The following is a 115,343-nucleotide window of genomic DNA, read 5'->3' as shown; positions in this document are numbered from 1 at the left end:
TAACTTCTCGCTCGGCCAATTGTGCGGCGCTTTGCATTTCGCTGTTTACTTTCTGCGATGCCAGACGTCGCTGCTTCTCTCGGGCAATTTCCAGTTCTTCTGGTGTTTCCGCCAGCCACAATGTGCCACAGCCGCGCCAGGCACAGCTTTCCGGTAACTGAGGCGTCAACGTGTGCCACAGTTCCAGCGACCAGGTAGAGAGCGTCAGTTCTGCGGGATCATCATCCATACAGACCAGATGCCCCATTCCTGCAGCTGTAGCTCCGGCTCGGCCGTCGTCAATTAACGTGACTCTCACCCCACGTTTTGCCAGTTGCCATGCGCAGGCGGCCCCGATGATGCCTGCGCCGATGACAATGACCTCCGTGCTGTTCACAGGCTAATCCCCCAGCAGAAGGGATCGTCCGGATTAAGGAGCAGGCGATTGTCGCCGCATACCCAGGCTTCTCCACGAATGGTGGGGATAATCTTCTCGCCATGGCGGGTATAGTGAGCCGTAAACTGGCTACCAATAATACTGGCCTGGCGCCAGATATCGCCGGGGGCGAGTTTTCCGTCCTCTGCCAGACAGGCCAACTTGGCGCTGGTACCTGTGCCACAGGGAGAACGATCCCACGCTTTGCCTGGGCAAAGGACGAAGCTACGGCTATCCGCCTGATCGTCATCGGCAAAAAGTTCGATATGATCGATAATGCCACCATTTTCACCGACGATCCCCGCATTATCGAGTCCTTCCCGTACCGCCCAGGCGTATTCAGTTAACTGCGGGATTTGTTCCGGCACAATATCAAATGGATGATCATTAATAAGAAAAAACCAGTTGCCACCCCAGGCGATATCACCTGTAACTGTACCCACCGCCGTTTCCACACTTACCTGCTTTTGCCAGCGCCAGGCCGGAACGTTTTCAACTGACACACTGCCATCGTCATGCAATGTGGCGTTTACATCTCCAACAGGGGTTTCAATGCGATGAATGCCTGGTTTAATACGACCTAACCAGGCCAGTGAAGCAACAAGCCCGATAGTGCCGTGCCCACACATATTCAGGTATCCGGCATTATTGAAAAAGATGACACCCGCCGTGGCATGAGGGGAAACCGGCTCACACAGTAGCGCGCCGACCAGCACGTCGTTGCCGCGTGGCTCAAGAATTATGGCTTTGCGCCAACTGTCAAATTCCCGGGCAAAACGTTCGCGCCGTTCGGCCATGCTGCCACTACCGAGATCGGGAAAGCCATCAATAATCAACCGGGTCGGCTCGCCTCCGGTATGGGAGTCGATAGCCCTGAGTTCAGTGATTTGGTGAGGAACATGCATGCTCTGGCTCCATGTGGTTAAAGAAATGTTTCTAAATGCTGGCGTAATTGCAACTTTATCGCTTGAAGGGTTTCTGCAAGGGAAATGACGAAATCAGCACAGTGAATTATTTCGCGACACCAGGAGTGGTCATACTTTTTTAATATTAATCATCTTGTTAGTGATGTGTTAGACCAAGAACAAGCGTTCGTCAGTAGTGAGAGCAACGGAAAGTGGAAATACACGGAAGGATCGCAAAATGCGCTTTCAGTACTTGTCATGTTAACTAAAGGTTAATAAACATTCATCCTCAATCGCTATGAGGAACAGCTATGTCCAGCATATGTCATCAGACTATTGAGTTTTCCCCTTGTGAAGAAACTGCGCTGGCCGTTGATGAACTTAGTCAAATTTGCGAGGGGCTGGCGCGGCAGCGTCCACAAAATATCCAGGCATTGTTAAATGCACTGGCGCTGATTGCGCCACTTCTTAACGCCATTCCTAATGTGGTGTTTTTTATTAAGGATGTGCAGGCCCGTTATCTGTTAGTCAATATGACGTTGGCGCGACGCTGCGGGTTTAAAAACGTGACATCGCTACTGGGGAAGACATCGGCAGATGTTTTCCCTTCTGCGCTGGGACGAGGATATACCGAACAGGATCTGCGTGTGCTACGCGAAGGGGTTGCGTTACGTGATCAACTGGAGATGCATCTCTATAACGGGCGCGAACGCGGCTGGTGCCTGACGCAGAAACTGGCACTGCGCGATATGCAGGGGCGTGTGATTGGAATGGCGGGGATCTCACATGATCTCCAGGAAGCACATGCGCGTCATCCTGCCTGGCAACGTCTGGCGATCATCGATGAGCACATTCGCAATCACTACCACCGCGCGATCTCTATGGAAGAGTTGACTGAAATGAGCGGAATGTCTGTGGCGCAAATTGAACGCTACTGTAAGCGGATTTTTCACCTGACTCCTCGCCAGATGATCCACAAAGTTCGACTGGAAAAGGCCACTGAGTTGCTTGCCGGAACTACGCCGATTACCGATATCGCTTTGCAGTGCGGTTATACCGACCACAGTGCGTTCAGCCGTCAATTTAAGGCGATGACAGGCTCAACACCGCGTGATTTTCGGATGACGTTGGTCGGGTAGCACGACAAATCGCAACCGGGCATTGTGCTAATTTCGTCATCCTGGGGAAAGAAAATCGACAAGCCGCCAGCGCAAGGAGAGGTCAATCTGTTAATGAGAATTCACTTTTAATTCACATTAACGCAACAGGTTGACAATAAGGAAACCAAAGATGAGCAATAAAGCGATTAACTGGAGTGGCGTTTTTCCGGCGGTTAGCACTCAGTTCCGTAGTGATTACTCACTTGATTTGGATGCCACCCATGCGGTGATGAAAAACCTGGTTAAAGACGGGGTTTCTGGCCTGGTAGTGTGCGGTAGCGTAGGAGAAAACACGTCACTTACCACTCAGGAAAAACTGCAAATCATCGAAGTCGCGAAAGATGCTGCTGGCGGAAAAATTCCGGTGATTGCCGGGGTTGCTGAGTTCACCACCGCCTTTGCCCGGACGATGGCAAAAGAGGCCGAGAAGGTCGGTGTTGATGGCGTTATGGTGATGCCTGCTTTGGTTTACTCGTCTAAGCCTCATGAAACTGCAGCGCACTTCCGCAGTGTGGCAATGGCGACCGACCTGCCGATCATGGTCTATAACAACCCACCGATTTATAAAAACGATGTCACCCCTGATATCCTGGAAACACTCGCTGATTGCGAAAATATTGTCTGCTTTAAAGATTCCTCTGGTGATACTCGTCGCTTTATCGATCTTCGCAATGCGGTAGGAGATCGCTTTGTGCTGTTTGCAGGGCTGGATGATGTCGTGGTTGAGAGCATTGCGGTGGGCGCTGAAGGCTGGATTTCCGGGATGTCAAACGCCTTCCCACGCGAAGGTGAGACGTTGTTCCGTTTGGCAAAACAACAGCGTTTTGACGAGGCTATGGCGCTCTATCGCTGGTTTATGCCGCTGCTGCATCTCGATGCGCGTCCTGACCTGGTGCAGTGTATCAAGCTGTGCGAAGCCCTGTTGGGGCGTGGCAGTGAGGTTACTCGCCCGCCGCGTCTGGCGCTGGAAGGTGAAACGCGTGCCCAGGTTGTGGCGATAGTTGAGAAAGCGCTGGCGACTCGCCCTGCGCTGCCGGACGTGGGCCTTTGAGGTGGGGAGAGACTATGACTGAAACTTTCCCTTTCACCGGGCAACAGTTTATCGCCGGGCAACGTGTTGCCAGCGGTGAACCGTCGCTGGTCAGCCTGCGAGCGCAGGATGGCGAACCTACCGGGCAACGTTTTTACCCGGCCTCCGAGGAGGAGGCCGCGCAGGCGGCTATTGCGGCGCAGCAGGCTTTTGTGCGCTATTCACAGACCAGTGCCGGGCAACGTGCCGATTTTTTAGAAACCATCGCCGATGAACTTGATGCGGCAGGCGACGAACTGTTCGCTACGGCACATCAGGAGACAGCGTTACCCCTGGCGCGTTTACAGGGAGAGCGGGCAAGAACCAGCGGGCAGATGCGCATGTTTGCCGGGTTATTACGTCGGGGCGATCTGTTTGAGGTAAGAATTGATACTGCGTTGCCGGAGCGTCAGCCTTTACCTCGACCGGATTTGCGCCAGTATAAAACGGCTCTCGGGCCGGTGGCGGTATTTGGTGCCAGCAACTTTCCACTCGCTTTTTCTACCGCCGGTGGTGATACAGCAGCGGCACTGGCTGCAGGATGCCCGGTAGTCGTAAAAGCGCATCCTGGGCATATGGCAACGGCAGAAATTATCGCATCAGCGATCGCTCGTGCCGTGGCTAAGTGCGCCATGCCCGCAGGCGTATTCAATATGATTTTTGGTACTGATATCGGTGCTGAACTGGTGAAACATCCCGCAATTCAGGCGGTGGGTTTTACCGGCTCATTACGTGGTGGCATGGCACTCTTTCGTTTGGCCCAACAGCGTCCACAGCCGATACCGGTTTTTGCCGAAATGTCGGCTCTCAATCCCTTTTTCATTCTGCCGCAGGCGCTATCAGTACGTGCCGATACGCTGGCCCGCGATTTAGTCGCGTCGTTCACGCTGGGATGTGGACAGTTCTGCACTAAACCAGGCCTGATTGTGTTGCTGAAGGGGGAGAACAACGCGGACTTTTTGCAGCAACTGGTTGAGAAAGTGAATGCCGCTTCACCGCAACTCATGCTAAATGCCTCCACGCTTGAGCACTATCGCCACAGCGTAGAGAAACTGGCAGGACATCCGACAATTCAGTGTTTGGCGGGGGATGATAATCATCAGACCGGACGTGCAGAAGCTCGTCTCTATCAGGCTCAGGTGGCAAGCGTACTTGAAAAAGATCCTCTGTTGGAGGAGGAAGTGTTCGGGCCGCTCGCGATTGTGGTTGAAGCCGCTGATGAAGGGGAGTTGTTGCAGGTGATTAACGCTCTGCAAGGGCAACTTACTGCCACACTTCAGGCGGATGAGGATGACCGGCAACTGGCTGGTCGTTTATTGCCGTTGTTGGCTGATAAAGCCGGACGCGTATTGTTCAATGGCTATCCCACCGGCGTCGAGGTTTGCGATGCCATGGTACACGGTGGTCCGTTCCCGGCAACCACCGACGCGCGCGGCACGTCCGTAGGTACGCTGTCCATTACTCGTTTTCTGCGCCCGGTATGCCTGCAAAATGCACCCGCTGCGCTATTACCGCCTGCGTTGCAGGACAGTAATCCATTAAACCTGCTGCGCCTGGTTAACGGCCAGTGGACCCGGGAAGCCATTTCCTCCTTGTTGACTCATTGAAGGGCATCACTATGACAATTCCTTCTACCCAAAGCACGCAAACCGTCGTTGTTGAGTCGGGGAAGTTTAAAAAGCAGTTAACGCTCACCGACTTGACCTTTATTGGTCTGGGGGCGATTTTTGGTTCTGGCTGGCTGTTTGCTGCCAGCCATGTCGCATCGATCGCTGGCCCAGCCGGGATTGCTTCCTGGGTTATTGGCGGTTTTGCGGTGTTGCTACTGGGGATTATTTACTGCGAACTGGGGGCGGCGCTTCCCCGCGCGGGCGGTATTATTCGTTACCCGGTATTTTCGCACGGCGAATTGATGGGCTATCTGCTGGGCTTTATTACCCTAATTGCCTTCTCCAGCCTGATCTCCATTGAGATTGTAGCCGCACGGCAATATGCTGCCGCCTGGTTTCCGGCGCTGACGCAGACGGGGAGCAGTGACCCGACGCTGTTAGGCTGGGTGGTGCAGTTCTTACTGTTGTGCTTCTTTTTTGCCCTGAACTACTACAGTGTCAAAACGTTCGCCCGCTCGAACAATTTTATTAGTGTGCTGAAGTTTCTGGTGCCGTTGCTGGTGGTAATAACGTTATTTGCCTTCTTCAAACCGGAGAATCTGCATATACAGGGTATGGCTCCATTTGGTATGTCAGGAGTGGAAGCGGCAATTAGCGCGGGTGGGATTATCTTCGCTTACCTTGGGCTGACACCGATTATCTCCGTTGCCAGCGAGGCGCAAAATCCGCAACGTACCATCCCATTTGCGCTGATCCTCTCGGTAATTCTCTCGACCATCATCTACGTTCTGCTGCAGATAGCCTTTTTGGGCAGCATTCCAACTGAATCGCTAAGTGGTGGTTGGGCGGAGATCAGTAAGCACTATTCGCTGCCGTATCGTGATATCGCCATTACCCTTGGGATGGGCTGGCTGGCATTTATGGTGGTATGTGATGCTATTGTGTCTCCCAGCGGCACTGGCAATATTTACATGAATGCGACACCGCGCGTGATCTATGGCTGGGCGAAGGCGGGAACATTCTTTAAAACCTTTACTCATATCGATAAGGAGTCAGGTATTCCACGTCCGGCACTGTGGCTGACGTTTGGTTTATCTATCTTCTGGACGCTGCCGTTCCCGTCGTGGGAGCAATTGATTAGCGTGGTTTCTGCGGCTCTGGTACTGAGCTACGCCATCGCGCCAGTTACAGCTGCCGGGCTGCGTCGTAATGCACCAGATATGCCGCGCCCGTTCCGCGTTCGTGGTTTTGCGGTCCTCGGCCCACTCTCTTTTATGATTTCCGCGCTGATTGTTTTTTGGTCTGGTTGGGGAACGCTTTCCTGGCTGCTGGGGCTACAAATCGTAATGTTTGTGGTTTACGTGGTTTGTAAGTCGAAAGTGCCTGTTCAGCATGTCAGCCTGGCGCAGCAGATTAAATCTTCATTGTGGCTTATTGCCTTCTATGCCCTGATTATGCTGTTTTCCTGGTTGGGTAGTTTTGGCGGTAGCGGCATTATAGGTCACCCGTGGGATACTATCGTTGTCGCGCTGATGTCGTTGGGAATTTATTACTGGGGCGCATACACCTGTCTTCCTCGGGCGAACTTTAACGGGGATGAAGAAGAATAAAGGAGTAGAAAATGGATAGAGTAATCCTCTCATTATCAGAGGCTTACGCACTAGCCTATCATGCGCTCATCAGTAACGGATTTAGTGAGCAACATGCGGTAGTGATTGCGAAAAACGTTACCGCCGGGGAGCGCGACGGTTGTGCCTCGCACGGTTTATGGCGACTGCTGGGGATTGTTGACACGCTGCGAAAAGGGAAAGTCTCTGCCGATGCTCTGCCGACAGTGGAATCTCAGGCGCCGGCAATCGTTAAGGCCGATGCCAAAGGTGGCTATTCGCTGTTGGCTTATCAGCAGGCACTACCGTTACTGATCGAGAAAACGCGTCAGTGCGGGATTGCAGCACTGGCGATTAATCATTGTGTTCACTACTCCGCCTTATTTGCGGATGTTGAACCGCTGACTGAAGTCGGACTGGTGGCGCTGGCGACCACGCCAAGCCATGCCTGGGTTGCGCCGAAAGGGGGGCGCAAACCTCTTTTTGGTACTAACCCAATCGCGTTTGGTTGGCCGCGCGACAAACAGCCGCCATTTATTTTTGATATGGCGACCAGTGCGGCGGCACGCGGTGAGATTCAGTTACATCAGCGAGCCGGGAAATCACTTCCTGAAGGTTGGGGGATCGACAGTAATGGCAATGCCACCACCGATCCACAAGCTGTGCTGGACGGAGCAATGTTAACCTTCGGCGGTCATAAAGGTTCGGCACTGGCAGCGATGGTGGAGCTGATTGCGGGGCCACTGATTGGCGATATGACCAGTGCTGAGTCTCTTGCGTGGGATAACGGTGCAGGTGGTTTGCCGTATGGTGGAGAGTTGATCCTGGCACTCGATCCGCAGCGTTTTCTTGGTGAGGATGCCGGGAGGCATCTGGCAAGGGCGGAAACACTGTTTAGTCAGATGCAGGCACAGGGCGCGCGCCTGCCGGGAGAACGTCGCTACCAGGCACGATTGCGCAGTGAGCAACAGGGTGTAGAGATCAGCCAATCACTCTATGACGATATTCGATCCTTAAGTAGCTGATAGATACTAAAGGATATACATACACTTAATGGCGGGAAGGATCCCGCCATCTGCGCTATCAAAACAACGTATCCAGCTCTGCCAGTACGTTGTAGTCGTCATCAGTCAATAACAACGTTTTCCATTTGTCGAAGGTCAGGCACGGATGCGATGTACCAAACACCAGAATATCCCCCACCTGCACGTCGCTATTAGCTGACAGTTGCAACATACAGTGCTGATCCATAATGCCGACACTGCGAATAGCCTCAGGATTAAATGCCAGTGATTTGCCGTTGCGATAGTGGGCGACTGGTTGCGGCAGTCCGGCGTCGAAGGCGCAATCACGCTTACCAAAATTAACCACCGCACGATCGGCCTCTGGCACCGATTGCACCATGGCGACCAGTTCCAGTGCAGATGTGAGATCGCCAGCCAGATCGCAAGCCACAGGATCGCGGGCGATCAATTGCTGTTGCGCGATGTCGTAGATCCCGGTGTCGTGAGTGATGTAGCAGCCTGGGCGAATGACGATTCGGCAGTTAGTCGGTTTTTCTGCCGCCAGCCAGATATTGCACACCACGTCATACCAGACCGTGCCTGCTCCGGTGAGAATAAACTCGCCATCAACCAGACTCGCCATATCACAAGCCAGTTGTGCGGCATCCCGTAGCAGAGCTTCTACCTGCGGTTGTGGATCGTCACCGTGTAAAACACCTTCATATAACTCAAGCCCCCGCAGACGTAGCCCTGGTAATTGGGCTGCCTGCTTAGCCAGAGCCAGTGCGGCATCCGTTGAGCGGCAACCACAGCGCCCGCCGGGAACACCCAGCTCAATCATCACGTTCAGCGTCTGTTGCTGGCTGGCAAAAAAGGCAGACAAAGCGCGGGCGTTCTCAATGCTGTCGATACAGCAGATAAAATTGAACGTCGGGTAATGCCGTTGCAACTGGGCAATCAATTGCATATTCGCCTTGCCGACCAACTGGTTAACCATCAGCACTCGCTGAATACCGCTCGCCATTGCCGCACCAGCCTGCCACGCGCTACCGACACCTATTGCCCAGGCGCCAGCCGCCTGCTGCGCCTGAAAAATCCACGGCGTCATGGTGGTTTTACCGTGCGGTGCCAGTGAAACGCCGCGCGCGTCAGCGTAACGCTGCATCCACATAATGTTGTTCTCCAGGGCCTGCTTTTTAATGATCGCGGTAGGTAAACAAACACCTTCGGCAAGGATATTGGCGGGCATTTGCATCAGGGCAGATTTATGGGGAACCAGCGGCTCCGAGTGGTATTTCATAACATTCACCTTTTAAGTTTTTCACCGTATCGGATGTGAGTATCATTTTTAACTAAATGAAATATAAACGTTTAGTTTATTTATCTTATGATTTATGAATAAAAGTATCAGAAAATCATCTGGGTTTTGCGTAGTTTTCCACTGTTTTTCATCCTTGTAAATGGTTAACTTGTCACCATTGCAGAAATGGAGTGACGAACATGCAGGTTGACTGGTTATTCAAAAATGTGACGGTTATCGACGGCAGCGGCGGCCCTGAATTTCGCGGTGACGTGGCAATAACAGGTGATCGGATTGTTGATATTGCCCCTGCGCTTAACGTTACGGCGCAGCAGGTCATTGACGGTGAAGGACGGGTGCTGGCACCAGGGTTTATCGACGTTCATACCCATGACGATATCAACGTTATTCGTATCCCGGAATATCTGCCAAAAATCAGCCAGGGGATCACCACCGTGATTGTCGGCAACTGCGGGATCAGTGCAGCGTCGGCGAAAATGAAAGGCGAAGTCCCTGACCCGATGAATCTGTTGGGGGAAGCGGAGCACTTTATTTATCCCACCGTTGAAAGCTATGCCCAGGCAGTGGAAGCAGCCAGACCGTCACTGAACGTTGGCACACTGATTGGTCATACGGCGCTGCGTAATAATCATATGGACGACCTGTTTCGTCCGGCGACGGCAGATGAAATTGCCGCTATGCGTGCCGACTTACGTCTGGCGTTGAGTCAGGGGGCGCTGGGGTTAAGTTCCGGACTGGCCTATGCCACGGCATTTCAGGCGACTACCGAAGAAGTCATGGCGCTGGCGGAAGAATTAGCTGGTGAGAAGGGCGTTTATACCACTCATCTGCGTTCTGAATTCGAACCGATTCTGGATGCGCTGGATGAGGCGTTTCGTATTGGGCGTCATGGCAAAGTGCCTGTTGTGGTTTCCCACCATAAATGCGCTGGGGCGAAAAACTGGGGGCGGACAAAAGAAACGTTGGCTTTTTTTGACCAAATGCGTCAACACCAGGAAATTGGCTGCGATGTCTACCCTTACTCGGCCAGCTCTTCAACGCTGGATCTCAAACAAGTCACCGACGAATTCGATATTGTGATCACCTGGTCACAAACACATCCGCAGCAGGCCGGGAAAACACTGGCACAAATCGCCATCGACTGGCAGATGAGTATGCTGGAGGCTGCGAAGCTGCTAATGCCTGCCGGGGCTATCTATTACAACATGGACGAGCGCGACGTCCGCCGAGTATTGAGTTATCCGGTCAGTATGATTGGCTCTGACGGCCTGCCTAATGATCCCATGCCGCATCCGCGTTTATGGGGCGCTTTCCCTCGCGTGCTGGGTCACTATTGTCGTGATGAAGGCTTATTCCCGCTGACCACGGCTATCCACAAAATGACCGGGCTTTCTGCCAGCCGTTTTTGTCTACCCCAGCGTGGACTGGTGAAAGTCGGCTATTTTGCGGACCTGGTGTTGTTCGATCCGCAAACCATTCGTGATGTTGCCAGTTTTTCTGATCCCAAACGCCCGGCAGATGGCATTGAGGCGGTGATGGTAAATGGCGTTATGAGCTATGGTCGCGATAAACATATTACAGGCCGTGCGGGCCGTTTCCTGCGCCGCCAGACCTCACATTAAGGAGTGAATATGAGCATTAAACGTTACGGTACGGAAGGTGGAACAGGCACTGGCGGGCAGCATTTGCCGTTTGCCAGGGCGGTTGAGGCGGGCGGCTGGCTGTACGTCTCCGGGCAAACACCCATGAAAAATGGTGAAGTGGTAGAAGGCGGCATCGTTGAACAGTCACGACTGGCGATCCAAAACTGTGTCGACATCATGACTGAAGCCGGTTATAGCCTGGCGGATGTGGTTCACGTGAAAGTGATCCTGACCGACGCCCGCTATTTCCAGTCATTTAATAAAGTATTCAGAGAATTTTTTGGCGAGAATCCGCCTGCACGTATTTGTTGTGTGGCTGATCTGGTTGTCGATTGTAAAGTCGAAGTCGATGTGACCTGTTATAACGCGACCCGCTAATAAATTTAAGAATTAAAAAAACAGACCGCAATTGAGTGCTGAATACATTCAGCACTCCGGGAACTCTTACATTATTTTCTCTCTACTGGCAGGATGTGAATTATGAACAGTCATATCTTTTTAGTCGGCTTTATTATTTATGCCATCGCCATGATTTGGCTTGGTTGGTTTGTTTCTCGTAATCAGAAAAGCGGAGAAGATTTTCTGCTGGGCGGGCGTTCGCTGCCGCTGTTTCTGACGCTGGGTTCAACCGTTGCCACGATGGTTGGCACGGGTTCCAGTATGGGCGCAGTGGGCTTTGGCTACAGTAATGGCTGGGCCGGAATGCTTTATGGCGTCGGTGGGGCCGTAGGTATATTGCTGGTGGCGTGGCTGTTTGCTCCGGTACGTAAATTACGTTTTATGACCATGAGTGAAGAACTCTCTTATTATACTGGCGGGAGTCATTTAATTAAAAATATTGTCGGTCTGATGATATTTATTGCCTCTATTGGCTGGCTGGGCGCGCATATTTTAGGTGGCAGTATGTATCTTGCCTGGGCAACAGGTATTGATCTTACTGTAGCAAAATTAATTATCGCCTTAGCTTTTGCGATTTACGTTATTATCGGTGGTTATTCGGCGGTAGTGTGGACAGACACCATTCAGGCCTTAATTTTGTTCTTTGGCTTTATATTGATGGCTATTCTTGCCGTTGTTCACGTTGGCGGCTGGAGTGCGATTGAACAGGCGATGGACCCAAAAGCGATGAGCCTGTTTGCGATTGATAAAATGGGCGTACTGCCTGCGCTTTCGCTGGCGCTGGTTATTGGCGTTGGTGTACTGGCCACACCGTCTTATCGCCAGCGTATTTACTCGGGTAAAGATGTTCCCTCTGTACGCCGTTCGTTTGTTATTACTGGCGTGTTGTATCTGTTCTTCTCGATTCTGCCTGCCATTATCGGCATGGCGGCGTTCACCATGAACCCGAATCTGGAAAACAGTAACTATGCCTTCTTGTTCGCTACTAGTTTTCTGCCGCCATTGCTTGGCCTGGTGGTACTGATTGCCGGGCTTTCTGCCACCATGTCTTCTGCCAGCTCCGATGCCATCGCAGCGGTGGCGATTATGATGCGCGATGTCTACACCATGATTACCGGCAGAATGCCGCCGGAGAACAAGGCAATCACTTACTCACGCTGGATGCTGACCTTTGTTATTGGCCTCGCATTGGTCTTTGCTCTGACCTCTAACGATATCATCAGCTACATTACCAAAATGATTTCGATGCTGATGTCCGGGCTGTTTATCTGCTCGATTCTCGGTCGCTTCTGGCTACGCTTTAACTGGCAGGGTGCGCTGGCAGCGTTAGTGAGCGGTATGGTGATGTCAATTGTGGTGCTGATGAATGCCGACTGGCTGGCTTACTGGGGTAACCCGTGTATTCCGTCAGTGCTGGGAAGCCTGGTCGCTGGCGTACTGGTGACGCTGGTAACGCCAGCAAGCGAGATCAGCCGGGAAGAAGCTCTGGCTATTATCACCAATGAGCGTGAAAACCAGAGTGTCGTGATCACCAAACCTGAAGAGGCATAACCAATAGTGCTAATCGCCAAGTGGCTGGCGGTTAGCGCCACCCCGGTGGCTGTCTAATGCCAGTTTTATCCGCCGCAGGCGATCTTTCGCCTGCGCTTTATTTGCCATAGCCAGCTCTGTTGCCAGCACATCGATCATCGCGAGCATGGCGTAACGGGAAGGCGTGGGCTTAAAAATGTAATCACTTTCCTGAACCAGCAACGGCAATACCAGATCCACCTGTTCTGCCAGTGGTGTTTGTGCAGGCGTAATGGCGATAACTCGCGCGCCGTACTGACGGGCGATAGCGGCACTTTCGATGATTTCTGGCGTATAGCCGCCGAGTGAAAGAACTATCACCACATCCTGCGGCATCACGGCCGAGCACATCATTCTCATCATGAGTGAATCGTTCTGACTGACCACTGGCAATCCCAGACGGAACAGACGGTACTGGATCTCCTGCGAGCAGATGGTAGAACCGCCGCCCGTTCCCAAGGCAAGAATTTGCCGCGCCTGACTTAACCAACTGACCGCCTGACTGATGGCGTTCATATCCAGTGAGCGACGATGCGTTTCCAGCACGCTGATAATTGATTCGTAGATCCCCTGAACGCCGTCAAGATCCGGTACATCGAGAATAAACCGCTGCCCGATAGCCAGTGACTGCGCCAGTTTGACTTTCAGTTCACGGACATCTTTGCAACCCAATGCACGGGCAAAACGCGTCACCGACGCCTGGCTGGTTTGTGTTAACCGCGCCAGCTCGGCAATTGGCAGTTCCACGGCTGCGGAGACGTCATCAAGAATAAATTGTGCGATACGCTTTTCAGTGGCGGTTAACGCCATAAACCGTTCGGTAATGCAGGAGATGATATCGATGCTATAAGCCATGGGAGTATCACTGATTCAGTAAAAACTGGTACTTTGTACCATAAAAATTGCTCCAGAGTGTGACCCTCATAAAAAATGTAAGTACGCAGCGACAAAAAAACGCTCAACACCGCTCCAGATCATAAAGTTTTCTACCACCAGGCCGACAACCTGAGTATCAGGTCTGGAGGGAAGAGAAACCATGTTTAAACGTATTAAGATCGTGACCAGCTTATTGCTGGTTTTGGCCGTTTTTGGCCTTTTACAACTGACATCAGGCGGTTTGTTCTTTAATGCCTTAAAAAATGACAAAGAAAATTTCTCCGTTTTACAAACCATTCGTCAGCAGCAGTCCACGCTGAATGGCAGCTGGGTCGCGTTGTTGCAGACACGTAACACTCTCAACCGCGCGGGTATCCGCTACATGATGGATCAGAACAATATTGGCAGCGGTTCAACCGTCGCCGAGCTGATGCAGAGTGCCAGTATTTCGCTGAAGCAAGCGGAAAAAAACTGGGCGGACTACGAAGCGTTGCCGCGTGACCCGCGTCAGAGCACAGCCGCAGCAGCGGACATCAAACGTAATTACGATATTTACCACAATGCGCTGGCGGAGCTGATCCAGCTGTTAGGTGCAGGCAAAATCAATGAGTTTTTTGAGCAGCCGACTCAGGGATATCAGGACGGTTTCGAGAAGCTGTATATGGCTTATATGGAGCAAAACGATCGTCTCTACGATATTGCCGTCAGCGATAATAATGCTTCCTACAACCAGGCGATGTGGGTGCTGGTGGGCGTGTTGATCGTCGTGTTAGCCGTCATTGTGGCCGTCTGGTTTGGTATTAAAGCCTCGCTGGTAGCACCAATGAATCGCCTGATCGAAAGCATCTGTCATATTGCTGGAGGGGATTTGGTAAAACCCATTGAGGTGGATGGTTCTAACGAAGTAGGACAACTGGCTCAGAGTTTACGCCATATGCAAAGTGAACTGATGCGTACTGTCGGAGATGTACGTAACGGTGCTAATGCCATTTATAGCGGTGTCAGCGAAATTGCCACGGGTAATAACGATCTCTCATCACGTACTGAGCAGCAAGCGGCTTCACTGGAAGAGACGGCGGCCAGCATGGAGCAACTGACTGCAACGGTGAAACAGAACGCCGAGAACGCGCGTCAGGCCAGTCATCTGGCGTTAAGTGCATCTGAAACTGCGCAACGTGGCGGCAAGGTAGTGGATAACGTGGTGCAGACGATGCGCGATATCTCCACCAGTTCGCAGAAGATTGCCGATATTATCAGCGTTATCGATGGTATTGCCTTCCAGACCAACATTCTGGCTTTGAACGCAGCGGTAGAAGCGGCGCGCGCGGGTGAGCAAGGGCGTGGTTTTGCGGTAGTTGCGGGGGAAGTGCGTAACCTGGCGCAGCGTAGCGCCCAGGCGGCCCGTGAAATTAAAAGCCTGATTGAAGACTCCGTAAGTAAAGTGGATGTCGGATCTACGCAGGTCGAAAGTGCCGGGGAAACCATGACAGAGATTGTCAGCGCCGTAACACGCGTTACTGACATTATGGGAGAAATCGCTTCAGCCTCTGATGAGCAAAGCCGTGGCATTGATCAGGTTGGTTTAGCGGTTGTCGAAATGGATAGGGTAACGCAACAGAACGCCGCGTTAGTGGAAGAGTCTGCTGCCGCTGCCGCCGCGCTGGAAGAGCAGGCCAGCCGTCTGACCGAAGCCGTGGCGGTGTTCCGTATACAGCAAACGCAACAGCGTCAGCATGAAGCTTTACCAGTGGTAAACGCAGCGTTGCCGGTTGTTGTGCCGCGCAAAATTGCCGTCGCTGATAGCGGGGATAACTGGGAAACGTTTTAATCGCCATGAAAAATGCCCGATAAGCAAAATGCTATCGGGCATAGGGAGATTAATCTTTACGTGGGTCGTTGATCGGCTGACGAACCAGGAAGATGTACGCCAGCGCACCAGCCGCGGTGACGCAACCGCAGATGATGAGTGCCAGATGGAATGAGTGTGTGGTATCAACAATAAAACCGGTAATAATCGGCGCGAAAGAGGCGCAGATGAAGCTGGCAAAGTTCTGGATACTGCCCACCGACGCAGTCATGCGAGAAGCGACTGCGACGTGGATCAATCCCCAGCAGGATGTTCCGGCAAAGTGAATACAGAACAGTGCCATACCAATCAGCAGAACCGCCGTCATGGATGTTGTCGCTTGCGGTACTACCAGCGTAAAGGCGGCAGAACAGAACATCCCGGCAATAATGCAGATCTTCCGGCTCTTAATCGGAGCCATTCCCCCTTTGACCAGCCAGTCGGTAACGTAACCGTTGACCAGCATCCCGGCAGCCCCAAACAGGAAAGGGATAGCCGCCATCAACCCTGTGCTTTTTAAATCCAGGTTATAGGCTGTTTGCAGGTAACCAGGAAGCCAGGCCAGATACAGCCACGCAGTGTAGTTGATGCCACTGAATCCGAGCATCATTCCCCACATTGTGCGGTTACGGAACAGGCTGCGCCATTCGGCAGAACTGAGCGGATCTCGGCAGGCATTGACGCTACCAGCATTGAGATAAGCTTGTTCAACGGCAGTCAGTTCTACGTGCTCGCGGTTGCGATAGAGCATATACCAGCCGATGGCGAGAAAAATACCCAACACACCAATGGTAATAAACATCCCGCGCCAACCCATCACCAGCATCATCGCCGCCAGAATCGGTGGGCTTACGGCTACGCCAATGGTAGAAGCTGCGTTGAAGAAGCCCATCGGGCGTCCGCGCTCTTTGATGTTGAACCAGTCGTTAATGACTTTTACACCGCATGGGTTCATCGGCGCTTCACCAATCCCCATACCGATACGAACCAACACGAACTGCGTAAAGCTGTGCACCATGCCAGACATTGCCTGGAACAGTGACCAGAAGAACATCCCAAGGCCCAGCATTAGTCGCGGGCTTTTGCGATCCAATAGCGGGCCGCAAGGGAGTTGCGCAATCCCGTAAGCGAGTGAAAACACGGAGAGCAAAGCGCCGATCTCGGTGGCACTTAACCCCAGTTCTTCACGAATCGTTAAATTTGCTACCGACAGCGAACTGCGGTCGAGATAATTGATTACCGCCGCAAAAAATAATAATAACATGGCGGTGGTTTGAATGCGTTTAATTCTGGCGCTGCGTTGAACTAATCCATCTGGTGGCACGGGAATATCTGCCAACGAAGATGCAGTAAACGAAGAATGCGGATCGAGGTTGATATTTTCTTTTTCCACGCCGGACTCCTGTATTTATAATTTTAATTGGTTTGCGTAATTATGCATTACGCAAGGTTGATATTAATGGCAGGTTAAAGTTTTAGGACTTTACTGCCGCTCACAAAACATTTTTAGTCGACTGATTGTGAGCATAGGTAAGTGGAAATTTTCCGGTATTTATCTTTTAATAAAACCGTGCACTCGCTAATAGTTTGCTGTTTTTAATCCGTACTTAATGAGCATGATGTTTGTTCTCATTAATGGAGCGAATCATTGATTGTTTAGCTGAATTCAAATGGTTACGGAGCGCAAGGGTGGCATCCAGGTCACTGCGGCAAATCAAGGCGCTGAGAATGGTCATGTGCTCATCGACGGCAATGATATTACGCTGTTTAAGATCGCTTTCGTCCCATTGATAGTGAAAATGAAAGATGATTGAGATTATCTCAATCGATTGATCAAAAAAGATATTATCGGCAGCTGAAAGCAGTAAGGAGTGAAAATCTCTGTCCAGTTGGGAGAACATACGAAAGCTATTGCCGATGTTGTCTCGTAGTAGGCGATGACGTTCGAGCATGCTTTTCGCCTGCAGCCAGTGGGGATCATGATCAGGCAGGTCAAGAAAGTGCTCAAGTGAATGTGTTTCGAGCATTTCACGCAGTTCAAACAGCTGCTCGGCGTAGGGTTGATCGAATTGCTTCATGCACCACTGACCGCGTTTTTCGCTTTGAATAAGATTATACCGACCGAATTTTAAAAGGTATTCCCTCACTACCACCGGGCTGACACCCGCGGCTCGCGCCAGTTGCAGTTCAGAAAAAGTTTCCCCAGGGCGTAACTGGCGCTGGTTTATCATAGTGAAAAAAGCCTGTTCAAACATTTTGTTTTGCTCACTCATTGAAGCGATAGTGCAGGCGAAACCGTCATCGTAGTCAGGTTTGCGCGTAATAACATGGTCATTTCCGACCTGTGTCAGGACGCCGCATTCGCGTAAGTGGCTGAGAATATGCCGCACTGTGGTGCGACTGATGTTGTACATTTCCGCCAGCGCGCTTTGCGATGGAAGTGGTGAAGGGACATGACCACGCGCCATATCATCAATGACCTGGTTAATCACATTGTGGCGTAAATTTTGCGAACGACTCATATTTTCTCCTTGTGAGTCCATTAAAACCATATTTAAAACATTTTTATGTGTGTGTTTTCACAAAATAGATTTTCTGTTTTGCTGTCATTTTTAATTTTCATTGATATCTATTGCAACAAAGAATGGAGAACAGAATCATGTCTACGATGAAATTTTTAATTTGTCAGCAGCCGAAAGAATTAATCTGGAAACAACGCGAGATACCTATTCCGGGTGACAACGAAGCATTAATTAAAATTAAAGCCGTCGGAATTTGTGGTACCGATATTCATGCCTGGAGGGGGAATCAACCATTTTTTAGTTATCCACGCGTTTTAGGCCATGAAATATGTGGGGAGATTGTTGGATTGGGAAAAAATATTGCTGATCTTATAAATGGACAGCAAGTTGCGGTAATTCCGTATATTTCTTGTCAGGAATGCCCGGCGTGTAAAAGCGGTCGCACCAATTGCTGTGAAAAAATTTCGGTCATTGGCGTGCATCAGGATGGCGGTTTTAGTGAGTATTTGAGCGTGCCGGTGGCGAACATTTTGCCTGCGGATGGTATTGATCCGCAGGCGGCAGCGTTGATTGAACCTTTCGCTATTAGCGCTCATGCGGTTCGTCGCGCAGCAATTGCGCCAGGTGAGCAGGTGCTGGTGGTCGGGGCGGGACCAATTGGTCTGGGCGCGGCAGCAATCGCTAAAGCCGATGGCGCACAGGTGGTGGTGGCGGATACCAGTCCGGCGCGGCGTGAGCATGTGGCAACGCGTCTGGAGTTACCCGTGCTGGACCCGTCAGCCGAGGATTTTGACGCGCAGCTGCGAGCGCAGTTTGGTGGTTCGCTGGCGCAGAAAGTGATCGACGCGACAGGTAATCAACATGCGATGAATAACGCCGTTAATCTGATTCGTCATGGCGGCACGGTGGTATTTGTCGGTCTGTTTAAAGGCGAGTTGCAGTTCTCCGATCCGGAATTCCATAAAAAAGAAACGACGATGATGGGTAGCCGAAATGCCACGCCGGAAGATTTCGCGAAAGTCGGGCGGCTGATGGCGGAAGGGAAAATTACTGCCGACATGATGTTAACCCATCGCTATCCATTCGCCACGCTGGCAGAAATCTATGAGCGCGATGTGATTAACAATCGTGAGTTGATTAAGGGCGTGATTACTTTCTGATAATGCGAGTTGCCATGCAGCGCCCGGGGAAATGTTGGGCGCTGTTTTTTCTGTTTCTTAATAATGTGTTGTAGGTCGGAGAAGGCGTGTAGGTCGCACCTTATGCGACCTACAAATCAGTCAGGAATTATCCTTCACGCGCCACCACTTTAATTTCCACCATGCCAATGCCGAGCTTACGCGGCGAGTGTCCGAGGATATTCCCTTCGTTGGTTGAGACAGGTTCTGGCGGAACAATTACCAGCGTGTCGGCATCGGTTGGGTTCTCGAAATGCAGCGTGGTGGTGGTCACTTCATTGTCCAGCATGATGGTTTGTTCTTCGTTGCCTACGCGGACCGGAATGGGACGGCTGGCGTTATTACCATATGCTTTGGCGGTAATCACCAGGTCAAATTTCTTCGGCAGCGGATGCTTGTACTCGATTTTTACTTCATCGCCCAGCTGCGCGTTGGACCAGCGGCCCCACGACTCCGGACGGGAAATCCCGCTAAACTGTTTCACTTCTTCCGGTGCACCCGCGACGTTAAAAATGAAACTGTCGGCTTTGTAGCGAATATCGTTATCGACAATCTTCAGCGTATCGACATTGCCTTTGTAGCGTTCCATATCGATGACGGTATCTTTAAATGTGGTTTTGCCCTTCCACGTCGTTTTATCAACATGTTGAACAATTTGCTGACCACCAAGCTGCCCCTGGGAAACACACCAGTCAGTGGAGAGAGCCAACTCTGGCGCCCATAGCTGCGCCATCTTGTAGCAGCGATCAACCCAGACGAAATTGTCGCGCGGAGCGAAATCGGCCAACTGGAAACGAAGTGGTGCAGAATATTCGCTTTCTGGCAGTGGTTCCACACGTTTATCCGACACGCGTAACAGCAGCGGCAGACGGAAATGGGTACCCGAGAAGGCGATCATGTTTTTATTCTGATCGATGGTGAACTCTTTCATCTCGGTGGGGAATTTCCACAGACGAATGATATCGGGCTTCCACGCCAGCACTTTCTCTTTAATGTTGAGGAACACTTCCGACATGGATTGACCAGAGAGGCTACTACGCCCAAGGCCGATAAAGTTATCGCCACCAAGAATATCCAGCACTGTAGCGCCGTTATCCATGGTGTTGCGCTTCACCGCCAGCGTCTCTTGCTGTGGCTTATCGCCACGGATGACGAAAAACAGGTTGTTACGATCCTGTTTATTAAGGTATTTCCACGCCGTGTTGTTCATCGCTAAATGGTCAGATGAGACGACGATGACGGTATCTTTAAACCACGGTGACGCTTTGATTTTATTGATAAACGTCGCGATGTTCTCCTGGCTGCAACTTACCGCGCTGAATGATTGATTCGGCTTACCGTCAAAATCATATTTTTTGCGGTTGCAGGTGCGAGAGATAAAACCATCCGGGTGATGGGTATCGACCGTCAGAGTAAACAGTGAGAATCGCTGACCAGAGCGGGAAAGCTCTTCAAACTTTTTCCACGCTTCATCCAGCACGGTATCGTCGTAGAATCCCCAGTCGTTGCGATAATGCGGATCCGCCACCACACTTTTCAGCTCTTCTGCACCATACAAATGGTCGAAACCGTGTGATTTCAGGAACACATCTTTACCCGCAAAACGCAGGTTAGCCCCTTGCACAAAATAGTTCTGATAACCGGAGTTTTTCAGGATATCGCCAAGACAGATGTTCTGCGGGAAGAAGCTGGAAACCGAGGCAGAGGCGTTACCTTCAAACGGGGCAAACAGTGGAATCCCGCACTGAGACGCCACCATGCCCGCGATAGTGTAATCCGTTCCTGGCAGTTGTTGAGTATGACTGAAATCCAGCCCTTCATTTTTCAGTGCGCCCAGTTCGGGAGTGAGGTCTGGAAAAGCGTCGTTATCAAAATAGGTCCGCTCCAGACTCTCACCATAGATATAAACCAGGTTAAGTTTGGGGGCAGGGATGGTTTTCGACGGTTCTTTATAATAAGCCGCAAAGTCAGGATCGCCGTCGCGTGACTGGGATTTTACCAGCTCCGTTATCTGGCGAAACGCCGGGCTGGCGTCCACAGAACCCAGCGCCAGTAAGAGCGCCAGCAGGCTGTAGCCAAAATGGTGAGGATGATGACGGCGTCGGCGTAGGATCCAGCCCAGCGCGCCGAAAACTACCGCCAGTGCCAGCACGATACCAACTCCCGGCAGGATATATTTGCTGACGCCAGCACCGGTCAGGCTGTTAGTTAAGGTATAGAGCACCGCGTCGTTAATGCCGTCGCCAGTAAAATAGTCACTGGCAAACAGGGTAATGTTTAAAACGACAAATAACCCCAGTACCGTTAACGTGGCGGCAAACCACCAGGTGTTACGTCCCGCTTTCCATGCGTAGATCAGCACAGAGGCGAGAAATAGGGCGAAAGAGAATAGTTCTGACAACGGGCGATCCTCACTAAAACAGGCCGGTTAGCCGATGTTTAAGATTTTTTGAGAAACACAATGTAATGGTGCTGCCATATAGCTGCAATTCTAGTGTCAAAAAAATGCGATGTTGTTAGGAATTAGTTTATAAACAGACTTTTTTGCGCAAGAAAGCTTCCCGTGTAACAGAGGGAAAGACGTCCAGAAACAGGGAAAAGAGCGGGGAAGGGCCGCGTTAGCTTGTTAATAGCTAAAACGCGGCGTTATGCGGATCAGGAAATAAAGTTCAGACCTTGCTTTAACACCAGATCGCAGGCTTTGGTTTTTACCTTTTCAGCCAAAGGCGTCGTACCGATGTTGTCCAGATTAAGCTGCTGACCATCTTTGGTTTTTAGCAAACCCTGAATGCCATCCAGATAGTTGGTATCTTCTTTCTGCTCTTCGCTGTTCAGGCCCAGCTTCTCCAGGACCTGATTTTTGATATTTTCCGCATCGGTAACTGAAGCCAGCTTTTGCTTCGCGCAGTATTGCAAAATGCCTGCGGCATTGTTCATGTTGTCTGCGCTTAACGCCTGGTTGCCACTACTAAGCAGATTAGTTAATGAGGCGAGCGACCAACCGCCTTCCTGTGTGGTGCTGTTTTGGTTGCTTAACTCGCTGGCGGCGCTGGAAAGCGCATCTTTCCAGGACGCGGCATGCACCCCGGTGGAAATTAATGCGCTGGTGGCAATTGCACAGCACAGAAGGTGTTTAATAGTTTTCATCATCATTACTCAAGGTGGAATTGTGTCGCAGTATAGCGCCGGAAAGGAGGATTAATACTCTTTACCCGTTACCCGGCTACGATAGCTTTCCCAGTTAAAAATAACCCACAGACTGTTACCCAGGCGCATACGATCCATAACGCGTTCGCCCAGTAACTTGGTCATCTCTTCCATATTGCTGTTGGTCAGCATCCCGGTCGGGCGTTTGGAAGAAGAGCGGCGATCGACGATCTGGTTGATGATCACTTTTTCGTATTTCGATTCGGTCTGCACGCCGATCTCATCGATCACCAGCAGATCAACGTTGCTCAGATCGTTAAGCAGTTGTTCTTCGCTGGTACCGCTATTTCTGAAGGTATCTTTCATCGCCGACATAATATCGGCCACGGTGATGATCAATACGGATTTACCGCGTAGCAGCAGTTCGTTGCAGATTGCCGCCGCCAGATGGTTTTTGCCAGTTCCCGGCTTGCCAGAAAAGATAAAGCTGGCGATGTTGCCGTCGAACTCTTCGACATACTGGCGCGCTTTGCTCAACGCATTCATCTGCCCTTCGCACTCAACACGATAGTTCTCAAAGGAGCAGTTTTGATGCAGTGGACGAATGCCAGAGCGGTTAAAGGTTCGCTGCATTTTCATCGCCCGATTCTCGCGCTCAAGAGCGGCGGCGCGGAGCGCCCCTTGTTCTTTCTGCCATGCCAGAAGTTCTTCACCCGTTTTGAAGGCGGGTTTGATATGGGCTGGCATCATTTTTTGCAGACGTTGCATCAGGTCGCCAACGTTTTTCATCGTTACCCTCTGAATCCCGGTGGAATTTGGCTGTCAGGTTCACTGACTGTGTTCACATCTCGTTTCGTTAATCCGCCATTGCTGGCACGACCTATTTGCAGGCTGCGCGCCAGTTTTTGTTGCCACTGCACATGATGGAAGACTTTGCCTTCCGCCTGCCAGTAAGCAATAAATGACGCCAGTTCTTCGGCAGTCACCGGCTCTTTTAGCGCCATGCCCCATAATGCCGCCTGACGGATAAAGTCGGTATCGGGTTGCCAGTCTGGGTACATGGCGAATTTGCCCATGGGTACGGCAACGGGGGCGGCTTGCGGTTCCTGATAGAGTTGATCGTCCAGGGCCACGTCACTTCCCGGACGCGTCAGTTTTTCTTCCAACGCCAGCAGTTCAGCAAGACGCGCGGGCGTAACGGCATAAAACGCCGGGGCATTGTTGGCAAATACGGCAACCATGCCGCCTTCTGCTTTTGCCAGAACGGTTTGGTGATCGTGTACCAGGGCGTCAATACCAACGACGTCCGGGGTCAAAACTCTGGAAGACATACTGTTTCTCAATATGGAACGATGAACGAGAAGGGAGATTACTTTTATAGTAACACACGGATGAGGCCAGGCAGCCTCTCATCCATGTGCTTTAAGCGAGGCAATTTTATACGCGGGGGCGCTTGCGGTACAACCACAATCCAGGAACGGAAAGACCGATGGATAACGCGCCAACAATTGATGAAGCGGTAAGAAAGTTAGTTAACAGGGTAATCATTAACGGTTCGCTGTAACCTAACTGACTGATTTTTACCGCTGAAATCATTGCAGTATACGCCGGGATGCCCGGGAACATCGGAATGACAGCCGCCACGGTAAAGACTTTCGGGTGCGCCAGATACCAGCGCGACCACTGAATACCAATGGTGCCGACCAGTAGCGAAGCCATAAACGTCGACCACTCAATATTGAGTCCGGTAGTCATTAAAATCATTCGCGAACCATGACCCATCGCGCCAAGCAGCGCACACCAGCGTAATGCCCGGATTGGCACGTTGAACACCATCGCAAAGCCGACCGCTGGGATTGCCGCGAGAATCATATCCTGCGCTAATGCTAATAGAAATTCGATTACACCCATCCGCGTAGCCCCCAAATTGTGAGTGCCATCACCACGCCAACGCAGGTTGCCAGTGTCAGCAGGCTGGCAATCGCCCAGCGTGCCAGTCCGGTATTTATATGACCTTTAAACATATCGGCTACAGCATTTATCAACGGAAAACCCGGCACCAGTAAAAGAACACTGGCCGCCATTGCCACAGTAGGCGTATGACTGAATGTCGGAAGTTGTAGAAGGAGGCCAGAAATTGTGGTGGCGGCGAAGGCAGTGATGCAAAAGTTTATTTGTGGATGGAGGTGGCGTTGTGCCAGTAGCTGGCGGATATACATGGCGATCATACTGGCGAAGAATGTAATCAACGCCCCATCCCAACCACCGTTATTCAGTTTACAGAAACAGGCGCAAGAGAGTCCCACCATCAAAGCGACCAGCCAACGCGGATAGCGCAGGGGATGTATTTGGCTAAAACGTTTCTCAACACCTTTGTAATCCAGCAGCTTATGTTCCGCCAGAATCACAATGTGTTGTACCTCAGTAACCATATGCATATTAATGCCGCGATCGTGGTTTTTGCGCGTAGATGTCAGACATTGACCATCTTTAATGGTGGTCAGTACGATAGCATTGGAAGAGATGGAGCTTTCAACGCAGTCCATCCCTAACGCCCGACCCAGTCGTGAAGAAAGCTCGTCAACCAGCGCGCTCTCCGCCCCGTGCTGTAAAAGAAATAATCCGCACTGGATACATAGCCGTGTAACGGCTCGCTGTTGCTCTGTTTGCATAACTCGCCCTTTGTCATAGACGCGTTGCGTATTTTTCAAAAAATGAGAACCCTTTTGTATCACGAAGCATGGCTGTTTTGACGTTGGTTAAGATCAAAATTGCGCTGATTAATCCTGGTTGCGGTGATGAGTTCGCGGAAGGGAAACGGTGCAAGTTTTGAGTGGAATAAATAATTCCATGAATATTATCATTAAAATGAATTTATTGTTTTGTTTTTACGCGTTTGAGTAATGGCCGGTGAAATCATTTTTTTCGGTTTCTGGTAAGAAATACACTTCAGTTTTTATTGGTTTTTTTCTTGATATTCTGGCTAAAGGCGTTTCATTTAACTTTTATTCGTTATTTTAAATGATATCTTAAACTGATTGATTTTGAGGATGTTGATTAAGTATTTCTAACAACATAATTTAGATATTTTAAATGTGTCAGAGGTATTTTTCCAGGTTATTATTTGATGCTAGTCTCCTGAAACATACAAAGGATTTTTTGTGTGGCTGGGGTAAACTGATATGAAGTGAATGCTAAGGATAAATTATTCGCTGAATCTATTAATTTATTGGAATTATTTAAAGGATGAATATTCTGAATAAACCATCATAATTTATAGACAGTGGATGTGGAGGATATATGTTGCCAGGATGCTGCAAAAATGGAATTGTTATCAGTAAAATACCCGTTATGCAGGCAGGGTTAAAAGAGGTCATGAGGACCCATCTCCCTGAATACGATATAACGAGTAGCACCTCTGCGGAGGAGCTGACCATATTACAATTACGTCGGGCTGGGTTAGTTATTGCCGATTTAGCCGGACAAACAGAAGACCCGCGTTCTGTTTGTGAACATTACTATTCATTGATCTCACAATACCGGGAAATTCATTGGGTTTTCATGGTTTCGCGAGCCTGGTACTCTCAGGCGGTGGAGCTGCTTATGTGTCCAACTGCGACGTTACTGTCCGATATCGAGCCCATTGAGAATCTGGTCAAGACCGTTCGTTCCGGCAATGTCCATGCAGATCGCATCAGCGCCATGCTGACTTCGCCTGCAATGCCGGAAATTCAGGAATTTGGTTATCGCACCGTGATTCTTACCCTTTCTGAACGCAAGGTACTGCGGCTGTTAGGTAAAGGATGGGGCATCAACCAAATAGCTTCATTGCTTAAGAAAAGCAATAAAACCATCAGCGCACAAAAAAACAGTGCGATGCGTCGGCTGGCAATTCACAGTAACGCTGAGATGTATGCATGGATTAATAGCGCACAGGGGGCAAGGGAACTTAACTTGCCTTCTGTTTATGGAGATGCCGCGGAATGGAACACAACCGAATTAAGAAGAGAAATGTCGCACTCATAGAAAAGTGCGTCATGAGCAGTATCGGTATTGAGAGTTTATTCAGAAAGTTTGCGGGTAATCCTTATAAACTCTATACGTACACCAGCCAGGAGGCTTTTCAGGATGCTATGTCGCGGGTTTCATTTGCGGCGGTCATTTTTTCTTTTTCTGCCATGAGAACTGAGCGCAGGGAGGGATTATCTTGTCTGACTGAGCTGGCAATCAAATTTCCACGTACCCGGCGTTTGGTTATTGCGGATGATGATATTGAAGCGCGGTTGATTGGCTCATTATCGCCTTCTCCTTTGGATGGTGTGTTAAGTAAAGCATCAACACTGGATGTTTTTCACCAGGAGCTGTTTCTGTCATTAAATGGCGTACGTCAGGCGACCGATCGACTGAACAACCAGTGGTATATTAATCAAAGCCGGACGCTGAGCCCGACGGAGAGGGAAATATTACGGTTTATGTCGCGTGGCTACTCAATGACGCAAATTGCTGAACAGCTTAAACGCAATATAAAAACGATCCGCGCGCATAAATTTAATGTGATGTCGAAACTGGGTGTCAGTTCTGATGCCGGATTGCTTGAGGCGGCAGATATTCTGTTATGTATGCGGATTTCAGAAACAAGTAATGTGTTGCATCCATATTAATCTACTTAATGCCGGGTTTATCCTCCCGGCAGTGTGCTTATTTCAGCGTGCAATCCCCACACTGTTGCACATCCGGTAAGCGATAACGCTGGCAACAGGTGCGGCGCACCAGCAGGCCGTCGCGCAGCACGACTGTGCGCCATAATGGATTATCTTCGCCGCTGGAGAGCGTTTTCTCAAAGAACAGGGCATGGCGGAGCGATTCAACTAACGCCTCGCCAAGCAACTGCTTCATCTCGGTCAGATACCAGTTAATCAAATAACCGGTATTACTCCAGATAAGTTTGCCGTTAATTTCACCTGTCGCTTCTAATGCCTGCACAACCGGAACCAGCGCCTGGCTGATTAACGTTTCCATTCGCTGCTGTGGCGAATGTGATGTTGCGTTTTTATCTTCACACACATCGACCCAGAAACAGGCAGCACGACCGGTTTCGTGAAACTCAACGTGGAAATGTTCCGCCGACACATCTAACGCTTTATCCTGCGTCAGCAGCGCCAGCATTAATGGCGGCACCATCAGGCCGATATACCATTGCGCCCACAGTGAGATCAGCGGTTTGTTCTCGCGGATCATCATTGGTTGATTGCGGTAGATATGATCGGAATAGACCGCCAGTAGAGAACTTAGCGCATTGGGAGAGGACCATTGCGCCAGCGTCATGGCACTAAGCGGGGCGGGTTCATCCAGACGGATAAACTCCAGCAAATGTTGACGATGTTCGGCGATCGTCGCGCGAACCGCTTGTGCAAGCGTGGGATCTTGCGGCTTGAGATGCGTTCGCCAGATAACATCTTCATAGAGCGGTGCGGAACGATAGGCCATAATCGTGATAGTAATCTAAATGATAATGATTGCTAATCCTAGCGATAGGTTTACCCGATAGCAAGGGATTTCTCTGGCTTGCAAATGATAAAAATTATCATATGATATTGGTTATCATTATCAATGAAAGAGATCAAACCATGTTGCAACGTATGCTGGGCAGTGGCTGGGGAGTGTTGCTGCCAGGATTGCTGATTGCAGGGCTGATGTATGCGGATTTATCGCCGGATCAGTGGCGGATTGTCATTCTGATGGGATTAGTATTGACGCCGGTGATGCTGTATCACAAACAGTTACGGCATTACGTTTTGCTACCATCGTGCCTGGCGCTTAGTGCTGGCATCATGCTGATGATAATGAACGGGAATCAGGGATGATAAAACAGGGAAGGAAGTAAAGATAATTGGTGCGAGGGGGGGGACTTGAACCCCCACGTCCGTAAGGACACTAACACCTGAAGCTAGCGCGTCTACCAATTCCGCCACCTTCGCACAGTCATCTTACTTTTTTTGATATCGCCTCGTTTGGTGCGAGGGGGGGGACTTGAACCCCCACGTCCGAAAGGACACTAACACCTGAAGCTAGCGCGTCTACCAATTCCGCCACCTTCGCCCAATGCGAGCAATATCAACGTGGTTTTTGGTGCGAGGGGGGGGACTTGAACCCCCACGTCCGAAAGGACACTAACACCTGAAGCTAGCGCGTCTACCAATTCCGCCACCTTCGCATACCATCAATTCTTAAAAAAGAATTGCTACCACGGAGGCGCATTCTAGTGGTTTTCAGCTTTTCGTCAATAGTTAATTATCGCCTGATGTGTAATTGCTGGAAAAATGGCCATCAGCGGATTGTGGATAATTCGTTTGTCGGTCAGATAAGGCGTTCACGCCGCATCCGACACGGCTTGCGGGTGCAGATGCCAGATGCGACGCTGGCGCGTCTTATCTGGCCTACGAAGGGCTAACGTGCAGGTTTTGTAGGTTGTATAAGGCGTTCACGCCGCATCCAGCACGGTATGCGGCGACAGGTGCCAGATATTTAACCTTTCTTCGCCTGGCGGGTCATAATGGCGCGATACACCTTGAAGCGCCCGGTTTGCGCGATAACTTCATGGAAGCCAAATGTCTCATCCAGCACATCCGGGTAAGGCAGGAAGGCGTTCGCTACAATCCGCAATTCACCGCCGCTGTTAAGATGACGCACCGCGCCGCGAATTAGCGTTTGCGCCGCATCCAGGCTGGTTTGCATCCCATCGTGGAACGGCGGGTTGGAGATGATCATATCAAAACGACCTTTCACCTCGGAAAAGACGTTGCTGGCAAAGACTTCACCTTCAACACCGTTGGCCGCAAGCGTCGCACGGCTGGCTTCTACCGCCGGGGCAGAGACATCGCACAAGGTGAGACGAATTTTCGGCGAATGGCGCGCAAAGGCAACTGAAAGCACACCCGCGCCACAGCCGACATCCAGCACTTTACCTTTCGTGTGCGGGGTTAACGTCGAGAGCAGCAACTGGCTACCGACATCCAGACCGTCGCGGCTAAACACGCCAGGCAGCGTTTTGACCGTCAGGCCATCGACGCTGTATTCGCCCCAGAATTTATCGGCATCAAATACCGGCTGTTTTTCCAGACGACCAAAATAGAGGCCACAGCGACGGGCGCTGTCGACTTTATTCAACGGCGCATAATCGGCCAGCATCTGCTCGGCGCTGCGCACGCCGCTGCGGTTTTCACCAACAACAAAAATATCCGTCCCCACCGGCAGCAGAGAAAGTAAATTCATCAACTGGAACTGGGCTTCTGGTTTATTCTTCGGCCAGTAGTAAATCAGCGTATCGCAATCTGCGACATCATCCGCTGTGGCGACCAGACTAAAACGGGCGTTATCCCCCATCTGGCGGCTTAACACCTGCCAGTGGTGGAATTGCTGGGTATGAGCACGGCTGGCCGCGGTATCTAAACGCGCGGGCAGCTCATCCTGTAAGTCTCCGGCAAACAGAATACGGCTTTGTTCGAAATCATCACTGTGACGCAGCAAGACTTCACTTGCCGGGGTAAATGCAGACATGGAATGCTCCTCAATTGATACTGGCGGCGATTATAGCCATATGTTGGCGCGGTATCGACGAATTTGCTATATTTGCGCCCCTGACAACAGGAGCGATTCGCTATGACATCCCGACGAGACTGGCAGTTACAGCAACTGGGCATTACCCAGTGGTCGCTGCGTCGCCCTGGCGCGTTGCAGGGGGAGATTGCCATTGCGATCCCGGCACACGTCCGTCTGGTGATGGTGGCAAACGATCTTCCCGCCCTGACCGATCCACTGGTGAGCGACGTTCTGCGTGCATTAACCGTCAGCCCCGATCAAGTGCTGCAACTGACGCCAGATAGGATCGCGATGCTGCCGCAAGGCAGTCGCTGCAACAGCTGGCGGTTGGGTACTGACGAACCGCTATCACTGGAAGGCGCTCAGGTGGCATCACCGGCGCTCACCGAATTACGGGCAAACCCAACGGCACGCGCCGCATTATGGCAACAAATTTGCACATATGAACACGATTTCTTCCCTCGAAACGACTGATTTACCAGCGGCTTTCCACATTGAACAACGCGCCCACGCCTTTCCGTGGAGTGAAAAAACGTTTGCCAGCAATCAGGGCGAGCGTTATCTCAACTTTCAGTTAACGCAAAACGGCAAAATGGCGGCGTTTGCGATTACGCAAGTGGTGCTGGATGAAGCTACATTGTTCAATATTGCGGTCGATCCCGACTATCAGCGTCAGGGGCTGGGTAGGGCGCTGCTGGAGCATCTGATCGACGAACTGGAAAAACGCGGCGTGGCGACGCTCTGGCTGGAAGTCCGTGCCTCAAACGCTGCCGCCATTGCCCTGTACGAAAGTTTAGGCTTTAACGAGGCGACGATTCGCCGCAATTACTACCCCACCACGGACGGTCGCGAAGACGCCATCATCATGGCGTTGCCAATCAGTATGTAAGACAAGGTGGAATAATGAAGTGGGACTGGATTTTCTTTGATGCCGATGAAACGCTGTTTACCTTTGACTCATTCACCGGCCTGCAGCGGATGTTTCTTGATTACAGCGTCACCTTTACCGCTGAAGATTTTCAGGACTATCAGGCCGTTAACAAGCCACTGTGGGTGGATTATCAAAACGGCGCGATCACTTCATTACAGCTTCAGCACGGGCGTTTTGAGAGCTGGGCCGAACGGCTGAACGTCGAGCCGGGTAAACTCAACGATGCCTTTATTAATGCGATGGCGGAAATCTGTACGCCGCTGCCGGGCGCAGTTTCCCTGCTTAACGCCATTCGTGGCAACGCCAAAATCGGCATCATCACCAACGGCTTTAGCGCTTTGCAACAGGTGCGTCTGGAACGCACGGGTCTGCGTGATTACTTCGATTTGCTGGTGATTTCCGAAGAAGTTGGCGTTGCCAAACCGAATAAGAAAATTTTCGATTATGCGCTGGAACAGGCAGGCAATCCTGACCGTTCACGCGTGCTGATGGTTGGCGACACTGCCGAGTCCGATATTCTCGGTGGCATCAAAGCCGGGCTTGCGACCTGCTGGCTGAATGCGCACAATCGCGAGCAACCAGAAGGCATCGCGCCCACCTGGACCGTCTCTTCGTTGCACGAACTGGAGCAGCTCCTGTGTAAACACTGATTGCCTCCCCCCCGTTGATGGGTAAAATAGCCGCAATTTTTCGTTTTCAACAAGCGCGGCGCGATGCCGCTTACTCAAGAAGAAAGAATTATGACGTTGTCTCCTTATTTGCAAGAGGTGGCGAAGCGCCGCACTTTTGCCATTATTTCTCACCCGGACGCCGGTAAAACTACCATCACCGAGAAGGTGCTGCTGTTCGGACAGGCCATTCAGACCGCCGGTACAGTAAAAGGCCGTGGTTCCAACCAGCACGCTAAGTCGGACTGGATGGAGATGGAAAAGCAGCGTGGGATCTCCATTACTACGTCTGTAATGCAGTTCCCTTATAAGGATTGCCTGGTTAACCTGCTCGACACCCCGGGGCACGAAGACTTCTCGGAAGATACCTATCGTACCCTGACGGCGGTGGACTGCTGCCTGATGGTTATCGACGCCGCAAAAGGTGTAGAAGATCGTACCCGTAAGCTGATGGAAGTTACCCGTCTGCGCGATACACCGATCCTCACCTTCATGAACAAACTTGACCGTGATATCCGCGACCCGATGGAACTGCTCGATGAAGTTGAAAACGAGCTGAAAATCGGTTGTGCGCCGATCACCTGGCCGATTGGCTGCGGCAAGCTGTTTAAAGGCGTGTACCACCTTTATAAAGATGAAACCTATCTCTATCAGAGCGGTAAAGGCCACACCATTCAGGAAGTCCGCATTGTTAAAGGGCTGAATAACCCGGATCTCGACGCAGCTGTCGGTGAAGATCTGGCACAACAACTACGTGACGAACTGGAACTGGTGAAAGGCGCGTCTAACGAGTTCGACAAAGAATTGTTCCTTGCGGGCGAAATCACTCCGGTATTCTTCGGTACTGCGCTGGGGAACTTCGGCGTTGATCATATGCTGGATGGCCTGGTGGAGTGGGCGCCTGCGCCGATGCCGCGTCAGACCGATACCCGTACCGTAGAAGCGAGCGAAGACAAATTTACCGGCTTCGTATTTAAAATTCAGGCCAACATGGACCCGAAACACCGTGACCGCGTGGCGTTTATGCGTGTGGTGTCCGGTAAATATGAAAAAGGCATGAAACTGCGCCAGGTGCGCACCGCGAAAGATGTGGTGATCTCCGACGCGCTGACCTTTATGGCGGGCGACCGTTCGCACGTTGAAGAAGCGTATCCGGGCGATATCCTCGGTCTGCACAACCACGGCACTATTCAGATCGGCGACACCTTTACCCAGGGTGAGATGATGAAGTTCACCGGTATTCCGAACTTCGCGCCAGAGCTGTTCCGTCGCATCCGCCTGAAAGATCCGCTGAAGCAAAAACAGCTGCTCAAAGGGCTGGTACAGCTTTCCGAAGAGGGCGCGGTGCAGGTGTTCCGTCCGATCTCCAACAACGATCTGATCGTTGGTGCGGTTGGTGTGCTGCAGTTTGATGTGGTGGTATCGCGCCTGAAGAGCGAATACAACGTCGAAGCGGTGTATGAGTCAGTCAACGTCGCCACCGCCCGCTGGGTAGAATGCGCGGACGCGAAGAAATTCGAAGAGTTCAAGCGTAAGAACGAAAGCCAACTGGCGCTGGATGGCGGCGATAACCTCGCTTACATCGCTACCAGCATGGTCAACCTGCGCCTGGCGCAGGAACGTTACCCGGACGTTCAGTTCCACCAGACCCGCGAGCATTAATTCTTGCCTCCAGGGCGCGGAAACCGCCGCGCCCTGTCAATTTCCCTTCCTTATTAGCCGCTTGCGGAATGTTCTTAAAACATTCGCTTTTGCTTATGTTTGCGCGTTTTTTAGTCGATATGGCGAGCGGTTTCAAAATTGTGATCTATATTTAACAAAGTGATGACATTTGTGACGACGTTAAATACCGTTCAATGCGTAGATATCAGTATCTAAAGCCGTCGATTGTCATTCTACCGATATTAATAACTGATTCAGAGGCTGTAATGGTCGTTATTCATCACCCATCGCTTTTGTGATGGCGACCATTGACTTCTGTAGAGGGTGAAGTCTCTCCCTATTCAGCAATGCAACCTCGTGTTGCCAGGCTCAAATTACGAGCAAACATACAGGAATAAATCGATGACTATGACAAGACTGAAGATTTCGAAAACTCTGCTGGCTGTAATGTTGACCTCTGCCGTCGCGACCGGCTCTGCCTACGCGGAAAACAACGCACAGACTACCAATGAAAGCGCAGGGCAAAAAGTCGATAGCTCTATGAATAAAGTCGGTAATTTCATGGATGACAGCGCCATCACCGCGAAAGTGAAGGCGGCGCTGGTGGATCATGACAACATCAAGAGCACCGATATCTCTGTCAAAACCGATCAAAAAGTCGTGACCCTGAGCGGTTTCGTTGAAAGCCAGGCCCAGGCCGAAGAGGCTGTGAAAGTGGCGAAAGGCGTTGAAGGCGTGACCTCTGTCAGCGACAAACTGCACGTTCGCGACGCTAAAGAAGGCTCTGTGAAGGGCTATGCGGGTGACACCGCCACCACCAGTGAAATCAAAGCCAAACTGCTGGCGGATGACATCGTCCCTTCCCGTCATGTGAAAGTTGAAACCACCGACGGCGTGGTTCAGCTCTCCGGTACCGTCGATTCCCAGGCACAAAGCGACCGTGCTGAAAGTATCGCCAAAGCGGTAGATGGTGTGAAAAGCGTTAAAAATGATCTGAAAACTAAGTAATTCGTCGTAATTCGTTCTCCCGAACTTTGTCGGGAGGCGCGATGTGCACCACACTAAAAATATCGCATTGAGTGATTTTCACGCTCATATCAAGCGGTGACATTAACTATGGTAAAGGAGACGCTTATGTTTCGTTGGGGCATCATATTTCTGGTTATCGCGTTAATCGCCGCCGCACTTGGGTTTGGTGGTCTGGCCGGTACCGCTGCAGGCGCAGCTAAAATTGTCTTTGTCGTCGGGATTATTCTGTTCCTGGTGAGTTTGTTTATGGGCCGAAAACGACCCTAGATTTCAAACCATTAAGAAAATTTTATACAAAGCCAGTCCAGCGGACTGGCTTTTGCGGTTTTAGCGAATAATAAATTGCGTTACTTTGTCAGTCTTTCACAACAAAAACAGGAAGGCAGAGGTGGGGCAGCGAATACCTGTAACGCTTGGTAATATTGCGCCGTTGTCGCTAAGGCCGTTCCAGCCTGGACGAATTGCTCTGGTGTGCGAAGGCGGCGGGCAGCGTGGAATTTTCACGGCTGGCGTGCTGGATGAGTTTATGCGCGCGCAGTTTAATCCTTTCGATCTTTATCTCGGCACATCAGCCGGGGCGCAGAACCTTTCGGCATATATCTGCAATCAGCCCGGTTACGCGCGCAAAGTCATCATGCGCTATACCACAAAACGCGAATTTTTCGATCCAGTGCGCTTCGTCCGTGGAGGAAATCTTATCGATCTCGACTGGCTGGTGGAGGCCACCGCAAGCCAGATGCCGTTGCAAATGGACACCGCCGCGCGGCTGTTTGAGAGCGGTAAATCGTTTTATATGTGTGCCTGTCGTCAGGACGACTATGCGCCGAATTACTTTTTACCGACCAAACAAAACTGGCTGGATGTGATTCGCGCCTCCAGTGCGATACCTGGCTTTTATCGTAGCGGAGTGTCGCTGGAAGGCATTAACTACCTGGATGGCGGGATCAGTGATGCGATTCCGGTTAAAGAGGCGGCAAGGCAGGGAGCAAAAACGTTGGTCGTCATCCGCACCGTGCCGTCACAAATGTACTACACGCCGCAGTGGTTCAAGCGCATGGAACGCTGGCTGGGTGACAGTAGCCTGCAGCCGCTGGTCAATCTGGTGCAGCATCATGAAACCAGCTATCGTGACATTCAGCAATTTATTGAGAAACCACCGGGCAAGCTGCGGATATTCGAAATTTATCCGCCGAAGCCATTGCATAGTATTGCGCTTGGCAGTCGGATTCCGGCGCTGCGTGAAGACTATAAACTTGGGCGTTTATGCGGTCGTTATTTCCTCGCCACGGTTGGCAAGCTATTAACTGAAAAAGCGCCACTTACCCGCCATCTGGTGCCAGTGGTGACGCCGGAATCGATAGTCATTCCGCCTGCGCCAGTCGCCAACGATACGCTGGTTGCCGAAGTGAGCGACGCTCCGCAGGCGAACGACCCGACATTTAACAATGAGGATCTGGCTTGATTTGCCGTTTTATCGACACCCACTGCCATTTTGATTTCCCGCCGTTTAGTGGCGATGAAGAGGCCAGCCTGCAACGCGCGGCACAAGCGGGCGTAGGCAAGATCATTGTTCCGGCGACAGAGGCGGAAAATTTTGCCCGCGTGTTGGCGCTGGCGGAAAATTATCAACCGCTGTATGCCGCATTAGGCTTGCATCCTGGTATGTTGGGAAAACATAGCGATGTGTCTCTTGATCAGCTACAGCAGGCGCTGGAAAGGCGTCCGGCGAAGGTGGTGGCGGTGGGGGAGATCGGCCTGGATCTCTTTGGCGACGATCCGCAATTTGAGAGGCAGCAGTGGTTGCTCGACGAACAACTGAAACTGGCGAAACGCTACGATCTGCCGGTGATCCTTCATTCACGGCGCACGCACGACAAACTGGCGATGCATCTTAAGCGTCACGATTTGCCGTGCACTGGCGTGGTTCACGGTTTTTCCGGCAGCCTGCAACAGGCCGAGAGGTTTGTACAGCTGGGCTACAAAATTGGCGTAGGCGGTACTATCACCTATCCACGCGCCAGTAAAACCCGCGATGTCATCGCAAAATTACCGTTGGCATCGTTGTTGCTGGAAACCGACGCGCCGGATATGCCGCTCAACGGTTTTCAGGGGCAGCCTAACCGCCCGGAGCAGGCTGCCCGTGTGTTTGCCGTGCTTTGCGAGTTACGCCCGGAACCCGCGGATGAGATTGCCGAAGTGTTGCTTAATAACACGTATACGTTGTTTAACGTGCCGTAGGTCGGATAAGGCGTTCACGCCGCATCCGGCAGTTGGCGCACAATGCCTGATGCGACGCTTGTCGCGTCTTATCATGCCTACAGGCCTGTGCCGACCGTAGGCCGGATAAGGCGTTCACGACGCATCCGGCAGTCGGCGCACAATGCCAGATGCGACGCTGACGCGTCTTATCATGCCTACAGGCCTGTGCCGATCCGTAGGTCGGATAAGGCGTTCACGACGCATCCGGCAGTCGGTGCACAATGCCTGATGCGACGCTTGACGCGTCTTATCATGCCTACAGGCCTGTGCCGAACCGTAGGCCGGATAAGGCGTTCACGCCGCACCCGGCAGTCGGTGCACAATGCCTGATGCGACGCTTAACGCGTCTTATCATGCCTGGAGGCCAGTGCCGAACCGTAGGCCGGAGAAGGCATGTCACAAATACAGCGCCGGAAATATTAACCGACTCACCCCGCGCACCTTTAACGCATCAGCCAACGACTCAACGTCTTCCGGCGTGGCGCTCGGCCAGCTTTGCGCCTCGCCATACACGCCGTGGGCATGAAATGCGTTCAGGCGAACCGGAATATCGCCAAGTCCCTTGATAAACGCCGCCAGCTCATCGATGTGTTGCAAATAATCAACCTGGCCTGGGATTACCAGCAAACGCAGTTCCGCCAGCCTGCTGCGATCGGCAAGCAGACTAATGCTGCGCTTAATCTGCTGATTATCGCGTCCGGTTAATTGTTGATGACATTTGCTCCCCCACGCTTTGAGATCGAGCATCGCGCCGTCGCACACCGGGAGCAATTTTTCCCAGCCGGTTTCGCTCAACATACCGTTACTGTCCACCAGGCAGGTGAGGTGGCGCAGTTGCGGATCGTTTTTGATAGCAGTAAACAGCGCCACTACAAACGGCAGTTGGGTCGTGGCTTCGCCGCCGCTTACCGTTATCCCTTCAATAAACAGCACCGCTTTGCGGATACGGCTAAGCACCTCATCCACGCTCATGGATTGCGCCATTGGTGTGGCATGTTGCGGACACCTCTTCAGGCAGGTATCACATTGCTCGCAGACCACAGCGTTCCACACCACTTTGCCGTCAACAATCTGCAACGCCTGATGCGGACACTGTGGCACACACTCCCCACAGTCATTGCAACGTCCCATCGTCCACGGATTGTGACAGTTTTTGCAGCGCAGATTGCAGCCCTGCAAAAACAGAGCCAGACGACTGCCTGGCCCGTCAACGCAGGAGAAGGGGATAATCTTACTGACTAAAGCGCATCTGCTGTTCATGGCTTATCACGCGCGGCTGGCGTTCCAGAATACGAGTGTTGCGTGCGGCTTCTTCGCCCAGCCAGGTGGTGTTGGTGCGTGAACCTTCGGCGCGATATTTTTCTAAATCCGACAAACGCACCATATAACCGGTAACGCGAACCAGATCGTTACCGCTGACATTGGCGGTAAATTCACGCATTCCGGCTTTAAAGGCACCGAGGCAAAGCTGTACCAGTGCCTGCGGGTTACGTTTGATGGTTTCGTCGAGCGTCAGAATGTCGCTGATGCCGGAATAATAATAAGCATGATGCGGGGCGACAGTTTGCAGATGGGTGATCGGATCTGGCTCATCGCCATACGGCAAACGCGCGCCCGGCGTGGTGCCGATATCGGAACTGATCCCCGACTGTGCGTGCAACATGGCGCGTTTTTGCCAGCCATATTTCACAGGGGTATTGGCGACAAACTCCGCCAGTTGCGCGCTGATGCGATAACCCACTTCATTTGCGGCGGCCTCTTTACCGTAGCGCGCGGCAATCCCTTCTTTCTCGCACAGCAAGTTAACCGCTTCCGCCAGCCCATACATGCCAAACATTGGCACAAAACGTTCAGGGTTAATCAGCCCTTCTTTCACCAGGAAGCTATTCTCAAAGAAGTGTGATTGTTGATAGAGGAATTCACACCGCGCATCGATGATGGCGATCTGCTGCTGGCAGTAGTGCGGTAGAGTGCGCGTAAAGAAGTCTTCCAGCGATTCGCTGCGCTCGGCAATGGCTTTCAGGTTAAGGCGCACCAGCGTGCTGCCACCACCCGCCAGCGGCAGTGAGTTGTAACAGCTCACAATCCCGTAGCCCCCTTTTGTGAAAATTTTATCATGCACCGGACCGTTGGCGATGTGCGGTTTGCTACATTCACAGATGTTTTTCGCCACTTCCAGCAGCAGGTCATCAGGGGTAATTTCAGGATCGTAGATAAAGGTCAGGTTCGGTGAAACTTGCTTCAGTTCTGCGTCTTCGCGTAAAATTGCTCGGGTAATGGGCGAATCAGACGGGCCGATATTGGCGTGCATAAAGGCGTCTGGCAGGGTTCTGTCGAGGTAACGCCAGAAACGTTTTATTCGAATGTCGATCTCGTCTTGTGTTAGAATTCTAACATACGGTTGCAACAACGCATCCAGCTGCCCCAGGTAGACCGGCATCGATGTGACCGAAGGGACATGATGATAAAGAATGGTCAACAGAGAGAGCGCGTCATCAAGATCTTTCGCGCCTTCCAGCTCCAGCCATTCGGAACCGTTCGCCAGAAAACGGGCGTAATCGGGTAAGACATAGCGCGGTTTGTACGGCGCATGACCTTCAAACATATCGCAGATTACGCCTTCATCCAGCGCGCGGCGGGCTTCGGCAGGTAGCTGCGGATAAGGCAGATTGTTTTCTGCTTCCAGCGCCAGAAAATGGCGTTTCTGCTCCGGACTAAGCACCGGGCTTGTGACAATTTGCTGGCAACGTTGTTGCAGTGCAATCTCGTGAGAAGTGGGCATCTTCTTTTCCTTTTATGCCAAAGGTGATGCGCCATTGTAAGAAGTTTCGTGATGTTCACTTTGATCCTGATGCGTTTGTCACCATCGGTGCATTCATTTGAAAGTGAATTATTTGAACCAGATCGCATTACCGTAATGCAAATTTGTAAGTAGATTTTCTTAATTGTGATGTATATCGAAGTGTGTTGCGGAGTCGATGTTAGAATACTAACAAACTCGCAAGGTGAATTTTATTGGCGACAAGCCAGGAGAATGAAATGACTGATCTGAAAGCAAGCAGCCTGCGTGCACTGAAATTGATGGACCTGACTACCCTGAATGACGACGACACCGACGAGAAAGTGATCGCCCTGTGTCATCAGGCCAAAACTCCGGTCGGCAATACCGCTGCTATCTGTATCTATCCTCGCTTTATCCCGATTGCTCGCAAAACGCTGAAAGAGCAGGGCACCCCGGAAATCCGTATTGCTACGGTAACCAACTTCCCACACGGTAACGATGACATTGAAATTGCACTGGCAGAAACCCGTGCGGCAATCGCCTACGGTGCTGATGAAGTTGACGTGGTGTTCCCGTACCGTGCGCTGATGGCGGGCAACGAGCAAGTTGGTTTTGATCTGGTGAAAGCCTGTAAAGAGGCTTGCGCAGCGGCGAACGTACTGCTGAAAGTGATCATCGAAACCGGCGAACTGAAAGACGAAGCGCTGATCCGCAAAGCGTCTGAAATCTCCATCAAAGCGGGTGCCGACTTCATCAAAACCTCTACCGGTAAAGTGGCAGTGAACGCGACGCCGGAAAGCGCGCGCATCATGATGGAAGTGATCCGTGATATGGGCGTAGAGAAAACCGTTGGTTTCAAACCGGCGGGCGGCGTGCGTACTGCGGAAGATGCGCAGAAATATCTCGCTATTGCAGATGAACTGTTCGGTGCTGACTGGGCAGATGCGCGCCACTATCGCTTTGGCGCTTCCAGCCTGCTGGCAAGCCTGCTGAAAGCGCTGGGCCACGGCGACGGTAAGAGCGCCAGCAGTTACTAAGCTGCCTTTTGCCAGAGGGTGGATGTAGGCCAGATAAGACGCGTCAGCGTCGCATCAGGCCGTCAGCAGTGATGCCGGATGCGGCGTGAACGCCTTATCCGGCCTACGGGGCGAGTGCCGTGTAGGCATGATAATAAGCAGCGAGCATCAGGTAATAACAACATCCGCCATCTGGCAACAACGCCTTCAAACTTATTCCACGGGAGGTTACCTTGTTTCTCGCACAAGAAATTATTCGTAAAAAACGTGATGGCCATGCGCTGAGCGATGAAGAAATTCGCTTCTTTATCAACGGCATTCGCGACAACACTATCTCCGAAGGGCAGATTGCCGCCCTCGCGATGACCATTTTCTTCCACGATATGACAATGCCTGAGCGTGTCTCGCTGACCATGGCGATGCGAGATTCAGGAACCGTTCTCGACTGGAAAAGCCTGCATCTGAATGGCCCGATTGTTGATAAACATTCCACCGGTGGCGTCGGCGATGTCACTTCGCTGATGTTGGGGCCGATGGTCGCTGCCTGTGGCGGCTATATTCCGATGATCTCCGGTCGTGGCCTCGGTCATACTGGCGGCACGCTCGACAAACTGGAATCCATCCCTGGCTTCGACATCTTCCCGGATGACAACCGTTTCCGCGAAATCATTAAAGACGTCGGTGTGGCGATTATCGGTCAGACCAGCTCACTGGCTCCGGCGGATAAACGTTTCTACGCGACCCGTGATATTACCGCAACCGTGGACTCCATCCCGCTGATCACTGCCTCGATCCTGGCGAAGAAACTGGCGGAAGGTCTGGACGCGCTGGTGATGGACGTGAAAGTGGGTAGCGGCGCGTTTATGCCGACCTACGAACTCTCTGAAGCCCTTGCCGAAGCGATTGTTGGCGTGGCTAACGGCGCTGGCGTGCGCACCACCGCGCTGCTCACCGACATGAATCAGGTACTGGCCTCCAGTGCAGGTAATGCGGTTGAAGTACGTGAAGCGGTGCAGTTCCTGACGGGTGAGTATCGTAACCCGCGTCTGTTTGATGTCACGATGGCGCTGTGCGTGGAGATGCTTATCTCCGGTAAACTGGCGAAAGATGACGCCGAAGCGCGCGCGAAATTGCAGGCGATGCTGGACAACGGTAAAGCGGCAGAAGTCTTCGGTCGTATGGTGGCAGCACAAAAAGGCCCGACCGACTTCGTTGAGAACTACGCGAAGTATCTGCCGACAGCGATGCTGACGAAAGCAGTCTATGCTGATACCGAAGGTTTTGTCAGTGAAATGGATACCCGTGCGCTGGGGATGGCAGTGGTTGCAATGGGCGGCGGTCGCCGTCAGGCATCTGACACCATCGATTACAGCGTCGGCTTTACTGATATGGCGCGTCTGGGCGACCAGGTAGACGGTCAGCGTCCGCTGGCGGTTATCCACGCGAAAGACGAAAACAGCTGGCAGGAAGCGGCGAAAGCGGTGAAAGCGGCAATTAAACTTGCCGATAAAGCACCGGAAAGCACACCAACTGTCTATCGTCGTATCAGCGAATAACGGTATACTGATCTGATCATTTAAATTTGAAGCACTGAGTACGGAGAACATATGAAACGTGCATTTATTATGGTGCTGGACTCATTCGGCATCGGCGCTACAGAAGATGCAGAACGCTTTGGTGACGTCGGGGCTGACACCCTGGGTCATATCGCAGAAGCCTGTGCCAAAGGCGAAGCTGATAACGGTCGTAAAGGCCCGCTCAATCTGCCAAATCTGACCCGTCTGGGGCTGGCGAAAGCACATGAAGGTTCTACCGGTTTCATTCCGGCAGGAATGGACGGCAACGCTGAAGTTATCGGCGCGTACGCATGGGCGCACGAAATGTCATCCGGTAAAGATACCCCGTCTGGTCACTGGGAAATCGCCGGTGTCCCGGTTCTGTTTGAGTGGGGATACTTCTCCGATCACGAAAACAGCTTCCCGCAAGAGCTGCTGGATAAACTGGTTGAACGCGCTAACCTGCCAGGTTACCTCGGTAACTGCCACTCTTCCGGTACGGTCATCCTGGATCAACTGGGCGAAGAGCACATGAAAACCGGCAAGCCGATTTTCTATACCTCCGCTGACTCCGTGTTCCAGATTGCCTGCCATGAAGAAACTTTCGGTCTGGATAAACTCTACGAACTGTGTGAAATCGCCCGTGAAGAGCTGACCAACGGCGGCTACAACATCGGTCGTGTTATCGCTCGTCCGTTTATCGGCGACAAAGCCGGTAACTTCCAGCGTACCGGTAACCGTCACGACCTGGCAGTTGAACCGCCAGCACCGACTGTATTGCAAAAACTGGTTGATGAAAAACACGGCCAGGTGGTTTCTGTCGGTAAGATTGCGGACATCTACGCTAACTGCGGTATCACTAAGAAAGTGAAAGCGACTGGTCTGGACGCGCTGTTTGACGCCACTATCAAAGAGATGAAGGAAGCGGGTGATAACACCATCGTCTTCACCAACTTCGTTGACTTCGACTCTTCCTGGGGCCACCGTCGCGATGTCGCAGGCTATGCTGCGGGTCTGGAACTGTTCGACCGCCGTCTGCCGGAACTGATGTCTCTGCTGCGCGATGACGACATCCTGATCCTCACTGCTGACCACGGTTGTGATCCGACCTGGACCGGTACTGACCACACGCGTGAACACATTCCGGTACTGGTTTACGGCCCGAAAGTAAAACCGGGTTCGCTGGGTCACCGCGAAACCTTCGCGGATATCGGCCAGACTCTGGCAAAATATTTTGGTACTTCTGATATGGAATATGGCAAAGCCATGTTCTGATGGATTTGGGCGGAGCGTTGACTCCGCCTTTGTTATGTCACAAAAAGGATAAAACGATGGCTACCCCACACATTAATGCAGAAATGGGCGATTTCGCTGACGTAGTTTTGATGCCTGGCGACCCGCTGCGTGCGAAGTATATTGCTGAAACTTTCCTTGAAGATGCTCGTGAAGTGAACAACGTTCGCGGTATGCTGGGCTTCACCGGTACTTACAAAGGCCGCAAAATTTCCGTAATGGGTCACGGTATGGGTATCCCGTCCTGCTCCATCTACACCAAAGAACTGATCACCGATTTCGGCGTGAAGAAAATTATCCGCGTAGGTTCCTGTGGCGCAGTTCTGCCGCACGTAAAACTGCGCGACGTCGTTATCGGTATGGGTGCCTGCACCGATTCCAAAGTTAACCGCATCCGTTTTAAAGATCATGACTTCGCGGCTATCGCTGACTTTGACATGGTGCGTAACGCGGTAGACGCGGCTAAAGCACTGGGCGTTGATGCGCGTGTTGGTAACCTGTTCTCCGCCGACCTGTTCTACTCTCCGGACGGCGAAATGTTCGACGTGATGGAAAAATACGGCATCCTCGGCGTGGAAATGGAAGCGGCTGGTATCTACGGCGTGGCTGCAGAGTTTGGTGCGAAAGCACTGGCTATCTGCACCGTGTCTGACCACATCCGTACTCACGAGCAGACCACTGCTGAAGAGCGTCAGACCACCTTCAACGACATGATCAAAATCGCACTGGAATCCGTTCTGCTGGGCGATAAAGAGTAATTGTGTTTCGCTGAAAGGCGAACGTCGTGTTAAGCCGGAGCGGGAGACTGCTCCGGCTTTTTAGTATCTATTCATCAATAGCAACTGATTTATAGATTTACTATTATTTTTCATATGGATAGATAATAAAATCCATTCAAGTATCTATTCATTTATGTTCAGCCGTCATCCAGGAAGGGTATATCAGCAACTCTGGTGGACAACCATAAATTCCTGCCATTTTGCTTTTGATGTTTGAACTAAGCCGTTCCGTCTTTTCGAGCCGTTTTAGAGAATTAATCGAGATACCTAACATTTTACTTACTTCAGCAAGCGATAATTTATGCCTGATACGCACGGCGGCTAGCCAGGATATACCCTGGCTGAACATTAAATTGATAATCTCCCGTTCCTGGTTCTCCAGATCGATCATATTTCCTTCCCTGGATATTTTAATGAGCGAGTTACCGCACCGCCCCTGCTATCCACGCCGACAACTCCCGTAGCTCTTTTTCCTGTTCAGGGAAGTCGACCAGCAGCGCTTCGCACTCCTGTTGCAGCATATCCGCGCGGTACAGACAGCCTTGCAGCCGTCCGGCGAGAGCTTCCAGCGGCGCGGGGTTAAGGCTGTCGGTAAACACCTGGGCGCGGGTGATATGGCCTTTTTCAACGTCGAAATGCAGTTCTACGCCGCCCCAGGTAAAGCGTTCATCCAGCAGATGCGAGAACGCCGGAGCCTGACCGAAGTTCCACTCCCAGCTACTCTGGCGGGCAAAGGTTTCGGCGAAGTTCGGCAAGTCTGGCGTTTTGTCCGGGGAGATGATTTCCGCTTCTGTGCGCTCGCCATAATGGGCGAAAAAGGCCTCGGTTATGGCCTCGCAAACCTGCTCATGGGTAATTCCCGGTAGCAGCTCGGTCAGATTGGTCACGCGGGAACGTACTGAAGTAATGCCTTTCGCCGCCAGTTTCTTTTTATCCGGATTGAGATAGTTTGCCAGGCGGCTGAGGTCGGCATTGAGCAGCAAGGTGCCGTGGTGGAAACCGCGATCCTTGGTTTCGCGATAGGCCGAGCCAGAGACTTTGCGGTCGCCTTCGGCGGTTTTCACCACCAGATCGTTGCGCCCGGAAGCTTCTGCGGTGACGCCGAGCGCGTTCAGCGCATTAAGCACAATCTCCGTGGAGATAGTTTTATCGTACTCCGGCTTGCCAGCCATAAAGGTAAAACAGGTATTGCCGAGATCGTGGAACACCGCGCCGCCACCGCTGCTGCGCCGTGCAAGGCGGACGTTATCTTCTTCCATCCGCCGGGTATTACACTCTTTCCAGGGGTTTTGCGCACGACCAATCACTACCGTGTCGGCATTGCGCCAGAGAAACAGAACGCGCTGCGTGGCGGGCATCTGGCGAAAAATACACTCCTCCACCGCCAGGTTAAACCACGGGTCGTAAGAGTCTGAAATGAGCAGGCGTAATGTGGACATAACGATTTCCTTTCTTGTAGTAATGGGTCACTCTTTTTTCTCGCTTTCTTCCTCTTCCGGTACCGGTTTGCTGGCGGTTAACAGGAAGGGCGATTGCTGCCAGCGGGTACGTTTACCCTGCAACAGTGTGCGAGTTAGCACCACACCGATTGCCAGCGAGAGCAGCAGCATCAGGCGTAGAATATTGGTGGTGTTATCCACCTGTTTGGCTTCGGTGGCGAGCGTATGGGTATCGAGCGTCAGGCGCAGATAGCCGAGCGGTCCATTTTTCCCCTTAATCGGTTCGACAATCTGCTGGTTAAAATAGCCACCTGCTTTTTTACCGTCGAGCGCCAGTCGGTCGCGCACCTCGACGCTTTCACCTGCGCGGGCGATAAGATCGCCTTGTTCGTCATACACACCCGCGTCGAGGATGCGACTTTCGTCCGTCAACTGGTCGAGGATCGCCTGAATGCGTTTTTCATCAGGTGAGTTGGTACGCATCAGCGGCGCAACGTTCAGGGTTACCTGATGCGCCAGGGTACGGGCCAGTTCTTCCAACTGTGGATTACGCTGTCGCTGGTGGTTTTGACTAAACCATGATGCTCCCTGCATTAGTGCGACCAACAAAGCGAGACAGAACAGGACAATCACTGCTCGATGCAGCCGGAATTTTAGTTTTGTGCGAGCCATATTCCACCCGTTGAAAATTTGAGACTTAATGTTGCCAGAAGCAATGGATACAAGGTAGCCTCATGCGTTATTTTCCCTGCTTCGAACGATTTTACAGGAGCCTTAATGCCTAACATTACCTGGTGCGACCTGCCTGAAGATGTCTCTTTATGGCCTGGTCTGCCTCTTTCATTAAGTGGTGATGAAGTGATGCCACTGGATTACCACGCAGGTCGTAGCGGCTGGCTGCTGTATGGTCGTGGGCTGGATAAACAACGTCTGACCCAGTACCAAAGCAAACTGGGCGCGGCAATGGTGATTGTTGCTGCCTGGTGCGTGGAAGATTATCAGGTGATTCGTCTGGCAGGTTCACTCACCGCCCGGGCTACGCGCCTGGCCCACGAAGCGCAGCTGGATGTCGCGCCACTGGGGAAAATACCGCACCTGCGCACGCCAGGGCTGCTGGTGATGGACATGGACTCCACCGCTATCCAGATAGAATGTATTGATGAAATTGCCAAACTGGCCGGAACGGGCGAGATGGTGGCGGAAGTGACCGAACGGGCAATGCGCGGGGAGCTTGATTTCACTGCCAGCCTGCGTAGCCGCGTGGCGACGCTGAAAGGCGCTGACGCGAACATTCTGCAACAGGTGCGTGAAAATCTACCGCTAATGCCGGGCTTAACGCAACTGGTGCTGAAGCTGGAAACGCTGGGCTGGAAAGTGGCGATTGCCTCCGGCGGCTTTACCTTCTTTGCTGAATACTTGCGCGACAAGCTGCGATTAACCGCCGTGGTAGCCAATGAACTGGAGATCATGGACGGTAAATTTACCGGCAATGTGATCGGCGACATTGTAGACGCGCAGTACAAAGCGAAAACCCTGACCCGGCTGGCGCAGGAGTATGATATTCCGCTGGCGCAAACCGTGGCGATTGGCGATGGTGCCAACGACCTGCCGATGATCAAAGCGGCAGGACTGGGGATTGCCTACCATGCCAAGCCAAAAGTGAATGAAAAGACGGAAGTCACCATCCGTCACGCTGACTTGATGGGGGTATTCTGCATCCTCTCTGGCAGCCTGAATCAGAAGTAATTGCCCGCCCGTCATCCTGCGGGTGGCACAGCATTAACGAGGTACACCGTGGCAAAAGCTCCAAAACGCGCCTTTGTTTGTAATGAATGCGGGGCCGATTATCCGCGCTGGCAGGGGCAGTGCAGCGCCTGTCATGCCTGGAACACCATCACCGAGGTGCGTCTTGCTGCGTCGCCAACGGTGGCGCGTAACGAGCGTCTGAGTGGCTATGCCGGTAGCGCCGGGGTGGCAAAAGTCCAGAAACTCTCCGATATCAGCCTTGAAGAGCTGCCGCGTTTTTCAACCGGATTTAAAGAGTTCGACCGCGTATTAGGCGGTGGCGTTGTGCCGGGAAGCGCCATTCTGATTGGCGGTAACCCAGGTGCCGGGAAATCCACGCTGTTGCTGCAAACGCTGTGCAAACTGGCGCAGCAGATGAAAACGCTGTATGTCACCGGCGAAGAGTCGCTGCAACAGGTGGCAATGCGCGCTCATCGCCTTGGCCTGCCGACTGACAATCTCAATATGTTGTCGGAAACCAGCATCGAGCAGATCTGCCTGATTGCCGAAGAAGAGCAACCGAAGCTGATGGTAATTGACTCGATCCAGGTGATGCATATGGCGGATGTTCAGTCATCGCCAGGCAGCGTGGCGCAGGTGCGTGAAACAGCGGCTTATCTGACGCGCTTCGCCAAAACGCGCGGTGTGGCGATTGTCATGGTCGGTCACGTAACCAAAGATGGTTCACTGGCTGGCCCGAAAGTGCTGGAACACTGTATCGACTGTTCGGTGCTTTTGGACGGCGATGCCGACTCCCGTTTTCGCACCTTGCGCAGCCATAAAAACCGCTTCGGCGCGGTGAATGAGCTGGGCGTATTTGCGATGACCGAACAGGGGCTGCGTGAAGTTAGCAACCCTTCCGCCATCTTTTTAAGCCGTGGCGATGAAGTGACCTCTGGTAGTTCAGTGATGGTGGTATGGGAAGGAACGCGTCCACTGCTGGTGGAGATTCAGGCGCTGGTCGATCACTCGATGATGGCGAATCCACGCCGCGTGGCAGTAGGGCTGGAACAAAACCGTCTGGCGATCCTGTTGGCGGTGCTGCACCGTCACGGCGGCCTGCAAATGGCCGATCAGGATGTGTTTGTGAACGTGGTCGGCGGCGTGAAGGTAACGGAAACCAGCGCCGACTTAGCGTTACTGCTGGCGATGGTTTCCAGCCTGCGTGACAGGCCGCTACCGCAGGATCTGGTGGTGTTTGGTGAAGTCGGGCTGGCAGGGGAGATCCGCCCGGTGCCCAGCGGCCAGGAACGAATCTCAGAAGCGGCGAAACACGGTTTTCGGCGGGCAATTGTTCCGGCGGCTAACGTACCGAAAAAAGTGCCTGAAGGGATGCAGATTTTTGGCGTTAAAAAACTCTCCGACGCGCTTAGCGTGTTCGACGACTTATAATAAGAGATACGGAGGGAGATATGTCGTCATTTGATTACCTGAAAACTGCCATCAAGCAACAGGGCTGCACGCTACAGCAGGTAGCTGATGCCAGCGGTATGACCAAAGGGTATTTAAGCCAGTTACTGAATGCCAAAATCAAAAGCCCCAGCGCGCAAAAGCTGGAGGCATTGCACCGTTTTTTGGGGCTTGAGTTTCCACGGCAGAAGAAAACGATCGGCGTTGTATTCGGTAAGTTCTACCCACTGCATACCGGACATATCTACCTTATCCAGCGCGCCTGTAGCCAGGTTGACGAGCTGCATATCATTATGGGCTTTGACGATACCCGTGACCGCGCGTTGTTCGAAGACAGTGCCATGTCGCAGCAGCCGACCGTGCCGGATCGTCTGCGCTGGTTATTGCAAACCTTTAAGTATCAAAAAAACATTCGTATTCATGCCTTTAACGAAGAGGGCATGGAGCCGTATCCGCACGGCTGGGATGTGTGGAGCAACGGCATCAAAAAGTTTATGGCTGAAAAGGGGATCCAGCCGGATCTGATCTACACATCGGAAGAAGCCGACGCGCCGCAGTATATGGAACATCTGGGGATCGAAACGGTGTTGATCGATCCGAAACGCACTTTTATGAGTATCAGCGGTGCGCAGATCCGCGAAAACCCGTTCCGCTACTGGGAATATATTCCTACCGAAGTGAAGCCGTTCTTTGTGCGTACCGTGGCGATCCTCGGTGGTGAATCGAGCGGTAAATCCACCCTGGTAAACAAACTCGCCAATATCTTCAACACCACCAGTGCGTGGGAGTTTGGTCGTGATTATGTCTTTTCGCATCTCGGCGGCGATGAGATCGCATTGCAGTATTCCGACTACGATAAAATCGCGCTGGGTCACGCTCAATACATTGATTTTGCAGTGAAATACGCCAATAAAGTGGCATTTATCGATACCGATTTTGTCACTACTCAGGCGTTCTGCAAAAAGTACGAAGGGCGTGAGCATCCGTTCGTGCAGGCGTTGATTGATGAATACCGTTTTGATCTGGTGATCCTGCTGGAGAACAACACCCCGTGGGTGGCGGATGGTTTACGCAGCCTCGGCAGTTCGGTGGATCGTAAAGAGTTCCAGAACTTGCTGGTGGAGATGCTGGAAGAGAATAATATCGAATTCGTGCGGGTTGAAGAGGACGATTACGACAGCCGTTTCCTGCGCTGCGTGGAGCTGGTGCGGGAGATGATGGGGGAGCAGGGATAAGACCCAATGCCTGATGCGACGCTTACCGCGTCTTATCAGGCCTGGAGTTTCGCAACGTATTGAAATCGCTGAGCTTGTAGGCCGGAAAAGGCGTTTACGCCGCATCCGGCATCCGGTGCTCAATGCCTGATGCGACGCTTACCGCGTCTTATCAGGCCTACAGTTTCGCAACGTATTGAAATTTCTGGTTTTGTAGACCGGATAAGGCGTTCACGCCGCATCCGGCATTTTACGCATTACTTCGCAATACGCTTGTACTTGATACGCTTCGGCTCCAGCGCGTCTGCGCCCAGCGTGCGTTTCTTGTATTCTTCGTACTCGGTAAAGTTACCTTCGAAGAACTCAACTTTACCTTCATCCTGGTAATCCAGAATGTGCGTGGCGATACGGTCGAGGAACCAACGGTCGTGCGAGATAACCATCGCACAGCCCGGGAACTCCAGCAGGGCGTTTTCCAGCGCGCGCAGGGTTTCGATATCCAGGTCGTTGGTTGGTTCGTCGAGCAGCAGCATGTTGCCGCCAACCTGCAGTAGCTTCGCCAGATGCAGACGACCGCGCTCACCACCGGAAAGTTCGCCAACGCGTTTACCCTGATCAACCCCTTTAAAGTTAAAGCGGCCAACGTAGGCACGGCTTGGCATCTCAGTGTTACCGATCTTCATGATATCCAGCCCGCCGGAAACTTCTTCCCAAACGGTTTTGCTGTTATCCATTGAGTCACGGAACTGATCGACAGATGCCAGTTTCACCGTTTCACCTAAAGTGATGGTGCCGCTGTCCGGCTGTTCCTGACCAGAGATCATACGGAACAGGGTCGATTTACCCGCACCGTTCGGACCGATGATCCCGACGATCGCCCCTTTCGGGATCGAGAAACTCAGGGAGTCAATCAGCAGACGATCGCCATAGGATTTACGCAGATTGCTGACTTCCAGCACTTTGTCGCCCAGACGCGGTCCAGGTGGAATAAACAGTTCGTTGGTTTCGTTACGTTTCTGATATTCGGTGCTGTTCAGCTCTTCAAAGCGCGCCAGACGTGCTTTGCCTTTCGACTGACGGCCTTTAGTACCTTGACGTACCCATTCCAGCTCTTTCTCAATCGACTTACGACGCGCCGCTTCTTGTGAAGCTTCCTGCGCCAGGCGCTGATCTTTCTGCTCCAGCCAGGAGGAGTAGTTGCCTTCCCACGGAATACCTTCACCGCGGTCAAGTTCGAGGATCCAGCCTGCAACGTTATCGAGGAAGTAACGGTCGTGGGTAATCGCCACCACGGTGCCCTCGAAGTCGTGCAGGAAGCGTTCCAGCCAGGCCACGGATTCGGCATCCAGGTGGTTGGTCGGTTCGTCGAGCAGCAGCATGTCTGGTTTTTCCAGCAGCAGACGGCACAACGCCACGCGACGACGCTCACCACCAGAGAGGTTAGCGATTTTCGCGTCCCAGTCCGGCAGACGCAGCGCATCCGCCGCACGCTCCAGCTGTACGTTCAGGTTATGACCGTCGTGAGCCTGAATGATCTCTTCCAGACGGCCCTGTTCAGCGGCCAGTTTGTCAAAATCGGCATCCGGATCGGCATACAACGCGTACACTTCATCCAGACGTTTCAGGGCGTTAACCACTTCAGAAACCGCTTCTTCAATGGACTCACGCACGGTGTGTTCCGGGTTCAGCTGCGGTTCCTGCGGCAGGTAACCAATCTTGATGTCTGGCTGCGGACGCGCTTCACCTTCGATGTCTTTATCAATGCCCGCCATAATGCGCAGCAGGGTGGACTTACCGGCGCCGTTCAGGCCCAGGACACCAATTTTTGCCCCAGGGAAGAAACTCAGAGAGATGTTTTTCAAAATATGACGTTTCGGCGGAACAACTTTGCCGACACGATGCATGGTATAAACGAATTGAGCCACGTTGGACTTCGCCTCTATGTTTATCGTGATGATGAGTTTTCAAAGGCGAAGTGTAGCCTTTTTCCCCGCCTAATCCCAGTTGGTCGATCACCTTCGCAGTATACTCGTCATACTTCAAGTTGCATGTGCTGCGCTTACGCTCGCTCACCCCAGTCACTTACTTCTGTAAGCTCCTGGGGACTCACTCACTTATCGCCTTCCTGCAACTCGAATTATTTAGAGTATAAAAGTAAAAAAGTGTCCGTAACGTGGCGTAAACGGCAATGACTGGTTAGCATAAATCTATTACGCGGCATGATGCTGCATTGATGTATTTACACTTAGAGGGTGCGCTTGTGGAAAAAGCCAAACAAGTTACCTGGCGGCTGTTGGCTGCCGGTGTCTGTCTGCTGACGGTCAGCAGCGTGGCGCGAGCCGACTCACTGGATGAGCAGCGTAGCCGTTACGCGCAAATCAAGCAGGCCTGGGATAATCGACAAATGGATGTGGTCGAACAAATGATGCCATCCCTGAAGGATTACCCGTTATACCCCTACCTGGAATATCGCCAGATCACCGATGACCTGATGAATCAACCGGCGGTGACGGTTACTAACTTTGTTCGCGCTAACCCCACGCTTCCTCCTGCTCGCACGCTGCAATCGCGTTTCGTCAATGAACTGGCGCGGCGCGAAGACTGGCGTGGCTTGTTAGCCTTTAGCCCGGAAAAGCCTGGCACAACCGAAGCCCAGTGTAATTACTACTATGCAAAATGGAACACCGGGCAGAGTGAAGAAGCCTGGCAGGGGGCGAAAGAGCTGTGGCTAGCCGGAAAGAGCCAGCCTAACGCTTGTGACAAGTTATTTAGCGTCTGGCGAGCGTCCGGCAAACAAGAACCCCTGGCTTATTTAGAGCGTATCCGCCTTGCGATGAAAGCAGGCAATACCGGGCTGGTGACGGTGCTGGCAGGGCAAATGCCTGCTGATTACCAGACTATTGCTTCGGCAATTATTTCGCTGGCGAATGATCCTAATACTGTGCTGACCTTCGCGCGTTCCACCGGCGCGACCGATTTTACCCGTCAGATGGCGGCGGTGGCATTTGCCAGCGTGGCACGTCAGGATGCTGAAAATGCACGGCTGATGATCCCTTCACTTGCCCAGGCGCAGCAGCTTAATGAAGATCAGATTCAGGAGCTGCGTGATATCGTCGCCTGGCGTCTGATGGGCAACGATGTTACCGACGAACAGGCGAAATGGCGTGATGACGCGATTATGCGTTCGCAATCCACGTCGTTAATTGAACGCCGCGTGCGGATGGCGCTTGGCACTGGCGATCGCCGTGGTCTGAATACCTGGCTGGCGCGTCTGCCAATAGAGGCGAAAGATAAAGATGAATGGCGCTACTGGCAGGCGGATATACTGCTGGAACGCGGGCGTGAAGCTGAAGCAAAAGAGATTTTGCATCAACTCATGCAACAGCGTGGTTTCTACCCGATGGTCGCTGCGCAACGTATTGGCGAAGAGTATCAACTAAAGATTGATAAAGCGCCGCAGAACGTTGACAGCGCCCTGACCCAGGGGCCGGAGATGGCGCGCGTGCGCGAGTTGATGTACTGGAATATGGATAACACCGCACGTAGCGAGTGGGCCAATCTGGTGAAGAGCAAGTCAAAAACAGAGCAGGCGCAATTGGCACGCTATGCCTTTAATAATCACTGGTGGGATCTCAGTGTTCAGGCGACGATCGCCGGGAAATTGTGGGATCATCTGGAAGAACGATTCCCCCTGGCCTACAACGATCTCTTCGAACGTTACACCAACGGTAAAGATATCCCGCAAAGCTATGCAATGGCGATTGCCCGTCAGGAGAGCGCCTGGAATCCGAAAGTGAAATCACCGGTAGGAGCCAGCGGCCTGATGCAGATTATGCCCGGTACGGCGACTCAGACGGTGAAGATGTTCTCTATTCCTGGTTATAGCAGCCCTGGGCAATTGCTGGATCCGGAAACGAACATCAATATCGGTACCAGTTATCTGCAATATGTTTATCAGCAATTTGGCAATAACCGCATTTTCTCCTCGGCAGCTTATAACGCCGGTCCAGGGCGGGTGCGCACGTGGCTTGGTAACAGCGCCGGGCGTATCGACGCGGTGGCGTTTGTCGAGAGTATTCCGTTTTCCGAGACGCGCGGTTATGTGAAAAATGTGCTGGCTTATGACGCGTACTATCGCTATTTCATGGGTGATAAGCCCACGCTTTTGAGCGCTACGGAATGGGGACGTCGTTACTGATTTGAACCTTTATGATATGCTATCGTACTCTTTAGCGAGTACAACCGGGGGAGGCATTTTGCTTCCCCCGCTAACAATGGCGACACACTATGGCCCAGCAATCACCCTATTCAGCAGCGATGGCAGAACAGCGTCACCAGGAGTGGTTACGTTTTGTCGACCTGCTTAAGAATGCCTACGAAAACGATCTCCATTTACCATTGTTAAACCTGATGCTGACGCCAGATGAGCGCGAAGCATTGGGGACTCGCGTGCGTATCGTTGAAGAGTTGCTGCGTGGTGAAATGAGCCAGCGCGAGTTAAAAAATGAACTCGGCGCGGGCATCGCGACTATTACGCGTGGATCTAACAGTCTGAAAGCCGCCCCCGTTGAGCTGCGCCAGTGGCTGGAAGACGTGTTGCTGAAAAGCGATTGATTTTGTAGGCCTGATAAGACGCGGCAGCGTCGCATCAGGCATTGTGCACCGAATGCCGGATGCGGCGTGAACGCCTTATCCGTCCTACAAATACCAGCAATTTCAATATGTTTGGTAGGTCTGATAAGACGCGGCAGCGTCGCATCAGGCACCGTGCACCGAATGCCGGATGCGGCGTGAACGCCTTATCCGGTTTACAATGGCTGATACACGGCATTATGAAACGGACTCAGCGCCAGGATCACCGCCTGGTGATAGACGCTGGCGCGAGTGAGCTTACCGGCGGTAAACACGCCGATCGCCCCTTCCTTACGACCAATCTCATCAATACCGGTATAACGCGACATCACGGGGCCGAGCGCCTCGCCTTCACGCACTTTCTGCAGAATCACCGCAGGTAACGGCAAAGTAGCCGAACGTGCTTCGCCACGTTGGTTGGTGCTTTCAATGACCACCCAACTGAAGGTGCTGTCACCATCAATGCCCGCTTCAATCGCTACCCAAAAATCGGCCTCTGGATGTAAACGGCGGGCATTTTCTACCCGATTTCGTGCGCCAGCGCGCGTTTCCTCACTGCCAAAGGGTTGTTCCGGTACGCCGCTCTCGACGGCAACGGACTCAATGTGGCAGGATCCTTCGCCGAAGATCTCGTGAAATGCCTGCAGAATGGCCTGAATTTTAGCGGGATTGGTGGTCGCACAGACAACATGGTGCATAATCAGGATTACTCAAAAATTAACGTTACAGCAGTATACGGAAAAAAAGCATGTTACAGGTATACCTAGTCCGCCACGGTGAAACGCAGTGGAACGCCGAGCGACGTATTCAGGGCCAGTCTGATAGCCCACTGACTGCCAAAGGTGAGCAACAAGCAATGCAGGTGGCGGCGCGAGCCAAAGAGCTTGGCATTACACATATCATCAGTAGCGATTTAGGTCGCACCCGGCGCACGGCGGAAATCATCGCTCAGGCTTGCGGCTGTGACATTATCTTTGATTCCCGCCTGCGTGAATTAAATATGGGCGTGCTGGAAAAAAGACATATCGACTCTCTGACCGAAGAAGAAGAGAACTGGCGTCGCCAACTGGTAAATGGCACTGTTGACGGGCGTATTCCTGAAGGCGAGTCAATGCAGGAACTGAGCGAGCGCGTCAATGCTGCTCTGGAATCTTGTCGGGATTTGCCGCAGGGAAGTCGACCGCTACTGGTGAGCCACGGTATCGCGCTGGGATGCCTGGTGAGTACTATTCTGGGCCTACCTGCATGGGCAGAACGCCGCTTACGTCTGCGTAACTGTTCTATTTCGCGCGTGGATTATCAGGAAAGCCTGTGGCTGGCGTCTGGTTGGGTAGTTGAAACAGCAGGGGACATCTCGCATCTGGACGCCCCTGCATTAGACGAGCTGCAACGTTAACGACGTACTGGAATCAGCAGTTCGCAGCGCAGATTAATTGGGCGATCTCCCGCTTTGGCATCTTCTGCCGGATAGTATCGCTCAATATCCTGACCTTTACGGCGCGTCAGGTTCAGCATCGGCATACAGGTTCCGTACACCGTCAGGATAAATTCCTGCACGCCGGTTCCCAGACCTTCATAGGTAAACATCACATATTCGCCGCCCTGCAACAGCACCGGATGCCCCGTCAGTACATAGCCGTCTGCTTGCTCCTGGGCTAACGCGGTGGTGTAGAACACCTCTTGCTCGTCGTCTTTATCCTGGCTTGGACGCGTTTCATTCAGGCCGTAGAGCACAGGCGGAATGGTCGGCGCATTACCGAGAAAATCGTGCCAGAACTGATAACGCATTTCATGGCGGAAATCAGAGATTTGCTCCAGTGAACAGGAGTAACTCTGAGTTACGCCAATCAGCGGCGTGTCTTCCAGCGTGATAAATTTGTGCTCTGGCATGGTGAATTCACCCAGACGCAGCGGCGGGCGAATACCAAAGGCGCTCCATTCAGGAGAACGGCGGTAAAGTGCGGGAGTCTGGGCAAACTGCTTCTTGAATGCACGAGTAAATGTCTGTTGAGAGTCGAAGCGGTATTGCAGCGCAATATCCAGAATTGGGCGCGCGGTCAGGCGTAGTGCAACCGCCGATTTCGACAAACGACGAGCACGAATATACGCGCCAATAGCATGGCCAGTGACATCTTTAAACATTCTCTGTAAGTGCCACTTGGAATAACCTGCTTTCGCCGCTACATTGTCGAGCGACAGTGGCTGATCCAGATGACCTTCCAACCAGATTAAAAGGTCGCGAATAATGCCGGCCTGATCCATAAAATATCCTCATCCTTTCACAACGAGCACCTGACATCAGGTAATTGGATAATAGCATTTTTTGCTGTTTTAGCATTCAGTGTTTTTTTCTTAGTAGAGTATGTTTTAGGTCTTGACGGAAATAAAAGTGTTGAGATTTTGTTCTTAATCAATATGTTATTTACCGTGACGAACTAATTGCTCTGTGTAACTTATAAAAATGGTAACAATATGAAATACAAGCATTTGATCCTGTCTTTAAGCCTGATAATGCTGGGGCCATTGGCACATGCGGAAGAAATTGGTTCGGTCGATACCGTATTTAAAATGATCGGCCCGGATCACAAAATTGTCGTAGAAGCCTTTGACGATCCCGATGTGAAAAATGTCACCTGTTATGTGAGTCGGGCAAAAACCGGCGGTATTAAAGGGGGATTGGGCCTGGCGGAAGATACTTCCGATGCGGCTATTTCCTGCCAGCAAGTCGGGCCGATTGAACTGTCAGAGCGCATTAAAAACGGCAAAGCTCAGGGCGAAGTGGTATTCAAAAAACGTACGTCGCTGGTCTTTAAGTCGTTACAGGTCGTACGCTTCTATGACGCCAAACGCAACGCGCTCGCTTACCTGGCCTACTCCGACAAAGTTGTAGATGGGTCGCCGAAAAACGCGATTAGCGCGGTGCCTGTCATGCCTTGGCGGCAATAACAGAGGCGATATATGCAACGGGAAACGGTCTGGTTAGTGGAAGACGAGCAAGGGATAGCCGACACGCTGGTCTATATGTTGCAGCAGGAAGGTTTTGCCGTCGAGGTCTTTGAGCGAGGCTTGCCGGTGCTGGATAAAGCACGCCAGCAGGTTCCCGACGTCATTATTCTCGATGTTGGTCTGCCGGATATCAGCGGCTTTGAATTGTGCCGTCAGTTGCTGGTGATCCATCCGGCGCTACCTGTACTGTTCCTGACAGCCCGTAGTGAAGAGGTGGATCGCCTGCTTGGACTGGAAATTGGCGCTGATGACTACGTGGCTAAACCGTTTTCACCCCGCGAAGTGTGCGCCAGAGTGCGCACCTTACTGCGTCGGGTGAAGAAGTTTTCTACGCCTTCTCCCGTCATCCGTATTGGTCATTTTGAACTGAATGAACCTGCGGCGCAGATAAGCTGGTTTGACACGCCGTTAACGCTAACACGGTATGAGTTTTTGTTGCTGAAAACGTTACTTAAGTCGCCGGGCCGCGTCTGGTCCCGTCAGCAACTGATGGATAGCGTCTGGGAAGATGCGCTGGACACCTACGATCGCACTGTCGATACTCACATTAAAACGCTGCGTGCCAAACTGCGCGCTATTAATCCCGAGCTTTCGCCGATCAATACCCATCGCGGCATGGGATACAGCCTGAGGATCCTGTAATGCGTATCGGCATGCGGCTGTTGCTGGGGTATTTTTTACTGGTGGCGGTAGCCGCCTGGTTCGTACTGGCTATTTTTGTCAAAGAAGTTAAACCGGGCGTGCGAAGGGCGACGGAAGGGACGTTGATCGATACGGCAATGTTGCTGGCGGAGCTGGCGCGTGCCGATTTGCTCTCTGGTGACCCAACGCATGGGCAGTTGGCGCAGGCATTTAACCAGCTACAAAATCGCCCGTTTCGCGCCAATATCAGCGGCATCAACAAAGTGCGCAACGAATATCATGTCTATATGACTGATGCGCAGGGCAAAGTATTGTTTGATTCGGCCAATAAAGCCGTCGGGCAGGATTATTCGCGCTGGAATGACGTATGGCTAACGTTGCGTGGTCAGTATGGTGCGCGCAGTACGTTGCAAAATCCTGCCGATCCCGAAAGTTCTGTGATGTATGTTGCCGCACCTATTATGGACGGCACGCGGCTGGTTGGCGTTTTGAGCGTAGGCAAACCGAACGCGGCGATGGCACCGGTGATTAAACGCAGCGAGCGGCGAATTTTATGGGCGAGCGCCATTTTGCTGGGAATTGCGCTGGTAATCGGCGCAGGAATGGTTTGGTGGATCAACCGCTCCATTGCCCGGCTCACTCGTTATGCTGATTCCGTTACCGACAATAAGCCCGTTCCGCTTCCTGAACTCGGCAGTAGCGAGCTGCGTAAGTTAGCGCAGGCGCTGGAAAGTATGCGCGTGAAACTGGAGGGGAAAAACTATATTGAGCAGTATGTCTACGCGTTAACTCATGAGTTGAAAAGTCCGCTGGCGGCAATTCGTGGCGCGGCGGAAATTTTACGCGAAGGTCCGCCACCGGAAGTGGTAGCCCGTTTTACCGACAATATTCTGACGCAAAACGCGCGAATGCAGGCGCTGGTGGAAACGCTACTACGCCAGGCAAGACTGGAGAATCGCCAGGAGGTCGTTCTTTCTGCGGTTGATGTGGCGGCATTATTTCGCCGCGTCAGTGAAGCGCGCACCGTGCAGTTGGCAGAAAAAAATATCACTCTTAATGTTATGCCCACCGAGGTTAACGTTGCTGCTGAACCGGCGTTACTGGAGCAGGCGCTGGGGAATTTGCTGGATAATGCCATCGATTTTACCCCCGAGAGCGGTCGCATAACGCTAAGCGCCGAAGTGGATCAGGAACACGTCACGCTTAATGTGCTGGATACCGGTAGTGGTATTCCTGACTACGCGCTGTCACGTATTTTTGAGCGTTTCTACTCTTTGCCGCGTGCGAATGGGCAAAAAAGCAGTGGTCTGGGGCTGGCGTTTGTCAGTGAAGTTGCCCGTTTGCTTAATGGCGAAGTCACGTTGCACAACGTGCCGGAAGGCGGCGTATTGGCCTCGCTTCGACTTCACCGTCACTTCACATAACTTCAAATTCTTCCCACATAGCCTTCATATCCTGTCGCCATTGCAAAGGAGAAGACTATGTTGAAATCCCCCCTGTTCTGGAAAATGACCACTCTGTTTGGTGCAGTATTGCTGTTGTTGATTCCGATAATGCTGATTCGGCAGGTGATTGTCGAACGTGCCGATTACCGTAGCGATGTGGAAGATGCGATTCGCCAAAGTACCAGCGGGCCGCAAAAACTCGTTGGGCCGCTCATCGCTATTCCTGTGACCGAGCTTTATACGGTGCAGGAAGAGGATAAAACCGTGGAGCGGAAACGAAGTTTTATCCATTTTTGGTTACCTGAGTCGTTGATGGTTGATGGTAATCAGAATGTGGAAGAACGCAAGATTGGTATTTATACCGGTCAGGTCTGGCACAGTGATTTAACGCTAAAAGCCGATTTTGATGTTTCGCGTCTTAGCGAACTCGACGCGCCAAATATCACCTTAGGCAAGCCATTTATTGTGATTAGCGTCGGGGATGCGCGTGGTATTGGTGTGGTGAAAGCGCCTGAAGTTAACGGAACAGCGCTGACCATTGAACCCGGTACAGGGTTAGAGCAAGGCGGGCAGGGCGTGCATATCCCTTTACCCGAAGGGGACTGGCGGAAGCAGAACCTGAAGCTGAATATGGCGCTGAACTTAAGCGGTACCGGCGATCTTTCTGTGGTGCCTGCCGGGCGTAATAGCGAAATGACCTTAACCAGCAACTGGCCGCATCCCAGTTTTTTAGGTGATTTTTTGCCAGCGAAACGAGAAATAAGTGCATCCGGTTTTCAGGCGCAATGGCAAAGTAGCTGGTTTGCCAATAATCTCGGTGAGCGTTTTGCTTCAGGCAATGATACCGGCTGGGAAAACTTCCCGGCGTTTAGCGTCGCAGTCACTACGCCTGCCGATCAGTATCAATTAACGGACAGGGCGACTAAGTATGCTATTTTGCTGATTGCACTGACTTTTATGGCCTTCTTTGTTTTTGAAACGCTCACCGCGCAACGTTTGCACCCGATGCAATATTTGCTGGTGGGGCTGTCATTGGTGATGTTTTATTTGCTCTTGCTGGCGCTTTCTGAACATACCGGTTTTACCGTGGCATGGGTAATTGCCAGCTTGATAGGGGCATTAATGAACGGTATTTACTTGCAGGCGGTATTAAAAGGTTGGCGCAATAGCATGTTGTTTACCCTCGCGCTGTTGTTGCTGGATGGTGTGATGTGGGGACTGCTCAACTCTGCCGATAGCGCACTGTTGTTGGGAACCAGTGTGCTGGTGGTGGCGCTGGCCGGCATGATGTTTGTGACGCGGAATATCGACTGGTATGCGTTTTCACTGCCGAAAATGAAAGTCAGTAAAGAAGTCACAACGGACGATGAGTTACGTATCTGGAAATAAAAAAACGGCGCTAAAAAGCGCCGTTTTTTTGGACGGTGGTAAAGCCGATTAATCTTCCAGATCACCGCAGAAGCGATAACCTTCACCGTGAATGGTGGCGATGATTTCCGGCGTATCCGGCGTAGATTCGAAGTGTTTACGAATACGACGGATCGTCACGTCTACAGTACGGTCGTGCGGTTTCAGCTCACGGCCGGTCATTTTCTTCAGCAGTTCAGCACGAGACTGAATTTTGCCTGGGTTTTCACAGAAGTGAAGCATGGCGCGGAACTCGCTGCGCGGCAGTTTGTACTGCTCGCCATCAGGACCGATCAATGAACGGCTGTTGATGTCCAGTTCCCAACCATTGAACTTATAGCTTTCAACGCTACGACGTTCTTCGCTGACTGTACCCAGGTTCATGGTACGGGACAGCAGGTTGCGTGCACGGATGGTCAGTTCACGCGGGTTGAACGGTTTGGTGATGTAGTCATCTGCGCCGATTTCGAGGCCGAGAATTTTATCGACTTCGTTGTCACGGCCAGTCAGAAACATCAACGCAACATTCGCCTGCTCGCGCAGTTCACGCGCTAACAGAAGACCGTTCTTACCCGGCAGATTGATATCCATGATCACCAGGTTGATGTCATATTCAGAGAGGATCTGATGCATTTCCGCGCCATCTGTCGCTTCGAAAACATCATAGCCTTCCGCTTCGAAAATACTTTTCAACGTGTTGCGTGTTACCAACTCGTCTTCAACGATAAGAATGTGCGGGGTCTGCATGTTTGCTACCTAAATTGCCAACTAAATCGAAACAGGAAGTACAAAAGTCCCTGACCTGCCTGATGCATGCTGCAAATTAACATGATCGGCGTAACATGACTAAAGTACGTAATTGCGTTCTTGATGCACTTTCCATCAACGTCAACAACATCATTAGCTTGGTCGTGGGTACTTTCCCTCAGGACCCGACAGTGTCAAAAACGGCTGTCATCCTAACCATTTTAACAGCAACATAACAGGCTAAGACGTGCCGGACACCCAATAAAACTACGCTTCGTTGACATATATCAAGTTCAATTGTAGCACGTTAACAGTTTGATGAAATCATCGTATCTAAATGCTAGCTTTCGTCACATTATTTTAATAATACAACTAGTTGCCTTATACAACTAATAAACGTGGTGAATCCAATTGTCGAGATTTATTTTTTATAAAATTATCCTAAGTAAACAGAAGGATATGTAGCAATTTTTAACAATTACACCGTTAGTATAGTCAAGAAATAGTTTAGCTTTTTTTAAGTTAAGCGAAGGGCTTTTTCTGCGACTTACGTTACGAATTTGTAAATTCTCTCCGCGTAATAAGTTGACATTCATCACCCTGTTCGCGGTTATTTGATCAAGAAGAGTGGCAACATGCGTATAACGATCATTCTGGTAGCACCTGCCAGAGCTGAAAATATTGGTGCAGCGGCTCGGGCGATGAAAACAATGGGATTTAGCGAGCTGCGCATTGTCGATAGCCAGGCACACCTGGAACCGGCTACCCGCTGGGTGGCGCATGGTTCTGGTGATATTATTGATAATATTAAAGTTTTTCCAACGCTGGCTGAATCGCTACACGACGTTGATTTTACCGTTGCTACCACTGCGCGCAGTCGGGCGAAATACCATTACTACGCCACGCCGATAGAACTGGTGCCGCTACTGGAGGAAAAATCGACATGGATGAACCATGCGGCGCTGGTCTTTGGTCGCGAAGATTCCGGCTTGACTAACGAAGAGTTGGCGCTTGCTGATGTCCTCACCGGCGTGCCAATGGTGGCGGATTATCCATCACTGAATTTGGGGCAGGCGGTGATGGTCTATTGCTATCAATTAGCAACATTAATACAACAACCGGTGGAATCTGCCGCAACGGCGGACCCATTTCAACTGCAGGCTTTACGTGAACGAGCCATGTCATTGTTAACGACTCTGGCGGTGGCAGATGACACCAAACTGGTCGACTGGTTACAACAACGCATCGGGCTGTTGGAGCAACGAGACACGGCCATGTTGCATCGTTTATTGCATGATATTGAAAAAAATATCACCAAATAAAAAACGACAAGGAAGGGCGTTTTCAGATTTTTATTCTGACTGCAATGGGCAATATGTCTCTGTGTGGATTAAAAAAAGAGCATCTACCAGCACTCTATGAACTGGTAACCTGCCGTGAGCAAATTAAAATTTTATTGACTTAGGTCACTAAATACTTTAACCAATATAGGCATAGCGCACAGACAGATAAAAATTACAGAGTACACAACATCCATGAAACGCATCAGCACCACCATTACCACCACCATCACCATTACCACAGGTAACGGTGCGGGCTGACGCGTACAGGAAACACAGAAAAAAGCCCGCACCTGACAGTGCGGGCTTTTTTTTCGACCAAAGGTAACGAGGTAACAACCATGCGAGTGTTGAAGTTCGGCGGTACATCAGTGGCAAATGCAGAACGTTTTCTGCGGGTTGCCGATATTCTGGAGAGCAATGCCAGGCAGGGGCAGGTGGCCACCGTCCTCTCTGCCCCCGCCAAAATTACCAACCATCTGGTCGCAATGATTGAAAAAACCATTAGCGGTCAGGATGCTTTACCCAATATCAGCGATGCCGAACGTATTTTTGCCGAACTTCTGACGGGACTCGCCGCCGCCCAACCGGGATTTCCGCTGGCGCAATTGAAAGCGTTCGTTGATCAAGAATTTGCCCAAATCAAACATGTCCTGCATGGCATTAGCTTGTTGGGGCAATGCCCGGACAGCATCAACGCCGCGCTGATTTGCCGTGGTGAAAAAATGTCGATCGCCATTATGGCCGGGGTACTGGAAGCGCGTGGTCACAACGTTACCGTTATCGATCCGGTCGAAAAGCTGCTGGCAATCGGTCATTACCTCGAATCTACGGTCGATATTGCTGAGTCCACCCGCCGTATTGCGGCAAGCCGCATTCCGGCTGACCATATGGTGCTGATGGCTGGTTTTACCGCCGGTAATGAAAAAGGTGAGCTGGTGGTGCTGGGACGTAACGGTTCTGACTACTCCGCCGCGGTACTGGCCGCCTGCTTACGCGCCGATTGTTGCGAGATCTGGACGGATGTCGATGGTGTCTATACTTGCGACCCGCGTCAGGTGCCCGATGCGAGGCTGTTGAAGTCGATGTCGTACCAGGAAGCGATGGAGCTTTCCTACTTCGGCGCTAAAGTTCTTCACCCTCGCACCATTACCCCTATCGCTCAGTTCCAGATCCCTTGCCTGATTAAAAATACCGGAAATCCTCAAGCACCAGGTACGCTCATTGGCGCCAGCCGTGATGAAGATGAATTACCGGTCAAGGGCATTTCCAATCTGAATAACATGGCAATGTTCAGCGTTTCTGGTCCGGGGATGAAAGGAATGGTCGGCATGGCGGCGCGCGTCTTTGCGGCAATGTCACGCGCCCGCATTTCAGTGGTGCTGATTACGCAATCATCTTCCGAATACAGTATCAGTTTCTGCGTACCACAAAGCGACTGTGCGCGTGCTGAACGCGCGATGCAGGAAGAGTTCTACCTGGAACTGAAAGAAGGTTTGCTGGAGCCGCTGGCGGTCACTGAACGGCTGGCCATTATCTCGGTGGTGGGCGATGGTATGCGCACCTTGCGTGGGATCTCGGCGAAATTCTTTGCCGCACTGGCCCGCGCCAATATCAACATTGTCGCCATTGCTCAAGGGTCTTCTGAACGCTCAATCTCTGTCGTGGTAAATAACGATGATGCGACCACTGGCGTACGCGTTACCCACCAGATGCTGTTCAATACCGATCAGGTTATCGAAGTGTTTGTGATTGGCGTCGGTGGCGTTGGCGGCGCGCTGCTGGAGCAACTGAAACGTCAGCAAAGCTGGCTGAAGAACAAACACATCGATTTACGCGTTTGCGGCGTTGCTAACTCGAAGGCGCTGCTGACTAATGTGCATGGCCTTAACCTGGATAACTGGCAGGAAGAACTGGCGCAAGCCAAAGAGCCGTTCAACCTTGGGCGCTTAATTCGCCTGGTGAAAGAATATCATTTGCTGAATCCGGTGATTGTCGATTGCACTTCCAGCCAGGCGGTGGCGGATCAATATGCCGACTTCCTGCGCGAAGGTTTCCACGTGGTGACTCCGAACAAAAAGGCCAACACCTCGTCGATGGATTACTACCATCAGCTGCGTTACGCGGCGGAAAAATCACGGCGTAAATTCCTTTATGACACCAACGTCGGTGCGGGGTTGCCGGTCATTGAGAACTTACAAAACCTGCTCAACGCGGGTGATGAATTGATGAAATTCTCTGGCATTCTTTCTGGTTCGCTTTCTTTCATCTTCGGTAAGTTAGACGAAGGGATGAGCTTCTCCGAGGCCACCACGCTGGCAAGAGAAATGGGTTATACCGAACCGGATCCGCGAGATGATCTTTCTGGTATGGATGTGGCGCGCAAGCTGTTGATTCTCGCTCGTGAAACAGGACGATCACTGGAACTGGCGGATATCGAAATCGAATCTGTGCTGCCCGCAGAGTTTAACGCGGAAGGCGATGTTGCGACTTTTATGGCGAATCTGTCACAGCTCGACGATCTCTTTGCCGCGCGCGTGGCGAAGGCCCGTGATGAAGGAAAAGTTTTGCGCTATGTTGGCAATATTGATGAAGATGGCGTCTGCCGCGTGAAGATTGCTGAAGTGGATGGCAACGATCCGCTGTTCAAAGTGAAAAACGGCGAAAACGCATTGGCCTTCTATAGCCACTATTATCAGCCACTGCCGCTGGTCCTGCGCGGATACGGTGCGGGTAATGACGTTACAGCTGCCGGTGTCTTTGCCGATCTGCTACGCACCCTCTCATGGAAGTTAGGAGTCTAAAATGGTTAAGGTTTATGCTCCGGCTTCCAGTGCCAATATGAGCGTCGGGTTTGATGTGCTTGGGGCGGCGGTGGTGCCTGTTGATGGTTCCTTGCTGGGAGATGTAGTGACGGTTGAGTCAGCAGAGCGCTTCAGTCTCAACAATCTTGGACGGTTTGCAGGCAAGCTACCGTCAGAACCGCAGGAAAATATCGTTTATCAGTGCTGGGAGCGTTTTTGCCAGGAAGTGGGTAAGCAAATTCCGGTGGCGATGACCCTGGAAAAGAATATGCCGATCGGTTCTGGCTTAGGTTCCAGCGCCTGTTCGGTGGTCGCGGCGCTGGTGGCGATGAATGAACACTGCGGTAAGCCGCTCAATGATACCCGCCTGCTGGCCTTGATGGGCGAACTGGAAGGGCGTATCTCCGGCAGCATTCATTACGACAACGTGGCACCGTGCTTTCTTGGCGGCATGCAGTTGATGATCGAAGAAAACGGCATCATCAGCCAGCAGGTACCAGAATTTGATGAGTGGTTATGGGTGTTGGCGTATCCGGGGATTAAAGTCTCGACGGCAGAAGCACGGGCTATTTTACCGGCGCAGTATCGCCGCCAGGATTGCATTGCGCACGGGCGACATCTGGCAGGCTTCATTCACGCCTGCTATTCCCGCCAGCCTGAACTTGCCGCGAAGCTGATGAAAGATGTTATCGCTGAACCCTACCGTGAACGTTTATTGCCAGGCTTCAGGCAAGCACGTCAGGCGGTCGCGGAAATCGGTGCGGTAGCGAGCGGTATCTCCGGCTCGGGGCCGACCTTGTTCGCCCTGTGCGATAAACTGGATACCGCCCAGCGAGTTGCCGACTGGTTAGGTAAGAATTACCTGCAGAATCAGGAAGGTTTTGTTCATATTTGCCGGCTGGATACGGCGGGCGCACGAGTACTGGAAAACTAAATGAAACTCTACAATCTGAAAGATCACAATGAGCAGGTCAGTTTTGCGCAAGCCGTAACGCAGGGATTGGGCAAAAATCAGGGGTTGTTTTTCCCTCATGAGCTACCGGAATTCAGCCTGACCGAAATTGATGAGATGCTGAAACTGGATTTCGTCACTCGCAGCGCGAAGATCCTCTCGGCGTTTATTGGTGATGAGATCCCACAGGAAGTTCTGGAAGAGCGCGTGCGCGCGGCATTTGCTTTCCCGGCTCCGGTTGCCAAAGTTGAAAATGACGTCGGTTGTCTGGAGTTGTTCCACGGGCCAACGCTGGCATTTAAAGATTTCGGCGGTCGCTTTATGGCGCAAATGCTGACCCATATTGCGGGCGATAAGCCAGTGACTATTCTGACTGCGACTTCCGGCGACACCGGAGCAGCAGTGGCTCACGCTTTCTACGGTTTACCGAACGTTAAAGTGGTCATCCTTTACCCGCACGGCAAAATCAGTCCACTGCAAGAAAAACTGTTCTGTACGCTGGGTGGCAATATTGAAACCGTCGCCATCGACGGCGATTTCGATGCCTGCCAGGCTCTTGTTAAACAGGCGTTCGATGATGAAGAACTAAAAGTGGCGTTGGGACTGAACTCTGCTAACTCTATTAACATCAGTCGTTTGCTGGCGCAGATTTGCTATTACTTTGAAGCCGTGGCGCAGTTGCCACAGGAAGCGCGTAACCAGCTAGTTGTTTCAGTGCCGAGCGGAAACTTCGGCGATTTGACGGCAGGATTGCTGGCGAAATCACTCGGTCTGCCGCTGAAACGTTTTATTGCTGCCACTAACGTTAACGATACGGTGCCGCGTTTCCTGCACGACGGGCAGTGGGCGCCTAAAGCTACCCAGGCGACATTATCCAATGCGATGGATGTCAGCCAGCCAAACAACTGGCCGCGAGTGGAAGAGTTGTTCCGCCGTAAAATCTGGCAACTGAAGGAGCTGGGTTATGCGGCGGTGGATGATGAAACCACCCGGCAGACAATGCGTGAGTTAAAAGCACTGGGCTATACCTCGGAACCGCATGCTGCCGTGGCTTACCGTGCGCTGCGTGACCAGCTTCATCCGGGAGAATATGGCCTGTTCCTCGGCACCGCGCACCCGGCGAAGTTTAAAGAGAGCGTGGAAGTGATTCTTGGTGAAACGCTGGAACTGCCAAAAGAGCTGGCAGAACGTGCTGATTTACCCTTACTTTCACATAGTCTGCCTGCCGATTTTGCTGCGCTGCGCAAACTCATGATGAATCATAATTAATATCCATTAAATTCCGAAAAAATAGCCGGGCTTGTGTTTATACAGCTCGGCTTTTTTGTGGAGAAAATATGAGAAAAATCGACAGAAAAAAAGGAGAAATTTTCAATAAATGCGGTAACTTAGATTGGATAATGACAACGAGGATTCTTTTACCGTAAGCTCCTTATATCGGCCCATAACTGGCAATGATAATAAGGAGTCACCTGTGAAAAAGATGCAATCTCTCTTACTCGCATTTTCCCTGATTCTGGTTGCTCCTATGGCAGCGCAGGCTGAGGAAATAATGCTGGTGCCATCAGTAAAGTTACAGATTGGCGATCGTGATTATCGCGGTTTCTACTGGGATGGCGGTTACTGGCGTGACCACGACTGGTGGCACAGAAATTATGAATGGCGAGGCAATCGCTGGCATCCATACGGACTGCAGCCGCACTATAATAATCATCGCGATCATCGTGACGATCATCGTCATGATCACCGGGATGATCATCATCCGGGGCCAGGCAGACATCACCGATAAATATAAATGCCGGATGACCTCCGGCATTTACCGCAAACTTAACGCAGTTCGTAGCGTTTAAATACCAGTTCGCCATTGCTGGAAGAGGCTTCATCGAAGAAGTAACCCTCACTGTTAAAACCTGTCAGTTGCTCTGGTTTGGTCAGGCGGTTTTTAATGATAAACCGACTCATCAGGCCACGCGCTTTTTTAGCATGGAAGCTGATGACCTTAAACTTGCCGTTCTTCTCATCGAGGAAAACCGGCTTGATTATCTCGGCATTTAATTTCTTCGGTTTCACTGATTTAAAATACTCATCTGACGCCAGGTTAATCACCACCTGATCGCCTTGAGCTTCGAGCGCTTCGTTCAGCTTGTTGGTGATCACATCCCCCCAGAACTGATACAGATCTTTACCCCGCGCATTCTCAAGACGGATCCCCATCTCCAGACGGTATGGTTGCATTAAATCGAGCGGGCGTAATACGCCGTACAAACCGGAAAGCATACGTAAATGCTGCTGGGCAAAAGCGAAATCTTCTTCACTAAAGGTTTCGGCTTGCAAGCCGGTATAGACATCGCCTTTAAATGCCAGAATGGCCTGCCGGGCATTCTCTGGCGTAAAGTCAGGCTGCCAGTCATGAAAGCGGGTAGCGTTGAGATCGGCCAGTTTGTCACTGATTTTCATCAGCTTGCCAATCTGCGGTGCCGTTAGTTTTCGCGCTTCATGGATAAGCTGTTGGGAGTTGTCTAACAGCTCCGGCAGCGTGTAGCGTGTGGTGGCCAAAGGGCTTTGATAATCAAGTGTTTTAGCAGGTGAAATCAGAATCAACATATCCAGTCCTTGCAGGAAATTTACTGCGACTGTAGCAAAAAAAGTGGATGAGTTGATCGATAGTTGTGATTACTCCTGCGACAAATCATCCCACGCGTCAGGGGACAGTTGCTGACTGATATCCGGGTAGCGCAGCGGATCAAACACCGGACGTACGCCGAGTTTACGCTGGCGCAGATAATCGCTGGCAATGATATGCACCACAGGGGAAAGCAGCAAAATCGCAGTCAAATTGGTGATTGCCATGCAGGCCATAATAATATCGGCCAGTTGCCACATCAGAGGAAGGCTCAGTAGGGTGCCACCAATGACTGTGACAAAGATACAGATACGCAGACTCCAGATAGCTTTCCGGTTGTTCAGCCGTAAAAAGAAGAGATTATTTTCGGCATAAATGTAGTTGGCGACAATCGAGCTGAAGGCAAATAGAATCACCACTATCGTGACAAATTCTGCCCCCCAGGAACCCATTAATACACGCATCGCTTTCTGAATGAGTTGGATACCTTCCAGTGGCATATAGGTGGTGCCGTTACCGGCCAGCAATATCAGCATGGCGCTTGCCGTACAAATCACTATCGTGTCGATAAAGATACCGATCATCTGGACAATACCTTGCGCTGCCGGATGCGGTGGCCATGATGCCGCCGCCGCCGCTGCGTTCGGTGTTGATCCCATCCCCGCCTCATTGGAAAACATACTGCGCTGAAAGCCGTTAGTAATCGCCTGACTCAGGGTATAACCCGCCGCGCCGCCTGCCGCTTCCTGCCAGCCAAAGGCGCTTTCAAAAATAGACCAAATAACGTGTGGAAGTTGCCCGATATTCATTGCGCAAATGACCAGGCTGGCGAGTACCCAGATTAACGCCATAATAGGGACAAACCATTGCATCAACCGGGCGACGCCATGAATGCCGCGAGTTATCGCCAACAAGGTAAAAATGGCGAGAATGACACCCGTTACTAACGGAGGGCAATCAAATGCAAAACTCATCGCGCGAGCGACAGCATTCGCCTGAACACCGCTGAAAATCAGTCCGTAGGCGATGAGCAAAAAGACGGCGAACAGAACGCCCATCCAGCGCATCCCTAAACCACGCGCCATATACCATGCCGGTCCGCCGCGAAACTGCCCGTTGACGTCACGTTCTTTATAAAGCTGGGCAAGGGAACATTCGGCAAAAGAGGTCGCCATGCCAATAAATGCGGCAACCCACATCCAGAAAACGGCACCCGGTCCACCGGCGGTGATGGCCAGCGCAACACCTGCCAGGTTACCGCTGCCGACGCGCGCGGCGAGGCTGGTACACAATGATTGAAAAGAGGTTAAACCGCCTCGTTGTGGATGAATGCTATTTTTAAGACTTTTGCCAAACTGACGAATATAGCGAAATTGAACGAACCCAGAACGAAAAGTGAACCAACAGCCTGCGCCGAAGAGCAGGTAGATCATCACTGATCCCCATAGTACGTTGTTAATAAAAGAGAAAAAATCAGGCATTCGTATCCCTCTTGTCGCCGGCGCGCGGTTACATTCCTGTGTAAACGTTACCAATTGATTAAGAATTATATACGATGTGCATTGGTTGATAACGTGTGTTTAGCATACATGAGGTTTTGTTTAAAAATGGCTGGTGATATCAACGCCGTGTCAGAAATCTGAAACAGTCTTGCCCGGTGATAACCCTTTTGTCTGCGGTTGCGCTGTCGTTACGTCGTGATATCATCAGGGCAGACCGGTTACATCCCCCTAACAAGCTGTTTAAAGAGAAATACTATCATGACGGACAAATTGACCTCCCTTCGTCAGTACACCACCGTAGTGGCCGACACTGGGGACATCGCGGCAATGAAGCTGTATCAACCGCAGGATGCCACAACCAACCCTTCTCTCATTCTTAACGCAGCGCAAATTCCGGAATACCGTAAGTTGATTGATGATGCTGTCGCCTGGGCGAAACAGCAGAGCAACGATCGCGCGCAGCAGATCGTGGACGCGACCGACAAACTGGCAGTAAATATTGGTCTGGAAATCCTGAAACTGGTTCCGGGCCGTATCTCAACTGAAGTTGATGCGCGTCTTTCCTATGACACCGAAGCGTCAATTGCGAAAGCAAAACGCCTGATTAAGCTCTACAACGATGCAGGTATTAGCAACGATCGTATTCTGATCAAACTGGCTTCTACCTGGCAGGGTATCCGTGCTGCAGAACAGCTGGAAAAAGAAGGTATCAACTGTAACCTGACTCTGCTGTTCTCCTTCGCTCAGGCACGTGCTTGTGCGGAAGCGGGCGTGTTCCTGATTTCTCCGTTTGTTGGCCGTATTCTTGACTGGTACAAAGCCAATACCGATAAGAAAGAGTACGCTCCGGCAGAAGATCCGGGTGTCGTTTCTGTATCTGAAATCTACCAGTATTACAAAGAACACGGTTATGAAACCGTGGTTATGGGCGCAAGCTTCCGTAACATCGGCGAAATTCTGGAACTGGCAGGCTGCGACCGTCTGACCATCGCACCGGCACTGCTGAAAGAGCTGGCGGAGAGCGAAGGGGCTATCGAACGTAAACTGTCTTACACCGGTGAAGTGAAAGCGCGTCCGGCGCGTATCACTGAGTCCGAGTTCCTGTGGCAGCACAACCAGGATCCAATGGCAGTAGATAAACTGGCGGAAGGTATCCGTAAGTTTGCTGTTGACCAGGAAAAACTGGAAAAAATGATCGGCGACCTGCTGTAATCATTCTTAGCGTGACCGGGAAGTCGGTCACGCTACCTCTTCTGAAGCCTGTCTGTCACTCCCTTCGCAGTGTATCATTCTGTTTAACGAGACTGTTTAAACGGAAAAATCTTGATGAATACTTTACGTATTGGCTTAGTTTCCATCTCTGATCGCGCGTCCAGCGGCGTTTATCAGGATAAAGGCATCCCTGCGCTGGAAGAATGGCTGACATCGGCGCTAACCACGCCGTTTGAACTGGAAACTCGCTTAATCCCCGATGAGCAGGCGATCATTGAGCAAACGTTGTGTGAGCTGGTGGATGAAATGAGTTGCCATCTGGTGCTGACAACCGGCGGTACTGGCCCGGCGCGCCGTGACGTAACGCCCGATGCGACGCTGGCAGTAGCGGACCGCGAGATGCCTGGCTTTGGTGAACAGATGCGCCAGATCAGCCTGCATTTTGTGCCAACTGCGATCCTTTCGCGTCAGGTGGGTGTGATTCGTAAGCAGGCACTGATCCTTAACTTACCCGGTCAGCCGAAGTCTATTAAAGAGACGCTGGAAGGCGTGAAGGATGCCGAGGGTAAGGTCGTGGTGCACGGTATTTTTGCCAGCGTACCGTACTGCATTCAGTTGCTGGAAGGGCCATATGTTGAAACGGCACCGGAAGTGGTTGCAGCATTCAGACCGAAGAGCGCAAGACGCGAAGTTAGCGAATAAAAAAAAATCCCCCCAGGCGGGGGGATCAGACTGATGACAAACGCAAAACAGCCTGATGCGCTACGCTTATCAGGCCTACGTTCTTCCTGCAATATATTGAATTTGCACGATTTTGTAGGCCTGATAAGGCGTTCACGCCGCTTCCGGCATGAATAAAGCGCACGTTGTCAACAATCTGATATCCCCCGAGCGGGGGATATCAAGCAATTAGTGGGATTCACCAATCGGCAGAACGGTGCGACCAAACTGCTCGTTCAGCACTTCACCCATCGCCAGATAGATTGCGCTGGCACCGCAGATCAGACCAATCCAGCCGGCAAAGTGGATGATCGCGGCGTTACCGGCAATGTTACCGATCGCCAGCAGGGCAAACAGCACGGTCAGGCTAAAGAAAACGAATTGCAGAACGCGTGCGCCTTTCAGCGTGCCGAAGAACATAAACAGCGTAAACACGCCCCACAGACCCAGGTAGACACCAAGGAACTGCGCATTTGGCGCATCGGTTAGACCCAGTTTCGGCATCAGCAGAATCGCAACCAGCGTCAGCCAGAAAGAACCGTAAGAGGTGAAGGCAGTTAACCCGAAAGTGTTGCCTTTTTTATACTCCAGCAGACCAGCGAAAATTTGCGCGATGCCGCCGTAGAAGATGCCCATGGCAAGAATAATACCGTCCAGAGCGAAATAACCCACGTTGTGCAGGTTAAGTAGAATGGTGGTCATGCCGAAGCCCATCAGGCCCAGCGGTGCCGGATTAGCCAACTTAGTGTTGCCCATAATTCCTCAAAAATCATCATTGAATGAATGGTGAAATAATTTCCCTGAATAACTGTAGTGATTTCAGGGCGCGGCATAATAATCAGCCAATGGAGTAGTGTCCATGATCTTTTGAGGGGAAAATGAAAATTTTCCCCGATGTGAGGGATTAGGCCTGAGTGGCGCTGACAATTCGACGCAGGCAGGCAATTTGCAGGACCGCCGGAATAGTAACGCGATAGGCGCTACCGCTGACAGCTTTAACTCCGTTTAATGCCGCGCCCACCGGGCCTCCTAGCCCCGCGCCGCGCAGCAAACCATGCCCGAGAACGCTCATTGCTGCGTGGGTGCGTAAAATGCGGGTAAGTTGGCTGGAAAGCAGATGCGACACCCCTTTTGCCAATAATTTGTCTTTCATCAGCAGCGGTAATAGCTCTTCCAGCTCGTTGACTCTGGCATCGACCGCCTTGAGAAATTCCTGCTTATGTTCCTCGTCCATTTTCTTCCAGGTATTACGCAGAAATTGCTCCAGTAATTGTTGCTCAATTTCAAACGTAGACATCTCTTTGTCGGCTTTTAGCTTCAGCCGTTTTGAGACGTCGAGCAAAATGGCCCGGTACAGTTTGCCGTGTCCGCGAAGTTTGTTAGCGATACTATCGCCGCCAAAATGCTGTAATTCTCCGGCAATTAGCTGCCAGTTGCGGCGATGTTGCTCGGGATGCCCTTCCATCGATTTGAACAGTTCATTACGCATCAGAACGCTGGAGAGTCGAGTTTTGCCTTTTTCGTTATGGGTGAGCAAACGGGCGAAATTGGTCAGTTGCTCCTCACTACAATGTTGGAGAAAATCCAGATCTGAATCATTCAGGTAATTAACATTCATTTATTGTGGCTTCTCTGTTCAAGCGTTAATCGTCGCCGATAATTTTCAGCGTGGCCATATCGGACGAGTTCACGGTATGACCGGAAAAGGTGATTTTTGACACGCAACGTTTGTTGTCGTTATCGCTGTTAATGTTGATCCAGTTGGTGGTTTGCCCTTCTTTAATTTCGGCGGGAACATTCAGGCTTTGACTGGCGCTACGGGCGGCTTTGAAATAAACCGACGCGCCGCTCAACTGTAAATCGCCGTGGTCGGCGGTGAGTTGGATACGTTTTACGATGCGGCAAACGGGGAGTTTCAGCGCCAGATCGTTGGTTTCGTTACGCGGCATCGCAATGACGCCGAGGATTTTATGGTCGTTAGCTTGCGCCGTGCAGCACAACATAAGGCCAAGTACCAGGCTGGCAGAAATCGTAAAAACGGATTTCATAAAGATTCTCTTAGCGGGGAGCAGTAGGGGATGAATAGCCACTAGTTTACTGCTGACGAAAAGAAGATTCAGGTATGTAATCTTTTCTTTTTATTACAATTTTTTGGTGAATGCCTTGTGTTGAATTCATTCTTTATATGAATGAAATTGCCGTCTGTTTCATGTCTTCTTTTGGCATATCACGAAATTTCTGCGCAAAAGCACAAAAAATTTTTGCATCTCCCCCTTGATGACGTGGGTTACGACCCCATTTAGTAGTCAACCGCAGTGAGTGAGTCTGCAAAAAAATGAAATTGGGCAGTTGAAACCAGACGTTTCGCCCCTATTACAGACTCATACCACATGATGACCGAATATATAGTGGAGACGTTTAGATGGGTAAAATTATTGGTATCGACCTGGGTACTACCAACTCTTGTGTAGCGATTATGGATGGCACAACTCCTCGTGTGCTGGAGAACGCCGAAGGCGATCGCACCACGCCTTCTATCATTGCCTATACCCAGGATGGTGAAACTCTGGTTGGTCAGCCGGCTAAACGTCAGGCAGTGACGAACCCGCAAAACACCCTGTTTGCGATTAAACGCCTGATTGGCCGCCGCTTCCAGGACGAAGAAGTACAGCGTGATGTTTCCATCATGCCGTTCAAAATTATTGCTGCTGATAACGGCGACGCATGGGTCGAAGTTAAAGGCCAGAAAATGGCACCGCCGCAGATCTCTGCTGAAGTGCTGAAAAAAATGAAGAAAACCGCGGAAGATTACCTGGGCGAACCGGTAACTGAAGCTGTTATCACCGTACCGGCATACTTTAACGATGCTCAGCGTCAGGCAACCAAAGACGCAGGCCGTATCGCTGGTCTGGAAGTAAAACGTATCATCAACGAACCGACCGCAGCTGCGCTGGCTTACGGTCTGGACAAAGGTACTGGTAACCGTACTATCGCGGTTTATGACCTGGGTGGTGGTACTTTCGATATTTCCATTATCGAAATCGACGAAGTTGACGGCGAAAAAACCTTCGAAGTTCTGGCTACCAACGGTGATACCCACCTGGGTGGTGAAGACTTTGACAGCCGCCTGATCAACTACCTGGTTGAAGAATTCAAGAAAGATCAGGGCATTGACTTGCGCAACGATCCGCTGGCAATGCAGCGCCTGAAAGAAGCGGCAGAAAAAGCGAAAATCGAGCTGTCTTCCGCTCAGCAGACCGATGTTAACCTGCCGTACATCACTGCAGATGCGACCGGTCCGAAACACATGAACATCAAAGTGACTCGTGCGAAACTGGAAAGCCTGGTTGAAGACCTGGTAAACCGTTCCATCGAGCCGCTGAAAGTTGCACTGCAGGACGCTGGCCTGTCCGTATCTGATATCGACGACGTTATCCTCGTTGGTGGTCAGACTCGTATGCCAATGGTTCAGAAGAAAGTTGCTGAGTTCTTTGGTAAAGAGCCGCGTAAAGACGTTAACCCGGACGAAGCTGTAGCTATCGGTGCTGCTGTTCAGGGTGGTGTTCTGACTGGTGACGTAAAAGACGTACTGCTGCTGGACGTTACCCCGCTGTCTCTGGGTATCGAAACCATGGGCGGTGTGATGACGACGCTGATCGCGAAAAACACCACTATCCCGACCAAGCACAGCCAGGTGTTCTCTACCGCTGAAGACAACCAGTCTGCGGTAACCATCCACGTGCTGCAGGGTGAACGTAAACGTGCGGCTGATAACAAATCTCTGGGTCAGTTCAACCTGGATGGTATCAACCCGGCACCGCGCGGTATGCCGCAGATCGAAGTTACCTTCGATATCGATGCTGACGGTATCCTGCACGTTTCCGCGAAAGATAAAAACAGCGGTAAAGAGCAGAAGATCACCATCAAGGCTTCTTCTGGTCTGAACGAAGATGAAATCCAGAAAATGGTACGCGACGCAGAAGCGAACGCCGAAGCTGACCGTAAGTTTGAAGAGCTGGTACAGACTCGCAACCAGGGCGACCATCTGCTGCACAGCACCCGTAAGCAGGTTGAAGAAGCAGGCGACAAACTGCCGGCTGACGACAAAACTGCTATCGAGTCTGCGCTGACTGCACTGGAAACTGCTCTGAAAGGTGAAGACAAAGCCGCTATCGAAGCGAAAATGCAGGAACTGGCACAGGTTTCCCAGAAACTGATGGAAATCGCCCAGCAGCAACATGCCCAGCAGCAGACTGCCGGTGCTGATGCTTCTGCAAACAACGCGAAAGATGACGATGTTGTCGACGCCGAGTTTGAAGAAGTCAAAGACAAAAAATAATCGCCCTATAAACGGGTAATTATACTGACACGGGCGAAGGGGAATTTCCTCTCCGCCCGTGCATTCATCTAGGGGCAATTAAAAAAAGATGGCTAAGCAAGATTATTACGAGATTTTAGGCGTTTCCAAAACAGCGGAAGAGCGTGAAATCAAAAAGGCCTACAAACGCCTGGCCATGAAATACCACCCGGACCGTAACCAGGGTGACAAAGAGGCCGAGGCGAAATTTAAAGAGATCAAGGAAGCTTATGAAGTTCTGACCGACTCGCAAAAACGTGCGGCATACGATCAGTATGGTCATGCTGCGTTTGAGCAAGGCGGCATGGGCGGCGGCGGTTTTGGCGGCGGCGCAGACTTCAGCGATATTTTTGGTGACGTTTTCGGCGATATTTTTGGCGGTGGGCGTGGTCGTCAACGTGCGGCGCGCGGTGCTGATTTACGCTATAACATGGAGCTCACCCTCGAAGAAGCTGTACGTGGCGTGACCAAAGAGATCCGCATTCCGACTCTGGAAGAGTGTGACGTTTGCCACGGTAGCGGTGCAAAACCAGGCACGCAGCCGCAGACCTGTCCGACCTGTCATGGTTCTGGTCAGGTGCAGATGCGCCAGGGCTTCTTTGCCGTGCAGCAGACCTGTCCACACTGTCAGGGCCGCGGTACGCTGATCAAAGATCCGTGCAACAAATGTCATGGTCATGGTCGTGTTGAGCGCAGCAAAACGCTGTCCGTTAAAATCCCGGCAGGGGTGGACACCGGGGACCGCATCCGTCTTGCGGGCGAAGGTGAAGCGGGCGAACACGGCGCACCGGCAGGCGATCTGTACGTTCAGGTACAGGTTAAACAGCACCCGATTTTCGAGCGTGAAGGCAACAACCTGTATTGCGAAGTCCCGATCAACTTCGCTATGGCTGCGCTGGGTGGCGAAATCGAAGTGCCGACCCTTGATGGTCGCGTCAAACTGAAAGTGCCTGGCGAAACCCAGACCGGTAAGTTGTTCCGTATGCGCGGTAAAGGCGTCAAGTCTGTCCGCGGCGGTGCGCAAGGTGACTTGCTGTGCCGCGTTGTTGTCGAAACACCGGTAGGCCTGAACGAGAAGCAGAAACAGCTGCTGCAAGAGCTGCAAGAAAGCTTCGGTGGCCCAACCGGCGAGCACAACAGCCCGCGCTCAAAGAGCTTCTTTGATGGCGTGAAGAAGTTTTTCGACGACCTGACTCGCTAACCTCCCCAAAAGCCTGCCCGTGGGCAGGCCAGGGTAAAAACTAGGGTGCGTTGAAGATATGCGAGCACCTGTAAAGTGGCGGGGATCACTCCCCGCCGTTGCTCTTACTCGGATTCGTAAGCCGTGAAAACAGCAACCTCCGTCTGGCCAGTTCGGATGTGAACCTCACAGAGGTCTTTTCTCGTTAGCAGCGCCGCCACTACGGCGGTGATACAGATGACGATCAGGGCGACAATCATCGCCTTATGCTGCTTCATTGCTCTCTTCTCCTTGACCTTACGGTCAGTAAGAGGCACTCTACATGTGTTCTGCATATAGGGGGCCTCGGGTTGATGGTAAAATATCACTCGGGGCTTTTCTCTATGTGCCATCCAGCTAATGCCTGAGACAGATAGCCTCAAGCACCCGCCGCTATTATACCGCTCTCTTTAACCCACTCTGTTTTATCGATTATAATCCTGAAGACGCCTCGCATTTTTATGGCGTAATTTTTTAAGGATTTAATTATTTAACTTTAATTTATCTCTTTATCGCAATTATTGACGACAAGCTGGATTATTTTTGAAATATTGTCCTAACAAACAACGCCGACTGACAACAAATTAATTATTACTTTTCCGAATTAATCTCTCAGAAATCTTGACCTTAAGCTATGATTATCAGGGCTTAAGGTCATCAGCCACCGCTTTCGAGCGCCAAAAACACTTCCTCTGCTGGTGATTTAATCTTCTTTATAGATCGTAAAAAGCGAATTATTCCTACACTATAATCTGATTTTAACGATGATTTGTGCGGGGTAAAATAGTTAAAACGATCTATTCACCTGAAAGAGAAATAAAAAGTGAAACATCTGCATCGATTCTTTAGCAGTGATGCCTCGGGAGGCATTATTCTCATCATTGCCGCTGTTCTGGCGATGATTATGGCCAACAGCGGCGCAACCAGTGGATGGTATCACGACTTTCTTGAGACGCCGGTTCAGCTCCGGGTAGGTTCTCTTGAAATCAATAAAAACATGCTGTTATGGATAAATGACGCGCTAATGGCGATATTTTTCCTGTTAGTTGGTCTGGAAGTTAAACGCGAGCTGATGCAAGGATCGCTGGCCAGCTTGCGCCAGGCTGCGTTTCCGGTTATTGCCGCAATCGGCGGGATGATTGTCCCGGCATTGCTCTATTTGGCCTTTAACTACGCCGATCCTATCACACGTGAAGGGTGGGCAATCCCGGCTGCGACTGACATTGCCTTTGCCCTTGGTGTGCTGGCGTTATTGGGAAGTCGTGTACCGTTAGCACTGAAGATCTTTCTGATGGCGCTGGCTATTATCGACGATCTTGGAGCCATCATAATCATCGCCTTGTTTTACACTAATGACTTGTCGATGGCTTCTCTTGGCGTTGCAGCTGTAGCAATTGCGGTGCTCGCGGTGCTCAACATTTGTGGTGTTCGCCGCACGGGAGTTTATATTCTGGTCGGCGTGGTGTTGTGGACCGCGGTGTTGAAATCAGGTGTTCACGCAACGCTGGCAGGTGTCATTGTCGGTTTCTTTATTCCATTGAAAGAGAAGCATGGCCGTTCTCCGGCGAAGCGCCTGGAGCATGTATTACATCCATGGGTGGCTTATCTGATTTTGCCGCTGTTTGCTTTTGCCAATGCCGGCGTTTCTCTGCAAGGCGTGACGTTGGATGGCCTGACCTCCATCCTGCCATTAGGTATCATCGCCGGTTTGCTGATTGGCAAGCCGTTGGGTATTAGTTTGTTCTGCTGGTTGGCGCTGCGTTTGAAACTGGCTCATTTGCCAGAGGGAACCACTTATCAGCAAATTATGGCGGTTGGGATCTTGTGCGGTATCGGTTTTACTATGTCTATCTTTATCGCCAGCCTGGCTTTTGGTAGCGTAGATCCAGAACTGATTAACTGGGCGAAATTGGGCATTCTGGTTGGCTCAATCTCTTCGGCAGTAATTGGATATAGCTGGTTACGCATTCGTTTACGTCCATCAGTTTGACAGGACGATGTACCGGGGAGCCATAAATGGCTCCCTTTTCATTCTTATCAGGGAGAGAAATGAGCATGTCTCATATCAATTACAACCACTTGTATTACTTCTGGCATGTCTACAAAGAAGGTTCTGTGGTTGGCGCAGCGGAGGCGCTTTATTTAACACCACAAACCATTACCGGGCAGATCCGGGCGCTGGAAGAGCGCCTGCAAGGGAAACTATTTAAGCGTAAAGGACGTGGTCTGGAACCCAGCGAACTGGGGGAGCTGGTCTATCGCTACGCCGATAAAATGTTCACCTTAAGCCAGGAAATGCTGGATATCGTCAACTATCGCAAAGAGTCCAATTTGTTGTTTGATGTTGGCGTGGCAGATGCTCTTTCCAAACGCCTGGTCAGCAGTGTTCTGGATGCCGCAGTTGTGGAAGACGAGCAGATCCATCTACGCTGTTTCGAATCGACGCACGAGATGCTGTTGGAGCAACTGAGTCAGCATAAGCTGGATATGATCATCTCTGACTGCCCGATAGACTCCACCCAGCAGGAAGGGCTGTTTTCCATAAAAATTGGCGAGTGTGGTGTCAGTTTCTGGTGCACTAACCCGCTGCCAGAAAAGCCGTTTCCTGCCTGTCTGGAAGAGCGTCGCTTACTTATTCCGGGGCGTCGCTCAATGTTGGGACGCAAGCTATTAAACTGGTTTAACTCTCAGGGCTTAAACGTTGAAATTCTGGGGGAGTTTGATGATGCGGCGTTGATGAAAGCTTTTGGAGCGACGCATAACGCTATTTTCGTTGCACCTTCGCTTTACGCTAATGATTTCTATAACGATGACTCGGTTATGGAGATAGGCCGCGTTGAGAACGTCATGGAAGAGTACCACGCGATTTTCGCCGAAAGGATGATTCAACACCCTGCGGTACAGCGTATTTGCAACACAGATTACTCTGCGTTGTTTACTTCAGCTTCAAAATAACCATTTGTACTCTGCAGGCTGCAGTTTTGGCCTGCAGATGGGCATAAAAAAACCCGCTTGCGCGGGCTTTTTTACAAAGCTGACAACAACAGGCAATTAAGCCAGTTTGTTGATCTGTGCAGTCAGGTTAGCCTTATGACGTGCAGCTTTGTTTTTGTGGATCAGACCTTTAGCAGCCTGACGGTCCACGATCGGTTGCATTTCGTTAAATGCTTTCAGTGCAGCAGCTTTGTCGCCAGCTTCGATAGCTGCGTATACTTTCTTGATGAAAGTACGCATCATAGAGCGACGGCTTGCGTTGTGCTTACGAGCCTTTTCAGACTGAATGGCGCGCTTCTTAGCTGATTTGATATTAGCCAAGGTCCAACTCCCAAATGTGTTCTATATGGACAATTCAAAGGCCGAGGAATATGCCCTTTTAGCCTTCTTTTGTCAATGGATTTGTGCAAATAAGCGCCGTTAATGTGCCGGCGCTCGTTACGTAGTGATGGCGCAGGATTCTACCAGCTTGCGGGGTGTGAATACAGCTTTTCCGCGATAAAAATTGCATCAGGCCGTGAGTTTCTGCCCGTGATTTGCGCCATGGCAATGAAAAGCCACTTCTTTCTGATTTCGGTACTCAATCGCCGGTTAACCTTGACCGCTGTACAAGGTATACTCGGACGATTTTCACTGTTTTGAGCCAGACATGAAGCTGATACGCGGCATACATAATCTCAGCCAGGCCCCGCAAGAAGGGTGTGTGCTGACTATTGGTAATTTCGACGGCGTGCATCGCGGTCATCGCGCGCTGTTGCAGGGCTTGCAGGAAGAAGGGCGCAGGCGAAACTTACCGGTGATGGTGATGCTTTTTGAACCTCAACCACTGGAACTGTTTGCTACCGATAAAGCCCCGGCAAGACTGACCCGACTGCGGGAAAAACTGCGTTACCTTGCAGAGTGTGGCGTAGATTACGTGCTGTGCGTGCGTTTCGACAGGCGCTTTGCGGCGCTGACTGCGCAAAACTTCATCAGCGATCTGCTGGTGAAGCATTTGCGGGTAAAATTCCTCGCCGTGGGTGATGATTTCCGCTTTGGCGCTGGTCGTGAAGGCGATTTCTTGTTATTACAGAAAGCTGGCGTGGAATACGGCTTTGACATTACCAGTACGCAAACTTTTTGCGAAGGTGGCGTGCGTATCAGCAGCACCGCTGTGCGTCAGGCACTTGCAGACGATAATCTGGCTCTGGCAGAAAGTTTACTGGGGCACCCGTTTGCCATCTCCGGGCGTGTGGTCCACGGTGATGAATTAGGGCGCACGATAGGTTTCCCGACGGCGAATGTACCGCTACGCCGTCAGGTTTCCCCGGTGAAAGGGGTTTATGCGGTGGAAGTGCTGGGCCTCGGCGAAAAGCCGTTACCCGGCGTGGCAAACATCGGAACACGCCCAACGGTTGCCGGTATTCGCCAGCAGCTGGAAGTGCATTTGTTAGATGTTGCAATGGACCTTTACGGTCGCCATATACAAGTAGTGCTGCGTAAAAAAATACGCAATGAGCAGCGATTTGCGTCGCTGGACGAACTGAAAGCGCAGATTGCGCGTGATGAATTAACCGCCCGCGAATTTTTTGGGCTAACAAAACCGGCTTAAGCCTGTTATGTAATCAAACCGAAATACGGAACCGAGAATCTGATGAGTGACTATAAATCAACCCTGAATTTGCCGGAAACAGGGTTCCCGATGCGTGGCGATCTCGCCAAACGCGAACCGGGAATGCTGGCGCGTTGGACTGATGATGACCTGTACGGCATCATTCGTGCGGCTAAAAAAGGCAAAAAAACCTTCATTCTGCATGATGGCCCTCCTTATGCGAATGGCAGCATTCATATTGGTCACTCGGTTAACAAGATTCTGAAAGACATTATCGTGAAGTCCAAAGGACTTTCCGGTTATGACTCGCCGTATGTGCCTGGCTGGGACTGCCACGGTCTGCCGATCGAGCTGAAAGTAGAGCAAGAATACGGTAAGCCGGGTGAGAAATTCACTGCTGCCGAGTTCCGCGCCAAGTGCCGCGAATACGCAGCGACCCAGGTTGACGGTCAGCGCAAAGACTTTATCCGTCTGGGCGTGCTGGGCGACTGGTCGCACCCGTACCTGACCATGGACTTCAAAACTGAAGCCAACATCATCCGCGCGCTGGGCAAAATCATCGGCAACGGTCACCTGCACAAAGGCGCGAAGCCAGTGCACTGGTGCGTTGACTGCCGTTCTGCACTGGCAGAAGCGGAAGTTGAGTATTACGACAAAACTTCTCCGTCCATCGACGTCGCTTTCCAGGCGGTCGATCAGGATGCGCTGAAAGCAAAATTTGGCGTCAGCAACGTTAACGGCCCAATCTCGCTGGTAATCTGGACCACTACGCCGTGGACTCTGCCTGCAAACCGCGCAATCTCTATTGCACCGGATTTCGACTATGCGCTGGTGCAGATCGACGGTCAGGCCGTTATTCTGGCGAAAGATCTGGTTGAAAGCGTAATGCAGCGTATCGGCGTGACCGATTACACCATTCTCGGCACGGTAAAAGGTGCGGAGCTTGAACTGCTGCGCTTTACCCATCCGTTTATGGGCTTCGACGTTCCGGCAATCCTCGGCGATCACGTTACCCTGGATGCTGGTACCGGTGCCGTTCACACCGCGCCTGGCCACGGTCCGGACGACTATGTGATTGGCCAGAAATACGGTCTGGAAACCGCTAACCCGGTTGGCCCGGACGGCACTTATCTGCCGGGCACTTACCCGACGCTGGATGGCGTGAACGTCTTCAAAGCGAACGACATCGTCGTTGCGCTGCTGCAGGAAAAAGGCGCGCTGTTGCACGTTGAGAAAATGCAGCACAGCTATCCGTGCTGCTGGCGTCACAAAACGCCGATCATCTTCCGCGCGACGCCGCAGTGGTTCGTCAGCATGGATCAGAAAGGTCTGCGTGCGCAGTCACTGAAAGAGATCAAAGGCGTGCAGTGGATCCCGGACTGGGGCCAGGCACGTATCGAGTCGATGGTTGCTAACCGTCCTGATTGGTGTATCTCCCGTCAGCGCACCTGGGGCGTACCGATGTCACTGTTCGTGCACAAAGACACGGAAGAGCTGCATCCGCGTACCCTCGAACTGATGGAAGAAGTGGCAAAACGTGTTGAAGTTGATGGCATCCAGGCGTGGTGGGATCTCGATGCGAAAGAGATCCTCGGCGATGAAGCTGATCAGTACGTGAAAGTGCCGGACACGCTGGATGTATGGTTTGACTCCGGATCTACCCACTCTTCTGTTGTTGACGTGCGCCCGGAATTTGCTGGTCACGCAGCGGACATGTATCTGGAAGGTTCTGACCAACACCGTGGTTGGTTCATGTCTTCCCTGATGATCTCCACCGCGATGAAGGGCAAAGCGCCGTATCGTCAGGTACTGACCCACGGCTTTACCGTGGATGGTCAGGGCCGCAAGATGTCTAAATCTATCGGCAACACCGTTTCGCCGCAGGATGTGATGAACAAACTGGGTGCGGATATTCTACGGCTGTGGGTGGCATCAACTGACTACACCGGTGAAATGGCCGTTTCTGACGAGATCCTGAAACGTGCTGCCGACAGCTATCGTCGTATCCGTAACACCGCACGCTTCCTGCTGGCAAACCTCAATGGTTTCGATCCGGCAAAAGATATGGTGAAACCGGAAGAGATGGTGGTACTGGATCGCTGGGCCGTAGGTTGTGCGAAAGCGGCACAGGAAGACATCCTCAAGGCGTACGAAGCATACGATTTCCACGAAGTGGTACAGCGTCTGATGCGCTTCTGCTCCGTTGAGATGGGATCCTTCTACCTCGACATCATCAAAGACCGTCAGTACACCGCCAAAGCGGACAGCGTGGCGCGTCGTAGCTGCCAGACTGCGCTGTATCACATCGCGGAAGCGCTGGTGCGCTGGATGGCACCAATCCTCTCCTTCACCGCTGATGAAGTGTGGGGCTACCTGCCGGGCGAACGTGAAAAATACGTCTTCACCGGTGAGTGGTACGAAGGCCTGTTTGGCCTGGCAGACAGCGAAGCGATGAACGATGCGTTCTGGGACGAGCTGTTGAAAGTGCGTGGCGAAGTGAACAAAGTCATTGAGCAAGCGCGTGCCGACAAGAAAGTGGGCGGCTCGCTGGAAGCTGCAGTGACGCTGTATGCAGAACCGGAACTGGCGGCGAAACTGACCGCGCTGGGCGATGAATTACGATTTGTCCTGTTGACCTCCGGCGCTACCGTTGCAGACTATAACGACGCACCTGCTGATGCTCAGCAGAGCGAAGTACTCAAAGGGCTGAAAGTCGCGTTGAGTAAAGCCGAAGGTGAGAAGTGCCCACGCTGCTGGCACTACACCCAGGATGTCGGCAAGGTGGCGGAACACGCAGAAATCTGCGGCCGCTGTGTCAGCAACGTCGCCGGTGACGGTGAAAAACGTAAGTTTGCCTGATGAGTCAATCGATCTGTTCAACAGGGCTGCGCTGGCTGTGGCTGGTGGTAGTCGTGCTGATTATCGATCTGGGCAGCAAATACCTGATCCTCCAGAACTTTGCTCTGGGGGATACGGTCCCGCTGTTCCCGTCGCTTAATCTGCATTATGCGCGTAACTATGGCGCGGCGTTTAGTTTCCTTGCCGATAGCGGCGGCTGGCAGCGTTGGTTCTTTGCCGGTATTGCGATTGGTATTAGCGTGATCCTTGCAGTGATGATGTATCGCTCGAAGGCCACGCAGAAGCTAAACAATATCGCTTACGCGCTGATTATTGGCGGCGCGCTGGGCAACCTGTTCGACCGCCTGTGGCACGGCTTCGTTGTCGATATGATCGACTTCTACGTCGGTGACTGGCACTTCGCCACCTTCAACCTTGCCGATACTGCCATTTGTGTCGGTGCGGCACTGATTGTGCTGGAAGGTTTTCTACCTTCTAAAGCGAAAAAACAATAATAAACCCTGCCGGATGCGGCCTACAGATTGCTGCGAAATCGTAGGCCGCATCCGGCAAAAATCCTCAAAATATAAGAGCAAACCTGCATGTCTGAATCTGTACAGAGCAATAGCGCCGTCCTGGTGCACTTCACGCTAAAACTCGACGATGGCACCACCGCCGAGTCCACCCGCAACAACGGTAAACCGGCGCTATTCCGCCTGGGCGATGCTTCTCTTTCCGAAGGGCTGGAGCAACACCTGCTGGGGCTGAAAGTGGGCGATAAAACCACCTTCTCGCTGGAGCCAGATGCGGCGTTTGGCGTGCCGTCACCGGACCTGATTCAGTACTTCTCCCGCCGTGAATTTATGGATGCAGGCGAGCCAGAAATTGGCGCAATCATGCTTTTTACCGCAATGGATGGCAGTGAGATGCCTGGTGTGATCCGTGAAATTAACGGCGACTCCATTACCGTTGATTTCAACCATCCGCTGGCCGGGCAGACCGTTCATTTTGATATTGAAGTGCTGGAAATCGATCCGGCACTGGAGGCGTAACATGCAGATCCTGTTGGCCAACCCGCGTGGTTTTTGTGCCGGGGTAGACCGCGCTATCAGCATTGTTGAAAACGCGCTGGCCATTTACGGCGCACCGATATATGTCCGTCACGAAGTGGTGCATAACCGCTACGTGGTCGATAGCTTGCGCGAGCGTGGGGCTATCTTTATTGAGCAGATCAGCGAAGTGCCGGACGGCGCGATCCTGATTTTCTCCGCACACGGTGTTTCTCAGGCCGTACGTAACGAAGCGAAAAGCCGCGATCTCACGGTGTTTGATGCCACCTGTCCGCTGGTGACCAAAGTGCATATGGAAGTCGCGCGCGCCAGCCGTCGTGGCGAAGAATCTATTCTCATCGGTCACGCCGGGCACCCGGAAGTGGAAGGGACAATGGGTCAGTACAGCAACCCGGAAGGGGGAATGTATCTGGTCGAATCGCCAGACGATGTGTGGAAACTGACGGTCAAAAACGAAGAGAAACTCTCCTTTATGACCCAGACCACGCTATCGGTGGATGACACGTCTGATGTGATCGACGCGCTGCGTAAACGCTTCCCAAAAATTGTCGGTCCGCGCAAAGATGATATCTGCTATGCCACCACCAACCGTCAGGAAGCGGTACGCGCTCTGGCAGAACAGGCGGAAGTTGTGCTGGTGGTCGGTTCGAAAAACTCCTCCAACTCCAACCGTCTGGCGGAGCTGGCCCAGCGTATGGGCAAACGCGCGTTTTTGATTGACGATGCGAAAGATATCCAGGAAGAGTGGGTGAAAGAGGTTAAATGCGTCGGCGTGACTGCGGGTGCATCGGCTCCGGATATTCTGGTGCAGAATGTGGTGGCACGTTTGCAACAGCTGGGCGGTGGTGAAGCCATTCCGCTGGAAGGCCGTGAAGAAAACATTGTTTTCGAAGTGCCGAAAGAGCTGCGTGTCGATATTCGTGAAGTCGATTAAGTCATTAGCAGCCTAAGTTATGCGAAAATGCCGGTCTTGTTACCGGCATTTTTTATGGAGAAAACATGCGTTTACCTATCTTCCTCGATACAGACCCAGGCATTGACGATGCCGTCGCCATTGCCGCTGCGATTTTTGCCCCCGAGCTCGACCTGCAACTGATGACCACCGTCGCGGGTAATGTCTCGGTTGAGAAAACCACCCGCAACGCCCTGCAACTGCTGCATTTCTGGAATGCGGAGATTCCGCTTGCCCAGGGAGCCGCCGTGCCGCTGGTGCGCGCACCGCGTAATGCAGCATCTGTGCACGGTGAATCGGGAATGGCTGGCTACGACTTTGTCGAGCACAATAGAAGCCCACTGGACAAACCCGCATTTCTGGCGATTCGTGATGCCCTGCTGTGTGCGCCTGAGCCTGTTACTCTGGTAGCCATCGGCCCGTTAACCAATATTGCGCTGTTACTTTCACAATGCCCGGAATGCAAACCGCATATTCGCCGTCTGGTGATCATGGGCGGTTCTGCCGGTCGCGGCAACTGCACACCAAACGCCGAGTTTAATATCGCTGCCGATCCAGAAGCGGCTGCGTGCGTCTTCCGTAGCGGCATCGAAATCGTCATGTGCGGTCTGGATGTCACCAATCAGGCGGTGTTAACTCCTGATTATCTTGCTACATTGCCGGAGTTAAATCGCACCGGAAAAATGCTTCATGCACTGTTTAGCCACTACCGTAGCGGCAGTATGCAAAGCGGTCTGCGTATGCACGATCTCTGCGCCATTGCCTGGCTGGTGCGCCCGGACTTATTCACTCTCAAGCCGTGTTTTGTGGCGGTGGAAACTCAGGGCGAATTTACCTCAGGCACCACGGTTGTTGATATCGACGGTTGCCTGGGCAAACCCGCCAACGTACAGGTGGCGCTGGATCTGGATGTGAAAGGCTTCCAGCAGTGGGTGGCGGAAGTGCTGGCTCTGGCGAACTAATGATTTAACAGGGATGTGCTCAATGACATATGGAGAGGCGTGGTTGAAAGGATGGCAACACATTTTCGATTATAAAGGTGTCGCCACCCGTTTTGAGTTCTGGTCGTTTATTAGCGGAAGTGCAGTTATCTGCCCGCTGCCGCTTATATGCTGGTGGTTGGCGACAACAATAGACCGTGATTACGGTGTTTTCATATTTTACGCGCTACCTCTTTCTGGTCTGTTGGCGTTGATTTTTGCTGTTCCGGCGATGGCATTGGGCTTTAGACGGATGCATGACATTGGGTATCCTGGCTGGTGGTTTGCTATCGGGGTCTTACTCCCCTATGTTGGGATTATTCTTTTTGTGCTTTGCTGCTTGCCATCAAAACCAGAGAAAATGTATTGATTAATCCTGACACGGTCAGCCCGTGTCAGGAGACGCGATACGTATTAGCACCATTAAAGTTGTGACGAGGTCAGCGAAACAACTTCGTATCGCATAGGGTTAATCGATTAATCTGCTATGCTTTCAGTGTTGTTCTCCTCGGGCCGGAGATACATATGAAACCTTCTTTTATCCAGCCACCACGCTTGTTGTGGGAAAGCGGCGCTTTTACCTCAACTCATCTTGTCCAAAAATCAACCTGTATTCAGGATCTGCCGGACATTTTTTCTGACGAACGCGCCAGGCATGCATTACCTGCCGACCTGGTCGTGTATTGCGTTGAAATGATTGATAGCTCTCCTGCTGAAGGTGAGTTCTATACCGGTGTTACGCACCTTAATCCGGGAAAAGTCGGCAACGAGTTTTTCATGACCAAAGGCCATTTTCATGCGCGGCGGGAACAGGGCGAAGTTTACTTTGGCTTGCGTGGTCGCGGTCTGCTGTTATTGCAAAACGAAGCGGATGAAGCTCGTCTGGAAGCGGTGTTTCCCGGTTCAGTGCATATTATTCCGGGATTTACTGCTCATCGCTTAATTAATACTGGAGATGAAATCCTTTCTGCACTGGCGGTATGGTCGGGTGTGGCGGGGCATGATTATGCGGCATTACCGCAGGGCTTTGCACTACGCGTGGTTGAGGAAAATGGCGAGATCATGGCAAAAGAGGTGCAGAATGGCTGATTCCCGACAGAGCTACGGCCTGGACATGGCGATTCATCACCAGCCGCTGGGGTTTAGCTATGGTGAAGATGTTACCGGGCCGATGCCTGAAGTTCGTCATCTCAACGACATCCGTGCTTCTCTGCGTGATCCTGACTGTGATGGGCCAGAAGACGTTTATGCCATTGCGATGGATGTGGCGCGGATGCAGGATCGTGAAGAACTGAATAAGCGCATGTTGCTGTTTGGTGTTGTCACCTACTCGGCGGGCAGACTGGGTGAGGAACCCATTCGCAGTCAGGGGCATATCCACCGCATCAGCCAGCACAGCGGTTGGTCGCCACCGGAGCTTTATGAGATCTGGCAAGGGAAAGCGATTATTTATATGCAGGAATATGTTGATGACGATCCTGGTCGCTGCTTTGCCGTGATAGCAGGTCCTGGTGAAAAGGTGTTAGTGCCGCCAGGCTGGGGGCACGCGACGATTTCGGCAGATCCCAATACACCGTTAACCTTTGGAGCCTGGTGCGATCGGGAATACGGTTTTGAGTATGAGGCGGTACGGGCGCATAAAGGTCTGGCGTGGTATCCATTGTTGCAGGGCAACAATATTATCTGGCAGCACAACTCAAGCTATATTCCGGGGCGCTTACAGGTGGTCACGGCGCGGGAATATCCGGAGTTTGGCATTACTGGCGCGCCGGTTTATCAGCAATTTATTGGCGATCCGGCACGTTTTCAGTTTATTTCGCGACCAGAGAAAGCCGCTGAATTGTGGCAGAATTTCCATCCATAAAAAGCCGGGGGCAGACTGCCCCCGGTATTTCTATTTTGCTTAACCGGCAAATAAACCACTCGCCACGCCGATTGCCGCGAGGATAAGCAACAGTACCATTGCTTTAACCGGCGAGACACCGCGTTTGGTCATCAAATACCAGGTTCCGAGCACCACAACCAGCGGCAGCAGCTGCGGGAAAATACCATCCAGCATTTGCTGAACATGGATATTCACTCCGTCTTTAGTGATAAATTCCAGCCCGGTTCCCAACTTGACATAGCTTGCCGCTACGCCCCCCATCACAAACACCCCTAACAGCGACAAGGCTTCGCGTAATTTCGTTGATTTACTGCTCACCAGCATCTCAACCGAGCCGGAACCCATCTTGTAGCCTTTCAGGAACAGAAACCACGATCCGGGGATAATGATCGCCAGCCAGGCAACGGTATAAAACAGCGGGCCAAGAATATTACCGCCAGCCGCCAGCGCCATCCCAATACTGAGCAGGATAGGAATCAACATGCCGGGGATCATCGAATCACCGATACCGGCAATCGGCCCCATCAGCCCCACTTTCAGCGTATTGATGGTTTCACCGTCAATTGGTTCACCATTGGCTTTTTTCTCTTCCAGACCCAGCGCCATGCCATTAACAATCGCCCCAAGCTGAGGTTCAGTATTGTAAAAAGAGGCATGACGACGAAGCATTTCAGTACGCTGTACGGCGTCAGGATAGAGTTTTTTCGCCACTGGCAGCATGCTGAGACAAAAGCCGAACGACTGAAGTCGTTCAAAACTCATTGATGACAGGTTATGCATCATCCACGCTCGCCAGCAGCGGCGTAGATCTTTTCGGTCGAGTTTACGCGCTTCCATCAGAATTCATCCTCATCATCAATGACCCGACTGGCAGCCGTTGGTTGCGGCGCTTCCGGTTTGTAGTTGTAGTGAATGAGCGCCAGCAGCGCCCCGACAATCACCAACGCCACCATGTTCAGTTTCAGGAAAACGATGCAAACAAAGCCAACAAGGAAGTAAATCAACATGGTGTAATTTTTGATGATCTGCTTGAGTAGGATAGCGATCCCTACGGCGGGTAAAATCCCGCCCAGCACATTCATCGTCGATAGCACGATTTTCGGCAGGCTATCCATAAATCCGCTGATGTATTGCGCGCCAAAATAGACAGCAATAAACGTGGGTACAAAACGCAAAATAAAATTAGTGACTTGCGGCCAGATAGCCGTATTGAGGTATATGCCGCGTTCATCACCGCTCTCTAACGCCACATCGGCGCGATGGTTCCAGAAAGAGTTCAATACCATCATGGCGTTGAATAATACTGTTCCGGCAATACCAATCGTTGCCGCCAGCGCGACGGCCACTTCTGGCCCCTGACCAGAGAGAATGCCTAAAGCAATCGCCGGATAGGCCACGAAGTTCAGATCGGCCGGCATTGAGCCGCCGGGGGTGACCATTGCGATATACACGGCCTGCACGGCGACACCAATCATGATCCCTGTTTTCACATCGCCAAGAATTAGCCCGACCAGCATCCCGGAAACGAGCGGACGTGTGATCAGATACCATCCGCCCGTTAGCCCCAAAAGCCAGGGGCTACTGAGTGCGCCCAGATAACATAGAATGCCAATCAATGTAGCTTCAAAAATCATGGTGTGCTCCTTATTTCAGCTTCTGGCGTGCATCCTGCCAGCTATAACAACTGGCATCCGGTACGAGACGAAACTCAACCAGATGCCCGTGTTGTGTCAGCCAGTCAAAAGCGGCGATTTCATCGGCATTCACTGACTGGTTTGGGCCAATGGTGGTGGTGTCAGCGCGGGCGCTCATCGGGCCAACGTTAATTTTTCCATTGGCGTTTTGCAGGCTGATCCCTGCTTCTTCAATGCGTTTCAGGGTGATGGGAGATTTACCTATCACGAAATAACGCTTCTCACTGGCAATCACTTTCGGCAGTTTTTCAATTGCCGTGGCGGTATCGAACAACCAGACTTTCGTATCCTGAACTGCGCCTTTCATCACCGACGAAAGCAATGAATCGGCGGCAACGGCATCATCAATGGCAACAATGCCATCGCAGGGAAGTTCTTTTGCCCAGCGTGTTACCAGTTGTCCGTGGATCACGCGATCGTCAATGCGTACAAACGAAATGCTCATAACATATTCCTTTAAAAATCATCTGGCTGAACGGATAACACCGGGGCGGCTTTGACAAGCGTCGGTGCGGTCAATGCCAACAGTTCTATGGCGGCGGCGTGAACATCGGTTAAATGGCGGATCTCTTCACTAAGCAAGAGCATAGGGAAATTGACGCCTGCGACTACGGCGACAGGCGGTTTGGTTGAGGGCGAAAAAGCATGTTGGCAGGCCACATTCCACGGTGTGCCGCTTTGTAGATCGCACAGTACCAGAACGCCGTCGCTATCTTGTCCGGCGTTCTCCAGCGTCAGGGCGAAATCACGTTTAAAACCTTCTATGCCCGCCTGTTCACTTAAGGTGACGGTAAAAACGTGGGGTAGCTCACCGTAGACCATCCGGCTGCTGGTCAGTAACGCTCCGGCAAGTGGACCGTGGGTAGCAATAATAAGATTAATCATCAGCTTATCCTCTGACCCAGGCTTTCATCGTCGCCAGTTGTTGCCCGATGCCTTTGCCAAAGGGGGCGATGCGATATTCACCGACAGCGGCAGGAATAATAAACGTCTCGGCATAGTGGATAACGAATGGTTCGAAGGCGTCGCAGGGGCTTTCAACGATAGCTTCGGCACCCTCCACCAGATTCAACACGTTGACGCAGCCGTGGGTGTGATGCATCACTGGCGCGGTAAACCAGTGGCGGCGGGTTTCGATAAATTCCCGTTCATGCATTCCGGTACGCTCTTCTCGCCAGCCGTTACCTTCGGCGATCGGTTCAATCCGATTAACCAGATTTTCATGCACCCACTGCGTATCGCGCTGCCAGTCAATCACCTGTTCGCCGTGTTCCAGATGGACAGGGCGTGGTAATCCATCGAGGCCCAGACGTCCCCAGTCCCACAACTTGAAGGTGAAAATATAGGGCGTAGCGCTGATCTCCAGTACCATCGTGCCCGCACCAGAGCAGTGCACAGTTCCGGCGGGAATCAAAAAGTGGTCGTGTTTACGTGCCGGGAGTTGATTCACAAAGCGGGCATCATCAAAGGCTTTTTCACCACGCCCTGCTGCCTGAAGATCGACCAGCATCTCTTGTGGCTGTGTACCAGTTTTGGTTCCTAAATAAACCACCGCGTCAGGTTCTGCTTCCAGAATGTAGTAACTTTCATCCTGGGTGTAGTGCATCCCGAACTGCTGCTGAATATATTCCGTCACCGGATGCACCTGAAAACTCAGGTTCTGCCCGCCAATGGTATCGAGAAAGTCAAAACGGATCGGAAACTCCGCGCCAAAGCGGGCGTGGACTTTTTCACCCAGCAAAGGGCGCGGGTAGAGAAGCACCAGATCCTGTGAAGGGATCTCGATCCGCACGTTGCCAAAACGCAGTAACAGGCTGTTTTCCTCGGGCACGCAATCAAAACACCATGCGTAATTTGGCGCGGAGGGATCGAGATCGAATTGTTGTTTCATCCATTGACCGCCCCACACGCCGGGATCAAAGAATGGCACGACGCGGAAAGGTCGCGTGGTGGTGTGTTGCAACGCGCAACGTAGCGCCTCGCCGCTAACCATCGCGGGAGACTCTTTTATCGTGGTATCCAGCAGATAATCAGTACGTTTCAGGAGCGGGGTCTTGTGCTTATCGAACACCCGCCACTCAATAAAGAACGCGCGCTTATAGCGGCGCAACATATCTTCATCGCTATTTTCGGCACCCCAGTTTCCCAGTCCGTCGTGACGCATTCGTTGCTGGATTTCCCAACGCGGCATATCGGCGTAAATCAGCACATCGCCGTTATGCGCCAGTGCGGCACCGGAACCGTAGAGAACCACTACGCCTTCCTGAATATCTTCAACTTGCTGACGTAGTCGGTTCAGTTTTTCTGCGTCATAAAATTCAGCAAGCTGATGGCAGGAAAGCACGCCGAACACGCGATCATCAGTAAGATTTCGCGCCAACAGTTCATGCAGTGCCTGCGGTGTGCGGCGCGCCGATTCGACATTCAGTACCTTTACTGCATTGAGCATCGGTAAAAAATGTTGTTCAAGTTCAGCAAGTTGTACTCCTGGATAGCAGTCAATAACGACTACCGTTCTGGCTGACGCCGAAGCCCTGGCGTTAATTTCGTTGCTGATCGACACCCAGCCGCTCCAGGCCTGATTGTCGTATCCCTGAACGGCAACTTCCGGGAATTTGTTATAGGTTGATCGCATTTTCGGCCTCCGTGTTTTCTAAACAGAGATTAATCGATTAACCTTGTTCTGACAGTGTGGTTAACGCGATTAACCCGGCATATTCGATAACAGATAGCGAAAATGGCATTGTTATGTGAGAAGTGTCACAGGGAAATTTGAACAAAAAGATTAACCGATTAACCTTCGATAGTGTTCAGGAGAAAAGATGACAACAGTAACGCTGGCGCAGGTTGCAGAGCGAGCGGGGGTTTCTACGGCGACAGTCTCGATGGTGTTGCGTAATCGGGGACGGATCTCGCAGGCAACGCGTGAGAGAGTATTAAAAGCCCTGGATGATGCCGGTTATGTCTATAACCAGACGGCGGCGAATTTACGCAATCGTAGTAGTAATCAGGTCGGGTTGTTGCTGCATGATATTACTAACCCATTTTACGGCGAGATGACCGCCGGACTGAGCCACGAAATGGAGCGCCATGATCTGCTGCTCTTTCTGGCGAATAGCGAAGAATCTGGCGAGCGGCAGCAAAAGTTTGTCGATTCTCTGATGCGCAATAACGCCTGCGGCATGGTGCTGTGCGCGGCGCGGGAAACGCCAGCCTCCTTTTTTGAGGCGCTGAAACGGCGCAATATTCCCGCCATTATGGTGGTGCGTCCGCTCAGCGATCCTGACTTCGACTTTGTAGGTACTGATAATTTTCTCGGCACGCAGATGGCGACCACACACTTAGTGAAAATGGGGCATAAGAACATTGCCTTTATTGGCGGCAGCCCAAATTCCGGTAGTCGGGCGCAACGTATTGGCGGTTTTACCAGTACCTTACTGGAGCATGGGATTTCACCAAATTCGGCGTGGATCGTCGCAGCTCAAGCCAACCAATCTGATGGCGCTAAAGTGGCAGAGGTACTACTGACAAATAATCCTCAAATTACAGCCGCCGTTTGCTATCAGGATATTGTTGCGCTGGGTGTCATGCAGGCGTTACGGAAAATGGGACGAGAACCGGGGCGAGACTTTGCGCTGGTAGGGTTTGATGACATCACTGAAGCTGCATTGGTACAACCCGCGTTAACGACAGTTTCGGTCGCGGCAAAAGAGATTGGTCGTAAAGCAGGAGAACTGCTTTACAGCCGTATTCAGGGTAACGATGAACCACCAAAGCGGATCATTTTGCCGCCAGCATTAGTGGTCAGAGAATCATGTGGTTTTAATTGATGGGTATATCTTTTACTGATTACCCTGCCTGTTTTACATTTAATTCTAATTATCCGCGTTTTTCTGTAGCAGCGTAGCGATGCGCTGGTTACTCTGAAAACGGTCTATGCAAATTAACAAAAGAGAATAGCTATGCATGATGCAAACATCCGCGTTGCCATCGCGGGAGCCGGGGGGCGTATGGGCCGCCAGTTGATTCAGGCGGCGCTGGCATTAGAAGGCGTGCAGCTGGGCGCGGCGCTGGAGCGCGAAGGATCTTCTTTACTGGGCAGCGACGCTGGTGAACTGGCCGGAGTCGGAAAAACAGGCGTTACCGTGCAAAGCAGCCTCGACGCGGTAAAAGATGATTTTGATGTGTTTATCGATTTTACCCGTCCGGAAGGTACGCTGAACCATCTCGCTTTTTGTCGCCAGCATGGCAAAGGGATGGTGATTGGTACAACGGGTTTTGATGACGCTGGCAAACAAGCGATTCGTGACGCTGCTACAGATATTGCGATTGTCTTTGCCGCCAATTTTAGCGTTGGCGTTAACGTCATGCTTAAGCTGTTGGAGAAAGCCGCTCAGGTAATGGGTGACTACACTGATATTGAAATTATCGAAGCACATCATAGACATAAAGTCGATGCGCCGTCAGGCACTGCGCTGGCAATGGGGGAGGCGATTGCCCACGCTCTTGATAAAGACCTGAAAGATTGCGCGGTCTACAGTCGTGAAGGCCATACTGGTGAACGTGTTCCTGGCACCATTGGTTTTGCCACTGTACGTGCGGGTGACATCGTGGGGGAACATACCGCCATGTTCGCCGATATCGGCGAACGTCTGGAGATTACCCATAAGGCGTCCAGCCGCATGACATTTGCTAACGGTGCGGTAAGATCGGCATTGTGGCTAAATGATAAGGAAAGTGGTCTTTTTGATATGCGAGATGTACTGGATCTCAATAGATTATAACCACAAAACATTTGTGTTGATGCAAAAATAACATATCCAATCTATTGATTATAAAGGGCTTTAATTTTTGGCCCTTTTATTTTTTTTGTTTCGTTTATTAATAATTAAAAAATGGCTAAAAATTAAAGTTTAGTTGCCTGTTTTTGTTGTTTTAATGTAAATTTTGACCATCTGGTCCACTTTTTTCTAAGGGTTTTGGTTTTATGCAATTTTCTTGCTGCGCAAGCGTTTTCCAGAACGGGTTAGATGATGTTTTTGCCGCTTAATGCCTGTAAAACATGCATGAGCCACAAAATAATATAAAAAATCCCGCCATTAAGTTGACTTTTAGCGCCCATATCTCCAGAATGCCGCCGTTTGCCAGAAATTCGTCGGTAAGCAGATTTGCATTGATTTACGTCATCACTGTGAATTAATATGCAAATAAAGTGAGTGAATATTCTCTGGAGGGTGTTTTGATTAAGTCAGCGCTATTGGTTCTGGAAGACGGAACCCAGTTTCACGGTCGGGCCATAGGGGCAACAGGTTCGGCGGTTGGGGAAGTCGTTTTCAATACTTCAATGACCGGTTATCAAGAAATCCTCACTGATCCTTCCTATTCTCGTCAAATCGTTACTCTTACTTATCCCCATATTGGCAATGTCGGCACTAATGATGCCGATGAAGAATCCTCTCAGGTACATGCACAAGGTCTGGTGATTCGCGACCTGCCGCTGATTGCCAGCAACTTCCGCAACACCGAAGACCTCTCTTCTTACCTGAAACGCCATAACATCGTGGCGATTGCCGATATCGACACCCGTAAGCTGACGCGTTTACTGCGCGAGAAAGGCGCACAGAATGGCTGCATTATCGCGGGCGATAACCCGGATGCGGCGCTGGCGTTAGAAAAAGCCCGCGCGTTCCCTGGTCTGAACGGCATGGATCTGGCAAAAGAAGTGACCACCGCAGAAGCCTATAGCTGGACACAAGGGAGCTGGACGCTGACCGGAGGCCTGCCAGAAGCGAAAAAAGAAGACGAGCTGTCGTTCCACGTCGTGGCTTATGACTTTGGTGCCAAGCGCAACATCCTGCGGATGCTGGTGGATAGAGGCTGTCGTCTGACCATCGTTCCGGCGCAAACTTCTGCGGAAGATGTGCTGAAAATGAATCCAGACGGCATCTTCCTCTCCAACGGTCCTGGCGACCCGGCCCCGTGTGATTACGCCATTACCGCCATCCAGAAATTCCTCGAAACCGACGTCCCGGTATTCGGCATCTGCCTCGGCCATCAGTTGCTGGCACTGGCGAGCGGTGCGAAGACCATTAAGATGAAGTTCGGACACCACGGCGGCAACCATCCGGTTAAAGATGTGGAGAAAAACGTGGTGATGATCACCGCCCAGAACCACGGTTTTGCGGTGGACGAAGCAACATTACCTGCAAACCTGCGTGTCACGCATAAATCCCTGTTCGACGGTACGTTACAGGGGATTCATCGCACCGATAAACCGGCGTTCAGCTTCCAGGGGCACCCTGAAGCCAGCCCTGGTCCGCACGACGCAGCGCCGTTGTTCGACCACTTTATCGAGTTAATTGAGCAGTACCGTAAAACCGCTAAGTAATCAGGAGTAAAAGAGCCATGCCAAAACGTACAGATATAAAAAGTATCCTGATTCTGGGTGCGGGCCCGATTGTTATCGGTCAGGCGTGTGAGTTTGACTACTCTGGCGCGCAAGCATGTAAAGCCCTGCGCGAAGAAGGTTACCGCGTCATTCTGGTGAACTCCAACCCGGCGACCATCATGACCGACCCGGAAATGGCTGATGCGACCTACATCGAGCCGATTCACTGGGAAGTGGTACGCAAGATTATTGAAAAAGAGCGCCCGGATGCGGTGCTGCCAACGATGGGCGGTCAGACGGCGCTGAACTGTGCGCTGGAGCTGGAGCGTCAGGGCGTGTTGGAAGAGTTCGGCGTCACCATGATTGGTGCCACTGCCGATGCGATTGATAAAGCAGAAGACCGTCGTCGTTTCGACGTAGCGATGAAGAAAATCGGTCTGGAAACTGCGCGTTCCGGTATCGCGCACACGATGGAAGAAGCGCTGGCGGTTGCCGCTGACGTGGGCTTCCCGTGCATTATTCGCCCATCCTTTACCATGGGCGGTAGCGGTGGTGGTATCGCTTATAACCGCGAAGAGTTTGAAGAAATTTGCGCCCGCGGTCTGGATCTCTCCCCAACCAAAGAGCTGCTGATTGATGAATCGCTGATCGGCTGGAAAGAGTACGAGATGGAAGTGGTGCGTGATAAAAACGACAACTGCATCATCGTCTGCTCTATCGAAAACTTTGATGCGATGGGCATCCACACCGGTGACTCCATCACTGTCGCGCCAGCCCAAACGCTGACCGACAAAGAATATCAAATCATGCGTAATGCCTCGATGGCGGTGCTGCGTGAAATCGGCGTTGAAACCGGTGGTTCCAACGTTCAGTTTGCGGTGAACCCGAAAAACGGTCGTCTGATTGTTATCGAAATGAACCCGCGCGTGTCCCGTTCTTCGGCGCTGGCGTCGAAAGCGACCGGCTTCCCGATTGCTAAAGTGGCGGCAAAACTGGCGGTGGGTTACACCCTCGACGAGCTGATGAACGACATCACTGGCGGGCGTACCCCGGCCTCCTTTGAGCCGTCTATCGACTACGTGGTTACCAAAATTCCTCGCTTCAACTTCGAGAAATTCGCTGGTGCGAACGACCGTCTGACCACTCAGATGAAATCGGTTGGCGAAGTGATGGCGATTGGTCGCACGCAGCAGGAATCCCTGCAAAAAGCGCTGCGCGGCCTGGAAGTGGGCGCAACTGGCTTCGACCCGAAAGTGAGCCTGGACGACCCGGAAGCGCTGACCAAAATCCGCCGCGAACTGAAAGATGCTGGCGCAGAGCGTATCTGGTATATCGCCGATGCCTTCCGTGCGGGCCTGTCTGTAGACGGTGTCTTTAACCTGACCAACATTGACCGCTGGTTCCTGGTACAGATTGAAGAACTGGTGCGTCTGGAAGAGAAAGTCGCAGAAGTGGGCATCACTGGCCTGAACGCTGACTTCCTGCGCCAGCTGAAACGCAAAGGTTTTGCCGATGCGCGTCTGGCTAAACTGGCGGGCGTTCGTGAAGCGGAAATCCGCAAGCTGCGCGATCAGTATGACCTGCACCCGGTTTACAAGCGCGTGGATACCTGTGCGGCAGAATTTGCCACCGACACCGCTTACATGTACTCCACTTATGAAGACGAGTGCGAAGCGAATCCGTCTACCGACCGTGAAAAAATCATGGTGCTTGGCGGCGGCCCGAACCGTATCGGTCAGGGTATCGAATTCGACTACTGCTGCGTACACGCCTCGCTGGCGCTGCGCGAAGACGGTTACGAAACCATTATGGTTAACTGTAACCCGGAAACCGTCTCCACCGACTACGACACTTCCGACCGTCTCTACTTCGAGCCGGTAACTCTGGAAGATGTGCTGGAAATCGTGCGTATTGAGAAGCCGAAAGGCGTTATCGTTCAGTACGGCGGTCAGACCCCGCTGAAACTGGCGCGCGCGCTGGAAGCTGCTGGCGTACCGGTTATCGGCACCAGCCCGGATGCTATCGACCGTGCAGAAGACCGTGAACGCTTCCAGCATGCGGTTGATCGTCTGAAACTGAAACAACCGGCGAACGCCACCGTTACCGCTATTGAAATGGCGGTAGAGAAGGCGAAAGAGATTGGCTACCCGCTGGTGGTACGTCCGTCTTACGTTCTCGGCGGTCGGGCGATGGAAATCGTCTATGACGAAGCTGACCTGCGTCGCTACTTCCAGACGGCGGTGAGTGTCTCTAACGATGCGCCAGTGTTGCTGGATCACTTCCTCGATGACGCGGTAGAAGTGGATGTGGACGCCATCTGCGACGGCGAAATGGTGCTGATTGGCGGCATCATGGAGCACATCGAGCAGGCGGGCGTGCACTCCGGTGACTCCGCATGTTCTCTGCCAGCGTACACTTTAAGTCAGGAAATTCAGGATGTGATGCGCCAACAGGTGCAGAAACTTGCCTTCGAATTGCAGGTGCGCGGCCTGATGAACGTGCAGTTTGCGGTGAAAAACAACGAAGTCTACCTGATTGAAGTTAACCCGCGTGCGGCGCGTACCGTTCCGTTCGTCTCCAAAGCCACCGGCGTGCCGCTGGCAAAAGTGGCGGCGCGCGTGATGGCAGGCAAATCGCTGGCTGAGCAGGGCGTGACTAAAGAAGTCATCCCGCCGTACTACTCGGTGAAAGAAGTGGTGCTGCCGTTCAACAAATTCCCGGGCGTTGACCCGCTGTTAGGGCCAGAAATGCGCTCCACCGGGGAAGTGATGGGCGTGGGTCGCACCTTCGCTGAAGCGTTCGCCAAAGCGCAGCTGGGCAGTAACTCCACCATGAAGAAACACGGTCGTGCGCTGCTCTCCGTGCGTGAAGGTGACAAAGAACGCGTGGTGGACCTGGCGGCAAAACTGCTGAAACAGGGCTTCGAGCTGGATGCGACACACGGCACGGCGATTGTGCTGGGCGAAGCGGGCATTAATCCGCGTCTGGTGAACAAGGTGCATGAAGGTCGTCCGCACATTCAGGACCGTATTAAGAATGGCGAATATACCTACATCATCAACACCACCTCAGGTCGTCGTGCGATTGAAGACTCCCGCGTGATCCGTCGCAGTGCGCTGCAATATAAAGTGCATTACGACACCACCCTGAACGGCGGCTTTGCCACCGCGATGGCGCTGAATGCCGATGCGACCGAAAAAGTAATTTCGGTGCAGGAAATGCACGCACAGATCAAATAATAGCGTGTGATGGCGGATATGTTTTATTCGCCAATTTGATCGAATAACTAATACGGTTCTCGAAAGAGGACCGTTTTTTTTACCTGTAAGACAAAACTTTGTTGGAATTCATATTTTTGATGGCGTAAGCAGGATTTTGCTCACACTAATCCTTCGTTAGGTTGCATACTATCGATATATCCACAATTTTAATATGGCCTTGTTTAATTGCTGCAAAACGAGTCATAGCCAGTCTTTTAATTTGTGAAACTGGAGTTCGTATGTGTGAAGGATGTGTTGAAAAACCACTCTATTTGTTAATCGCCGAATGGATGATGGCTGAAAACCGCTGGGTGATAGCAAGAGAGATCTCTATTCATTTCGATATTGAACACAGCAAGGCGGTTAATACCCTGACTTATATTCTGTCGGAAGTCGCAGAAATAAGCTGCGAAGTTAAGATGATCCCTAATAAGCTGGAAGGGCGGGGATGCCAGTGCCAGCGACTGGTAAAAGTGGTCGATATCGATGAGCAAATTTACGCGCGCCTGCGCAATAACAACCGGGATAAATTAGTCGGCGTAAGAAAGACGCCGCGTATTCCTGCCGTTCCGCTCACGGAACTTAACCGCGAGCAGAAGTGGCAGATGATGTTGTCAAAGAGTATGCGTCGTTAATGTCATTTCGTTGATACCGTGCGACCTGGTCGCCGGATGCGATGCTAGCGCATCTTATCCGGCCTACGGTTGCTCTCCAGCAGGGTTGGATAAGGCGTTTATGCCGCATCCGACGATGTTACCGTTTCGGCGTCACATCCGTCGTCCCCTGCAAACGGGGGCGATTTACCTCCATTTGCCTCAACGGCTGCGTTTCATGTAACGATGCATGACAGCGCCCGACAAGATCCTGATACTCTTTGGTATTCAACCGCTTCCAGTGTAACTCGTCGTCACTCACACTGCGTACAGCGCGGGCTGGCGTGCCCATCAACAACTGGCGTTTCTCGCCGTGAAAGCCTGCTTTGACAAAGCTCATGGCGGCAACAATGCTCTCTTCGCCAATGACCGCGCCATCCATAATCACGCTGTTCATCCCGACCAATGCATCGCGACCAATCATGCAGCCATGTAGGATCGCTCCGTGCCCGATATGCCCGTTTTCTCCAACGATGGTGTCAGTGTCGCAGTAGCCATGCATAATGCAGCCATCCTGAATATTGGCTCCCGCTTGCACGATCAACCGCCCGTAATCACCACGCAGTGAGGCGAGGGGGCCGATGTAGACTCCGGCCCCCACAATCACATCGCCAATCAAGACTGCACTGGGATGGACAAACGCCGTCGGGTGAACCACCGGAATTAACCCCTCAAAGGCGTAATAGCTCACGGTTGTTAACGTCCTTTCCACACCGGATCGCGCTTCTCGGCAAACGCCAGCGGCCCTTCAAGGGCATCTTCCGAATGTAGAACTGATGGGTAGTGTTTCAAGACGCCGCTGCGAATATAGCGATACGCTTCTTCTACCGGCATTTCGCTGGTGGTGCGGTAGATCTCTTTCAGCGCCGCGATCGCCAGCGGGGCGCTGTCAACCAGTTGCTGCGCCAGTTCGCGGGCGTTATCCATCAGTTCCGCCTGGCTAACCACGCGGTTGACTACCCCCCAACGCAGCGCCTCTTCTGCGCCCATTCTTCTGCCGGTCATCACCATTTCATTGACGATGGCAGGCGGCAGTATCTTCGGCAGACGCAGCACACCGCCGCTGTCAGGAACGATGCCCAGTTTGGCTTCTGGCAGGGCGAAGCTGGCGTTATCGGCACAAACAATAAAATCTGCCGCCAGCGCCAGTTCAAAGCCGCCGCCAAAGGCGTAGCCGTTCACGGCTGCGATGACCGGTTTATCCAGATTGAAAATTTCGGTTAAGCCCGCAAAACCACCCGGACCAAAGTCAGCATCCGGTGCTTCGCCTTCTGCTGCTGCTTTTAAATCCCAGCCTGCGGAAAAGAATTTCTCTCCGGCACCGGTAATAATGGCGACACGTAATTGCGGGTCGTCACGGAAATTTAGAAATACTTCGCCCATTTCAAAGCTGGTTTTCGCATCAATAGCATTCGCTTTTGGTCGATCAAGGGTAATTTCCAGAATTGATCCATTGCGGGTCAGATGTAATGATTCACTCATTCCTTTTCTCCATTTTTGCTTTTTCAGGGACGACAACGGCCCTGCAAAAAAATGCATATTATTGTTGAACGTGATTATTACCAGACAGAGTAGTACCCTGCTGTAGTGTTTATTTCAGCGCCTTTCTGATTATTTTCCCCGAGCAATTACGTGGCAGATCTTTTCTGATCTCCAGATAAGAGGGCACTTTAAATTTCGCCATATTCTGTTCGCAAAAGTAGAAGAATTCCTCTTCGCTCAATATTTCACCTTCATTCAGCACCACAAACGCTTTGATGGCTTCATCGCGAATCGAATCTTTAATACCCACAACCACGATGTCCTGAATTTTTGGATGGGTGGCGATGATATTTTCCAGCTCCACGCAGGAGACATTCTCGCCACCGCGTTTGATCATATTGCAGCGGCGATCGACGAAATAAAAAAAGCCCTCTTCGTCGCGGTATCCGGTATCGCCAGTATGCAGCCAGCCATCGGCTTCCAGCACTTTCGCAGTGGCTTGCGGGTTGAGAAAATACTCTTTGAAGATGGTTTTTCCCGGTACGCCTTTAATGCAGATTTCACCGATCTCACCAGACGGGAGCGGACGATTGTGATCGTCGCGAATCTCCGCTTCGTAGCAAAACCCCGCCCGACCAATCGACGGCCAGCGTCGTTTATCGCCAGGGCGATCGCCGATAATGCCAACAATGGTTTCCGTCATCCCATAAGAGGTCAGCAAGCGAACGCCGAAGCGTTCACAAAACGCATCTTTTTCCTGCTCCGACAGGTTGAGATAAAACATTACTTCCCGCAGATGGTGTTGCTGATCGCTCGCTGAAGGCGGTCGCACCATCAACGTACGGATCATCATCGGAATACATTCGGTAACGGTGGCGCGATACTTCTGTACCTGTCCCCAGAAGGCGCGGGCGCTGTATTTCTCGACCAGCACAAAGGTGGCTCCGGCAGAAAACGCCGCCATCGCCGCAGTACACTGGCAATCGATATGAAACGCAGGCATTACCGTCAGGTAGACGTCATCGTCACGCAGTGCGCACTGCCAGGCAGAGTAATATCCAGCGAAGCGCAGGTTGTAATGGGTAATCACCACCCCTTTCGGTCGGGAAGTGGTACCGGAGGTAAAGAGAATTTCCGCCGTATCGTCGGTCGATAGCGGCGGTGCATAGCACAAGGTTACAGGTTGTTGATTTTTCAGTTGAGTAAACGAACTCACGCCATCATCAGCGGGAAGCTCCACATCTGTCAGGCAAATGTGCCGCAACTGCGAGGCATCTTCCTGCTGAATCTGTTGATACATAGGATAGAATTGTGCACTGGTTACCAGCAGGCACGCCTGGCTATTTTGCAGGATCCACGCGCTTTCTTCGCGCAACAGGCGGGCGTTAATCGGCACCATAATCGCGCCAATTTTTGCCAGCCCGAACCAGCAAAAGATAAATTCCGGGCAGTTGTCGAGATGTAGAGCAACCTTGTCGCCTTTGCGAATCCCCAGCGTATAAAACAGGTTTGCCGTGCGGTTAATCTCCTGATTTAACTCAAGATAACTATACCGGTTAACGACTCCGCCGCTGGATTCACAAATCAGCGCCGTTTTATGACCGTAAACGTCCGCCAGATCGTCCCACATTTGACGTAGATGTTGTCCGCCAATGATATCCATTGCACCTCTATCCATTTTGTTCGTTTGTTATTGGGCGGGCGCTAGCCAGGCAAGCCGACTGGCGCCACGCGTTTAGTCCTCAACTTTGGCCAGACCTTTGCTGACCAACTCCTGAATGTCGTTTTCGCTGTAGCCGATAGTTTTCAAAATGGCAGCCGTGTCCATGCCATGTGAGGGCATTCCGCGCCAGATTTGGCCAGGGTTATTTTTGAATTTCGGCATCACGTTCGGCCCTTTGCAGGTGCGACCATCCATCGTTTGCCACTGGGTGATGGATTCACGGGCCACATACTGTGGATTGCTTTCCAGTTCCGGTACGGTCAGCACTTTGGCGCAGGCGATATTCAGTTCAGCAAAGCGTTCTTTTACTTCCGCGATGGTATGTGTCGCCAGCCAGGCATCGAGTTTCTCTTCAACCAGCGGGCCGTAAGGGCATTCGATACGGTGGATAAGCTGGGTGCCTTCCGGGATTTCCGGCGTACCGAGCAGATGTGCGAGGCCAATATCTTTAAAGCATTCTGCAATCTGAGTAATGCCCACCAGTTCCATCACGATGTAGCCGTCGGCGCATTTGTACAGACCGCAACCGGCGTAGTAGGGATCTTTCCCTTTGGTCATGCGCGGGCACATTTCGCCGCCGTTGAAGTAATCCATCATGAAGTACTGGCCCATACGCAGCATCACTTCATACATGGCGATGTCGATACTTTCGCCTTTTCCGGTTTCGCGCACTTTATGCAGTGCTGCCAGCGCCGCCGTGGTGGTAGTCAGGCCAGAAAAGTAATCGGCGGTATACGGGAAGGCAGGCATTGGCTGGTCAACATCACCGTTCTGAATCAGGTAACCACTGAAGGCCTGGGCGATGGTGTTATAGGCCGGAAGATTGGTGTACTCCTCGGTGCCGTACTGACCAAAACCGGACAGGTGAGCGATAACCAGTTTCGGGTTGTGCTGCCACAGTACTTCATCGGTAATGCCACGACGGGCAAAGGCCGGACCTTTACTGGCTTCGATGAAGATATCGGTGGTTTCCATTAATTTCAGAAACGCTTCGCGGCCTTCATCTTTGAAAATATTTAACGACAGCGCGTGCAAATTGCGGCGGGAGAGCTGCGGGTAGTTAGGTTGAACGCGAATGGTGTCGGCCCAGGCGACGTTCTCGATCCAGATAACTTCCGCCCCCCATTCTGCGAACATTTGCCCGGCAAACGGTCCGGCGATTTCGATACCGGAGAAGACAACGCGCAATCCGGCCAGCGGCCCGAATTTCGGCATGGGTAGATGATCCATTATTAGCTCCTGAAAAATTTGTGTAGCGCATGACTGCCGGACGCGGCGTAAACGCTTTATCCGGCCGACATTCGTGCTCCCGTAGGCCTGATAAGACGCATCAGCGTCGCATCAGGCAGCGCACGGACTTAGCGGTATTGCTTCAGCACCGCACGACCCAGCGTCAGGATCTGCATTTCGTCAGATCCGCCGGAGACGCGGTCTACACGCAGGTCACGCCAGAAGCGGCTGATGCGGTGGTTGCCCGCAATCCCGACACCGCCCAGCACCTGCATTGCGCTATCCACCACTTCAAATGCCGCATTGGCGCAGAAGTATTTGCACATTGCCGCATCACCAGAGGTGATGGTGCCGTTGTCTGCTTTCCACGCTGCTTCATACAGCATGTTTTTCATGGAGTTTAATTTGATCGCCATGTGGGCGAATTTTTCCTGAATCAACTGGAAACGACCAATCGCCTCGCCAAACTGCACGCGTTGGTTGGCGTAGCGCGCCGCATCTTCAAAGGCGCACATCGCCGTACCGTAGTTGGTCAGGGCTACCAGGAAACGTTCATGGTCGAACTCTTCTTTGACGCGGTTAAAGCCGTTACCTTCCCGACCGAACATGTCTTTCTCGTCCAGTTCCACATCGTCAAAGGTGATTTCACAGCAGCTATCCATACGCAGACCGAGCTTCTCAAGTTTGGTCACTTTGATGCCCGGTTTGCTCATATCAACAAACCATTCGGTGTAGACAGGTTTGTCCGGAGAAGCCCCGTCGCGCGCCATCACCACGATGTACGGGGTGTAGGCGCTGCTGGTAATAAAACACTTACTACCATTAAGATAAATCTTACCATCTCTACGGGTATAAGTCGTTTTCAGGCTACCCACGTCAGAGCCCGCGCCCGGTTCGGTAATCGCTGAGTTCCACATCTGCTTACCGGTGCCGCGGAATGCCATAATCTTGTCGATCTGCTCTTGTGTGCCTTCACGCAGGATGGTGTTAAACCCGCCTGGCAACTGATACAACACGTAGGTTGGCGCCCCCAAACGACCCAGTTCCATCCACACGGCGGCGAGGGTAACAAACCCCGCATCCAGACCACCGTGCTCTTCCGGGATCAGCAGGCTGTCGATATCCATATCCGCCAGCGCTTTGACAAAACGCTCCGGGTAGACGCTGTCACGGTCGCACTCGGCAAAATAGGCTTCCCAGTTTTCGCTGGCCATCAGTTCGCGGATACCGGCGACAAACAGTTCCTGCTCATCATTTAAATTAAAATCCATCTTTCAACCTCTTGATATTTTGGGGGTTAATTAATCTTTCCAGTTCTGTTTCGCGTCTTTAATAAACGAGAGCGTCACCATAATGTTGACGAAGAACAGCGGGCATCCTCCGGCGATAATGGCGGTTTGAATCGGTTTCAGGCCGCCGAGCGCCAGCAGAACAATGCCGATAACACCAACCAACACTGACCAGCCGATACGCACCAGCAGTGGCGGTTCTTCACCGTCGCGCACTTCGCGGCAGGTGGACATCGCCAGGGTGTAAGAGCAGGCGTTAATCAGGGTAACGGTGGCAATAAAGCAGAGAATGAAGAAGCCCCACATGGTGGCAGTGCTGAGCGGCAGAGCGGCCCAGGTTTCGATGATGGCGCGCGCCACACCGTACTGTTCGATCAGGTTTGGAATGTTGATGATGTTTTTATCCATCAACAGCAGAGTGTTACTGCCGAGCACGGTCCACAGGATCCAGGTGGATGCTGTCAGCCCCATCACCATACCGAAGCACAGTTCACGCACGGTACGACCACGGGAAATACGCGCCAGGAAGATACTCATCTGGATGGCGTAAATCACCCACCATGCCCAGTAGAACACGGTCCAGCCCTGCGGGAAGCCGCCTTTGCCAACGGCATCGGTATAGAACAACATGCGCGGCAGATACATCAGCAACATCCCCACCGAGTCGGTGAAGTAGTTCATGATGAAGCTGGCGCCGCTGACGATGAATACCCAGCCAAGCATCAGGAAACTCAGATAGCTGCGCACATCGCTGGCGATTTTTACCCCTTTTTGCAGACCACAGGCTACGCAGATAGCGTTGAGGATGATCCAGCAGGTAATGATGATAGCGTCCAGTTGCAGGGTATGCGGAATACCAAACAGATACTGCATACATTCGGTCACCAGCGGCGTGGCAAGACCCAGACTGGTTCCCATTGCGAAGATCAGCGCCACCAGATAGAAGTTATCGACGATAGTGCCAAACAAGCCTTTGGCATGTTTTTCACCGACCAGCGGCACCAGAGTGGAGCTGGGGCGAATCACATCCATTTTGCGGACAAAGAAGAAGTACGCGAAGGCGACGGAAAGGAAGCTGTAAGTGGCCCACGGTAGCGGTCCCCAGTGGAACAAACTGTAGGCCAGCCCCAGTTCTTTCGCGCCAGTGGAGTTTGGCGCTAAAGCAAATGGCGGCGTGGAGATGTAGTAGTAGATCTCAATCGATCCCCAGAACAGTACGGCAGCAGACGTACAGGAGGCGAACATCATAAAGATCCAACTGGCGGTACTAAATTCTGGTGGTTCGTTACCTAAACGCTTTTTGGCATACGGGCCAAACACCAGCCAGAACCAGCCGAAAAGCATCACCACCATATACCATTCAAATGCCCATCCCCATACATTGGTGACGTAACTGAATACAGCATTAATAACGACATTCGCCGCATCCAGATCCCTTACGGTAAGCCAACAAAGTATGCCAACGATTATTAATGGCGGAAAGAACACCTTCGGTTCTATTCCCGTTTTACTCTTTTCTTTTGTCATGAGTTAATTCCACTGTGAAAACGAATATTTATTTTGCGTTCCCGTTTGTTTTATTTTTGTTAACATTTAATATAATTATTATTAACCTCGTGGACGCGTTAATGGCTAACTCATAATGGGTATTCAATTGGCTGCATTCTGTGATGTAAGTCACAGTTTTTCATCGGGTAAAAACAGAGTGTCTTTGTGTAAATATCCATTATTAATCAATATGATGGGTTTGATTGTGAGTAAAAAAATAGCATCTGACTTTCAATATTGGTGATCCATAAAACAATATTGAAAATTTCTCTTTGCTACGCCATGTTTTCAATATTGGTGAGGAGCTTAACAATATTGAAAGTTGGATTTATCTGCGTGTGACATTTTCAATATTGGTGATTAAAGTTTTATTCCCGAATTAAAGGACGTGATATCTGTAATTAACACCACCGATATGAACGACGTTTCCTTCATGATTTCTGGAGATGCAATGAAGATTATTACTTGCTATAAGTGCGTGCCTGATGAACAGGATATTGCGGTCAATAATGCTGATGGTTCGTTAGACTTCAGTAAAGCCGATGCGAAAATAAGCCAATACGATTTGAACGCTATTGAAGCGGCTTGCCAGTTAAAACAGCAGGCGGCAGAGGCGCAGGTGACGGCCTTAAGTGTGGGCGGTAAAGCCCTGACCAACGCCAAAGGGCGTAAAGATGTGCTATCGCGCGGCCCGGATGAACTGATTGTGGTGATTGATGACCAGTTCGAGCAGGCACTGCCGCAACAAACGGCGACTGCACTGGCTGCCGCGGCACAGAAAGCTGGCTTTGATCTGATCCTGTGCGGCGACGGTTCTTCCGACCTTTATGCCCAGCAGGTTGGTCTGCTGGTGGGCGAAATCCTCAATATTCCGGCAGTTAACGGCGTCAGCAAAATTATCTCCCTGACGGCAGATACCCTCACCGTTGAGCGCGAACTGGAAGATGAAACAGAAACCTTAAGCATTCCGCTGCCTGCGGTTATTGCTGTTTCCACTGATATCAACTCCCCACAAATTCCTTCGATGAAAGCCATTCTCGGCGCGGCGAAAAAGCCAGTCCAGGTGTGGTCGGCGGCGGATATCGGTTTTAACGCGGAGGTTGCGTGGTCTGAACAACAGGTTGCCGCGCCGAAACAGCGCGAGCGTCAGCGCATCGTGATTGAAGGCGACGGCGAAGAACAGATCGCCGCATTTGCTGAAAATCTTCGCAAAGTCATTTAATTACAGGGGATGCTATGAACACGTTTTCTCAAGTCTGGGTATTCAGCGATACCCCTTCTCGTCTGCCGGAACTGATGAACGGTGCGCAGGCTTTAGCTAATCAAATCAATGCCTTTGTCCTCAATGATGCCGATGGCGTACAGGCAATCCAGCTCGGCGCTAATCATGTCTGGAAATTAAGCGGCAAACCGGACGATCGGATGATCGAAGATTACGCCAGTGTCATGGCTGACACTATTCGCCAGCACGGCGCAGACGGCCTGGTACTGCTGCCAAACACCCGTCGCGGCAAATTATTGGCGGCAAAACTGGGTTATCGCCTTAAAGCGGCGGTGTCTAACGATGCCAGCACCGTCAGCGTACAGGACGGTAAAGCGACAGTGAAACACATGGTTTACGGCGGTCTGGCGATTGGCGAAGAACGCATTGCCACGCCGTATGCGGTACTGACCATCAGCAGCGGCACGTTCGATGCGGCTCAGCCAGACTCGTCACGTACTGGCGAAACGCACACCGTGGAGTGGCAGGCTCCGGCTGTGGCGATTACCCGCACGGCAACCCAGGCGCGCCAGAGCAACAGCGTCGATCTCGACAAAGCCCGTCTGGTGGTCAGCGTCGGTCGCGGCATTGGCAGCAAAGAGAACATTGCGCTGGCAGAACAGCTTTGCAAGGCGATAGGTGCGGAGTTGGCCTGTTCTCGTCCGGTGGCGGAAAACGAAAAATGGATGGAGCACGAACGCTATGTCGGTATCTCCAACCTGATGCTGAAACCTGAATTGTATCTGGCGGTGGGCATCTCCGGGCAGATCCAGCACATGGTTGGCGCTAACGCGTCGCAAACCATTTTCGCCATCAACAAAGATAAAAATGCGCCGATCTTCCAGTACGCGGATTACGGCATTGTTGGCGACGCCGTGAAGATCCTTCCGGCACTGACCGCAGCTTTAGCGCGTTGAACCACTCTGGCAGGGCTGCATTTCGGCCCTGCCGCTGACAGGGAGCTCTTATGTCCGAAGATATCTTTGACGCCATCATCGTTGGTGCAGGGCTTGCCGGTTCGGTTGCCGCACTGGTGCTCGCCCGCGAAGGGGCGCAAGTGTTAGTTATCGAGCGTGGCAATTCCGCAGGTGCCAAGAACGTCACAGGCGGGCGTCTCTATGCCCACAGTCTGGAACATATTATTCCAGGTTTCGCCGAATCCGCCCCCGTAGAACGCCTGATCACCCATGAAAAACTCGCGTTTATGACGGAAAAGTCAGCGATGACTATGGACTACTGCAATGGTGACGAAACCTCGCCATCCCAGCGTTCTTACTCCGTTTTGCGCAGTAAATTTGATGCCTGGTTGATGGAGCAGGCCGAAGAAGCGGGCGCGCAGTTAATTACCGGGATCCGCGTCGATAACCTCGTACAGCGTGATGGCAAAGTTGTCGGCGTAGAAGCCGATGGCGATGTGATTGAAGCGAAAACGGTGATCCTTGCTGATGGGGTCAACTCCATCCTTGCCGAAAAGCTGGGGATGGCAAAACGCGTTAAACCGACGGATGTGGCGGTTGGCGTGAAGGAACTGATCGAGTTACCGCAGTCGGTTATTGAAGATCGTTTTCAGTTGCAGGGTAATCAGGGCGCGGCTTGCCTGTTTGCGGGTTCCCCCACTGATGGCCTGATGGGCGGTGGCTTCCTTTATACCAATGAAAATACCCTGTCGCTGGGGCTGGTTTGTGGTCTGCATCATCTGCATGACGCGAAAAAATCGGTGCCGCAAATGCTGGAAGATTTCAAGCAGCATCCGGCAGTTGCACCGCTGATCGCGGGCGGCAAGCTGGTGGAATATTCCGCTCACGTAGTGCCGGAAGCAGGCATCAACATGCTACCGGAGCTGGTTGGTGACGGCGTATTGATTGCCGGTGATGCCGCCGGAATGTGTATGAACCTCGGTTTTACCATTCGCGGAATGGATCTGGCGATTGCCGCCGGGGAAGCCGCAGCAAAAACTGTGCTTTCAGCGATGAAAAGCGACGATTTCAGTAAGCAAAAACTGGCGGAATATCGTCAGCATCTTGAGAGTGGCCCGCTGCGCGATATGCGAATGTACCAGAAACTACCGGCGTTCCTTGATAACCCACGCATGTTTAGCGGCTACCCGGAACTGGCGGTGGGCGTGGCGCGTGACCTGTTCACCATTGACGGCAGCGCGCCGGAACTGATGCGCAAGAAAATCCTCCGCCACGGCAAGAAAGTGGGCTTCATCAATCTAATCAAGGATGGCATGAAAGGAGTGACCGTTTTATGACTTCTCCCGTCAATGTGGACGTCAAACTGGGCGTCAATAAATTCAATGTCGATGAAGAGCATCCGCACATTGTTGTGAAGGCCGATGCCGATAAACAGGCGCTGGAGCTGCTGGTGAAAGCGTGCCCCGCAGGTCTGTACAAGAAGCAGGATGACGGCAGTGTGCGCTTCGATTACGCCGGATGTCTGGAGTGCGGCACCTGTCGCATTCTGGGGCTGGGGTCGGCGCTGGAACAGTGGGAATACCCGCGCGGCACCTTTGGTGTGGAGTTCCGTTACGGTTGATGTCGGTTTGATACGTAACGCCGTACTGACTCTCATTGCAAAAAAACAGGAATAACCCATGCAACCGTCCAGAAACTTTGACGATCTTAAATTTTCCTCTATTCACCGCCGCATTTTGCTGTGGGGAAGCGGTGGTCCGTTTCTGGATGGTTATGTACTGGTAATGATTGGCGTGGCACTGGAGCAACTGACTCCGGCGCTGAAACTGGACGCTGACTGGATTGGCTTGCTGGGCGCGGGAACGCTCGCCGGGCTGTTCGTTGGCACATCGCTATTTGGCTATATCTCCGATAAAGTCGGACGGCGCAAAATGTTCCTCATTGATATCATCGCCATCGGCGTGATATCGGTGGCGACGATGTTTGTCTCATCCCCCGTCGAACTGCTGGTGATGCGGGTACTTATCGGCATTGTCATCGGTGCAGATTATCCCATCGCCACCTCAATGATCACCGAGTTCTCCAGTACCCGTCAGCGGGCGTTTTCCATCAGCTTTATCGCCGCCATGTGGTACGTCGGCGCGACCTGCGCCGATCTGGTCGGCTACTGGCTTTATGATGTGGAAGGCGGCTGGCGCTGGATGCTGGGTAGCGCGGCGATCCCTTGTTTGTTGATTTTGATTGGTCGATTCGAACTGCCTGAATCTCCCCGCTGGTTGTTACGCAAAGGGCGAGTGAAAGAGTGCGAAGAGATGATGATCAAACTGTTTGGCGAACCGGTGGCTTTCGAGGAAGAGCAGCCGCAGCAAACCCGTTTTCGCGATCTGTTTAATCGCCGCCATTTTCCTTTTGTTCTGTTTGTTGCCGCCATCTGGACCTGCCAGGTGATCCCCATGTTCGCTATTTACACCTTTGGCCCGCAAATCGTTGGTTTGTTGGGATTGGGTGTTGGCAAAAACGCGGCGCTGGGGAATGTGGTGATTAGCCTGTTCTTTATGCTCGGCTGTATTCCGCCGATGCTGTGGTTAAACACTGCCGGACGGCGTCCATTGTTGATTGGCAGCTTTGCCATGATGACGCTGGCGCTGGCGGTTTTGGGGCTGATCCCGGATATGGGGATCTGGCTGGTAGTAATGGCTTTTGCGGTGTATGCCTTTTTCTCCGGTGGGCCGGGTAATTTGCAGTGGCTCTATCCTAATGAACTCTTCCCGACGGATATTCGGGCTTCAGCCGTGGGCGTGATTATGTCATTAAGCCGTATTGGCACCATTGTTTCGACCTGGGCGCTGCCAATCTTTATCAATAATTACGGCATCAGTAGCACCATGCTGATGGGGGCGGGGATCTCGCTATTTGGCTTGTTGATTTCCGTAGCGTTTGCCCCGGAAACACGTGGGATGTCACTGGCGCAGACCAGCAATATGACGATTCGCAGGCAGCGAGCGGGGTAATTTATTCAGATTTCTCTCTTTTCTGAATCAATATTATTGACTATAAGCCGCGTGAATATATGACTACACTTTGTGGGAAAACAAAGGCGTAAACACGCGGGCTAATAACTATGATCCTCATAATTTATGCGCATCCGTATCCGCATCATTCCCATGCGAATAAACGGATGCTTGAACAGGCAAGGACGCTGGAAGGCGTCGAAATTCGCTCTCTTTATCAACTCTATCCTGACTTCAATATCGATATCGCCGCCGAGCAGGAGGCGCTGTCTCGTG

At 51.9% G+C, this 115,343-nt stretch carries 110 protein-coding genes, 3 tRNA genes and 1 other annotated feature (2 of these 114 only partly in view); of the genes, 69 read left to right on the top strand and 44 right to left on the bottom strand.

Annotation, left to right across the window (positions count from 1 at the left end):
- Together D9597_RS04310 and D9597_RS04305 are read right to left on the bottom strand one after the other, a co-directional pair.
- Positions 1-376: the beginning of an FAD-dependent oxidoreductase gene (locus tag D9597_RS04310; RefSeq protein WP_130221705.1), read on the bottom strand. It extends 734 nt beyond the left edge of the window; the window shows 376 of its 1,110 coding nt (coding positions 1-376); its start codon is at positions 374-376; its stop codon lies beyond the left edge, outside the window.
- Positions 373-1,320 (bottom strand): 4-hydroxyproline epimerase, encoded by a 948-nt coding sequence (locus tag D9597_RS04305; RefSeq protein WP_130221704.1) that lies wholly within the window; start codon positions 1,318-1,320, stop codon positions 373-375. Before D9597_RS04305 ends, D9597_RS04310 begins: the two co-directional genes overlap by 4 nt.
- A 311-nt stretch (positions 1,321-1,631) precedes the next feature.
- On the opposite strand from D9597_RS04305, the gene D9597_RS04300 reads away from it, so the two are divergent.
- The 5 genes from D9597_RS04300 to D9597_RS04280 all read left to right on the top strand — a co-directional run bounded on the left by D9597_RS04300 (position 1,632) and on the right by D9597_RS04280 (position 7,791).
- Entirely contained in the window at positions 1,632-2,459 is an 828-nt protein-coding gene (locus tag D9597_RS04300; protein WP_130221703.1) for an AraC family transcriptional regulator, read from the top strand.
- Between the two features lie 151 nt (positions 2,460-2,610).
- Positions 2,611-3,531 carry a dihydrodipicolinate synthase family protein gene (locus D9597_RS04295; protein ID WP_130204736.1) on the top strand — a complete coding sequence of 307 codons (921 nt, stop codon included), beginning with the start codon at positions 2,611-2,613 and terminating at the stop codon, positions 3,529-3,531.
- A gap of 14 nt (positions 3,532-3,545) precedes the next feature.
- A complete protein-coding gene (locus tag D9597_RS04290) occupies positions 3,546-5,156 on the top strand; it encodes an aldehyde dehydrogenase (NADP(+)) (protein ID WP_130221702.1) in 1,611 nt (536 codons plus the stop codon).
- Between the two features lie 11 nt (positions 5,157-5,167).
- Positions 5,168-6,769, top strand: a complete 1,602-nt coding sequence (locus tag D9597_RS04285) for an APC family permease (RefSeq protein ID WP_130221701.1) — start codon at positions 5,168-5,170, stop codon at positions 6,767-6,769.
- An 11-nt stretch (positions 6,770-6,780) separates the two neighbouring features.
- On the top strand, positions 6,781-7,791 hold the full coding sequence (locus D9597_RS04280; protein WP_130221700.1) for an Ldh family oxidoreductase: 1,011 nt from the start codon (positions 6,781-6,783) through the stop codon (positions 7,789-7,791).
- Between the two features lie 58 nt (positions 7,792-7,849).
- On the opposite strand, the gene D9597_RS04275 is transcribed toward D9597_RS04280, so the two are convergent.
- On the bottom strand, positions 7,850-9,070 hold the full coding sequence (locus D9597_RS04275; protein WP_130221699.1) for an amino acid deaminase: 1,221 nt from the start codon (positions 9,068-9,070) through the stop codon (positions 7,850-7,852).
- A 200-nt stretch (positions 9,071-9,270) separates the two neighbouring features.
- Here D9597_RS04275 and D9597_RS04270 point away from each other — a divergent pair, with 200 nt between their 5' ends.
- From D9597_RS04270 to D9597_RS04260, 3 genes are all read left to right on the top strand, one after another.
- On the top strand, positions 9,271-10,713 hold the full coding sequence (locus tag D9597_RS04270; protein ID WP_130221698.1) for a D-aminoacylase: 1,443 nt from the start codon (positions 9,271-9,273) through the stop codon (positions 10,711-10,713).
- A gap of 9 nt (positions 10,714-10,722) precedes the next feature.
- Complete coding sequence (locus tag D9597_RS04265; protein ID WP_000023754.1) at positions 10,723-11,112, top strand: RidA family protein; 390 nt, start codon at positions 10,723-10,725, stop codon at positions 11,110-11,112.
- 102 nt (positions 11,113-11,214) lie between these two features.
- Positions 11,215-12,684, top strand: coding sequence for a sodium:solute symporter family protein (locus D9597_RS04260; RefSeq protein ID WP_130216571.1), 1,470 nt, complete (start codon positions 11,215-11,217; stop codon positions 12,682-12,684).
- 9 nt (positions 12,685-12,693) lie between these two features.
- Here the strand turns inward: D9597_RS04260 and D9597_RS04255 are convergent, their stop codons facing one another.
- Positions 12,694-13,557 (bottom strand): MurR/RpiR family transcriptional regulator, encoded by an 864-nt coding sequence (locus D9597_RS04255; protein WP_064530245.1) that lies wholly within the window; start codon positions 13,555-13,557, stop codon positions 12,694-12,696.
- A 181-nt stretch (positions 13,558-13,738) separates the two neighbouring features.
- Here D9597_RS04255 and tsr point away from each other — a divergent pair, with 181 nt between their 5' ends.
- Positions 13,739-15,406: a methyl-accepting chemotaxis protein gene (gene tsr, locus D9597_RS04250; RefSeq protein WP_130221697.1), complete on the top strand. Its 1,668-nt coding sequence runs from the start codon at positions 13,739-13,741 to the stop codon at positions 15,404-15,406.
- Positions 15,407-15,455: 49 nt separating this feature from the next.
- Here tsr and D9597_RS04245 read toward each other — a convergent pair whose 3' ends face one another.
- Complete coding sequence (locus D9597_RS04245; RefSeq protein WP_130221696.1) at positions 15,456-16,817, bottom strand: MFS transporter; 1,362 nt, start codon at positions 16,815-16,817, stop codon at positions 15,456-15,458.
- 214 nt (positions 16,818-17,031) lie between these two features.
- Positions 17,032-17,946: a GntR family transcriptional regulator gene (locus D9597_RS04240; protein WP_130221803.1), complete on the bottom strand. Its 915-nt coding sequence runs from the start codon at positions 17,944-17,946 to the stop codon at positions 17,032-17,034.
- 137 nt (positions 17,947-18,083) lie between these two features.
- Here D9597_RS04240 and lgoD point away from each other — a divergent pair, with 137 nt between their 5' ends.
- The gene (gene lgoD / locus D9597_RS04235; RefSeq protein WP_130221695.1) at positions 18,084-19,106 is read left to right on the top strand and encodes an L-galactonate oxidoreductase; all 1,023 of its coding nucleotides are present in this window, start codon (positions 18,084-18,086) and stop codon (positions 19,104-19,106) included.
- A 127-nt stretch (positions 19,107-19,233) separates the two neighbouring features.
- On the opposite strand, the gene opgB is transcribed toward lgoD, so the two are convergent.
- The 6 genes from opgB to D9597_RS04205 form a co-directional block, all read right to left on the bottom strand.
- Entirely contained in the window at positions 19,234-21,525 is a 2,292-nt protein-coding gene (gene opgB / locus D9597_RS04230; RefSeq protein ID WP_130221694.1) for a phosphatidylglycerol--membrane-oligosaccharide glycerophosphotransferase, read from the bottom strand.
- A 254-nt stretch (positions 21,526-21,779) separates the two neighbouring features.
- The gene (yjjA, locus tag D9597_RS04225) at positions 21,780-22,274 is read right to left on the bottom strand and encodes a DUF2501 domain-containing protein YjjA (protein WP_130216557.1); all 495 of its coding nucleotides are present in this window, start codon (positions 22,272-22,274) and stop codon (positions 21,780-21,782) included.
- Positions 22,275-22,322: 48 nt separating this feature from the next.
- Positions 22,323-23,060, bottom strand: a complete 738-nt coding sequence (gene dnaC / locus D9597_RS04220; RefSeq protein ID WP_130216555.1) for a DNA replication protein DnaC — start codon at positions 23,058-23,060, stop codon at positions 22,323-22,325.
- Between the two features lie 2 nt (positions 23,061-23,062).
- A complete protein-coding gene (dnaT, locus tag D9597_RS04215) occupies positions 23,063-23,602 on the bottom strand; it encodes a primosomal protein DnaT (RefSeq protein ID WP_130221693.1) in 540 nt (179 codons plus the stop codon).
- A 106-nt stretch (positions 23,603-23,708) separates the two neighbouring features.
- The gene (locus D9597_RS04210; RefSeq protein ID WP_130204757.1) at positions 23,709-24,182 is read right to left on the bottom strand and encodes a threonine/serine exporter; all 474 of its coding nucleotides are present in this window, start codon (positions 24,180-24,182) and stop codon (positions 23,709-23,711) included.
- The gene (locus D9597_RS04205) at positions 24,173-24,943 is read right to left on the bottom strand and encodes a threonine/serine exporter ThrE family protein (RefSeq protein ID WP_130216549.1); all 771 of its coding nucleotides are present in this window, start codon (positions 24,941-24,943) and stop codon (positions 24,173-24,175) included. The genes D9597_RS04210 and D9597_RS04205 overlap by 10 nt, the downstream gene beginning before the upstream one ends.
- Positions 24,944-25,571: 628 nt before the next feature.
- Between D9597_RS04205 and D9597_RS04200 the strand changes: the two genes are divergently transcribed.
- Together D9597_RS04200 and bglJ are read left to right on the top strand one after the other, a co-directional pair.
- On the top strand, positions 25,572-26,297 hold the full coding sequence (locus D9597_RS04200; protein ID WP_130216547.1) for a response regulator transcription factor: 726 nt from the start codon (positions 25,572-25,574) through the stop codon (positions 26,295-26,297).
- The gene (gene bglJ / locus D9597_RS04195; protein WP_130204762.1) at positions 26,255-26,932 is read left to right on the top strand and encodes a DNA-binding transcriptional activator BglJ; all 678 of its coding nucleotides are present in this window, start codon (positions 26,255-26,257) and stop codon (positions 26,930-26,932) included. Before D9597_RS04200 ends, bglJ begins: the two co-directional genes overlap by 43 nt.
- 37 nt (positions 26,933-26,969) lie before the next feature.
- Here the strand turns inward: bglJ and fhuF are convergent, their stop codons facing one another.
- The gene (gene fhuF / locus D9597_RS04190) at positions 26,970-27,758 is read right to left on the bottom strand and encodes a siderophore-iron reductase FhuF (protein WP_130221692.1); all 789 of its coding nucleotides are present in this window, start codon (positions 27,756-27,758) and stop codon (positions 26,970-26,972) included.
- A 140-nt stretch (positions 27,759-27,898) separates the two neighbouring features.
- Here fhuF and D9597_RS04185 point away from each other — a divergent pair, with 140 nt between their 5' ends.
- A complete protein-coding gene (locus tag D9597_RS04185) occupies positions 27,899-28,135 on the top strand; it encodes a DUF1435 domain-containing protein (RefSeq protein ID WP_130221691.1) in 237 nt (78 codons plus the stop codon).
- A 27-nt stretch (positions 28,136-28,162) separates the two neighbouring features.
- Here the strand turns inward: D9597_RS04185 and D9597_RS04180 are convergent.
- The 4 genes from D9597_RS04180 to rsmC all read right to left on the bottom strand — a co-directional run bounded on the left by D9597_RS04180 (position 28,163) and on the right by rsmC (position 29,828).
- Positions 28,163-28,249 (bottom strand) — tRNA-Leu (locus D9597_RS04180).
- A 34-nt stretch (positions 28,250-28,283) separates the two neighbouring features.
- Positions 28,284-28,370, bottom strand: a tRNA-Leu gene (locus D9597_RS04175).
- A gap of 28 nt (positions 28,371-28,398) precedes the next feature.
- Positions 28,399-28,485: transfer RNA gene (locus tag D9597_RS04170), tRNA-Leu, on the bottom strand.
- 311 nt (positions 28,486-28,796) lie between these two features.
- Positions 28,797-29,828 (bottom strand): 16S rRNA (guanine(1207)-N(2))-methyltransferase RsmC, encoded by a 1,032-nt coding sequence (gene rsmC, locus D9597_RS04165; RefSeq protein WP_112915683.1) that lies wholly within the window; start codon positions 29,826-29,828, stop codon positions 28,797-28,799.
- Between the two features lie 102 nt (positions 29,829-29,930).
- Here rsmC and holD point away from each other — a divergent pair, with 102 nt between their 5' ends.
- The 8 genes from holD (at position 29,931) to D9597_RS04125 (ending at position 36,398) form a co-directional block, all read left to right on the top strand.
- Positions 29,931-30,344 (top strand): DNA polymerase III subunit psi, encoded by a 414-nt coding sequence (holD, locus tag D9597_RS04160; RefSeq protein ID WP_130204768.1) that lies wholly within the window; start codon positions 29,931-29,933, stop codon positions 30,342-30,344.
- The gene (rimI, locus tag D9597_RS04155; RefSeq protein ID WP_001092450.1) at positions 30,313-30,759 is read left to right on the top strand and encodes a ribosomal protein S18-alanine N-acetyltransferase; all 447 of its coding nucleotides are present in this window, start codon (positions 30,313-30,315) and stop codon (positions 30,757-30,759) included. Before holD ends, rimI begins: the two co-directional genes overlap by 32 nt.
- Before the next feature lie 14 nt (positions 30,760-30,773).
- Positions 30,774-31,451 (top strand): pyrimidine 5'-nucleotidase, encoded by a 678-nt coding sequence (gene yjjG, locus D9597_RS04150; RefSeq protein WP_130221690.1) that lies wholly within the window; start codon positions 30,774-30,776, stop codon positions 31,449-31,451.
- A gap of 90 nt (positions 31,452-31,541) precedes the next feature.
- A complete protein-coding gene (prfC, locus tag D9597_RS04145) occupies positions 31,542-33,131 on the top strand; it encodes a peptide chain release factor 3 (RefSeq protein ID WP_130204770.1) in 1,590 nt (529 codons plus the stop codon).
- Between the two features lie 402 nt (positions 33,132-33,533).
- Positions 33,534-34,139 (top strand): molecular chaperone OsmY, encoded by a 606-nt coding sequence (osmY, locus tag D9597_RS04140; RefSeq protein WP_001295748.1) that lies wholly within the window; start codon positions 33,534-33,536, stop codon positions 34,137-34,139.
- A 126-nt stretch (positions 34,140-34,265) separates the two neighbouring features.
- On the top strand, positions 34,266-34,427 hold the full coding sequence (locus D9597_RS04135) for a DUF1328 family protein (RefSeq protein ID WP_000490275.1): 162 nt from the start codon (positions 34,266-34,268) through the stop codon (positions 34,425-34,427).
- A 121-nt stretch (positions 34,428-34,548) separates the two neighbouring features.
- On the top strand, positions 34,549-35,622 hold the full coding sequence (locus D9597_RS04130; RefSeq protein WP_130221689.1) for a patatin family protein: 1,074 nt from the start codon (positions 34,549-34,551) through the stop codon (positions 35,620-35,622).
- Positions 35,619-36,398 (top strand): metal-dependent hydrolase, encoded by a 780-nt coding sequence (locus D9597_RS04125; protein WP_130221688.1) that lies wholly within the window; start codon positions 35,619-35,621, stop codon positions 36,396-36,398. The genes D9597_RS04130 and D9597_RS04125 overlap by 4 nt, the downstream gene beginning before the upstream one ends.
- A gap of 417 nt (positions 36,399-36,815) precedes the next feature.
- Here the strand turns inward: D9597_RS04125 and D9597_RS04120 are convergent, their stop codons facing one another.
- Both D9597_RS04120 and D9597_RS04115 read right to left on the bottom strand, forming a co-directional pair.
- Entirely contained in the window at positions 36,816-37,679 is an 864-nt protein-coding gene (locus D9597_RS04120) for a YjjW family glycine radical enzyme activase (protein WP_130221687.1), read from the bottom strand.
- Positions 37,651-39,201 carry a YjjI family glycine radical enzyme gene (locus D9597_RS04115; RefSeq protein ID WP_130221686.1) on the bottom strand — a complete coding sequence of 517 codons (1,551 nt, stop codon included), beginning with the start codon at positions 39,199-39,201 and terminating at the stop codon, positions 37,651-37,653. Before D9597_RS04115 ends, D9597_RS04120 begins: the two co-directional genes overlap by 29 nt.
- 257 nt (positions 39,202-39,458) lie before the next feature.
- Here D9597_RS04115 and deoC point away from each other — a divergent pair, with 257 nt between their 5' ends.
- From deoC to deoD, 4 genes are all read left to right on the top strand, one after another.
- Entirely contained in the window at positions 39,459-40,238 is a 780-nt protein-coding gene (gene deoC, locus D9597_RS04110) for a deoxyribose-phosphate aldolase (RefSeq protein ID WP_001295412.1), read from the top strand.
- Between the two features lie 212 nt (positions 40,239-40,450).
- A complete protein-coding gene (deoA, locus tag D9597_RS04105) occupies positions 40,451-41,773 on the top strand; it encodes a thymidine phosphorylase (RefSeq protein ID WP_126350691.1) in 1,323 nt (440 codons plus the stop codon).
- A 51-nt stretch (positions 41,774-41,824) separates the two neighbouring features.
- Positions 41,825-43,048: a phosphopentomutase gene (gene deoB / locus D9597_RS04100; RefSeq protein ID WP_000816471.1), complete on the top strand. Its 1,224-nt coding sequence runs from the start codon at positions 41,825-41,827 to the stop codon at positions 43,046-43,048.
- 56 nt (positions 43,049-43,104) lie between these two features.
- Entirely contained in the window at positions 43,105-43,824 is a 720-nt protein-coding gene (gene deoD, locus D9597_RS04095; RefSeq protein WP_000224878.1) for a purine-nucleoside phosphorylase, read from the top strand.
- Between the two features lie 148 nt (positions 43,825-43,972).
- Here deoD and D9597_RS04090 read toward each other — a convergent pair whose 3' ends face one another.
- Genes D9597_RS04090 through D9597_RS04080 form a run of 3 tightly spaced genes read right to left on the bottom strand, consistent with a single transcriptional unit; the run spans position 43,973 to position 45,956 of the window.
- On the bottom strand, positions 43,973-44,236 hold the full coding sequence (locus D9597_RS04090; protein WP_130221685.1) for a helix-turn-helix transcriptional regulator: 264 nt from the start codon (positions 44,234-44,236) through the stop codon (positions 43,973-43,975).
- Between the two features lie 31 nt (positions 44,237-44,267).
- Positions 44,268-45,284 carry a lipoate--protein ligase LplA gene (gene lplA / locus D9597_RS04085; RefSeq protein WP_130221684.1) on the bottom strand — a complete coding sequence of 339 codons (1,017 nt, stop codon included), beginning with the start codon at positions 45,282-45,284 and terminating at the stop codon, positions 44,268-44,270.
- A gap of 27 nt (positions 45,285-45,311) precedes the next feature.
- Complete coding sequence (locus D9597_RS04080; RefSeq protein WP_064530388.1) at positions 45,312-45,956, bottom strand: YtjB family periplasmic protein; 645 nt, start codon at positions 45,954-45,956, stop codon at positions 45,312-45,314.
- Positions 45,957-46,061: 105 nt separating this feature from the next.
- On the opposite strand from D9597_RS04080, the gene serB reads away from it, so the two are divergent.
- The 3 genes from serB to nadR are packed head-to-tail and all read left to right on the top strand — an operon-like array spanning position 46,062 to position 49,714.
- Complete coding sequence (gene serB / locus D9597_RS04075) at positions 46,062-47,030, top strand: phosphoserine phosphatase (RefSeq protein ID WP_130204788.1); 969 nt, start codon at positions 46,062-46,064, stop codon at positions 47,028-47,030.
- A 48-nt stretch (positions 47,031-47,078) separates the two neighbouring features.
- Positions 47,079-48,461 carry a DNA repair protein RadA gene (radA, locus tag D9597_RS04070; protein WP_001029699.1) on the top strand — a complete coding sequence of 461 codons (1,383 nt, stop codon included), beginning with the start codon at positions 47,079-47,081 and terminating at the stop codon, positions 48,459-48,461.
- A 20-nt stretch (positions 48,462-48,481) separates the two neighbouring features.
- Entirely contained in the window at positions 48,482-49,714 is a 1,233-nt protein-coding gene (nadR, locus tag D9597_RS04065) for a multifunctional transcriptional regulator/nicotinamide-nucleotide adenylyltransferase/ribosylnicotinamide kinase NadR (protein WP_130221683.1), read from the top strand.
- Between the two features lie 236 nt (positions 49,715-49,950).
- On the opposite strand, the gene ettA is transcribed toward nadR, so the two are convergent.
- Positions 49,951-51,618: an energy-dependent translational throttle protein EttA gene (ettA, locus tag D9597_RS04060; protein ID WP_000046754.1), complete on the bottom strand. Its 1,668-nt coding sequence runs from the start codon at positions 51,616-51,618 to the stop codon at positions 49,951-49,953.
- A gap of 335 nt (positions 51,619-51,953) precedes the next feature.
- On the opposite strand from ettA, the gene sltY reads away from it, so the two are divergent.
- Both sltY and trpR read left to right on the top strand, forming a co-directional pair.
- The gene (sltY, locus tag D9597_RS04055) at positions 51,954-53,891 is read left to right on the top strand and encodes a murein transglycosylase (protein ID WP_130221682.1); all 1,938 of its coding nucleotides are present in this window, start codon (positions 51,954-51,956) and stop codon (positions 53,889-53,891) included.
- An 89-nt stretch (positions 53,892-53,980) separates the two neighbouring features.
- Positions 53,981-54,307 (top strand): trp operon repressor, encoded by a 327-nt coding sequence (gene trpR / locus D9597_RS04050; protein ID WP_064530383.1) that lies wholly within the window; start codon positions 53,981-53,983, stop codon positions 54,305-54,307.
- 194 nt (positions 54,308-54,501) lie between these two features.
- On the opposite strand, the gene yjjX is transcribed toward trpR, so the two are convergent.
- Positions 54,502-55,023, bottom strand: coding sequence for an inosine/xanthosine triphosphatase (gene yjjX / locus D9597_RS04045; protein ID WP_130221681.1), 522 nt, complete (start codon positions 55,021-55,023; stop codon positions 54,502-54,504).
- A 50-nt stretch (positions 55,024-55,073) separates the two neighbouring features.
- Between yjjX and gpmB the strand changes: the two genes are divergently transcribed.
- Complete coding sequence (gene gpmB / locus D9597_RS04040) at positions 55,074-55,721, top strand: 2,3-diphosphoglycerate-dependent phosphoglycerate mutase GpmB (protein WP_059216559.1); 648 nt, start codon at positions 55,074-55,076, stop codon at positions 55,719-55,721.
- Here the strand turns inward: gpmB and robA are convergent.
- Positions 55,718-56,587: an MDR efflux pump AcrAB transcriptional activator RobA gene (robA, locus tag D9597_RS04035; RefSeq protein ID WP_130221680.1), complete on the bottom strand. Its 870-nt coding sequence runs from the start codon at positions 56,585-56,587 to the stop codon at positions 55,718-55,720. The genes gpmB and robA overlap by 4 nt on opposite strands.
- A gap of 210 nt (positions 56,588-56,797) precedes the next feature.
- On the opposite strand from robA, the gene creA reads away from it, so the two are divergent.
- The 4 genes from creA to creD are packed head-to-tail and all read left to right on the top strand — an operon-like array spanning position 56,798 to position 60,807.
- Positions 56,798-57,271 carry a protein CreA gene (gene creA, locus D9597_RS04030; RefSeq protein ID WP_000875488.1) on the top strand — a complete coding sequence of 158 codons (474 nt, stop codon included), beginning with the start codon at positions 56,798-56,800 and terminating at the stop codon, positions 57,269-57,271.
- A gap of 12 nt (positions 57,272-57,283) precedes the next feature.
- Complete coding sequence (gene creB, locus D9597_RS04025) at positions 57,284-57,973, top strand: two-component system response regulator CreB (protein ID WP_130221679.1); 690 nt, start codon at positions 57,284-57,286, stop codon at positions 57,971-57,973.
- Positions 57,973-59,397 carry a two-component system sensor histidine kinase CreC gene (gene creC / locus D9597_RS04020; protein WP_130221678.1) on the top strand — a complete coding sequence of 475 codons (1,425 nt, stop codon included), beginning with the start codon at positions 57,973-57,975 and terminating at the stop codon, positions 59,395-59,397. The genes creB and creC overlap by 1 nt, the downstream gene beginning before the upstream one ends.
- A 57-nt stretch (positions 59,398-59,454) precedes the next feature.
- Positions 59,455-60,807 (top strand): cell envelope integrity protein CreD, encoded by a 1,353-nt coding sequence (gene creD, locus D9597_RS04015; protein ID WP_130221677.1) that lies wholly within the window; start codon positions 59,455-59,457, stop codon positions 60,805-60,807.
- 48 nt (positions 60,808-60,855) lie between these two features.
- Here the strand turns inward: creD and arcA are convergent, their stop codons facing one another.
- The gene (arcA, locus tag D9597_RS04010) at positions 60,856-61,572 is read right to left on the bottom strand and encodes a two-component system response regulator ArcA (RefSeq protein WP_001194358.1); all 717 of its coding nucleotides are present in this window, start codon (positions 61,570-61,572) and stop codon (positions 60,856-60,858) included.
- A 95-nt stretch (positions 61,573-61,667) separates the two neighbouring features.
- Here arcA and yjjY point away from each other — a divergent pair, with 95 nt between their 5' ends.
- The 7 genes from yjjY (at position 61,668) to D9597_RS03975 (ending at position 68,457) form a co-directional block, all read left to right on the top strand.
- Positions 61,668-61,808: a protein YjjY gene (gene yjjY, locus D9597_RS04005; RefSeq protein ID WP_001303782.1), complete on the top strand. Its 141-nt coding sequence runs from the start codon at positions 61,668-61,670 to the stop codon at positions 61,806-61,808.
- A gap of 399 nt (positions 61,809-62,207) precedes the next feature.
- Positions 62,208-62,894 (top strand): tRNA/rRNA methyltransferase, encoded by a 687-nt coding sequence (locus tag D9597_RS04000; protein ID WP_130217510.1) that lies wholly within the window; start codon positions 62,208-62,210, stop codon positions 62,892-62,894.
- 213 nt (positions 62,895-63,107) lie between these two features.
- Positions 63,108-63,173, top strand: coding sequence for a thr operon leader peptide (gene thrL, locus D9597_RS03995; RefSeq protein ID WP_001386572.1), 66 nt, complete (start codon positions 63,108-63,110; stop codon positions 63,171-63,173).
- Positions 63,109-63,228: a sequence feature (Thr leader region), on the top strand. Its footprint overlaps the gene before it by 65 nt.
- Before the next feature lie 25 nt (positions 63,229-63,253).
- Entirely contained in the window at positions 63,254-65,716 is a 2,463-nt protein-coding gene (gene thrA, locus D9597_RS03990; protein WP_130204809.1) for a bifunctional aspartate kinase/homoserine dehydrogenase I, read from the top strand.
- A 1-nt stretch (position 65,717) separates the two neighbouring features.
- Positions 65,718-66,650 carry a homoserine kinase gene (gene thrB / locus D9597_RS03985; protein ID WP_130221676.1) on the top strand — a complete coding sequence of 311 codons (933 nt, stop codon included), beginning with the start codon at positions 65,718-65,720 and terminating at the stop codon, positions 66,648-66,650.
- Positions 66,651-67,937: a threonine synthase gene (gene thrC / locus D9597_RS03980; protein WP_130221675.1), complete on the top strand. Its 1,287-nt coding sequence runs from the start codon at positions 66,651-66,653 to the stop codon at positions 67,935-67,937.
- Positions 67,938-68,142: 205 nt separating this feature from the next.
- Positions 68,143-68,457, top strand: coding sequence for a DUF2502 domain-containing protein (locus D9597_RS03975; RefSeq protein WP_130221674.1), 315 nt, complete (start codon positions 68,143-68,145; stop codon positions 68,455-68,457).
- Between the two features lie 38 nt (positions 68,458-68,495).
- Here D9597_RS03975 and yaaA read toward each other — a convergent pair whose 3' ends face one another.
- Both yaaA and D9597_RS03965 read right to left on the bottom strand, forming a co-directional pair.
- Complete coding sequence (yaaA, locus tag D9597_RS03970) at positions 68,496-69,272, bottom strand: peroxide stress protein YaaA (protein ID WP_130204817.1); 777 nt, start codon at positions 69,270-69,272, stop codon at positions 68,496-68,498.
- Positions 69,273-69,341: 69 nt separating this feature from the next.
- Positions 69,342-70,772: a sodium:alanine symporter family protein gene (locus D9597_RS03965; protein ID WP_130221673.1), complete on the bottom strand. Its 1,431-nt coding sequence runs from the start codon at positions 70,770-70,772 to the stop codon at positions 69,342-69,344.
- 279 nt (positions 70,773-71,051) lie between these two features.
- On the opposite strand from D9597_RS03965, the gene tal reads away from it, so the two are divergent.
- Both tal and mog read left to right on the top strand, forming a co-directional pair.
- A complete protein-coding gene (tal, locus tag D9597_RS03960; RefSeq protein WP_000130187.1) occupies positions 71,052-72,005 on the top strand; it encodes a transaldolase in 954 nt (317 codons plus the stop codon).
- A gap of 114 nt (positions 72,006-72,119) precedes the next feature.
- Positions 72,120-72,707, top strand: coding sequence for a molybdopterin adenylyltransferase (gene mog / locus D9597_RS03955; RefSeq protein WP_130204821.1), 588 nt, complete (start codon positions 72,120-72,122; stop codon positions 72,705-72,707).
- 207 nt (positions 72,708-72,914) lie between these two features.
- On the opposite strand, the gene satP is transcribed toward mog, so the two are convergent.
- From satP to D9597_RS03940, 3 genes are all read right to left on the bottom strand, one after another.
- Complete coding sequence (gene satP, locus D9597_RS03950) at positions 72,915-73,481, bottom strand: acetate uptake transporter (RefSeq protein ID WP_000528538.1); 567 nt, start codon at positions 73,479-73,481, stop codon at positions 72,915-72,917.
- Between the two features lie 148 nt (positions 73,482-73,629).
- The gene (gene msyB, locus D9597_RS03945; protein ID WP_130217496.1) at positions 73,630-74,343 is read right to left on the bottom strand and encodes an acidic protein MsyB; all 714 of its coding nucleotides are present in this window, start codon (positions 74,341-74,343) and stop codon (positions 73,630-73,632) included.
- A gap of 25 nt (positions 74,344-74,368) precedes the next feature.
- Positions 74,369-74,773, bottom strand: coding sequence for a DUF2541 family protein (locus tag D9597_RS03940; protein WP_130221672.1), 405 nt, complete (start codon positions 74,771-74,773; stop codon positions 74,369-74,371).
- Positions 74,774-75,147: 374 nt separating this feature from the next.
- Here D9597_RS03940 and dnaK point away from each other — a divergent pair, with 374 nt between their 5' ends.
- Positions 75,148-77,064 (top strand): molecular chaperone DnaK, encoded by a 1,917-nt coding sequence (gene dnaK, locus D9597_RS03935; RefSeq protein ID WP_000516135.1) that lies wholly within the window; start codon positions 75,148-75,150, stop codon positions 77,062-77,064.
- 88 nt (positions 77,065-77,152) lie between these two features.
- On the top strand, positions 77,153-78,283 hold the full coding sequence (gene dnaJ / locus D9597_RS03930) for a molecular chaperone DnaJ (protein ID WP_001118464.1): 1,131 nt from the start codon (positions 77,153-77,155) through the stop codon (positions 78,281-78,283).
- A 104-nt stretch (positions 78,284-78,387) separates the two neighbouring features.
- On the opposite strand, the gene mokC is transcribed toward dnaJ, so the two are convergent.
- A complete protein-coding gene (mokC, locus tag D9597_RS03925; protein WP_205712855.1) occupies positions 78,388-78,540 on the bottom strand; it encodes a type I toxin-antitoxin system Hok family toxin in 153 nt (50 codons plus the stop codon).
- A 584-nt stretch (positions 78,541-79,124) separates the two neighbouring features.
- Here mokC and nhaA point away from each other — a divergent pair.
- Together nhaA and nhaR are read left to right on the top strand one after the other, a co-directional pair.
- Positions 79,125-80,291: a Na+/H+ antiporter NhaA gene (gene nhaA, locus D9597_RS03920; protein WP_000681376.1), complete on the top strand. Its 1,167-nt coding sequence runs from the start codon at positions 79,125-79,127 to the stop codon at positions 80,289-80,291.
- Between the two features lie 59 nt (positions 80,292-80,350).
- Positions 80,351-81,256 (top strand): transcriptional activator NhaR, encoded by a 906-nt coding sequence (nhaR, locus tag D9597_RS03915; RefSeq protein WP_130221671.1) that lies wholly within the window; start codon positions 80,351-80,353, stop codon positions 81,254-81,256.
- A 96-nt stretch (positions 81,257-81,352) separates the two neighbouring features.
- Here the strand turns inward: nhaR and rpsT are convergent, their stop codons facing one another.
- Positions 81,353-81,616, bottom strand: a complete 264-nt coding sequence (gene rpsT / locus D9597_RS03910) for a 30S ribosomal protein S20 (RefSeq protein WP_001274019.1) — start codon at positions 81,614-81,616, stop codon at positions 81,353-81,355.
- A gap of 102 nt (positions 81,617-81,718) precedes the next feature.
- Here rpsT and D9597_RS03905 point away from each other — a divergent pair, with 102 nt between their 5' ends.
- The 10 genes from D9597_RS03905 to D9597_RS03860 all read left to right on the top strand — a co-directional run bounded on the left by D9597_RS03905 (position 81,719) and on the right by D9597_RS03860 (position 90,590).
- Complete coding sequence (locus tag D9597_RS03905; protein WP_064525381.1) at positions 81,719-81,937, top strand: DUF2575 family protein; 219 nt, start codon at positions 81,719-81,721, stop codon at positions 81,935-81,937.
- Positions 81,938-81,944: 7 nt separating this feature from the next.
- A complete protein-coding gene (gene ribF / locus D9597_RS03900; protein WP_130204831.1) occupies positions 81,945-82,886 on the top strand; it encodes a bifunctional riboflavin kinase/FAD synthetase in 942 nt (313 codons plus the stop codon).
- 42 nt (positions 82,887-82,928) lie between these two features.
- A complete protein-coding gene (gene ileS / locus D9597_RS03895) occupies positions 82,929-85,745 on the top strand; it encodes an isoleucine--tRNA ligase (RefSeq protein ID WP_001286887.1) in 2,817 nt (938 codons plus the stop codon).
- Entirely contained in the window at positions 85,745-86,239 is a 495-nt protein-coding gene (gene lspA, locus D9597_RS03890) for a signal peptidase II (protein WP_000083369.1), read from the top strand. Before ileS ends, lspA begins: the two co-directional genes overlap by 1 nt.
- An 87-nt stretch (positions 86,240-86,326) precedes the next feature.
- Positions 86,327-86,776 carry an FKBP-type peptidyl-prolyl cis-trans isomerase gene (fkpB, locus tag D9597_RS03885; RefSeq protein WP_000004655.1) on the top strand — a complete coding sequence of 150 codons (450 nt, stop codon included), beginning with the start codon at positions 86,327-86,329 and terminating at the stop codon, positions 86,774-86,776.
- A gap of 1 nt (position 86,777) precedes the next feature.
- On the top strand, positions 86,778-87,728 hold the full coding sequence (gene ispH, locus D9597_RS03880) for a 4-hydroxy-3-methylbut-2-enyl diphosphate reductase (RefSeq protein WP_001166395.1): 951 nt from the start codon (positions 86,778-86,780) through the stop codon (positions 87,726-87,728).
- Between the two features lie 65 nt (positions 87,729-87,793).
- Positions 87,794-88,708 (top strand): ribonucleoside hydrolase RihC, encoded by a 915-nt coding sequence (gene rihC / locus D9597_RS03875; RefSeq protein WP_130221670.1) that lies wholly within the window; start codon positions 87,794-87,796, stop codon positions 88,706-88,708.
- A gap of 22 nt (positions 88,709-88,730) precedes the next feature.
- Positions 88,731-89,096 (top strand): DUF805 domain-containing protein, encoded by a 366-nt coding sequence (locus D9597_RS03870; RefSeq protein ID WP_130221669.1) that lies wholly within the window; start codon positions 88,731-88,733, stop codon positions 89,094-89,096.
- Between the two features lie 155 nt (positions 89,097-89,251).
- Positions 89,252-89,815 carry a glucose-6-phosphate isomerase family protein gene (locus D9597_RS03865; RefSeq protein ID WP_130221668.1) on the top strand — a complete coding sequence of 188 codons (564 nt, stop codon included), beginning with the start codon at positions 89,252-89,254 and terminating at the stop codon, positions 89,813-89,815.
- Positions 89,808-90,590: a glucose-6-phosphate isomerase family protein gene (locus tag D9597_RS03860; protein ID WP_130221667.1), complete on the top strand. Its 783-nt coding sequence runs from the start codon at positions 89,808-89,810 to the stop codon at positions 90,588-90,590. The genes D9597_RS03865 and D9597_RS03860 overlap by 8 nt, the downstream gene beginning before the upstream one ends.
- Positions 90,591-90,629: 39 nt before the next feature.
- Here the strand turns inward: D9597_RS03860 and D9597_RS03855 are convergent, their stop codons facing one another.
- The 5 genes from D9597_RS03855 to D9597_RS03835 are packed head-to-tail and all read right to left on the bottom strand — an operon-like array spanning position 90,630 to position 94,940.
- Positions 90,630-91,448 (bottom strand): PTS system mannose/fructose/sorbose family transporter subunit IID, encoded by an 819-nt coding sequence (locus D9597_RS03855; protein WP_130221666.1) that lies wholly within the window; start codon positions 91,446-91,448, stop codon positions 90,630-90,632.
- Positions 91,448-92,245 carry a PTS sugar transporter subunit IIC gene (locus tag D9597_RS03850; protein WP_130221665.1) on the bottom strand — a complete coding sequence of 266 codons (798 nt, stop codon included), beginning with the start codon at positions 92,243-92,245 and terminating at the stop codon, positions 91,448-91,450. Before D9597_RS03850 ends, D9597_RS03855 begins: the two co-directional genes overlap by 1 nt.
- A gap of 10 nt (positions 92,246-92,255) precedes the next feature.
- The gene (locus D9597_RS03845; protein WP_130221664.1) at positions 92,256-92,750 is read right to left on the bottom strand and encodes a PTS sugar transporter subunit IIB; all 495 of its coding nucleotides are present in this window, start codon (positions 92,748-92,750) and stop codon (positions 92,256-92,258) included.
- An 11-nt stretch (positions 92,751-92,761) separates the two neighbouring features.
- A complete protein-coding gene (locus tag D9597_RS03840; protein WP_130221663.1) occupies positions 92,762-93,190 on the bottom strand; it encodes a PTS fructose transporter subunit IIA in 429 nt (142 codons plus the stop codon).
- Positions 93,191-93,194: 4 nt separating this feature from the next.
- Positions 93,195-94,940 (bottom strand): class I mannose-6-phosphate isomerase, encoded by a 1,746-nt coding sequence (locus D9597_RS03835; protein ID WP_130221662.1) that lies wholly within the window; start codon positions 94,938-94,940, stop codon positions 93,195-93,197.
- 187 nt (positions 94,941-95,127) lie between these two features.
- On the opposite strand from D9597_RS03835, the gene D9597_RS03830 reads away from it, so the two are divergent.
- From D9597_RS03830 to caiF, 5 genes are all read left to right on the top strand, one after another.
- Positions 95,128-96,135: a LacI family DNA-binding transcriptional regulator gene (locus D9597_RS03830; protein ID WP_130221661.1), complete on the top strand. Its 1,008-nt coding sequence runs from the start codon at positions 95,128-95,130 to the stop codon at positions 96,133-96,135.
- Positions 96,136-96,267: 132 nt separating this feature from the next.
- On the top strand, positions 96,268-97,089 hold the full coding sequence (gene dapB / locus D9597_RS03825) for a 4-hydroxy-tetrahydrodipicolinate reductase (protein WP_130217482.1): 822 nt from the start codon (positions 96,268-96,270) through the stop codon (positions 97,087-97,089).
- Positions 97,090-97,544: 455 nt separating this feature from the next.
- Positions 97,545-98,693: a glutamine-hydrolyzing carbamoyl-phosphate synthase small subunit gene (gene carA, locus D9597_RS03820; protein WP_130221660.1), complete on the top strand. Its 1,149-nt coding sequence runs from the start codon at positions 97,545-97,547 to the stop codon at positions 98,691-98,693.
- A 17-nt stretch (positions 98,694-98,710) separates the two neighbouring features.
- Positions 98,711-101,932 (top strand): carbamoyl-phosphate synthase large subunit, encoded by a 3,222-nt coding sequence (carB, locus tag D9597_RS03815; RefSeq protein WP_130221659.1) that lies wholly within the window; start codon positions 98,711-98,713, stop codon positions 101,930-101,932.
- Between the two features lie 260 nt (positions 101,933-102,192).
- Positions 102,193-102,588: a carnitine metabolism transcriptional regulator CaiF gene (gene caiF / locus D9597_RS03810; RefSeq protein WP_130221658.1), complete on the top strand. Its 396-nt coding sequence runs from the start codon at positions 102,193-102,195 to the stop codon at positions 102,586-102,588.
- A 118-nt stretch (positions 102,589-102,706) separates the two neighbouring features.
- Here caiF and caiE read toward each other — a convergent pair whose 3' ends face one another.
- The 6 genes from caiE to caiT form a co-directional block, all read right to left on the bottom strand.
- Complete coding sequence (gene caiE / locus D9597_RS03805; protein ID WP_130221657.1) at positions 102,707-103,297, bottom strand: carnitine operon protein CaiE; 591 nt, start codon at positions 103,295-103,297, stop codon at positions 102,707-102,709.
- Between the two features lie 5 nt (positions 103,298-103,302).
- Complete coding sequence (caiD, locus tag D9597_RS03800; RefSeq protein ID WP_130217476.1) at positions 103,303-104,088, bottom strand: crotonobetainyl-CoA hydratase; 786 nt, start codon at positions 104,086-104,088, stop codon at positions 103,303-103,305.
- Between the two features lie 109 nt (positions 104,089-104,197).
- Entirely contained in the window at positions 104,198-105,751 is a 1,554-nt protein-coding gene (gene caiC / locus D9597_RS03795) for a crotonobetaine/carnitine-CoA ligase (protein ID WP_130221656.1), read from the bottom strand.
- Positions 105,752-105,823: 72 nt separating this feature from the next.
- Positions 105,824-107,041, bottom strand: a complete 1,218-nt coding sequence (gene caiB / locus D9597_RS03790; RefSeq protein WP_130221655.1) for an L-carnitine CoA-transferase — start codon at positions 107,039-107,041, stop codon at positions 105,824-105,826.
- A gap of 128 nt (positions 107,042-107,169) precedes the next feature.
- Positions 107,170-108,312, bottom strand: coding sequence for a crotonobetainyl-CoA dehydrogenase (caiA, locus tag D9597_RS03785; protein ID WP_130217474.1), 1,143 nt, complete (start codon positions 108,310-108,312; stop codon positions 107,170-107,172).
- A 30-nt stretch (positions 108,313-108,342) separates the two neighbouring features.
- Entirely contained in the window at positions 108,343-109,857 is a 1,515-nt protein-coding gene (caiT, locus tag D9597_RS03780; RefSeq protein WP_130221654.1) for an L-carnitine/gamma-butyrobetaine antiporter, read from the bottom strand.
- Positions 109,858-110,329: 472 nt separating this feature from the next.
- On the opposite strand from caiT, the gene D9597_RS03775 reads away from it, so the two are divergent.
- The 6 genes from D9597_RS03775 to kefF form a co-directional block, all read left to right on the top strand.
- Entirely contained in the window at positions 110,330-111,100 is a 771-nt protein-coding gene (locus tag D9597_RS03775; protein WP_130221653.1) for an electron transfer flavoprotein FixA, read from the top strand.
- Positions 111,101-111,114: 14 nt separating this feature from the next.
- The gene (locus tag D9597_RS03770) at positions 111,115-112,056 is read left to right on the top strand and encodes an electron transfer flavoprotein subunit alpha/FixB family protein (protein ID WP_130217468.1); all 942 of its coding nucleotides are present in this window, start codon (positions 111,115-111,117) and stop codon (positions 112,054-112,056) included.
- 50 nt (positions 112,057-112,106) lie between these two features.
- On the top strand, positions 112,107-113,393 hold the full coding sequence (locus tag D9597_RS03765; RefSeq protein ID WP_130221652.1) for an FAD-dependent oxidoreductase: 1,287 nt from the start codon (positions 112,107-112,109) through the stop codon (positions 113,391-113,393).
- Complete coding sequence (gene fixX, locus D9597_RS03760; protein WP_000203741.1) at positions 113,390-113,677, top strand: ferredoxin-like protein FixX; 288 nt, start codon at positions 113,390-113,392, stop codon at positions 113,675-113,677. Before D9597_RS03765 ends, fixX begins: the two co-directional genes overlap by 4 nt.
- A 58-nt stretch (positions 113,678-113,735) precedes the next feature.
- The gene (locus tag D9597_RS03755) at positions 113,736-115,067 is read left to right on the top strand and encodes an MFS transporter (RefSeq protein WP_130204863.1); all 1,332 of its coding nucleotides are present in this window, start codon (positions 113,736-113,738) and stop codon (positions 115,065-115,067) included.
- Positions 115,068-115,177: 110 nt separating this feature from the next.
- On the top strand, positions 115,178-115,343 hold the beginning of the coding sequence (kefF, locus tag D9597_RS03750) for a glutathione-regulated potassium-efflux system oxidoreductase KefF (protein WP_000600725.1). It continues 365 nt past the right edge of the window; only the first 166 of its 531 coding nucleotides appear in the window; it begins with the start codon at positions 115,178-115,180; the stop codon falls past the right edge of the window.

It is taken from the genome of Escherichia sp. E13S3 (genome assembly GCF_004212325.1).
Classification (GTDB): Bacteria; Pseudomonadota; Gammaproteobacteria; order Enterobacterales; family Enterobacteriaceae; genus Escherichia.
This window is presented reverse-complemented; position numbering and strand designations above follow the sequence as displayed.

Bases quoted from the DNA above. Each gene is read 5' to 3' on its own strand.
- D9597_RS04305 (WP_130221704.1), bottom strand. From the start codon at position 1,320: ATGCATGTTCCTCACCAAATCACTGAACTCAGGGCTATCGACTCCCAT.
- D9597_RS04300 (WP_130221703.1), top strand. From the start codon at position 1,632: ATGTCCAGCATATGTCATCAGACTATTGAGTTTTCCCCTTGTGAAGAA.
- D9597_RS04295 (WP_130204736.1), top strand. From the start codon at position 2,611: ATGAGCAATAAAGCGATTAACTGGAGTGGCGTTTTTCCGGCGGTTAGC.
- D9597_RS04290 (WP_130221702.1), top strand. From the start codon at position 3,546: ATGACTGAAACTTTCCCTTTCACCGGGCAACAGTTTATCGCCGGGCAA.
- D9597_RS04285 (WP_130221701.1), top strand. From the start codon at position 5,168: ATGACAATTCCTTCTACCCAAAGCACGCAAACCGTCGTTGTTGAGTCG.
- D9597_RS04280 (WP_130221700.1), top strand. From the start codon at position 6,781: ATGGATAGAGTAATCCTCTCATTATCAGAGGCTTACGCACTAGCCTAT.
- D9597_RS04275 (WP_130221699.1), bottom strand. From the start codon at position 9,070: ATGAAATACCACTCGGAGCCGCTGGTTCCCCATAAATCTGCCCTGATG.
- D9597_RS04270 (WP_130221698.1), top strand. From the start codon at position 9,271: ATGCAGGTTGACTGGTTATTCAAAAATGTGACGGTTATCGACGGCAGC.
- D9597_RS04265 (WP_000023754.1), top strand. From the start codon at position 10,723: ATGAGCATTAAACGTTACGGTACGGAAGGTGGAACAGGCACTGGCGGG.
- D9597_RS04260 (WP_130216571.1), top strand. From the start codon at position 11,215: ATGAACAGTCATATCTTTTTAGTCGGCTTTATTATTTATGCCATCGCC.
- D9597_RS04255 (WP_064530245.1), bottom strand. From the start codon at position 13,557: ATGGCTTATAGCATCGATATCATCTCCTGCATTACCGAACGGTTTATG.
- tsr (WP_130221697.1), top strand. From the start codon at position 13,739: ATGTTTAAACGTATTAAGATCGTGACCAGCTTATTGCTGGTTTTGGCC.
- D9597_RS04240 (WP_130221803.1), bottom strand. From the start codon at position 17,946: ATGAGTCGTTCGCAAAATTTACGCCACAATGTGATTAACCAGGTCATT.
- lgoD (WP_130221695.1), top strand. From the start codon at position 18,084: ATGTCTACGATGAAATTTTTAATTTGTCAGCAGCCGAAAGAATTAATC.
- yjjA (WP_130216557.1), bottom strand. From the start codon at position 22,274: ATGATGAAAACTATTAAACACCTTCTGTGCTGTGCAATTGCCACCAGC.
- dnaC (WP_130216555.1), bottom strand. From the start codon at position 23,060: ATGAAAAACGTTGGCGACCTGATGCAACGTCTGCAAAAAATGATGCCA.
- dnaT (WP_130221693.1), bottom strand. From the start codon at position 23,602: ATGTCTTCCAGAGTTTTGACCCCGGACGTCGTTGGTATTGACGCCCTG.
- D9597_RS04210 (WP_130204757.1), bottom strand. From the start codon at position 24,182: ATGGGTGTAATCGAATTTCTATTAGCATTAGCGCAGGATATGATTCTC.
- D9597_RS04205 (WP_130216549.1), bottom strand. From the start codon at position 24,943: ATGCAAACAGAGCAACAGCGAGCCGTTACACGGCTATGTATCCAGTGC.
- D9597_RS04200 (WP_130216547.1), top strand. From the start codon at position 25,572: ATGTTGCCAGGATGCTGCAAAAATGGAATTGTTATCAGTAAAATACCC.
- bglJ (WP_130204762.1), top strand. From the start codon at position 26,255: ATGGAACACAACCGAATTAAGAAGAGAAATGTCGCACTCATAGAAAAG.
- fhuF (WP_130221692.1), bottom strand. From the start codon at position 27,758: ATGGCCTATCGTTCCGCACCGCTCTATGAAGATGTTATCTGGCGAACG.
- D9597_RS04185 (WP_130221691.1), top strand. From the start codon at position 27,899: ATGTTGCAACGTATGCTGGGCAGTGGCTGGGGAGTGTTGCTGCCAGGA.
- rsmC (WP_112915683.1), bottom strand. From the start codon at position 29,828: ATGTCTGCATTTACCCCGGCAAGTGAAGTCTTGCTGCGTCACAGTGAT.
- holD (WP_130204768.1), top strand. From the start codon at position 29,931: ATGACATCCCGACGAGACTGGCAGTTACAGCAACTGGGCATTACCCAG.
- rimI (WP_001092450.1), top strand. From the start codon at position 30,313: ATGAACACGATTTCTTCCCTCGAAACGACTGATTTACCAGCGGCTTTC.
- yjjG (WP_130221690.1), top strand. From the start codon at position 30,774: ATGAAGTGGGACTGGATTTTCTTTGATGCCGATGAAACGCTGTTTACC.
- prfC (WP_130204770.1), top strand. From the start codon at position 31,542: ATGACGTTGTCTCCTTATTTGCAAGAGGTGGCGAAGCGCCGCACTTTT.
- osmY (WP_001295748.1), top strand. From the start codon at position 33,534: ATGACTATGACAAGACTGAAGATTTCGAAAACTCTGCTGGCTGTAATG.
- D9597_RS04135 (WP_000490275.1), top strand. From the start codon at position 34,266: ATGTTTCGTTGGGGCATCATATTTCTGGTTATCGCGTTAATCGCCGCC.
- D9597_RS04120 (WP_130221687.1), bottom strand. From the start codon at position 37,679: ATGAACAGCAGATGCGCTTTAGTCAGTAAGATTATCCCCTTCTCCTGC.
- D9597_RS04115 (WP_130221686.1), bottom strand. From the start codon at position 39,201: ATGCCCACTTCTCACGAGATTGCACTGCAACAACGTTGCCAGCAAATT.
- deoC (WP_001295412.1), top strand. From the start codon at position 39,459: ATGACTGATCTGAAAGCAAGCAGCCTGCGTGCACTGAAATTGATGGAC.
- deoB (WP_000816471.1), top strand. From the start codon at position 41,825: ATGAAACGTGCATTTATTATGGTGCTGGACTCATTCGGCATCGGCGCT.
- deoD (WP_000224878.1), top strand. From the start codon at position 43,105: ATGGCTACCCCACACATTAATGCAGAAATGGGCGATTTCGCTGACGTA.
- D9597_RS04090 (WP_130221685.1), bottom strand. From the start codon at position 44,236: ATGATCGATCTGGAGAACCAGGAACGGGAGATTATCAATTTAATGTTC.
- lplA (WP_130221684.1), bottom strand. From the start codon at position 45,284: ATGTCCACATTACGCCTGCTCATTTCAGACTCTTACGACCCGTGGTTT.
- D9597_RS04080 (WP_064530388.1), bottom strand. From the start codon at position 45,956: ATGGCTCGCACAAAACTAAAATTCCGGCTGCATCGAGCAGTGATTGTC.
- serB (WP_130204788.1), top strand. From the start codon at position 46,062: ATGCCTAACATTACCTGGTGCGACCTGCCTGAAGATGTCTCTTTATGG.
- nadR (WP_130221683.1), top strand. From the start codon at position 48,482: ATGTCGTCATTTGATTACCTGAAAACTGCCATCAAGCAACAGGGCTGC.
- trpR (WP_064530383.1), top strand. From the start codon at position 53,981: ATGGCCCAGCAATCACCCTATTCAGCAGCGATGGCAGAACAGCGTCAC.
- yjjX (WP_130221681.1), bottom strand. From the start codon at position 55,023: ATGCACCATGTTGTCTGTGCGACCACCAATCCCGCTAAAATTCAGGCC.
- gpmB (WP_059216559.1), top strand. From the start codon at position 55,074: ATGTTACAGGTATACCTAGTCCGCCACGGTGAAACGCAGTGGAACGCC.
- robA (WP_130221680.1), bottom strand. From the start codon at position 56,587: ATGGATCAGGCCGGCATTATTCGCGACCTTTTAATCTGGTTGGAAGGT.
- creA (WP_000875488.1), top strand. From the start codon at position 56,798: ATGAAATACAAGCATTTGATCCTGTCTTTAAGCCTGATAATGCTGGGG.
- creB (WP_130221679.1), top strand. From the start codon at position 57,284: ATGCAACGGGAAACGGTCTGGTTAGTGGAAGACGAGCAAGGGATAGCC.
- creC (WP_130221678.1), top strand. From the start codon at position 57,973: ATGCGTATCGGCATGCGGCTGTTGCTGGGGTATTTTTTACTGGTGGCG.
- creD (WP_130221677.1), top strand. From the start codon at position 59,455: ATGTTGAAATCCCCCCTGTTCTGGAAAATGACCACTCTGTTTGGTGCA.
- arcA (WP_001194358.1), bottom strand. From the start codon at position 61,572: ATGCAGACCCCGCACATTCTTATCGTTGAAGACGAGTTGGTAACACGC.
- yjjY (WP_001303782.1), top strand. From the start codon at position 61,668: ATGACTAAAGTACGTAATTGCGTTCTTGATGCACTTTCCATCAACGTC.
- D9597_RS04000 (WP_130217510.1), top strand. From the start codon at position 62,208: ATGCGTATAACGATCATTCTGGTAGCACCTGCCAGAGCTGAAAATATT.
- thrA (WP_130204809.1), top strand. From the start codon at position 63,254: ATGCGAGTGTTGAAGTTCGGCGGTACATCAGTGGCAAATGCAGAACGT.
- thrB (WP_130221676.1), top strand. From the start codon at position 65,718: ATGGTTAAGGTTTATGCTCCGGCTTCCAGTGCCAATATGAGCGTCGGG.
- thrC (WP_130221675.1), top strand. From the start codon at position 66,651: ATGAAACTCTACAATCTGAAAGATCACAATGAGCAGGTCAGTTTTGCG.
- yaaA (WP_130204817.1), bottom strand. From the start codon at position 69,272: ATGTTGATTCTGATTTCACCTGCTAAAACACTTGATTATCAAAGCCCT.
- D9597_RS03965 (WP_130221673.1), bottom strand. From the start codon at position 70,772: ATGCCTGATTTTTTCTCTTTTATTAACAACGTACTATGGGGATCAGTG.
- tal (WP_000130187.1), top strand. From the start codon at position 71,052: ATGACGGACAAATTGACCTCCCTTCGTCAGTACACCACCGTAGTGGCC.
- mog (WP_130204821.1), top strand. From the start codon at position 72,120: ATGAATACTTTACGTATTGGCTTAGTTTCCATCTCTGATCGCGCGTCC.
- satP (WP_000528538.1), bottom strand. From the start codon at position 73,481: ATGGGCAACACTAAGTTGGCTAATCCGGCACCGCTGGGCCTGATGGGC.
- msyB (WP_130217496.1), bottom strand. From the start codon at position 74,343: ATGAATGTTAATTACCTGAATGATTCAGATCTGGATTTTCTCCAACAT.
- D9597_RS03940 (WP_130221672.1), bottom strand. From the start codon at position 74,773: ATGAAATCCGTTTTTACGATTTCTGCCAGCCTGGTACTTGGCCTTATG.
- dnaK (WP_000516135.1), top strand. From the start codon at position 75,148: ATGGGTAAAATTATTGGTATCGACCTGGGTACTACCAACTCTTGTGTA.
- dnaJ (WP_001118464.1), top strand. From the start codon at position 77,153: ATGGCTAAGCAAGATTATTACGAGATTTTAGGCGTTTCCAAAACAGCG.
- mokC (WP_205712855.1), bottom strand. From the start codon at position 78,540: ATGAAGCAGCATAAGGCGATGATTGTCGCCCTGATCGTCATCTGTATC.
- nhaR (WP_130221671.1), top strand. From the start codon at position 80,351: ATGAGCATGTCTCATATCAATTACAACCACTTGTATTACTTCTGGCAT.
- D9597_RS03905 (WP_064525381.1), top strand. From the start codon at position 81,719: ATGTGCCGGCGCTCGTTACGTAGTGATGGCGCAGGATTCTACCAGCTT.
- ribF (WP_130204831.1), top strand. From the start codon at position 81,945: ATGAAGCTGATACGCGGCATACATAATCTCAGCCAGGCCCCGCAAGAA.
- ileS (WP_001286887.1), top strand. From the start codon at position 82,929: ATGAGTGACTATAAATCAACCCTGAATTTGCCGGAAACAGGGTTCCCG.
- lspA (WP_000083369.1), top strand. From the start codon at position 85,745: ATGAGTCAATCGATCTGTTCAACAGGGCTGCGCTGGCTGTGGCTGGTG.
- fkpB (WP_000004655.1), top strand. From the start codon at position 86,327: ATGTCTGAATCTGTACAGAGCAATAGCGCCGTCCTGGTGCACTTCACG.
- ispH (WP_001166395.1), top strand. From the start codon at position 86,778: ATGCAGATCCTGTTGGCCAACCCGCGTGGTTTTTGTGCCGGGGTAGAC.
- rihC (WP_130221670.1), top strand. From the start codon at position 87,794: ATGCGTTTACCTATCTTCCTCGATACAGACCCAGGCATTGACGATGCC.
- D9597_RS03870 (WP_130221669.1), top strand. From the start codon at position 88,731: ATGACATATGGAGAGGCGTGGTTGAAAGGATGGCAACACATTTTCGAT.
- D9597_RS03865 (WP_130221668.1), top strand. From the start codon at position 89,252: ATGAAACCTTCTTTTATCCAGCCACCACGCTTGTTGTGGGAAAGCGGC.
- D9597_RS03860 (WP_130221667.1), top strand. From the start codon at position 89,808: ATGGCTGATTCCCGACAGAGCTACGGCCTGGACATGGCGATTCATCAC.
- D9597_RS03855 (WP_130221666.1), bottom strand. From the start codon at position 91,448: ATGGAAGCGCGTAAACTCGACCGAAAAGATCTACGCCGCTGCTGGCGA.
- D9597_RS03850 (WP_130221665.1), bottom strand. From the start codon at position 92,245: ATGATTTTTGAAGCTACATTGATTGGCATTCTATGTTATCTGGGCGCA.
- D9597_RS03845 (WP_130221664.1), bottom strand. From the start codon at position 92,750: ATGAGCATTTCGTTTGTACGCATTGACGATCGCGTGATCCACGGACAA.
- D9597_RS03840 (WP_130221663.1), bottom strand. From the start codon at position 93,190: ATGATTAATCTTATTATTGCTACCCACGGTCCACTTGCCGGAGCGTTA.
- D9597_RS03835 (WP_130221662.1), bottom strand. From the start codon at position 94,940: ATGCGATCAACCTATAACAAATTCCCGGAAGTTGCCGTTCAGGGATAC.
- D9597_RS03830 (WP_130221661.1), top strand. From the start codon at position 95,128: ATGACAACAGTAACGCTGGCGCAGGTTGCAGAGCGAGCGGGGGTTTCT.
- dapB (WP_130217482.1), top strand. From the start codon at position 96,268: ATGCATGATGCAAACATCCGCGTTGCCATCGCGGGAGCCGGGGGGCGT.
- carB (WP_130221659.1), top strand. From the start codon at position 98,711: ATGCCAAAACGTACAGATATAAAAAGTATCCTGATTCTGGGTGCGGGC.
- caiF (WP_130221658.1), top strand. From the start codon at position 102,193: ATGTGTGAAGGATGTGTTGAAAAACCACTCTATTTGTTAATCGCCGAA.
- caiD (WP_130217476.1), bottom strand. From the start codon at position 104,088: ATGAGTGAATCATTACATCTGACCCGCAATGGATCAATTCTGGAAATT.
- caiC (WP_130221656.1), bottom strand. From the start codon at position 105,751: ATGGATATCATTGGCGGACAACATCTACGTCAAATGTGGGACGATCTG.
- caiB (WP_130221655.1), bottom strand. From the start codon at position 107,041: ATGGATCATCTACCCATGCCGAAATTCGGGCCGCTGGCCGGATTGCGC.
- caiA (WP_130217474.1), bottom strand. From the start codon at position 108,312: ATGGATTTTAATTTAAATGATGAGCAGGAACTGTTTGTCGCCGGTATC.
- caiT (WP_130221654.1), bottom strand. From the start codon at position 109,857: ATGACAAAAGAAAAGAGTAAAACGGGAATAGAACCGAAGGTGTTCTTT.
- D9597_RS03775 (WP_130221653.1), top strand. From the start codon at position 110,330: ATGAAGATTATTACTTGCTATAAGTGCGTGCCTGATGAACAGGATATT.
- D9597_RS03770 (WP_130217468.1), top strand. From the start codon at position 111,115: ATGAACACGTTTTCTCAAGTCTGGGTATTCAGCGATACCCCTTCTCGT.
- D9597_RS03765 (WP_130221652.1), top strand. From the start codon at position 112,107: ATGTCCGAAGATATCTTTGACGCCATCATCGTTGGTGCAGGGCTTGCC.
- fixX (WP_000203741.1), top strand. From the start codon at position 113,390: ATGACTTCTCCCGTCAATGTGGACGTCAAACTGGGCGTCAATAAATTC.
- D9597_RS03755 (WP_130204863.1), top strand. From the start codon at position 113,736: ATGCAACCGTCCAGAAACTTTGACGATCTTAAATTTTCCTCTATTCAC.